A 114534-nucleotide genomic window follows, 5' to 3' on the forward strand; every position below is an offset into this window, starting at 1 on the left:
GCACCTTCCTCAAGATGCCCGAGGGGCAGAAGGTGATGAAGATCGCCAGCGGCGCCAATGCCGAGGATTACAACTGGACCGAGGTGATGATGCGCGATGCCGGCCGTCATTTCGACGGGATCGGCGTCCATTATTACACCATTCCCTACGACTGGAAGCACAAGGGTGCCGCGACCGGCTTCGACGAGGATCAGTGGGCGCGGACGCTCGCCAAGACCGTGAAGATGGAAGAGCTGATCACGAAGCATGCGGCGGTCATGGACAAGCATGATCCGCAGAAGCGCGTGGCGTTGCTCGTCGACGAATGGGGGACCTGGTACGATCAGGAGCCCGGCAGTCATCCGGGCTTCCTCTACCAGCAGAATTCGCTGCGCGATGCCCTGGTCACCAGCCTGAACTTCGACATCTTCGCCCGCCACACCGACCGGCTGCGCGGCGCCAACATCGCGCAGATGGTCAACGTGCTCCAGGCGATGATGCTGACCGACGGCAATCGCATGGTGAAGACGCCGACCTATTGGGTGTTCGACCTGTACAAGGACTATCAGGACGGCATCGTCCTGCCGGTCGAGGTGCAGTCGCGCTGGTATTCCAAGAACCAGTGGGTGCTGAAGGCGGTCAGCGCCAGCGCGGTGCGCGGCGCCGATGGCGCGGTTCACATGGGGCTGACCAACGTCGATCCCAACCAGCCCGCGACCGTGACGGTGAAGCTGGACGGCGTCGCCGGCGGGGCGGTGACCGGCCGCATCCTCACCGCCGCGGCGATGGACGCGCACAACACCTTCGATGCGCCGAATGCAGTGGTGCCGATCGCCTTCACCGGGGCGACGCTGGCGGGGGGCACGCTGCAGGTGACGCTGCCGCCGAAATCGGTGGTGATGCTGGATATTCGCTGATCGACGGGGCTGAGCGACGGGAGGGATGTCCTTCTCCGCTAAGCCTGCGCCGCCCTCAAGGGGGCGGTGAATTTTTCATAAGCGTTGTTTTTCACAAGCCTGAACCGATCGGCTCCACGTCGGTGGTTTGACTAACCAGCAACCGCTGATCTCAATAGTCACAGCCGATCAGGCAGCGCAGGGTAGGCTATCGTTCTTCCAAGCGAATTCATCGCGAATATGGCCGTGATCATGCGTGAAAGAGATAGAGCTAGCGAAGATGCTCTCGGATGGTGGTAGCAGGCATTAGCATGCTCCGCGCGTAGCGCGCATACGCAGCGGCGATTTGCGAAGCAGATCGGAAATGAGTGAACGGGCGAGATCGACGGCGGTGCTGCGCCATTATGCCGGCTTGTTTCCATCCGTCAGCGCGGGGCTTGCCGAAGGGTGGGCCGAAAACAAGCGAGGTGGCTCATCGCAGTGAAGAATTGCCGAGCTTAGCCGCGCCGCGCCTGTGGTTTCGCCAGTTTCTGCGAAAGTGCGATTGTCGCATCAACGATCGCTGCGGTGAGAGATCTCTCAAAGCCTGCGTCGCAGGCGCGCCTGATTCCCGCTGCTTTGGCGGCGAATAGAACTCGCTGGTACGGTACGTCGAGCCGGGTCCCTATCTCCACAGTCGTGACGTAGCGTTCCGCTAGCGCAAGGACGTCAGAAATGGGAACGGTTGGGTCAGGTCGAGTGGGATAACCGCTTAGAAGATTGGTCGCCTCCCTCACGGAGAGGTTGAGCACTTCGGCAGCATCCTGCTTCGTCATCTTTTCTTCGAATAGGATATCAGGATTCAGCCCGGAACCAGGCGTACAGGCTTGGTCGACGCGAGCAATCCGCAGCTCCAGATATCGCTCGATATCCTCCCGTCTGACCCTGATGCGTTGGAACAGCGACGTGGTGCCTTGTTCGATAGTGTAGCTTAGCCCTCCATCTAGCATCGCTTCGACAATGGCATCCCACGGCTTCAGTCGTCCTCCGACCATCCGTACGAGCCCGACTAGGCTGACTGCGTCCTCAAGGTAGGGCTGCTGAGCGGCAGTAATTGCCTGAACAAGGTTGCGGGCCGTTTTCCTGGTGATCTGGGGCTTGCTATATCGAGCACGGAAGAACGGGTGCGGCATGAGTGGCAGCCGGTTCAGGGCGCAAAGCTGCTCGACCGCGTAGTACGGAAGGCCGAGCTCGGCGCCGACCCGGTTGAGGTCGTAGCGCAGATGCATCTCACGCTCGATCAGCTCTACTTCTTCGCGGTCGAAAGCCGGAACCAGCATCGATCCGCGCGCGACGCCGACAGTCTTGAAGGCACCCGCACGTCGGAGTGCGGACACGTCCTGCGATCCCATACGTAGATAGCGTCCTACCTCTAGGCTGGTCATCGTCTGAGCCTTCAGGTCTGCGCCGAGTGGGCCTGCGGTGTCGATCGATCGATGGAGCCGGCCAACTAACGACGCAAGCTCCGGTGCAATGAAGTCGTAGTCCCTCAGCTTGAGGAAGCGTCTTGTGGCGCCTGCGGTGCCGTCCGAGCCGCGGGACGCTACTTCCAGGTCCCGAGTGATGCGCTCGAGAATCGCCTGCGGCCATCCCGCGATAAGCTCCCACGCTCCATGGATACCTCGTGCGATGTCATGAGCGTCGTTATTCCAGATACGGTTGGATCCTGTCCACGCGCAGGACGGCTCGGCGATAGGCACCAGTCGCAGCAGCAGCTCGTACGCGAGGGCGGCGCCCAGATCGGAGATCTCCCGCGGCAGCTTGGCCAGGGACGCCTTCCTGCGGGACGGATCAGTATGGGTGAGACCTATCGCCGCAGACAGGTTGGCCCTGAGGTCGTCATCGATACGCTCCGCTGGCTGATCGAGGCTCTCGCCGCAGCTGTCGCAGAACGCTACTCCCGCGGAGTGGCGCCAGCGCTGCGTCTTGCCGCAGAGCGGACAGTGTGAAAGCAGGATTTCGCCCGTGTCTGCGTCGAAAGGAAGGCGTAGCTGCCACATCGCTCGATGAAAGGGGCTGGCGGCGAGGGCTAGAGGCGAGAAGCGCCGCACCCGCGTCGTGATGTCGCCTCTCGCTACAGTCGTGCCGAAGAACGCCCTGCGGCCCCTATCGCCTGCCACGATAGGGTAGGACCGCAGCTGTAGTTCGGCGACATCGACGTCGAGAATGGCCGCAAGTGCCGGAAGGTCGTCCCAGCCGGTCGTCGTGAGTTGGGGACGATGGCCGTGCAGTCGGTCAGCTGCTCCGGCGATCTCGGCCACGCGTCCCAGCTTGTTCATGCCGGTGATGTCCGCGACGTACCCGTAAAGTGACTCGCCTTCGAACGGAGCGCGGGTCTCGATGTCGCCCGGACCGATCATTCCGGGCTCTCGCCGGTGAAAGGATTATAGTCGATGATCCCGTTCTCGATGCTGTGGTTCTCCACGGCCTGGGCGAGAACGTCGTGCGTGAGAACCAGGCTCTTGTTGTCATAATGGATCAGACTGACCGCCTCTTCGAGAAGCAGACAGAGCGGACGGAGACGTCCCTGGCAGACTTCCCAGAGCAGCTTGGCGGTATCCTTGGCGTCCTTGGCGGGTCGCTTGACCGGAGCTTTATCGCTGGGGACTTCCACGTAATCGTCGAGGCCGGCCTTGCTCGACACCAGGCCGCAGTCCAGCATCGCCTGTTCCATTTTCCTCACGAACTCGACGAAGATCGCCTTCTCGCCGTCGTCATACCACTCCAGCGCCTTGAGCACGACGGGCGACTTCATCCGATCCGTTAAGGCTGGGACGCGATTGAAGACCTTGTTTGCTTCCTTCGTCCCAAGGAAGGCGACAGCGGCCTCGCCAGCGACCAGCATATCCATCAGATCGCCGCCGATGACCTCGCCCATGGAAGGCCGGCGCGCAGCGCGGTTCATCTCGTCGAACACTACGAGCTGGACGTCGTGCTCGCGAAGCGCCTTGTAGGCGCGCTCCCATGCGATGGCGGGTTTGGACGCATGATTCCAGTTCGGCTTGCCCAGCGCCTTCAGAATGGCCTGTGGGATCGAGATCTGCATACCGGTAGTGTCGAGCGTGGCGATGATCACGGGTCGGCGCCTGTCCGCTGGGTTGGTCGGCATGTGCATGGCCTCGAGCAGTTCAGCGCCGATCGTCTTGCCGACGCCCAGTTCCGCGAACGTCCTGACGACAGGCATCGGGATCTTCACGCCCGTCTCGGCCCGTTTCGCCCTAATCGCCACTGCCTGCAGACGAAATCCTTCCAGACCGGCCACCAAGGCGTTCTGGGGACCGTGACCGACCCTGATAGCATTGAACCTAGCCGCGGCTTCCGCCGATCGCGCGGTACGGACCGAAGGATCTTCCTGGTCTGACATCTTCCTGCTCCTACTTGTACTCGGCCATGGTCTTCCGGGACGACTTGCTGCGGCGTGGCGGCTTGGTCTCGTCCTGCCGTGGCTGGCCCGCCTGCCGGCGGTCGCGAGCCAGGACGCGCTTCGGCTTGTCAGATCCCTCGCTGGCCACGTCCTTGCGCGGTGCCCGGATTTCGTGGTCGATGGACCGGATGGCCGCGACATCGTGAGCGATGAAGTCATCGAGCGTCACCGCCTCCGCCGGCTCGATGCTGAGGTCGACGATGTTGCCGACGATCTGGTGGATGCGTGGTATCTCGTTCAGCTTCGCCAGCTCGGCTCGCTGCTCCCGACTGGCAGTGGCGTCGATCGTGCGAATCGCGCGGATCCGACGGGCCCGCTCGGTAAGCCACTGCTCCTCGCTGTTGAACTCGTCCGCTTCGATCTTCGCCTGGTCACGTATCTGCTTGTGCAGTGCGAGCGGCATCCCCTCCGAGTAGTTGGAGTACTCGCAGACTAAGGCGACGTACCTGCGCGTTTTCCGATTCCACACGAGGATCCGACCGATGTTCATCGGGTCAAATTTCACTTTCGTAAATGCGCTCGCGTCGTCGCGGCGCTGTCGGCGTGGCTCGGTTGGAACGAGATCGTCCAGAAGATCCGAGACTGCGTCGTGTTCGCCCGGCGGACTCGTGTATCGCAGGCCCCAGCGGGTAACGCCCGCCTTGTCGACCTGCACTTTGAATCTCACGTCCATGATCTCGTTCATGTATCGATCGATCTCGTGACAGATCTCGATCACGCCCCCCGTGCCCTTTTGGAAGACGAGCGCAGGCTGGCGGCCGAGCAGACCTTCGTGCGGCTCGGTGTGATACTCGGCCATGCACTGGTTCATCAGCGCCTCGAGATCATCGAGGGTAACGCAAGCCTTGATCCTCGCATCATACTCGCGCTTGCGCGCTCGTGCGATCGGGATGGTTACGCCGGGCAGGCGCCTCGTCAGCTTGATCTTGATTGTTCTGAAGAGGCGCTCGACCACTGCCTTGTACGTAGGGCGCTTGATGGGAGCGAACCGCACTGAGAAGCCGGCGCCTGCAACCGCATCCTCCAGTCCGTGACCGCGGAACTCGCGGCCGTTGTCGACGATGATGATGTCGCACCTGCCGCAGAGCCGACGCAGAATCGGGTGCTTTTTCGCCATATGCGGCGGCGGACGCTTGGACCGGTTGGCTCGTCGGATCACCTCCGCGACGGTCCAAAGCGACGGGGGAAAGGCGGTGATCACCCAGCCGAGCACGGCTCTGGAGCACACGTCGATCATGACCGTGAGCCATACCTCGGTGAACAGGATGTCGTTGTCGAGGTCGATGACCACCGCCATTGGCAGCCGCGCGTGATCGATCATCGCGATCTGCAGCGGGTGCTTGGCCCGGAGCGACCGACCCGCGCCCTTCCACTCGGACCGAATGACCGCGGCGCCCTCGAGAGTCGCTGCCGTGTACGCGTTCTCGAGTTCTCGCCACGACCGGTATACCTTGGACTGGCTGGGCACCGGGTAGGGCACAGCCGGCTTCTCGTAGTCGGGATGGTCGCCGGCGTTGATCTCCCTGACGAGCGTCGCCGCCTCGGCGGTTATGTCCTCGAGGGTGCCTGGCTCTGTCTTCGCCCGAAGACAGACCTTGTAGATGATTCCATCCACCACCCCGTCGCGATAGCCTCCGCGCGGCACGCGTCCCCACATGCGTACGAAGTCGACGAGCTGGCGATCGCCTACGGTTCCACGTTCGCTCCGCCAGCGCCTGATGGTCGCGGGACTGTCGAACGCTCCGAACTTCTTCTCCAGCTCTCCGGGCCAGTGCTGCTCCAGCGTCTGCCGGATCGACACGTTGCCGTTCTTGGCTCCGTGCTCGTCGCAGCAGAGGACCTCCGCAAGCATCTTGGCCGCATCGGGCTCAAGAGGCAGCGCCTCGCCTGCGACCGGCGAAAGAGCGTTGCCATCTTTGTCGCGGGGCCCGACGATCGAGCGATAGTCCCAGTCGGTCATGCGTGCGATCAGACGCGCCGATATCCTCGGCGGCGGCTCTACCACGCGAAGGTCGCCGTCGATCGTCAGATCGTCCCAGCCCTGCCTGGTGAGCAGCCCGACCTCGCCCTTCTCGTCCTTGCGCAGGAACGGCAGACCGGTTTTCACATGCATGAGATAGATCCGGCCGCCGGGCAGCAAGCCGTTATATTTGAAGGGCTCGTTCCGGATCATGATGATCGCGGACCTCGAGATGACGAACTCGGGCTCGCTGTCGGGAGCGAGCCATTCGTCTCCGGGATTGGGGGGAACAGGCGTCATCGGATCCTCCTCCGAAAGGGGTCTGCCGCATTCGCTACAGAATGGTCACCGGGGTGTTCGGCTGGACTCGGCGGGTGAGATCGATCGCGACGCGACGCTGGATGGTGAGCGCCTGCAGCACTGCCTCTCCGGCCTCGATGCAGCGCGGTGCCAGGGCGTGAGCCAGATCCCAGTAGGTCGTCTCGAACCCTTTGCGCATGGCGAAGCCTTCCAGCCGATTGATGTGCCGGCGATGCACATGCGCGAATCGCCGCATCGCAAATCGCTGGCAGTTTTCCCGATGGTGACGGTTCACGAAGATCTCGGAGGCCAGGACTATGCGAAAGATCCATCCACAGCGCCGGCAGATCTCCGCGACGGCGGCGAGCTTCAGCAGGTACTCGGGATTGCGCAGGTCGCGTTCGCTCCGCTTTATCTCGACAACGTGCCGCCTTCCGTCGATCCACATGTCCGCATCGGCCGTGTACCCAAGCCACTTGCCGCCCAAGAAGAAGCGGAATCCGATACCTTCGGACTGCATTCGGCCGACCAGCGGGTTGCACTCGGCGGCGAGCAGGTGGTCGAAGGCCGCCATTCCTTCCCAATGCTGGACCCGGCGGGCCTTCGCGCTCGGCCACCATCCGCAGACATGCGGGAGGCCGCCCGAGAACGTACGCAGACTGCCACCGTGCTCGGCCACTATGACGGTGCCCATCGACTCGAGCTCGGCGGAGCCGATGTCGGGGTGCAGATCCGATGTGATGCCGAGCTGGCGCAGGCGGATGTTCGACGGCTCGTAGACGGGGTCCAGCATCAGAGCGCCGATCTGCTCCGCTCTGGCTACCGATTTTGCGACGAGGGAGGCGATCTTCGGGACGGTCGACGTAGCCAGGTCGTCGTCGACGTCCTCCTGCCTGATCGCCTTGCCACCGGTCACGCAATCTCCTGGCCCGTCGACGTTGAGGCGGCGGGAAATCCGTCGAACCTCATCCTGCCAAGCCGCGCGTCAATCGCTCGTCGGCAGACACGGTTCATGCTGCGCCTCGAGCCGGAGCTGCGGTGGAACTCGGGCAAGAGCGTGCCTCGGTCTGCCTGGCGCGGTTCGTTGCTTGACGGGCCGCGAGACGGGGTGAGAACGGAAGAGCCGTTCCCGCTTGCGGGCGATGCCTGCAGGGCAGGGGCCTCACAGCTTCTCGCAAAACACGGCACGGTGACTGGAAGCGGGCCATTACGCTGGCGAGACGCGGCGCCCGATCGACTTGCGACAAAGCCGTGTCGAACGGCATTGTGGTCCTGCCGAGCGGTCGCTGTCAGAAGCGCGGCACGGAGGGCACGACTGTCATTGCTCACGTTCAATCCTTCTATCGGCTGCGTCCGCTGAACTTATCGAGAGATCGAGGAGGACGAGCGGCGTGGTTCGCCGACCCGGGGGATCAGCGCGGAAGCAGGAAAAAGCGTTATCGGGCTTAGATCGGGGCTCTGATCCGGCGATGTGCGATCACCGGCCAGTCAGCGTTCCATCCGCGTCAGCTGTTTCGAGGAGGGAAGATGGCGCCCCTTGATCAGCGGCTGCTCAGCCGGCGGCTTGGATCTTGCGGAGCAGATCGAAGAGGCCGGGCATGATCTCCGGTGCCCCCACGCTGGCGCGCACCTCGCTGTCCGGCCCCAGGGGCTTTTCGAGGTCGATGGCGACGCACCGGCGGAGCAGGAGGCCGTACACGATAGCGCGGCCGTTGATCGCGTTCGGGTGCAGGACGCCGGACAGCTCGCCGAGTGCGAAGGAGCCGCCGTCGCCCAGGATCTTCGCCGCTTTCACCCGCTGCGGCATCGTCGGCAGGATGGTGCGATACGGCGAGAGCATGCGCAGGTTTTCCCTGAACACGGGAGAGCCGAGCGTCGTCTCGCCGACGTATCGCGCTCCGACGGCTGCCGCCGCCAAGCGCCAGAGAAGCACCTCGCGACGCACGGCGTCGCTCTCGACATCCTCCTCGCACTCGTGATGGTAGACGACAGACCATGCGCCGCTGACGGACAGACGGGCGCGCGCCGCCGTAGAGGTGATCAGACCATCGTCAGTTTCCATCTCGGCCATCATCGGGCGAGGCAGCGTGCGGATCACAGACGCCGTGGCTCGGTCGACCAGCTCGAGTTCCGACTCCAGCATCCTGCGGTCTGCGCTCCGACGAGGTCCGGGCGGACTGACGATCCGGACCGTTCCGGCGATGTCCGTGGTCTTAACGTCGACCGTGACGTCCAGCCGCGGCATCTGCTCTCGTCCGCGCGCATCGCTGCGGTACGGCGCGACGCCGCTAATGGCGGGCTGCTGGATGCGGACCTGAGCTGCCGGAAATCTCGACCAAGAATGCCTACCCATCTTGCGAACGCCCTTCACGTCGATACGAGCCCGCGACCGTCAAAATTCACTCAGCGCAGGATGCTTCAACCATCAGCAGGCGAACGGCACTTGTGCCCTAGCCGTGATGTATCGTATCGTGTTAACCAATGCTCTATGGCTTGGAATGACATGAAGATAGGCGTGGAAAATGTGATTCGCAAGCGCGGCTTGGAATGAGATGAAAAACCGCGTCAAGTCAGCAACTTATAACCCTGGATGCATTTGGAGACCGAATGCGGTCTCAACCCTCGCACCTGGTAAGGTAAGGACAACACGTGGAATTTGAGCGAGAGCACGTCCAATCCGACTCAGTCGTCCAACTGAGCGCGAAGGAGGCGGAAGTCCTGAGCCACCTCGATCACAGGCTGACCGATGAGGACAGATATCTGCTCTCGGTCGCGAAACCCGATCAGCGCGCGTCGATGTTCGCGAGACTCGACGCTCTCGCCGCACTGCGGTCGGGCGAGATCGATGTGGAGGAAGCCGCCCGGAAAGCAGGGGTGAGCCTCCCGACGTTCTACCGTCTCAGGAAGGCTTGGGACGTAGCGGAGGGGCGGGGTCTGCGTTCGGTCTCCGGTTCTACGGGCCGAAAACCTCGTGGTGCAGGCAGGAGAGCGGTTCGTGACGAGGCCCGTCGCCATGCTATCGATCTTCTCAAGAACGATGTGCTTGCCGATCTGCCGGTCAAGACCTTGGCCCGCCTTGTCAGGAAGGCAACGAAGGACGGCGTTTCGCTCGAAGTCGCCGAAGCAGTGGTCCGATCCGTTCGGCTGGAACAGTCGAGAAGCATAGTCGATACTGACGAATCGCCTTTCGGTGGCGAGCTCGTGGTCGACGCGTGTGCCGTGTCCATGACCATCTTCGACGATGAAGACGCGACGCCTCGTCAGGCGATCCTGGCGACAGTGCTGGAAGTGTCGACGGGACTGATCCTTGCCGTCAATCTCTGTACGGAACGCAATGCTGCCTTCGGCCAGGCTATGGCACTTAGACAGGCTCTTCACTACGTAAAGTGGAACGGACTAGATGTTTCGCGGAAGGACCGGACACGCATCACCGTTTCAGTCGCGCCTTCGGCAGATCCGGCTTTCGCCCACTTCGTCCAAGTTCTGAAAGGGAGCATCGGCGAGGAAAACGTGAAGTCGGAAGGGCCGCGGCGGTTCGGCCGATCAACCATTGCCGTCATAGGCCGGAGACTAGGCCGCCTCCTACTTCTTCCCGCGTCTACCGAGAAGGGCATTGGCGACTCAGCCGCCGGGCAGTCGGCGAAAACCTTGTTTAGCTCCAAGGAGGCGAGTGCGATCGTCGCGCAAAGTGTGAACGAGCACAATCAGCCGATCCTAGAACTGCTCCGTAGGAAGAATATCCTCACGCCGTCAGTTACGAATGTCTCTAAAGCAGGCCAAATGACTGATGCGCTGCAACAAGTGATGCCATTTTCACCATATAATCTTCGGGGAGCGCCGGCGTTAAGAAGGTTTGCGGAGTAGTATTAGTCGGATTTGCACCTAAAAATGCAATGCAGCCCGTCTTGAAGGCGAAAAATTTAGAATTGCTGACTGCGGTGCTCGTCGTAACGTGAATTAGATTGCCATCAAGTCACATCACGTCAGCAAACTAAATTTGAGATATTCGACCGCCTTCGCATGTTCGGAGGCGAAACCACACTATTACATCTTTGGCGCCCGCAACCCAGTCCGCTCTTACGCGATGGGCGGGGCGCACTGCATCACGTCTCCGACCTAAGCACCATAGCGGGGTGGCAGCTTACCCGTGCCCCCCCGCTAAATGGGTAAATTGGAGCGCCGTCCCAACGCGGGTTGACGGTCAATCGAGGCCCGGCTGCTCTGTCACTAAGTTCCGACAGCTGATGCCGAGTGCAGACGAGCCCTTCTGAGGGATCGCGGCACCGCATCAAAAAAAAGCCGCTTCTTTCTGAAGACGGATCAGGCGGAAGACCCGGAAAGGTACAAGTCCGCCGGGCCACTGCTCAACAATCACTATGAAAAACAAGGAGGCTTCAATGGCGTCATTGGACAGCTATGACTTTTCGGGTGTAGCCGCGCACCGCATAGACGAGGTGAAGCGTCGCATCGGCGTCCTCGAGGACTACACGGCGCGTCGGATCACCAGCGCCGAGGCAATCGAACGACTGCAGCTCTCCAGCCCTTCGTTTCATCGTCTGCTACGCGCGTGGGCCGACGGCACCCGACCAGAGAAGCTGGGCGCAGCAGGCCGTCATCGGAAGACCTCCCGTGATCTGGGTGAAGAGGTCACCGCCCTAATTCGGCAGATCGAGGAGAGCAGTCGCGATGCATCGGTCCGCATCGTCGCCGAGCGGGCGCGTAGGGCCGGGCGTGAGCGGAGCATTCGAATGCCGAGCCACGAGCGCGTCGCACGCTATGTAGCGCAGCTTCGCACCGAACGCGGCGAAAGACCTTCCGGCGTCCACGACCTGTTCATCGGCTTCTGTGCCGTCGATGCGCCGGTCGCCCATCCCGATCGCGGCGTCGTCGCGCCCATCATGTGCGTCCTGATCTCGGCGGCCGGCGATCCGGCGATCCTGGGACTGTCACTGTCTCTGGACGATCCTACGCCCGCTGACGTCATCAGGACCCTTGAGGACGCGCTCCTCCGGCAGCCAGGCGAGCAGCCCGATGCAGTGCGGAGGCTTCTGCTGCAGGTCGGCTGGGAAGGGCCGTGGCCTGAGCTCGTCGATGCAATCGTCCGGGGAGGACTGGCGGTCGAGGTCGAGAAGCTGCGGGCTCGATCGGCGCGCACGGTCACGGCCCTGATCGGCAACCGGCCGGCCGGCGTCGGGCTCAAGGGCGACCTGACGGCGCGCACCGTCACCAACAGGACGCTCAAGGTACCCGCCGGCGGTGCGCCGGCAGCCGTGGCTGAAGTCGAAGCATCCTTGCGCCTCCGGCTCACTGCCGCCTTCCCCGCGACCGAAGACGCATTTGCCGATCGCGAAGCGTTGCTGCGCTCGCTCCGGGCCCTTTAGGAGCCGAGGGCCGGCTAGCGCCGACCCGTCCGTCGGCACGTTTTTGCTTGGTGAAGATCGGTGCCCATTCAGGGCCTGCTCCGACCGGCAAGTAGAACAGACCGACCGCATTATCGTATCATTCCAACCTAATCAGCATTGATATTCTTGATAATTGCTCGCTTCCCGATTACGTGTGCTGCCGAATAGCCGATATGGAAGCGGAGCAATGGACGAGCACAACCTGGAACCGACTATCACGATAGTGTTCCACGAGGTCGCAGCGGTGAGGGCTCCCGTCATGCGCGAGATTCGGTCGGTGCTGCAGCGGCATTTCGAGGTCCAGTACACCGGAACCACCGAAAACCTTGGGCCTGGTGGATCATGGAAGATCGGGATCGGCTATCGTCTGTCTTCGCTCACGGAAGCCGGTCGGATCGACAGCGAAGCCGAAAGGAGGATCGCCGCCCATTGCGAACTGCTCGATCAGCTAAACGTATCCAACGGCGTCAAGGCGATCGCCATCGCGCTTCACCAGCACTGGTCGGATGACCTTCGCGAGCGCTTCGGCGAGGCGGCCAGGCCGGCGACGATCAAGCGGTGGAGGCTGCAGCGGCGACGCGCCGCGAGCCTGGAGGCCGCCCCGAGCACGAAGAGGCTCACCGATGAGGATCGCATCGTGCGCGGTCTTAGGCGGCATCATGCCATCAGGACGAACGGTTCCGGAAGCAGCATACGCGATGGCTATCGGCGTGCCCTTATCGATATACGCCGCGTCAACTCGGGGGCTCACCACTGCTACGGCAAGCCAGATTCCGAGATCGTGCCGTTCAGCTACGAGACCTTTCGCCGTGAATGTCGCAGTCTCAGGGAAAGGCGTCCCGTGCGACGCCGGCGCTGACGGAGCGTCCTTGACCGTTCCGCTCGGCTCTCGCGGGATGACTGGCCGCTGCGGTGATGACGCAGCTCCCGTCGGTATCCTCGCTGCCCGGGGGGCACCTCAACCCTCACGTCCGGAGAGGTCGATGAAGTACAGAGACCTTGGCATCGATGATCATTTGGAGATCGACATCGGGGAGGGCCAGACGAGAGGCGTATGCTTCGCCGACGCGGAGTCGAAGCGTGCGGCGCTGGAACCGGGCCGCTCGCTTCTCGACCGTGTTGCGATCGAGCGAGGATTTCTGCCGAGAGGTAGCCTTCTAGTCTTCCGTCCATCGCCCACTGTTGAGCCGGGAGGCGACGATCTACCGTCCACGCAGCCGGAGAAGTTCCTGTCTGGTTCGTCGGTCGGCTTTCCAGACGAAGGCCTGTACAACGTCGTCGATTACATCTCCCGCGAGAGCGACGATGCGACGCGCCGCAATCGTCCGAACGACGCGCTTCTCTACGAGAGGCTGATAGACGCGCTGCACGGAGCGCCTGACGATCTTGTCAGGTGGAAGCACGTGCTGCTGGTTGACGTCCTTGGCGGGGAGATCGGACTCGACGATCGGGCGGGCGCGATCCGGACAAACTGTCATCTACATCCAGACCGCGGGATGAGCCTCTACGCTTATTGCGGAGGAACCCGCTTCCACTGTTTTTCCTGCGGCGCGAGTGGAGATCAGGTCCAGTGGGCGAAGATCCGTCATCGCCTGTCCAGGGAGGACGCAATCCGCCTCGCCGCTACCACGGACTGAGCGAGGTGCAACGGGCTTACGACCTTCGTTCGTCGAGTAAGGCGAGCGTCGTCGCTGACCGATCGGATCCTGCGATAAACCAGAGGAGCGGGAGAATGCACACCGGCTGCTCCTCCAACAACCGTCGATGCGCCGCGCTTTCGCTGGCCAGGCGACGACCCCAACCCGAAATGTCCGCCGCGGCGCGAAGGAGGCCGCAAGGTATGGCTAAAGGAACTACGAAGGGTCGCAACGTCGTCCAGATCTCCGTGGAGAGAAACTACTATGTCGGGGAGATCCTCGCGGATGCTGCATTCCGCGTAGGCGAACGGCACCCGGACGGTGATGGTCCGTGGAAGATGGAGGCGGACAAGGTCGCCTGGAGGGATCCGGCGACTGGAATGGACTGCATCATCCGCCGGGCGCGCCATGGCGGATACCTGTGCGGCTATGTGGCTGTCCCCCCGGGCCATCCGCTGTTCGGCTTCGAAGGTGACGCGCTTGCAGCGCTCGGCATCCGACCTCACGGTGGCGTCGATTACGGGGCTCCGTGCGAGCAGCGCGAACCCGAGGCCGTGTCGGTCTGCCATGTAGGCGAACGGCGCGCCGCGTCCGCGAGAAAAAGAGCCGCAGCCGCAGCCGCAGCCGAGGTCGACAAGAAGCACGATGACGCCTGGTGGTTCGGCTTCAGCTGCGACAAGCCAGGAGATCTTCAGCCCACGCGGCCCGATGCCCCCGCCTCCATTCGCGGCGCGCACGTCGGACTGAAGAGCGTCTACCGTGACGAGAACTACGTGCTGGCTCACGTCGTCGATCTGGCGGCCCAGTTGCACGCCGTCGGCCACGGTCTCGACCTGCCGACGCCGAGTGCTCCTGCTGCACCCCCAAGCGGCCTCGATCCCGACAGCGTGGGAGGGGCGTGATGTCTGGATCGACCGACGATGCCGCTCTGCTGCCCTGGGGACACTGGCTGCGCACGAAGCCTGGGGCGGGCGAGATGATCCTGATCGATGAAAATGGGCGCGAATGGCGGTCCGTTCGGGAGGCCTTCTTCCACGGCAAACTCGGCTTCGAAGCGATGATCCCGCACTTTCGGGAGGTCGAGCTGGAGCGGATGCTCGTCTATCTTCTCGGTGCGAGCGGCCCCTTCGGCGCCAGCGGCCTGCAGTCGAGGGTCGGCGACCTCTTCCAGGACAGCGCCTTCGGCTCCTTCTACAGGCACTGGCTTGGGGCGCACGGCCTGATGAAGAAGGATCCTCGCATGCACGTGCAGGATGCCTGGATCACGCCGGAGGGTCGTTCGGTCGCTAAGATGCTGCTGGCGACCCGACCGCCAGGCCTGGCGGGGCTCCATCCCGGCGTCGAGACCGTGCTCTTTGCCCAGGGCGCAGCGGAGGAGATCGATCGCACCTCCTTTGAGAGAGGTGATGAGGACGTAGCGCACATGCAGTACGCGTTCGTGCGCGAAAGGATCGGCCGGCAGCCCTCGATATCCCTAGTGCATAGAGACGTCTCCCTAAGGATGCCGCTCGTCAGGACGATCTGGACGCAGACCTTCGCCGAGGAGGAGAGCCGAGACGCATACCACGGCTGGATGAGCGGCCGGCTCGAACGGTGGAACGCCTGGGGGGAAATCGCCTATCGCGGCGGCGCCGGCGCGCTTACGCGGCACCTGCTCTCCCTCCTCGTGAGCGAGATGGCCGATCGACTTGACCGTGGTCGCGAACGCCCGCCCAAGGACGCCGATCCGCAAGGGGGCGCAGCGGCTTCGCCGACGCTCGCGATCGAGTGGTCCGGGCCATAGGGCCGCGGCCTCCCTCAATAGAAGGGCAGGCCAACTCGGATCGAGAAGCTATCGGTGACCCTCTGGCGGATGGCCGCTCGTTCCGAACGGTTCGCCTCGCCGCTGCTGCGAGACGATGCTCGTTCGTAAACAGCCTGACGCTGCATCCCTCGTCACGATGGCGTGGCAGGTCCAGTCAGACCCCGCGGTACACTAGGGTGACGAACAGGGCGGGGCTGATGATCGCCTTTCCCCATCTGGCATCGAACTCCGCCGTGGGCTTGGCGGCAATGGTCTCTTCCAGCGACTTGCCCTGCTTCTTCAGAGACGACACGTTGGTCCGGATCGAGACCAGCATATCGCGATATTCGACGAGGTCCGAGCGGCCACCGACGGGGCCATGACCCGGCACGACGATGGTTTCCGGGCCGGTCATGGCGACGTTCGCCTCGGCGGCCTTGATCATCCCGTCGATGCTGCCGCCGGCGACATAGTCGATGAAAGGGTACAGCCCGTTCCACCACGTGTCCCCGGTCAGCAGCACGTCGGCCTTCGTAAAGTATGCCGACAGATCGCCGTCGGTGTGCGAAGGGACGTAGGGCCGTAGCCGTATCGTCTCCCCGCCGAACCGCATCGACTTCTCGCCGCGGATCAACTGGGCGATCCGAGCATCCTGGGGCACGGGCGTGAAGGTATGTCCCCACTCCTCGACGCGGATGGTCTGGTCCAGGTGCTTGGCGGTGTTCGCGTGAGCGATCAAGATTGCGCCGGCATGGTGCGCCCACGCGTTGCCGTCGGCATGGTCCCAGTGCCAGTGCGTGTTGACCGCATATCTGATCGGGACCGGGGAGATGCCGCGCAGCGCCGCCTCGATCTTTTCCTTGGAAACCGAGATGCCATCGTCGACGAGGAACATGCCTTCTGGAGCTGCGAACGCTGCCATGTTGCCGCCGGATCCCTGCAGCATCGACACGCCCCCGCGTAGCGGCTGGACGCTCACGTCCGATGCCTCCGCGGCCGCGTTGATGGTTGCGTAGGGGGTCTGCTGAGCGAACGCCGGAGCTCCTAGAAGCGTGCTTCCGACCGCTGCGCTGAAGAGGCAGGACTGCATCAGTCGTGTGATCATTTCGTGCGCCTTCCCTGTAGCCTTCCACGATTTGCGCAGTGACGATGCAAGGCGCAGCCCGGTTCTAGTCGGTATGGCTGCGTCCGAGTGCAGGATCGTGCAAAGCTGATCGCTGGCGACGGAGTTCTGTCGAACGCCGTCCTGAAATGTTCTGGCACGATCACGAGCTCGAATACATCCATACGACGGTATCGGACCTCACCGCACTTGGACGGCAGGCGCGTAAGCCTCCTTCAAGTCGTAAGTCTTCTATGGCGGAGAATCCAGGACCGATTTCGCCAGGGTCAATTACGAACGAGCCGGTGCCGACATGTACTCTGGTAGGGGTGGATGCCTGACACGGTAGAATGGCTGGTTGCAAGCCGGTTCGGCAACTTCCTGGGCATCGAACAACAGGGAGCGAACCTATGACCGCTTCGATACTACAGCAGGTACTGCCGGCCTTGAACGAGAAGCCGGTCTTCGGCGTGGGAGAGCGGGTGCGCGTCGCGATGCGCGCGCCGATCGGTCACTACCGTGTGCCGATCTACCTGCGCGGCAGCGTAGGCACAGTAGAGCGGGTAATCGAGCCGGCGCTCGTGGACAACGAGGAGGAGGGGTACGGCCGGAACGCCGGCAGCAAGCGGCACTACTACCGCGTGTCCATCCCGATGCCCTCGCTCTGGGAAAAGTACGACGGCTCCCCGCGCGACGAGCTGCACATCGAGATCTACGAGACCTGGCTGGAGCGCGCATGATGGCTGGCGAACCGCATACACACGATCATGATCATGATCACGGCCATGACGATCACGCGCCGATCACCGCCGACGCGAAGCCGGGCTACTACGAGGTGATGGAGACCGCCGTGCGGGAGCTCCTGATCAGCAAGGGGCTCATCACGGCGAACGACGTCCGGCACCAGATCGAGGTGCTCGACAGCCGCACGCCCGCGCTGGGCGCTGCCGTCGTGGCCCATGCGTGGACCGACACGGCCTTCAAGGAGCGCCTGCTGGCGGACGGCCGAAAGGGCTGCGAGGAGCTGGGCATCAGCTTCTACGACGACACTCAGCTGATCGTGCTCGAGAACACGGCCGAAGTGCACAACCTGATCGTGTGCACCCTGTGCTCCTGCTACCCGCGGCCAGTCCTGGGACTTCCGCCCGACTGGTACAAGCTGAAGCCCTACCGGGCCCGTGCGGTGATCGAACCCCGCAAGGTGCTCGCCGAGTTCGGCACCCTCATCCCGGACGACATCGAGATCCGCGTGAGCGACTCCACTGCGGTCGTCCGCTACCTGGTCCTTCCGCGTCGCCCCGAGGGCACCGAGGGCTGGTCAGAGGAACAGCTCGCAGCGCTGGTCACCCGCGACGCGATGATCGGCGTCATCCCCGTCACTCTGGACAAGGAGGCCGCGTGATGGCGACCCAGGACTTCGTCAGCCGACTTCCCAACGACATCGGTGGGTTCGAGGCCGGTTCGGTGATGCGCGTCGAGCATGTGCTCGAACCTTGGGAGAAGCGCTGCCACGCACTCGCCGACGTGCTCGACTTCAGGAAGCTCATCAACACCGAGGAGAAGCGCAAGGGCGTCGAGGCGCTCGGCGAGGTGCTGATCGGAAAGCTGCCCTACTACGAGCGCTGGATCGTCGCCTTCGCGAACATCGGCTTCACCAAGGGCTTCTTCACCCCGACCGAACTGGCCGAGAAGATGGCCGAGATCGACGCGCGCTTCGCGGAGCAGGACGCGGCGTGATGCGACCCGCCCAGCCCACCTGCTTCCACGAGGCCGATCCGGCGCTGTCGCTCTGGAGGCGGTCAGGCGTCGAAGCGCTCGGGACCCTGCTGCTTGTCCTGGCGGCGAGCAGCGGCGGCATCGCGGCGAGCCGGCTGTTCGCCGCCGCGCCGGGCTTCGTGCTGCCGGTCGTGGCGCTGGTCCTCGCTGGCGCGCTCGTGTCGCTGATCGTCGCGCTGGGCGCCGTATCGGGCGGTCACTTCAATCCGCTGATCACGGTACTTCAGTGGCTCGCCCGAGAACGCGGCGGCATCTGCACGGCAGCCTACGTCTCGGCGCAACTAGGCGGCGGCGTTCTCGGCGGCTGGCTGGCAGGCCAGATGTGGCACGCCGCGGCAGCCGAAGCCGGCGGCCTGGGCTGGAACGGCGCCGTGAGCGAGCTCGTCGCGAGCGCAGGACTGATGCTCGTCGTATTCGGCTGTGCGCGCAGCGGCCGCGCGAACACCGGACCGTTCGCCGTCGGCGCCTGGCTGATCGCCGGCGTGATCGCCACGCCCACGACCTCTTACGCCAACCCGGCCGTGGTGCTCGGGGCGCTGGTCACGGCTGGGCCTCTCGCGCTCGGGGGTGCGTCAGCGGCTCCGTACCTTCTTGGCGAAGCTGCCGGCGGGCTGCTCGCACTCGCTGCAGTGACGCTGTTCCTCCCCAGGACGGGAGCTGTGGCATGAGCGTTTCCGGCCTCGTCACGCGACCTGCCGAGGGCGAGTACGCTCAGGTCCTAGCGCGTCTCGAGGCAGCGTTCGGTACCCGCGACATGGTGCCGATGGCGCGTATCGATCATGCCGCGGCGGCGGAGGGGGCGGGGCTGTCGCTGCATCCGCTCATTCTGTTCGTGTTCGGCAATCCGCGCGCCGGAACCGGGCTCATGCAGGCCCGTCCGACGCTGGGCATCGATCTGCCTCTTAAGCTGATCGTCTGGGAGGACGCCGACGGCGTTCAGGTCGGCTACAACGATCCCGCATGGCTCGTCGAGCGGCATGGCGGGGATATCGGCTCGCCGGTCCTGGACACGATGCGCGACCTGCTCGAGTCGCTTGCGCGGGAAGCCGCGGCATGATCGCGCGCCTCGCCGCGCTGCTGCCGGCCGATAAGGCGTTTCGACGCAATCTCGCGATCGTCTACACCGCGCTCGCCGTGCTGAACATCGGTGGCTGGACATGGGCGCTGCTGCTCTTCCACGACAGGCCGGCGATGCTCGGCGTGGCCGTTCTGGTCTACGGCCTGGGCCTCCGACACGCCGTGGACGCCGACCACATCGCGGCCATCGACAACGTGACGCGCAAGCTGATGCAGGAGCGTCAGCAGCCGGTCGCCGTCGGCTTCTGGTTCGCGATCGGCCACTCGGCGGTCGTCATCCTGGTCACCGCGATCGTGATCGCCGCAGCCGGTAACCTGGAGGCGTTCGACGCCTTCAGGGAGGCGGGCGGAACGTTCAGCACCTGCTTATCGGGGCTCTTTCTCCTGGTCGTCGCGGCGATGAACCTGATGGTCCTGGCCACGATTCTGCGGACGATCGGGCGCGTGCAGGCGGGCGAGCGGATCGATGACGGAGCGCTCGATCTCATGTTTGCCGGTCGAGGGCCGCTCTCGCGCCTGTTTCGTCCACTGTTCCGGCTGATCGGTCGCTCCTGGCACATGGCGCCGCTTGGATTCCTGTTCGGCCTCGGCTTCGACACCGCAACAGAAGTGACGCTTTTCGGCCTGTCCGCGACGCAGGCGGGGCATGGCGTACCGATGGAGGCTGCACTGGTCTTTCCGGTGCTCTTCGCAGCCGGGATGTCTCTTCTCGACACGACCGACGGAGTATTGATGGTGGGCGCCTACCGCTGGGCGTTCATCCACCCGCTGCGCAAGCTCTACTACAACATGACGATCACGCTGATGTCGATCGCGGTCGCGGTCTTCATCGGCGGCGTCGAGATCGCCGCGCTTGCGGTGCGCAGGCTGGGTCTGGAGGGCCCGATCGCCCGCATAGCCCTGGCGCTGAACGAAAACTTCAATGCGCTCGGGTTCGCCATCATCGGCGTGTTCGCCGCGGCCTGGGCCATGTCGTTCCTGATCTTCCGCACCATCGAGCGCCGGCCGCTGGTCGTCCGATGACACCGGAGGCTACAGGCATGCAAGTCCCGTCTGTTCTGCGGGGTGCGTCCTGATGTGTCACGGGACACGCCTGGCAGCACTCGGGGCGGTCGCCTTCGTCAGCTGTGGCCACGCCGCTGCCGATCCTGTCCGAGATGTCGATCCGCCGAGGACCGTATCGATCGAGGGGAACGGGCCGGAGCCAGACGACATCGTCGTCTTCGGTCGTGGGGAGGCCAAGATCGGCGTCGCCACGGCCGCCAGCGAGGGCACTGTGAGCGGAGCGGATCTGCTCGTCCGCCCGCTCCTGCGTGTCGCCGAACTGGTCGAGGCGGTGCCCGGCATGATCGCCGCGCAGCATTCAGGCAGCGGCAAGGCGAACCAATACTTCCTTCGCGGCTTCAACCTGGATCACGGGTCCGACTTCACCGCCTATGTCGACGGCGTCCAGATGAACCTTCGAAGTCACGGACACGGCCAGGGCTATCTCGACCTTAACGGCCTCATTCCCGAGATCGTCGCCAGCGAGGACTTCCGCAAAGGGCCGTACAGGGCGGACGGCGGCGACTTCGCGCTCGCCGGCGCGGCCTACTTCAGGACCATAGACAGCTATGATCGTCCCTGGGCGTCGGCCGAGCTTGGCTCGTACGGCTGGCGCCGCGTCGCGGCGGGCGGGACCATCGAGAACGTGGGGTCAGGGACGCTGACGCTGGCCGGCGAGGGAAAGGCCTATAACGGACCGTGGCAGCAGCCCGAAAGGCTTCGGCATCTGGCCGGGTTCGGCAAGTACCGCAGGCAGGTCGGGACGGTCGACCTCGCGGTCACGCTCCACGCCTATCACGCGACCTGGCGCCCGACCGAGCAGATACCCGAGCGCGCCATCGGCTCCGAGGCCTGCCCGGACGTCTTCTGCTCCCCGGATCCCAGCGCGCGTGGCAGGACCACGCGCCTGATCGGCAACGTCTCGGCTACTGGCGACGGCTGGAAGGCGAACGTCTACGGCCAGTTCTACGACTGGAGGATGTTCTCCAATCCCACCTATGCCGACATGGACGGCACCAGTGCCCAGATCGAGCAGTTCGACCGCCGCTGGATTGTAGGTGGCAGGGGAGAGCGGGACTGGAGCGCCCTGCCAAACCTGAGAGTGACGCTTGGAGGCGAGGCCCGCCACGACCACGTCGGCGATGTAGGCGTGTACCGCACCGCGTCCCGACGACTTCTGGGTTCCCTCGGCCGCTACCGTCTGCAGGAGAGCTCGGCGGGGCTGTACGGGGAGGTGCGCTGGAATCCGGCTCCTGGTCTGCGCCTCGTCGGAGGCCTTCGCGGCGACTATTACGCGTTCACCGTGCGCGCGCGCGACGCGGCGGCCGAAGCGCTCGGCACCGGCACGGGTGATGCGGTGCAGGTCTCGCCTAAGATGTCGGCCGCCTATGCGCCTGCGACTTGGATCGAGTTCTACGGCAACTGGGGGCGAGGCTTCCATTCGAACGACGTTCGCGGAGCGGTGAACCGGGAGACTGCGGTGCCGCCGCTCGTGCGCGGCGACGGTCGAGAGGTGGGCGCGAGGGTGCAGAGAGGAAAGGTGAGCCTGACCGCGACCTACTGGTGGCTCGACGTGGACAGCGAACTCCGGTTCGTCGGGGACGCCAACTCGGTCGAGCCGACAGGAGCAAGCCGGCGGCGGGGCTACGAGCTCGTCGGCTTCTGGCGCCCCACGTCCTGGCTGGCCCTCGACGCCACCTACACCGCCAGCCACGCGCGATACGACAATGGAGACCGGATCCCGAACGCCTTCGAGAACGCGGCCTCGGTCGGTGCCGCCGTCACGACCGGATCATGGGAAGGAAGTCTGCGGCTGCGGCATCTGGGGCGGTATCCGCTCATCGAGGACGGCAGCGTCCGCGACCGCGGCAGTACCGTCGTGAACGCGCGGGTCGCTTGGAAGCGCGACAGGGTGGAACTGTACGGCGAGGTGCTGAACATGCTCGCCAGCCGCGACAAGGACATTGCTTATCTCTACGATTCTTACCTCCCTAAAGTCGACATCCGCGGGCCGGTTGAAGGTAGGGTCAGCCGAATAGTTGAGCCGAGAACAATTAGGATTGGAATAAAAACCTATTTCTAGAAGTAGGTCGAGTTAAGAAGAAAAATGCTGTAGGTTGCGCCCGGGTTATGCTTCGCAACGCAGGCGCTTGTGAGATAAGAGTTCGTTTTAATCAGGGTTGGTGGATTGCGGACTGGCCGCTTTCGAGAAGCCCCGAGCGAAAGCTGCCATTCGTTCATGTGGCCGGGCACGGGCCTTAAACGCCTGTCGGTGGTGGATACCGGAACGGCAGCTTTCGGGCGGCCAATTCCAGTAAGTTGCCGTCCGTTCAGCCGGGAGGGCAGGGGGCCTTCACGCCCGCCGGTGGTGGGAAGCCGCCTGTCCGCTTTCGAGCGGCCAATCGCGGTAAGCTTCCATTCGTTCAGGCAGCGAGCAGAGCGGGTGAGGGTTGGTTCGCTTACCGGCAGATTGCGATATGCGGTCCTTCAGAGTTGGATTCACCATTGCTTGCGGCCACGTGTAAGGTACAAACACGGAACGATGGAGCTGCGGGGGTGGTCGTCTTGGCTGAGTTCACGCATTTGGAAGACCAGGTTCGCGAGTGTTACGGCCGCGTCGTTTACACCCACAAGACGCATGAGAAGATGGCAGACCGCTGCAGCCGGACCATGCGGCGATTTAAGATTGCACAGATTGTACTTACTGCTGTTACAGCTTCCGGCGCGTTCTCGGTCGTCTTTCTCGACGACACCTTGCTGAAAATTGCGACTGCCTTAGCGTCAATCGCGAGCCTAATCATTTCCGGGTACATGAAGGGCTTCGATCCCGGTGCCATGGCGCAAAAGCACAGGGATGCGGCTGCCAGCATGTGGCCGATCCGAGAGTCGTATCTCTCCCTACTCACCGATCTGCGCATGAAGCGGATCTCCAACGACGAGGGCGTAAAGGTTCGCGATGCGCTCCAGGCCAAGCTGGCGGCCATCTACAGGGGTGCTCCTCAGACCACTGGTGAGGCCTATGCCGACGCTCAAGATGCCCTGAAGAACAAGGAGGATCTTACCTTCTCCGACGCCGAGATCGACTGGTTCCTCCCAACCTCACTTCGAAAGACTTCCGCTTAATGGCGCCTCCCAGCCGGACTGGGGAGGGCCTGATTCAGGATCTCGCCGAGGTCCTTGAAATCCCAATGTCGCGCTACGAATCGGCTGACCGCAGCTACAGGTCGGTCAGCCGGTGGCTAGACCGGCCGGATTCCAGGTTCGCCCATGTCGATCTGGACGTATACACGCAGGGCTCGTTCCGCCTAGGCACCGCGATACGGCCTCTGAATGGCGAGGAGCATTACGACCTCGATATCGTCTGCGAGTTCCGCATCAGCAAGTCGCACACGACCCAAAAGCAGTTGTATGACGATCTCGGGCATGAGCTCGAATTGTATGCGGCTAAGCATGGCATGCAGGAGCCGTCGCCTTGGCAACGATGCTGGACGTTGAACTACGCGGACGAGGCCCAATTCCACATGGATGTACTGCCATCCGTTCCTGACGCGCAACGGCAGCGGGTGTTGCGAGAGGCGCGATCTCTCCCGCTCGACTACGTGGACAAGTCTGTGTCGATCACCGACACCGAACACACGAACTTCCGATTTGTAAGCGACGAATGGCCGGCCAGCAATCCCAACGGATATGCCGAATGGTTCCAATCCCGCATGAAGCCCGCATTCGAGAGCCGCCGTAGAGCGATGATGCTGGCCGAAGCGAAGGCGGACGTCGCGGAAATCCCGGTCTATCGGGTGAAGACGCCGCTCCAGTCAGCCATCCAGATCCTGAAGCGCCATCGGGACATGCGCTTCGCCGACGAACCCGAGCGCCGCCCGACGTCAATCGTCATTACCACGCTCGCGGCGCATGCCTACCAGCAGGAGACGAGCATCTCGGGCGCCCTGCTGAGCATCCTCCAGCGCATGGACAGCTACATCGTTCAGCAGGACGCCGGATACTGGATCGCCAACCCGTCGGATCCCCGCGAGAATTTCGCCGACGCATGGAACGAGGATGCGGATCGTCGGGACGCGTTCTACGACTGGCTGGAGACCGCGCGTGCTGACTTCAGCATGGCTGCGAGCCAGCAGGACCCGTCCGCGTTCGTAGATGCCTTGGCTCCCCGCATCGGCCGGAGCCTGGTCGAGGCAGCTGTCGCTCGCAGGAGCCGTCCCGCTTCGGGCGGAATGTCATTAGTCAGCAGGGCAAGTCGGGCGCTGCAGCGGGTGATCGACGCGCCGCATCGTAAGCCCGCGGCTTGGCCCACGGTGCGGTCGGGCACCGTCGAAATCATCGCTGCAACGGCGATGCGCGATGGCTTTCGGCCGAGGATCTTCACGAGCGACGATGCGTCCGTGCCGCCCGGGGCCAAGCTGCGCTTCGACGCGCGAACAGACGTGCCTCGCCCGTTCCGCGTCTACTGGCAGGTGGTGAACACTGGCACGGCCGCCAGCGAGGCGCGGAACCTGCGGGGCGGGTTCGACGAGGTCACCGTCGTGCCGGGCGTCCTGTCGAGAACCGAGGACGCGGAGTATCCCGGCTCCCACAGCATCGAGTGCTTCGTCGTTAAGGACGGATTTCTGGCGGCTCGAAGCGGGCCGTTTCTCGTGAACATCGGATAGAAGACGGAAGTGGGTCGAGGATGGGTGTCGGCGAGGATTTTTCGCGCTTTAAAGATGGCTACAACATCGACGCGCCCACGATGGCTTCGATCAGCTACCGCTACCGGCGCATAACCAAGCAACTCAACAGGGATTTCTGGAACACCGAGTCCGAAAGCGCGCATAGCCTCTATGTCGGATCTTACGGCCGCGACACCGCGGCCCATGGCCTGAGCGATCTCGACGTCGGGTTCATGCTCCCCAACGCGCTCTATCACCAGTACAATGCCCACCTAGGAAATGGCCAGTCGGCGCTGCTCCAGGCGGTCAAGCGCTCGATCCAGAAGACCTACACAACATCCGAGAGCTTCGGGGACGGACAGGTGGTTGTGGTCAGCTTCACGGACGGGATCACCTTTGAGATCCTTCCCGCCTTCGACAACGCCGACGGCGACAGCTGGACTTATCCCAACGCGAACGGGGGTGGCTCATGGAAGACCTGCAATCCCCGCGCCGAGATGCGTGCAGTCGACACCAGAAGCCTCTTAACCAACAGGAACCTGAAATATCTATGTCGCATGATGCGGGTGTGGCGAGATGTACACTCTGTACCGATGAGCGGAATGCTCATCGATGCGCTCGCGTACCAGTTCATCGAAGATTGGACGAACCGCGACAAGTCCTTTTTCTACCACGACTACATGGCACGAGACTTCTTTCTTTACTTGTCGCAGCAAGACACTAAGCAGTCCTATTGGCGAGCTCCGGGCAGCGGCGCGCTGGTCTTTCGTAGTGGAGCCTTCGAGCACAAGGCCGCGAATGCCTACTTGAAAGCTTTGGAAGCCATTGCTTACGACACCAACGGCCACGATTGGTCACGCCGGCAGAAATGGCGGGAAATCTTCGGTACGCTTTTTCCAGCATAGTGCTCCATGCAACGCCGGCTCACGCGCGCTACACCGCGGGATGTGGACCGCACGCAGTTAGCGAATTACACGTGTTTGATTGTCCAGCCTTGCGCGCAGCCGAATGAGCGGCCGAGTTTGGGGGTGGATCACGAACGCTAACTGTCCGAGTATACTTTCAGAGCTGATGACCGCCGAACAAGCGCGCGATGAACCCCGGGGCGGACCCGCGCTGTTCGCCACTGTAGGAGACCGAACCCTCCTCACGCTGCCTGCGCGTGTCCCTCCACGCCCACTTCGGGATCTGCGGTGCGTCGCCGTTAATGTCGTTGAGCCGGGCCCGGTAGCCCTGCACCGCCTTCACAGCCGCCTCGCAGAACGAGGCGTCCGGGAAATCCGTCTCCCAGTTGCGGCAGTTGCGCCACAGCGCGTTGAGGTTCTCCGCCGCCGTACGGTGGCGAATCGCCAGGTCACTGAGATTGAGAAAGGCAGTCATCCCGCTCAGGAGCGAAACCACTAGGCTGATGAACACGGGAATGTTGCGGACCAGCTCGCTGCCCACGCCCGCTGCCGGCAAGACGGTGCGGGTTTGGCTTGAAACGAGCCAGGCGAGTACGATCGAGAGCACTGTGGCGGGGAGACCGAGCGCGAGCTTGTGAACTTGCTCGTAGCGTCGCGCGGCCGCCCAGTGGCCGAGCTTGGAAGTCTCGGTGTCCTCCAGGTGGCGCTTGATCTCGTCGATCGCGGCGCGGAAGTGGTTCTCGTCGTATCTCACCCTGGCTCGCGCTCCGACCCGGACTGAAACGCAGCGAGCACGCGCGCGCGCGCGTCCGCCACCGTCCTCGCCTGCGCCTCGGTGACGCCGAAGGTCGCGTCCCACTCTGCCATCGTCGCCACATGGTAGACGAAAGCCAGGTCGGCCGCGAGCTTGCCGCCGAGCGCTGTCATGCCCACTACCATTGCATCGCGCGTCCCATCGTATGCCACTCCGGCCGTCCCAAGCCAGTCGAAAAGGGCGCCGCGCAGGGCCACCCAATCCAGTGCGACTGCTTCGGTCAACATGCCCGCCCGGCGTAAAACCAAAGCGGCGGCAGCCCAATCGGCCACTTCCCCAGTTGCGCTCAGCACCCTAAACCTCGCTGCCGTCGGCAAGAACGTTCCGGACGTACTGCGACGCCGCGGACGAGTAGGCTGCTTCCTCGATGGGAAAGCACGTGTGAAGGACACCGGTCGCGACAGAGCAGTCTGCCAGTAAGCCAGCCATCGTCCTCACCGCCTCGAACCGGTCCGTGCCGTCTTGCACGATGATCGCGAGGTCGACGTCGCCCGGGTCGACGCCGTGGACGGCCGAGCCATGGAGCAGGACCCGCGCCCCGCCCGGCACCGCACGACGAAGGTTAAGCGCGAGCTCGGCGAGGTCATCCCGCCATGACTTGCCCGACGCTACCTTCGCCGCGTCATCTTTCTCGCGATGATCCATCTGCTGGACCTAGCACGTCCTATTAACCTCATGGCAAGCCCTTCCTCTCGCATGTTCGCTTTTCGTTTCGAAAGCGGATACGATAGCGATCCGCTAAAGCCGAGAGGTCGCCGATGCGTCTGGAAACCGTGTATGCCCGGTTCTACAAGTCGTTCAACTTCGACAGCGTCCGCAAATCGCATCCCGATGCGAAGCCGGAGGCCTGGGATCTGATCGCCGGGGACTTCTACCCCTACGTCACGATCGCCATCGATCCGCGCATTACCGCCGTCGTCGGCGCGAATGAATCCGGCAAGAGCCACCTCCTCGGTGCTATCAAGAGCGCAATCACGGGTAAGGACATCGAGCAACGTGATCTTTGCCGATATTCCCCGTTCTTTAGCGTTGAACGTGGAATGACGTCCTGGCCGCATCTCGGTCTGAAGTGGTCGTCCATGAACGCGGAGGAGGTCGCAGCATTGAGATCTGCGGCACCCGAGGCGCCCGCAGACTTTTCCACCTTCCACATGTTTCGTGAAGGTCCTGACGTGCTTCGCCTATTCTTTCCGCGGAAGAATGGCGAGGCGACGGAGATCGGACTAACTGGTGCGGCCGCCAGAAGCTTCGGTCACGACTTCCTACCACTCCCGTTCGAGATCAAGGCCGGCGTGGGGCTGCCGAACGCAGTTCCGCTGGCATGGCTACGCGACGAGATCGAACCCTCTTCTGCGCTTGCTACGAGGCGAGGTCGTGCGGCCCTTTTGGAGGCGGGTGCCTTCGTTCTCGACAACCTTCCTGCCGACGCGCAGCAGTTCGCCGGCATCGCTTCGACCTTGTTTCCCCGGATCAGCGGCTACCGCACTTCTCGCGGAGCAGCGGTCGGGGACGAGGACCCGAAGGCGCTCGGTCTCGCTCGCGACCTGCTCGTCAGGCTGGCACTGATCGACCCGGACAGGCTCGCAGACCTGGCCAAAGCCATCGACGACGGGGACGACGGACATGCCAACGCTCTGGTCGCGAGGATCAACCACCAGTTGGCGCGTCACCTGAATTTTCCTAGATTCTGGGTGCAGGACCGCGATTTCGCGATCAAGGTGTCGCCGCGCGACGTCGACCTGGTGTTCACCATCCAGGACCGCACCGGCACGGAGTACACTTTTGCGGAGCGGAGCCACGGCCTCAAATACTTCCTCTCGTATCTCATCCAGGCCCAAACGCGGGAGCCATCGGCTGACCGTGCCGAGATTCTGCTGATGGACGAACCTGACGCTTTCCTCTCAGCCGAGGCGCAGCAGGATCTGCTCAAGATATTCGATAACTTTGCCCATCCCGAGGGCGACACGCGGCCTGTCCAGGTCGTCTACGTCACCCACTCGCCCTTCCTTCTCGACAAAAACCGCGCCGAGCGGATCCGCGTCCTTCAGAAGGGGCGGGCGAGCGAAGGCACCCGCGTCATCCGCAACGCATCACGTAACCACTACGAACCGCTTCGCTCGGCCTTCGGCGCGTTCGTGGGGGAGACCGCGTTTATCGGCTCCTGCAACCTCCTAGTGGAGGGAGCGGCCGATCAGGTTCTGCTTGCCGGCGCATCGCGGCTGATCCGCGCCGCAGCTGGCCCAGGCCGCGGTGACAGCCTCGACCTCAACCGCATCGTCATCGTTCCCTGCGGCTCCGCCGGGCAAATGCCCTACACCGTCTACCTCATACGTGGACGGGACACCGAGAAGCCGCCGGTCATCGCGCTGCTAGATGCCGACCCCGCAGGCCGAGACGCTGCGAAGGCACTGCGGGGAGGCGAGAAGCGGATCGGGCGCCTTATCAAGCCTGAATACGTCTTAGACGTTGCGACTGCGGTCGAGCCCGACGATAACGGACGTGTCCCGGTCGAAATCGAGGATCTCGTTCCGACCCCGCTGGCCGTTCGGGCGGCCAACGAGTATTTCCTCGAAATCGAGGAGTTTCGTGGCGAACGCCCTCCAGCCTTCACGATTCAGGAGCTTCCCGCGACGCTGTCCGCCGACGAGTCGGTGTTCGACGCGTTGAACACGCTGGCAAAGGCACGTGGCAGGCACATCGACAAGATCGGTTTCGCGCGTGCGGTGATCGGGATCTGCGAGAAGGAGGGGGCTGAGAATATCGACGTGGCCGATTTCCTCACCCGTATGCGGTCATTGTTCCGGAAGTTGACCGAAATACAGCGTGCAGCGGAACGCGACGCTTCAAAGGCACGCATCTCCTCCCTCGTCGATCGCCTGCAGAGCAATTTCCGCCGGGACCATCCGGACGTCGCCACGACCGAGCAGGCCCTCCACCTTCTTGAGGACGTAGCAGACGTCTTGGACGATTCACGTGAGGCCGACGCCGTCAGAACCCGATTGCTGCAACTCCGTCGTGATTTCGCGCTGGATAACCACGAGACGCTGACGATCGACCGATATGACGTCTTCCTCGTCGAACTAGCTGGACTGAAGCACAGCTTCGAGCATGTTGAGCGGCAGCAGTCGGACGTGGTCGCAAAGAACGATATAGCGGCGCCCGAACCCAAAAACATCGCTAAGAAGGCTCGAGCAGCAAGGAAGACGCAGGCAAATGAGGGGCAGATCCGAACACCGCGTGCGTCCACGCCCCGGCGCAAGGCTACGGATCGGAACGAGCCCGGCACCGAAAGCTGAGATCGGCCCTCCATTTGCCAGCATTAAGGAGGATCAGCAGCCCAAAATCGCGCCAACGCGCTTGCGGGCAAGGAAGTCATTGGTCGGGGTCCGAACGCAGTGGATAGCAGCTGCTTTGCGCCCCATTCCCCGAATTCGAGGATTGCTGGCGATCTGTCTGACCACAGTTTCAGTGTCGGCTGCAGATACTGCGCATGGCGGAGCCGAACTCCACACCTTCCACTGCCTCTACGGCTGCCCAATCGGGGCTCCGGGCATTGATGATATCGTCGTGCGCGAAATATACACGCTGGCGTCCAACGACCTGACCAAGATGGCGGACTGGGTCGCGTATCGCGTGACGCCCTCCTCCATCGGACCCTCCGGCGAGCGGAAGTGGTCCGCAGACCCGTGGCTGTCACCTGACGAGACGTTAGAGCCCGCCGACTATGACGGCGCATCGCAGGCGCTGGGCGTCGATCGCGGTCATCAGGCGCCGCTCGCCGGACAATCAGGTACGCCGTTCGCGGGCGATACCAACATCCTCTCCAACATCACGCCGCAGGGGGCCGCCCTGAACCAAGCGCCATGGCAGCGGCTCGAGGCTCAGGAAAACGAGCTCGCCCGGTCGGCGAATATCGCCGTTTACGTGCTGACTGGTCCCCTGTTCGAGCGCACGATGCCCCCGCTGCCCAAGGCGGATGAGCGCCATAGAGTGCCCTCGGGCTACTGGAAGGTAATCGCGACGCAGGACGGCCGCATGGCGGCCTTCATCATGGACACCGCGGCGCCAAGGACGCTCGATCACTGCAGCGCTCGAGTGTCGCTGGACGATGTCGAGTTGAGGTCGCGGCTCGGCCTCTTTCCCCGCTTAACAACGCGATCGTTCCGTGACCTATCGCCCGATTTGGGATGTAACCCATGATCAGATTTCAAGTGCGGCCGGGGCATGCCCTGACCCCATGCCTCTTGCTGTCGCTAACCGCCGGCGGATGCGCAACCGCACCCTCAGCCGATCTGACCGGCTTTGGTCGCGCGGCTTCGACGCTCCAGACGGAGGCCGCTACGATGTTCGCCGACGCTAACCGGCTGACTCGCTCGGTCGAGGTTGACCGCTTCGTCCGCTCCGGAGCGATCGCCCTGTCCGAACGCCGCTTCCCGGCGGCCGTTCCCCCCGAAGTCGGCGTTAAGTGGCGCGGTGCGCTTGGCGATCTTGCACGCTACGGCAACCTGCTGGCGACGCTCAGCGGTCGCGGACGCGGCGGCGTACAGACTGAGGCCTTCCGCGAGCTGGGCGTCCAACTCAATGCGGGGCCGACCGCGGCGGATCTCGACCCCGGCGTATCCGCCGGCTTTGCGGCCTTGGCAGGCGCTCTGGTCGATCTGCGGGCTCAGGCCAGCACGCGTCACATTCTGCGCCGGACGGACCCGGACGTCCGCGCGCTCCTGACGGCAATGGCGAACGCTATCGGGCGGAACGACCTGGAAGGTCTGCGGGGTACTGTGGCGTCGAGCTGGACCACGGCGCTCTCCGTCTATCAACGTACATACGCTGTAGCCGCCACGGAGAAGGCCGATGCACGTCAGAGGCAGATTGTAGCCGACTATCTTACCGGTATCGATAGGCGCGACGCGCAGCTGGCGGCACTTGCCGGTCTGCGCGCATCGCTGCTCGGTCTCGCGGACGCGCACACTGCAGCCGCCAACGGATCGAGGCGGCCGTTTGATGAGATGCTTAAGGACGTGAACGAGCGGCTGAACCGGACCGAGGCCACCTACCGGGCGATCGACAAGGCAGGAGACGTGAAATGAGCGACGTTGACACCTTACCGGTCCGTCCCGGCGGCAATCCTGAGCTGCAGGCAATGCACCGAGATCTTGTGGCGCTAGTCCGTCGGCTGGAGGAGTCGATTGACACTGCCCCGGACGCGGCGACAATCGCCGCGATCACTGAGCAGATGGCCGAGGTGAACGCACGCGTGACATCGACCGGCCGGGTGCTTCTGGCCGCACAAACCGAGGAGATAGCGCGCCACGCCAAGGCAGTTTCCAACGCGATCCCGGCGATCACAAAAGAGATCGAGAGTCTTCAAGACTGCGAGCGCATGATTAGGAGCTTTTCCGCTTTGCTTGGTACCGTCGACGAGGCGGTGCGCGTCGCAACACTTGCCTGCGGATGACGGCCTCCCAACGGACCTGATCTCACGCTGCAGGGAGCGAATTTCCCATACTCCGCCTAGTTCGCGCCATCAATGTGAAATGGTGCCGCAGCCCGGTGTACGCGCAGGCTCGCCAGCCGTTATCGGTACAGCATCTATTCGATTGACGCTTGGTCGGACCACTTATCTTAAATACCTTCCTGCCCCAAGATCGCTTTCAGCTTCGTGTGAAGCTTCAGTTGCTCGGGTCGATAAGCCTTTACCTCGTCGACAATGGGAACCGGACCAGCATCGATGCGGCGATATACGCTCTCATGCAATTCGCCGTTCTCGAAAACGTATCGAGGCTTCTTTTTCCACTGCCAGCCAAGCGCCTTCACCATATATCGCTCTTCATGCTGCAGGCCGCGATGATCTCCGAAGGTCTGGAGCTCCCGGTCGTTAATTAAAATCTCGGGGACGCAATTCCGCAGTTCCTCGACCATCCATGCGAGCGCAATGTCGCTCAGCCGGGACTCGCTTTCCGTATAGCTTCCACCAATGTCGCTGTGGCAGCCGGCGAACCATACCTGCTTCAACCATCTCGGCTTCTGGTCCGCCCTACGGGCGGGTGTGACCTTCGGACCCCACTCGACGCGCGGGAAACTCGCGCGCTCCTCGTCAATCGCCATCGCATGGCGCGCGTAGGCCACCTCTCCAGAAAGGAACCTGTCGTAATTCTTGTTATGCCAAAACGCAAAATTCGTAGAACGCTTGCTCAGGTTCTTGTTGGGTACCTTACGAAGATCAATTTCAAGTTCCTTGCAGACCGGTGAATAGCTCTTCCGCAGGATGGTCGCCAAGTACAGGAGCCATCCAAGGGTAAGCGACACTGATGCGATGCTCAGCAACTTGAATATCCAATGAAACTGGAACGCGAACGAAGCGGCAGTGAACAGGCCGGCCGACAGAAGGATGGCACCGAAGATCGACTTGAGACTGCTACTGCCCAGCGCCGCAACCGTGTCGAATACACCGATAAAATGCGGTTCCACGTTACCCCGGGGGGCAGCCGGCTCTCCATTCTGCGAAGATCCATAGCGAAGGCGGAACCGGCGTCCGAGTTCCTCTCTCTGATCGAAGTAGGGCTGCGCGTTGCGACGCTTTCCCGCCCCGTGGTTGTAAACCTTCTGAACCGCTTCATACGCAACGGCTCGGACGGTCGCACCGTACTTGGGCATGGGCCGTCCGTCGGGCAGCCGAGTGGGAACCCCACAAAGGTTCAGTACGGATGCGAGTGCCCGAACGGTGTAGGCGCCCCTCGAGAAACCGAAAAGGCAGATTCGGTCTCCAACTTCGTAGGCGGCAATGATCGCCTCGTAGCAGTCGATAATATTCGTATCGATACCGGTGCCGACTGTCGCCTCTAGCAACTGCTTTGTTCTTTTAAAGGTCCAGCCGCTAACCTCGCCCTTCCCAAGTCCGGGATCGTAGAATGCGACTTGCTGCCGCGGATCGATGAATGAAGCTGGGCCTGGTCGCAATGCCCGGTAAAGCTTATACACGTTTGACAGCTTCTGATCAGGCCTGATGCCCCCAATCTGACCGGTTCCATCGGAAAAAATTAGGATATTCTTTGCCAACGCCTTCGCCTCCGGGACTGCGATCCGACCTTTTGGGTCTTCTAGCAGGGGACAGTCCTCGAAAGTAGGGGCGGCTCGCACCTTCGAAGGAGGTTAGTTCGCTGAGTTTAACGGACGACCGGTTTCGAGAAGCGCGACATCGCCGCTGAAGGGCCGGATTTGCGTCTGCCCGCGGCCGGTCGGCCGCGGCAGCTCACGACCAGGTATCGCCGTTCCTCCCTGATGGCGCGAACGTCTGGATCCGACAGGAGCTGCCGATTGAGCGTCGTGAAGCCGCCCTAAACACTTCGTTCAGTTGATCGTCATGGCTTCCCACAATCGGCCGCGCGTAGGATGCGCGATCGTCCCGTTTCCTCCATCTCCGATGCGGCATTTCGGGAAAACGCAATCGGGAACAGATTTTGGGAAAAGTCAGCCCGTCATCCGGATTTCGACACGTGCCGCACCGGCTGTCCCCCAACACGTTCCCAATCGAGAATGCGCCGCGCAGTCACCTCGATGCACTCACCGATCGGTGAGGCCTCGGCCTCGGACATTGGTAAATCTCATAGCTGCTGCGATCGTGGCGTAATCTCGTCAGGGGTAAACACGTCCGCGAGCTGGTATCGTCAAGCTATATTGGCGGTGGGTCGGCGGTTTCTGATGGAGCCATGATCGTCGTGCTGAAGACTTTTCTGGGTCTGGTTTGCTTGACGGGCGCTTCAGCCGCCATCGGGTTCTCCGCACCGGACCGAACAGACGAGCGTGCGCGAATGATCAGCTCGATCAAGGCAGCGGCCGCCGACGTTCCAGCACTGCGAGATGACCCCTTTTTCCAGGCAGCAGTCGCAGTGGAGAAAAATCTTCTGCGCGAGGATTTCGTGCCCCGCGCCGCAAAGCGGCAAGCCTACATCGGCGCACCGTTGGAAATCGGGTGGCAGCAGACGATTTCCGATCCTTACGTCATGGCGATTATGACGGCCGCGGTGCAAGTGCATCGCGGATCCCGCGTCCTGGAGATCGGGACGGGCTCCGGCTATCAGGCCGCGATCCTCGCCGTGCTCGGTGCAGAAGTATCTACGATCGAAATCGTCCCGCAGTTGGCACGCCAGGCAGCCACGGCCTTGCGCCGGCGCGGCTATCGGAATGTCCATGCCCGGGTTGGAGACGGCTTTGTGGGCTGGCCCGAACGAGCGCCCTTCGACGCGGTGATCGTCACCGCCGGTTCTGCGAGTGTTCCAACGCCGCTACTCGATCAATTGCGGATAGGCGGACGTCTGGTGATGCCGATCGGCCCCTCCACGGCCACCGAGCGGCTTGAGGTCTTCACAAAGCAGGCTGACGGTAATGTCGTCGCGTGTTCACTGGGTTGGGCGATGTTCGTGCCCCTTACGGGGCGTGGGTATGCGCCTGATCGCCCGGGTGTCGGCGATCACGGCAAGCCATGGTGCTTCGGGGCATCGGTCACCTGATCTATTGCAGACGACCGATGGAAAGTGAGACGGACGCATAGGCCCATTGCACTGTCAGGGATGGTGCAGTCCGCCTGATGCAGGGCGGCAATCGCAGCCACGAGTGCCAGGCCAAGCCCCGCACCTTCTGTGTTGCGACTGGCATCCCGCCGGTAGAAGCGTCGAAACACCTTCTCACGTTCATCGAAGGGAATGCCGGGACCTTTGTCGCATATTTCCGCCACTGCTTCGGCACCAACGATATGCAGGCGAGAGACGATATGCGTTCCGGGCGGAGTGTGGACGATCGCGTTCTCGATCAGATTGGTGAACAGCTGCGCGAGAAGGTCGGGGTCGCCGATGACGGTGACTCCTGCGGCATGGTGGGCAATGAACGTCTGCCCGGAGTCCTCGACCACGGGCAAGTAGGCCGCATGGATACGATCGAGCAGTTCGGACAGGTCGACGGGACCGAAGCGACGTCGCCCGACACCTCCCTCGATCGACCCAATCCGCAGCAGGGCCTCGAACGTCGCGAGCAGTCCGTTGGTCTGCTCGACGGCCGCGTCGATACTGTCGGGATCGCCGGCACCTGACGCCTGCAATCGTTCGAGCCGTTGGTGGAGCCGGGTAAGTGGCGTGCGCAGATCGTGCGCGATATCCGTCGACACCTGCCGCAGAGCCTCCATCGCCGCGTCCTTCCGCTCGAGCATGCGATTGAGGTTGCGGGTGAGGTCGTCGAACTCCGGACCGAACCCGATCATCGGCAGCCGTTCCGCGCTATCCCCTTCAATGATCCGGTCGATGGCGCGATTGACCGTCGCGAGCCGACGCAGGAAGACGCGCCCCACCAGATACCCGCCGATCAATGCGAAGGCAGCGATCGCGATGCCGCTCCAGATCGTGAAGTATCCGAGCCGCTGGCGTAGCTGCTGAACATCGAAGCTGTCGGTCGCCACGACGAGCAGCAATCCGTCGGGCAGCTGCGTTACTTGCGTTGCGAGATGTTCGACGTGTCGCGAACCGTCAAAATCCTCGGGCACCGCAACGCTTGCCTGACCGATCCTGGCGGCTTGCAGCGGCAGGTCGCCGGATAGCCGGTGTCCCGTTTTGTCGATCAGGAGATATCGATAGGGCGGATCCGCGTCGCTACCCCTGTGCCGCGCGATGGCATCCGTCAGTCCCGAGAGACCCAGATCGGCATATTCCGCGGCCAGAACCGACGATTCCGCCCGAAGCATCCCATCACTGGCTTCTCGGGCGTAATAACCGATCTGCCTCTCCACGGTGAGCAACAGGGCGCCTGCGCCGAGCGCCACGACGACCGCCAGCATTAAGGCGAAGCGAAAGGCCGCGCTCCCGAACGCGGCCGGGATGCGTGACCTAACCCGCATCGATCCGGTATCCAGCGCCCCGAACGGTCTGGATCAGTTCACGTCCGAAGCCGCGATCGACCTTGGCGCGCAACCGGCTCATGTGGCTCTCGATGATGTTGGTCTTGGGATCGAAGTGAAACGACCAGACATTTTCGAGGAGCATCGTGCGGGTCACCACCTCGCCTGCGTGCAGCATCAGATATTCAAGCAGTTTCAGTTCCTGGGCTTGCAAATCCACTCGCTGACCGGCGCGCGTCACGTTGCGGCGGATGCGGTCGAGAACCAGGTCGCCGACCGCAATCGTGGCGGCGACGTCCGAGATCGGGGGGCGCCGCGCGAGCGCATTGATCCGGGCGAGCAGTTCGGTCGCCGCGAACGGTTTCGCCAGATAGTCGTCGGCCCCCGCCTCGAGCCCTTCGACCCGGTCCTCGACGCCGTTCATGGCTGTGAGGAACAGCGCAGGTGTCCGTATCCCCGCCGCCCGGATGGCCTTGAGCGCCGGCAGGCCAGCGATGCCCGGCACCATCCGGTCAAGGATCAGAACGGCGTATTCGCTGGAAGATGCCAGGAAGATCGCGTCCTGCCCGGTCGAACAGGCGTCGACGACATGGCCTGCGCTGCTCAGGACGCGCTCCAGGTCCTCACGCGTCCCGGAATCGTCTTCAAGCAACAGGAGCTTCATTAGCTGATGATCCGGTTTCGCGCCGGAGACGGCAAGTTGGGCATAATCAATCTTGTCCTCACCTGGGGCGAAGGTTGCCGCTTCTAGAAGGGCACGGTGTAACCTGCCCCAAGGAATGTGTGTAATGAAAGACGTGCGATTGATGCTGGGTCTGCTGTCCGTCGCGGCGATGAGCGGGTCAGCCGCCGCGGCACCAATGAAACTGAAGGGACACCAGTACGCCGCTCAGGCGAAGGTCTCTCTCGCCACGGCACGGCAGACCGCACTCAAGGCGCGTCCCGGCACGATCACCGATCAGGAGCTGGAACGGGAGAAGGGTGGCAGCGGCCTGCGCTATTCCTTCGATATCACCAGCCACGGCAAGCCTTACGAGGTCGGAATTGACGCGCGAAGCGGCGTGATCCTCGAGAATGTTGCCGAAGGCAAAAACCCGGACTGACCAACATCGAGATCCCGACGCATTGGCCAGCGTTACCGGCCAGGAGGCGCGACAGAAGCATGTTGATCAGGGGGATCAGGAAGGGCGTCCTGCCCATTCTGCTTGCAGCGTTGCTGGCGGGATGCGCGCATTACACCGCGCTTCCGCTCACGCGAGACATACCGCTCGCGCCGTCTGTCGGCGCGCTGCAGGGTGCCGCGGAAGATCATGGAGCCTTATCAGTCAGTGACGTCGTGACGTTGGCGCTGGCAAACAACCCGGATCTTCGCGCGGCGCGCCTGAAGCGGGGCATTGCCGAGGGGCAGGCGACGCAAGCCTCGATCCTTGCCAATCCATCCCTGTCGGGCGCTTTCTTGCCTCTGCTTTCGGGGGCAGGCACCGTCCCGGCGTGGAATCTGGGACTGGCACAGGACATCAAGAGCCTCGTCACCTATCGCGCGCGACGCCGCGCTGCCACTGCCAGCACGCGGCAAGTTGCGGCCGATCTCGTCTGGCAGGAATGGCAGGTCGCCGGCCAGGCGCGCCAGCTTGCCACCGACATCATCATCGGCACGCGCAGCCGCCCGACCTATGTCGCGGCCTACGATCTCCTGTCCGATCGTAACGGCAAGCTCGAGCGCGCCCTCGCTGCCAGAACCGTGACGCTCGTTACCGTCGCCCCGGACCGTGTCGCTTTTCAGGCGGCCCGCACGTCGCTCAACACGCTCGACCAGACGTTGTTCTCGCAGCGGCACCAGCTGAACGCCCTGCTGGGCTTGACGCCCGATGCGGTCGTGCAGCTTGCGACCGCGCCCGACCTCCCGCCGTTCGACCCCGCCGCGATCCGTACAGGGCTTGCGATGCTGCCTGATCGCCGGCCCGACCTGCTCGCACTGCGCCTCGGCTATGCCGCCGCTGACGAGCAATTGCGCGTCGCGATCCTGTCGCAGTTTCCTGACCTGATCCTTGGCGGTTCCGCGTCGAGCGACAGTTCGAAGGTCATCAACGGCGGGCCGAACGTGCAGGTCGGCTTGCCCATCTTCGATCGCAACCAGGGCAATGTCGCGATCGCGCGGGCGACGCGGGCGCAGCTTCAAGCCGATTATTCTGCGCGGCTAGCGGCCGCTACCGGTACGGTCGGCGCGCTGCTGCGCGAATATGAGCAGCTCGCGGTTCAACTGGCGATCGCGCGTCGCGATCTGCCTGCCGCCCGCATCGCCGCGTCCCGGGCACAGGCGGCGTTCGGTGCCTCCAATATCGACGAGCGGGGCTATGTCGACCTCGTCTCCAACCGCTTCGCCAAGGAAGAGGAGATCATGACCCTGGAACTCGCGCTGTTCGATCGTCAGATCGCCATACAGACGCTGGTCGGCGCGGGCCTGCCGACGATCGACTTGTCCGCCGAACAAGCGGGGAGCGGTCGGTGATGCCGCCTCATCCGAGAATATCTGCTGCTCTGCTTCTGCTTTTGGTCACGGCTTGCAGCAGCGGATCTCCCGCGCCGGATGCCAGCGATACCCCGACGCCCAGCGTTCTCGTCAACACCGTCGCACCCCGTCAGGGTGCGCTACCGGCGATCGTCACGGCTTATGGCTCCGTGGCGCCGTCCGAGATCGGCACCCGGACATTCAACGAAGCGCAGCCGGGTCAGGTGACGCGACTGTTCGTCGCCCCGGGCAGCGCCGTGAAGGCCGGACAATCACTCGCGACCTTCGTCACCGCGCCGACCTCGCGTAGCGCCTACGAACAAGCGGTGAGCGCTCTCGCTGCAGCGCAGAAGGCGCGCACCAGTACGGCGCAATTGCTCGCGCAGCAGCTCGCAACAACAGATCAGCTGGTGCAGGCGGATAAGGCGGTGTCTGACGCACGAACCTCGCTCGCTGCGCTTCGCGCCGAGGGGGCTGGTGCCCCTGTCCACACCATCGTGGCACCGTTTGCGGGCGTCGTCACTGCGGTTGCGGTTGCCCAGGGTGATCGCACCGCAGCGGGCGCAACCATCCTGACGGTCGCGCGATCAGGCGGGATCGTCGTTACGGTCGGGATCGATCCGTCGCAGCGCGGCGCGGTCGCTGTCGGGCAATCAGCGTCGCTGAAGCGCCTGTCGGGTGGCGGTACGATCGAGGGCCGCGTCGTGCGGGTCGACGGCGCGTTGAATGCCGTGACCAAGATGGTCGACGTCGACCTGTCATTCCCCGCGGGCGCACTCCTACCGGGCGAGCCGATGCAGGTCGACATCCGCACTGGCGCGGTCACAGGATGGGTCATGCCGCACGCGGCCGTCGTGACCGCCGGTGGCAGCCCGAGGATATTTCAGGTGCAGAGCGGCAAAGCCAAGGCGGTGCCGGTCACCATCAGACTGTCGTCGGACGCGGGCGACGTCGTCGATGGCACACTGTCTCTACAATTACCGCTGATCGTCGCCGGTGCTTATCAGGTCACCGACGGCGATGCCGTCCGGAGCCGTTGATGCTGGAGCGGCTCCTGCGCACCCAGTCGCGCGCCTTCGTCCTTGTCGGCTTGGCGCTGGCGCTCGCGGGGATCGTCGCAGCGTTGTCGTTGCCGATCGGGCTCTTCCCTCAGGTGTCGTTCCCGCGGGTCGTCGTCGATCTCGATTCCGGTAGCCGCCCCGCAGATCAGACCGCGCTGACCGTCACCCGTCCGGTCGAGGAGGCGATCCGCGCCATCCCTGGCGTCAACAACGTCCGTTCCGAGACGGCGCGCGGGACGGCGCAGATCTCGATCGACTTCGGTTGGGGGCGCGACATGATCGCGAGCACGCTGCTCGTCGATACCTCGGTCGGCCGGATCCTGCCGTCGCTGCCTGCCGGCACGCAATACAATGTCCGCCGGATGGACCCGACCGTCTTCCCGATCATCTCCTATGCCCTGGTATCCGACACGGCGGATCCAGCCCAGCTCCAGGACTTCGCACGGCTTCAAATCACCCCGCTGCTGTCCTCGATCACCGGTCTCGCCAAGGTCGGCGTGCAAGGTGGCGACACCGCGGAGGTCGAGGTACTCGCGGACCCGCAACGGCTCGCGAGCTACGGCTTGGCGATGGCGGACCTTGCGACCGCCATCCGCAACGGCAACGTGTTGAGTGCGGTGGGCCAAGTCCAGGATCGTGGTCGACTCTCGCTCGTGATTGCCGATCGCAGTGTCGCCAGCGCTGCGCAGATCGGTGACATCGTCGTCAAGGCGGCCTCGGCAGGGGTCGTTCGGGCGCGGGATGTCGCGACCGTGCAGACCGGTGCCGTGCCCGTCTGGCAGCGGATCGTCGAGGACGGGAAACCCGCGGTGCTGTTCAACATCTACGAACAGCCAGACGGCAACGCGGTCCAAATTGCACAAGAGGTGCAGGCGAAGTTGGCGGGCGTGAAGCTGCCGGCCGGGGTAAAGCTCGTCAACTGGTACGACCAGAGCGAGCTGGTGACCCAATCGGTCGCGAGCGTTCGCGACGCGGTGCTGATCGGCCTCCTGCTCGCCGCGCTGGTGCTTCTCCTGTTCCTGCGCAGCTGGCGCGTCACGCTCGTCGCTGTGATCGTCGTGCCGGCCACGCTGGCGGCGACGGTGTTGGTGCTGAGCATCCTCGGCATGAGCTTCAACATCATGACCCTCGGCGGCATCGCCGCAGCAGTCGGGCTGCTGATCGACGACGTCATCGTGATGGTCGAGCATATCGCCCGCCGCGCCGGCGAGGTGAGACCGGATGGGGAGATCGCCGGCAATGCCGCGGTCATCCCGGCCGCGCGTGAGTTTATGGCACCGCTGACCGGATCGAGTCTCGCGACGCTGATCGTGTTCGTGCCGCTATCATTCCTGACCGGGGTCACCGGCGCTTTCTCTAAGGCGCTATCGGTGACGATGGCGGCCGCGCTCGCCATTTCTTGGGCGATGACCGCTTTCGTCGTGCCGGTCCTCGTGCGGTGGCTGGTGGACTTTCGTACATGGAAGGATCCTGGTGTCGCCGGTGAGGGGCGGCTTGCCGTGGTTCACGACAAGGGCCTTGATCGCTTGTCGGCCCGGCCCTGGCTGCTCCTTGTCATTCTCGTGCCGCTCTTGGCGGTCGGCTATATCGGCTACTCCAAGGTGCCGACAGGCTTCATGCCGAAGGTCGACGAAGGTGGCTTCGTCATGGACTATTACACCGCGCCCGGCACGTCGCTGGACGAGAGCGGGCGTCAGGTCGGTCAGATCGACCGTCTGCTTGCCGCCAATCCGGAGGTGCTGACCTTCTCGCGGCGGCTCGGCACCGGTCTCGGTGGTGATCTCGGCCAGAGCTATCACGGCGACTATTTCGTTCGACTGAAACCGGACCACAGCCGCCCGACCGAGGAAGTGGCCGTCGACGTCGCCGACGAGATCGGGGTCAAGGTGCCAGGCGTCCAGGTCGAGGTCGCGCAACTCATCGAGGATCTGATCGGCGATCTCACGGCCGTTCCGCAGCCGATCGAGGTCAAGCTCTATTCGTCCGACCCGACCGTGCTCGATGCCCAGGCGAAGAAGGTCGCTGCCCTGATTGAGAAGATCGACGGCGTCGTCGAGGTGAAGGACGGCGTCCAACTGGCCGGCGACGCACTCGATGTCCGAGTCGATCCCGTCCGTGCCGGCGTGGAAGGCGTGGCGCCGGTCGACGTCGAGGCCCAACTGTCGACTGCGCTGAGCGGCACCGTCGCTACAACCCTTGCCCGACCGGACAAGGCCATCGACGTCCGCGTCCGGCTTCCGCAGGCGATGACGATCAGCCAGGCCGGGCTTGCGCAACTGCCCATCCGGGCCACTGATGGCCATGTATTCCCGCTGTCGCGTGTCGCGTCAATCGAGGCGGTCGTCGGACAACCGCAGATCGCCCGTGAGAACCTGGAACCGATGGTCGCCGTGACCGGTCGCATTCAGGGACGCGGCATCGGTGCTGCCGTCGGCGACGTGACGAAGGCCCTCGACCAGCCAGGCGTACTGGCACCTGGTATCCGTTATGAGCTGGGCGGTCTCTATCAGCAGCAGCAGATCGCCTTCGCCGGCCTCATCAAGGTGTTCGGCGCAGCGCTCGTCGCCGAGCTGGTGTTGCTGCTTGTGCTTTACCGGCGGTTCTGGCTGCCCGTCATCATCATCGGCTGCTCGCTCCTGTCGACCACGGCCGTGTTCACCGCCCTGTGGCTCGCCGGCGTCGACCTCAACATCACGGCGCTGATGGGCATGACGATGATCATCGGCATCGGCACCGAGATGGCGATCTTCTACGTCTCCGAGTTCGAGGAACTCTGCCACACCATGCCGCCCGTCGTCGCGACGCGCGAGGCAAGCCGCAACCGCCTGCGTCCGATCACGATGACGACGCTGGCGGCAATCCTGACGCTCCTGCCGCTTGCCCTGGCGATCGGCCAAGGCTCAGGCATCCAGCAGCCGCTCGCGATCGCGATCATCGCCGGGCTGTTGCTGCAATATCCGCTCGTCCTCCTGGCAATGCCGATCCTCGTTCGGCTGACCCTACCGCATTCCGACCATGATCCCGCCATTTCAGCATAAGGAACTGCACAATGAAGAGGGTACTGACGACTGCTACCTTGGCGCTGACCTCCTTCGCTGCGGCGGGGGCTGCCCCGCCGACGCCAGCTTATCGCGTCGCGGCTACCATTTCCGGTCCGGACGGCGAGGGATGGGACTATGCCCGCGTTGATCCAGTCGATCACCGCCTCTTCATCGCCCGGTCGACATCGGTCACCGTCATCGACACCAGAGGTGAGCGGGCAGTCGGATCGATCGGCACGATCGCGCACGGTCATGCGGTCGTACCGCTTCCCGGCGGGCGGCTCATGGCGACGAGCGGCGACGATGCCTCGGTCCGCTTTCTTTCAACCTCCGATGGACGCGAACTCGGTCGTGTAACGGTCGGCGAAAAACCTGACGCTGCGATCGTCTCGCGTGACGGCAAAACTGGCTTCGTGATGAATGCCAAGGCCGGTTCGGTATCGATCATCGACACGGCAGCGATGCGGACGTTGCGCACGGTGCAGCTCAAGCCGGGCCTTGAATATGCCGCGCTGACGCCGGACGGCACCCTGTTCGTGAACAACGAGGACGCAAACGAGATGGAGGTCGTCGACGTGCGGCGTGGCACAGCCGCTGCGCCGATCGCCTTGCCAGGGTGCGCCGAGCCATCTGGCCTTGCCTATGACGCGAAAACGGATCGCCTGGTTGCCGCGTGTGCCAACGGCAAGGCGGCCATCGTCACGGGCTCGAACCACAAACTTTCGCAGCTGGTCGACATCGGCGCAGGCCCGGATGCCGTGATTCTGGATCCGCAGCGTCGCTTGGCATTCATTCCCTGCGGCAAGGACGGAGTGCTGGACGTGCTGTCTCTCGAGGGCACCGTCGTGAAGCGCGTGGGCCGTATCAAGACTGCGGTGGGTGCACGGACGGGTGCGCTCGATCCAGATAGCGGTGCGATCTACTTGCCGACAGCATCGTTTGGCCTGCCAGCCAAACCTGGTGCCCGCCCGGTCGCAACGCCTGGCACGTTTAAGGTCCTGGTCGTGAAGCCGGCGTGACGGGACCACATGGAATAAGTCGGGTGACTGTCCCCATGCGGATACTCTACGGGGGCTCACTGCTCGCGCTGGGCGCAGGGCTTCTACTCGTCGCCGCGTCGCTCTTCGCGACAGGCCGGGTGACGGGTATCGATGCGGCCATTCTCGTGTGGGTGCGCGCGCGCACCGGCGATCATGGTCCGCTGATCGTGGCTTCCCGCGGTGCGACCATGATGGGTAACAACCTCACTTTGTGGATCGTGACCGCGATCGGGCTCGCATATCTAGCGAGCAGGCAACGCTGGCGGTTGTGCGCCTATCTTGCGAGCACGGCCGCAGGTGGGGCGATTATCGTCAGCGTTTTAAAGGCACTCGTGGATCGGCCCCGGCCGATGATTGTCGCGCATCTTGTCGATGTTCGAACGGCCAGCTTCCCGAGCGGGCACGCCATGGACTCCGCTTTCGTCTATGGCTCGCTAGCGATCGTCATGGCTGCGCAGGCCCGTCGAGGTCGTCGAGCGACTGTCGCAACTTCCGTTGCCATGTTGCTGATTTTCGCAATCGGGGCTTCACGGATCATTCTAGGCGTCCACTGGCCGACGGACGTGGCCGCTGGTTGGGCTATCGGCTTGGGCTGGACCGCTATCGTGACGCAGATTTTTTTTGGACCGATAACCTGAATTCCGCGCCGAGCAGTTGGCCGTCTCTCCGTTAGCGCATGATCGAAGAAAGGACGCTTGCGGTCATTTCGCGGCTGCCAACGAGCGTCGACGCATATTTGCGCAAGAAAACTGAAGCGCCAAGGACATCAAAATGAATGGGCTAAGCAATCTCATCGCGACGCTGGCGGGCTGGATCGTCGCCGTGATCGCTGCGACCGGATATATTGGCATCATCGGTTTGATGGCTCTCGAAAGCGCCTGCATCCCGCTGCCGTCTGAAATCATCATGCCGTTTAGCGGTTATCTGGTCTCGACCGGTCGCCTGGACCTGTGGCTGGTAGCGATTGCGGGAGCGGTTGGCTGTAATCTCGGATCAGCTCTTGCTTATGAGGCGGGGCGCCGCGGTGGTCGTCCCATGGTCGAGCGTTACGGACGCTGGCTTTTGCTCACACCCGAGGATCTTGACCGATCGGAACGGTTTTTCGAGCGCTTCGGCGGTGCGGCTGTTCTGATAGGTCGGATGTTGCCGGGCATCCGCTCGTTTATCGCGCTGCCTGCGGGGATCGCCCGGATGCCGTTGCTGCGCCTTCACCTCTACACCTTCATAGGGTCACTGCCTTGGTGCCTGGGGCTGGCCTATGCCGGCCAGGTGCTTGGGAGCCGCTGGAACACAGACCCAAGATTGTCGGCCTGGTTTCACAAGATCGACCTGTTCCTGCTGGGCGCGATCGTGCTGGCGGCAATATGGTTCGTCCGACGTCGCCTGACGGGGGTGCGAACTTCACGCGCCACAGAAACCGAATAAAAGTCGGGGGTGACCTCGGGACCCCTCGTCTGCAACCAGAGCGGGGGGCCGCTTCATTGGGACTTTGTATAGTCGCCTCCAGCAGCGCCCATGCTTTCGTGATTAAGCCGTCACGATGCGCCAGACCTTTTTTCTGATCCCGATCCTGCTTGCCGGTTGCGGCGAGAAGACCGCGAAGCCCCTCGCACCGCCTGCCCATGCCGAGACGATCGCGCACGAAAGCGAGCTGCTGAAGCTGACACTGACGCCCGAGGCGCAGCGTCGCCTGGGCATCAGCCTGGAGCGCGTCGGCGGAGGATCGGCCACCGCAACGCGTGAGGTGGCCGGCGAAATCGTGGTCCCACCGATGAGCGCCAATGGTGTGCCGGTCAACTCGACGACCAATCTCCAACAGATCGGCAGCCAGCAGGCTTCGGCCGATGCCGAACTGGCGCGCGCATCGGCGCAGGCTCGCCTCGCCCGGATCGCGCGCGACCGGGCCGAGAGCCTGGTGCGCGAGGAAGCCGGCAGTGTCCGGGCGCGCGACGAAGCAGCAGCAGCCCTCGCAGCAGCGCAGGCGGCATTAGGCGCGGCGCGTCAGCAGCGCCGGCTGCTTGGACCGGCGGTCGCCTCGCTCGGCGCGCAGCCCGTGCTATGGGTCCGGGCGTCGGTGTTCGGCAGCGACATGGGCGATGTGCGCCGCGAAGCCTCCGCCACGGTCCGCCCCCTAGGCGATGGCGGTACCCCCCGTTCAGCGCGCCCGGTGCAGGCACCGCCTTCGGCCAACACCGTCGCCGGCACCGTCGACCTCTATTACACGGTCGACAATCGCGACCGGGCTTTCCAGGTCGGCCAGCGCGTGTCGGTCGACCTGCCGCTCGCCGGGCGAACCGAGGGGCTATCGGTGCCGTCTGCCGCGATCCTGCGCGACATTCATGGCGGCGAGTGGGTCTATCAGCGGACCGCGCCCGACACCTTCGTCCGACAGCGCGTCGAGGTGGCATCGGAGAGCGGCGGACGGGTGCTGCTCGCGCGCGGACTGTCCGCCGGCGCGCAGGTCGTGACCGATGGCGCGGCGGAACTGTTCGGCACCGAGTTCGGGGCGGCGCACTGATGCTAGGCCGGCTCGTCCATTTCGCACTGGCGCAGCGCGTCCTCGTTCTCGCGCTCGCCGCGCTGCTGGTGGTGCTCGGGGTCCGCGCCGGGCGCGACGTGCCGCTCGACGTGTTCCCCGAGTTCGCACCGCCGATGGTGGAAATCCAGACCGAGGCGCCGAGCCTGTCGACCGAGGAAGTCGAGAGCCTGGTTACGGTGCCTATCGAGACTGCGGTCAACGGCGTCCCCGGCCTGATGACGCTGCGATCCAAGTCGGTGCTGGGCCTGTCGTCGGTCCAGATCCTGTTCGAGCGCGGGTCCGACGTGATCCGCGCCAGGCAGATGGTCGGGGAACGGATCGCGCAGGTGCAGCCGCGCCTGCCGCTCGCGGCGCGCCAACCGGTGCTGATGCCGCCGCTGTCCTCGACCAGCCGTGCGATGAAGGTCGGACTGTCGTCGACGAAACTCGATCAGATGCAGTTGTCCGAGCTGGTCCGCTGGACGATCCGGCCACGGCTGATGGCGGTGCCCGGCGTCGCCAACGTGGCGGTCTGGGGCCAGCGCGACCGGCAGTTACAGGTGCTGGTCGATCCCGATCGCCTGCGCGCTTCCGGCGTGACGCTGGCGGAGGTACGCGCCGCGGCGGGCGACGCGGTTCTAGTCGGGGGCGGCGGGTTCGTCGACACGCCCAACCAGCGGTTTGCGGTTCAGCAGGCGGGCACCGTCCAGACCGCGGCCGACCTCGCCCGGGCGATCGTCAAGCAGGCAGGCGAAGCGCCCGTGCGGGTCGGCGACGTCGCGCGCGTGGTCGATGGCTTCAACGCGCCGATCGGCAACGCCATCATCGACGACGGCCCCGGCATCATGCTGATCGTCGAGAAACAGCCGACCGCCAACACGCTGGAGCTGACCCGCGCGGTCGAGGCCGCGTTCGCAGAACTGAAGCCGGGCCTGAAGGATGTGAAGGTCGACACGACCATCTTCCGTCCCGCGACATTCATCGAACGCTCGATCGACAACCTCACCCGCGCGCTGATGATCGGCTGCGCGTTGGTCGCGGCGGTGCTGTTCGTGTTCACCCGGGACTGGCGGCAGGCGACGATCAGCCTCGTCGCGATCCCGCTGTCGCTGCTCGGCGCGGGACTGATGCTGTTGTGGTCAGGCGCGACGATCAACGTGATGATTATCGCCGGCCTCGTCATCGCGCTGGGCGAAGTGGTCGACGATGCGATCATCGACGTGGAAAATATCGCGCGCCGTCTGCGGCTGAACCGCGAGTCCGCCGATCCGAAGCCCGCGTTCGCGGTGGTGCTGGCCGCGTCGCTGGAGGTGCGCTCGGCGGTGGTGTTCGCCTCGCTGATCGTGATGCTGGTGTTCGTGCCCATCTTCTTCCTGGGCGGCGTGGCAGGCACCTTCTTCCAGCCCCTCGCCATCGCCTATGTGCTGGCGATCGGCATGTCGCTGCTGGTCGCGCTGACCGTCACGCCGGCGATGTGCCTGCTGCTCCTGCCGAACGCGCCGCTGGCCGAAGAGCGCGACACCCGCATCGTCGCCGCACTGAAGCGGCGCTATGTCGGCTTCCTGCCGCGCGTCGTCGGGCGGCCGGCGCTGGCGGTAGGGATCGTTGCGGGCGGGCTGCTGCTGGCGGGGGTTGGCTATGCGACCTTCAAGGACCAGTTCCTGCCCGACTTCCGCGAAACCGACTTCCTGATGCACTTCGTCGAGAAGCCGGGCACGTCGATCGAGGCGATGGACCGTATTACGATCCGCGCGTCGAAGGAACTGCGCAGCATCCCCGGCGTGCGCAACTTCGGCGCGCATATCGGTCGCGCCGAGCAGGCCGACGAGGTGGTCGGCCCCAACTTCACCGAACTCTGGATCAGCCTTGAGGAGAATGCCGATTACGATGCGTCGGTGAAGCGGATCAAGGAGGTGGTCGAGGGCTATCCCGGCCTCTACCGCGATGTGCTGACCTATCTGCGCGAGCGGATCAAGGAGGTGCTGACTGGTGCCGGGGCGACCATCGTCGTCCGCATCTACGGCCCCGACCAGGCGGAGCTGCGCGCGGCCGGCGCGCGTGTTCGGGACGCGATCGGCGGTATTCAGGGCGTGTCCGACCTGAAGCTGGAGAGCCAGGTGCTGGTCCCGCAAATCCGCATCCGCCCGCGCGCCGGCGAACTGGCCCGGCTCGGGCTGACCGCGGGCGAGGTCCGCCGGCAGGCGCAGATGCTGGTCGCGCAGGCCAAGGTCGGCGAAATCTACCGCGACCAGCGCGCGTTTGACGTCGCGGTTTGGGGTGAGCCGGCGGTGCGGAACAGCGTCCATGCGCTCCGCGACCTGATGATCCAGGCACCCGTCACCGGCGCGCCGGTGCGGCTCGGCGATATCGCCGACATCGAGATCGCGCCCGCGCCCAACGAGGTGAAGCGCGAGAACGGCCAGCGGCGGCTCGACGTCACGATGAACGTGGCGGGCGCGGACCTCGGCACAGTGGCGGAGGCGGTTGGCGCTGCGGTCGCGAAGGTGCCGTTCGCGACCGGGTATCACCCGCAGGTGCTGGGCGAATATGCCGCGCTAAAGGAATCGCGCAGCCGGCTGTGGAGTATCGGCGCGCTCTGCCTCGTCGGCATCCTGCTGCTGGTGTGGATGGAGTTCCGCTCGCGCCGTATCACCGCGCTGGTCGCCGTCAGCCTGCCGTTCGCGCTGGTCGGGGGCGTGGTCGCGGTCGCGCTGACCGGCGGGGTGCTATCGCTGGGGTCGCTGGTCGGGTTCGTCACCGTCATCGGCATCGCCGCGCGCAACGGCATCATGCTGCTATCGCACTATCAGCATCTCGAACGCCACGAGGGGATGACCTTCGGCCGCGAACTGGTGCTGCGCGGAGCGGAAGAGCGGTTGGTGCCGATCCTGATGACCGCCGCTTGCGCCAGCCTCGCGCTGGTGCCGCTTATCGTCGCGGGCAACGCGCCGGGGCACGAGATCGAGCATCCGATGGCGATCGTGATCCTCGGCGGTCTCATCTCGTCGACCGCGCTCAACCTGCTGCTGCTGCCCGTGCTCTACGCTCGCTATGGCGAGGAACGCGCCGTGCCGCCTGCTGCCGCACACAAGGAGGCGCTGGCATGATCCGCCGCCTGGCCCCCGCCGCAGCCCTACTCGCATCCGCCTGCATGAGCGTGCCCAAGCCGCCGCCCACTGTGGCGCCGGACAGCGCCACCGGGGCATTCGCGTCGCTTCCGGTGGCCTCGATCGCGCCGGTGCCCGACGACTGGTGGCGGCTCTATGACGATCCTGTGCTCGACGGATTGGTGCGCTCGGCCTTGACCGCCAACGCGGACCTTCGGGTCGCCTATGCCAATCTCGATGGCGCACGCGCGGCCTTACGACAGGCACGGGCGGCGCGGTTGCCGCAGACGACGATCGAGAGCGCGCTTGGCGTCGACAACCCCGCCGGACAGCCGAGTGCGTCGGGCAATGTGCCGACGACGGATTACGATATCGCCGCAACCGCGAGCTGGGACCTCGACCTGTTCGGCCGGCTTCGCTCGGCCGCGACCGCGGCGGGCGCTGATACCGAGGCGCAAGTGGCCGTCGTCGACGGACTGCGCGTTGCGGTCGTTGCCGATACCGTGCTGGCCTATGTCGACCTGTGCGGATCGACCCGCGCCATCGCCACCGCGCGCGAGATCGCTGCGGCGCAGGACCGTTCGGTCGCTCTCGTGCGCGAGCAGTTGCGTGCCGGCGAGGTGTCGCCGCTGGAAGTCTCGCAGGTCGCGACGATCGCCGCTGCCACTCGTGCCGCCATCGCCCCGTTCGAGGCGCAGCGCGCCAATGCGCTGTACCGGCTCGCGACGCTGCAGGGGCGCCCGCCCGCCGAAGCGCGCGCCTACCGCTTCGCCTGCACCGCCGCGCCCCGTCTGCGTGGGGCGGCACCGGTCGGCGACGGCACCGCGCTGCTGCTACGCCGTCCCGACGTACGCGAAGCAGAGCGCCGCCTTGCCGCCGCGGCCGCACGGATCGGCGTGGCACGCGCGGACCTCTATCCACGGGTCAATCTGGGCGGGGCTGTCGGGTTGCTGTCCGGCGGGATCAGTGCGGCGGTGACGCCGCTCGTCAGCTGGGCCTTTCCCAACCAGGCACCGGCACGCGCACGTCTCGAACAGGCCCGCGCGACCGAGCGCGCGGTGCTGGCCGGGTGGGACGTGGCGGTGCTGCGGTCACTGCGCGAGGTCGAGACGGCCTTGGCGACCTACGATGCCGAAACCCGTCGCAACCGCGATCTGGCGACCGCCTCGCGCGAGGCGCAGGCCTATGCGCGGCGGGCCGCTGTCCGGGTCCGCCTCGGCGATGCGCCCGGCCTGCTTCAGGTCGACGCGCAGCGCGCGGCTGCATCGGCGACCCTCCAACAGGTCCAGTCCGATCTAGCGGTGTCGCAGAACGAGGTCGCTCTGTTCCGCGCCTTAGGCGGCGGTTGGCGAACCGACGCCGCTACGCGATAATCGGGCAATGCGGATATTGATCGTCGAGGATGATGCCGACACCCGCGCCTTCGTAGCGCAGGGGCTGGGGCAAGCAGGACACCAGGTCGCGGTCAGCGAGGATGGCCGCGACGGGCTGTTCCAAGCGACCGGCGGCGGGTTCGACGCGATCGTGGTCGACCGGATGCTGCCCGGCCTCGACGGGCTGGCACTGGTGAAGGCGTTGCGCGCGGCGGGCGATGCGACGCCGGTTCTGATGCTGACCGCGGTCGGTGGTATCGCCGATCGCGTCGAGGGACTGGAGGGCGGGGCCGACGACTATCTGGTCAAGCCCTTCGCCTTCTCCGAACTGGCCGCCCGCCTCAATGCGCTGGCGCGCCGGCCTTCCTCACGCGGCGATGACACGCATCTGCTGCGGGTCGGCGATATCGTCCTCGACCTGCATCGCCGCACGGTCGAGCGCGATGGTCGGCGCGTCACCCTGCAACCCCGTGAGTTTGCGTTGCTCGCGGAGCTGATGCGCAATCCGCGCCGGGTGATGACGCGCACCATGCTGCTGGAGCGGGTGTGGGATTTCGACTTCGACCCGAAGACCAACATCGTCGAGACGCATCTGAGCCGGCTGCGCTCCAAGCTCAACGCCGGTTTCGACGCCGATGCGATCGAGACGGTGCGTGGTGCCGGCTACATGATCCGGGGCGAATAGATGCTCACCCGCCTGTGGCGCTCGACCTTCGGCATCGTTGTGCTTGTCGCGCTGGCGTTCAGCGCCGCGACGCTGGCGATCGGTGCCGTCGCCTATGAAGTGACGCATGAGGCACTGGAGGAGCAACTGGACCATCGGGTCGCGGTGGAGACCCGCGCGCTCGTCGCAGAAGCGCGCGAAGGTGGTCTGGCGGCGGTGTCCGAGGCAATCCACCTACGCGAGGATGCGCGCAACGAAGCGAGCCTTGATTATCTGCTCGTTGACCGCGCCGGGCGGCCGATCGCCGCGACGATCACGCCGCTGACGCCGGTCGAGCCAGGCTATCAGGAGCATTTCGGCTTCCGACGCGGCAACGTGACCGGCGTCGGTCAGGCGCTCGCGACACCGCTGCCCGGCGGGATGCTCGTCGTCGTCGCTGATCGACGTGACCTTGCCGCGATCGACCGGACACTGGCGTCGCTGTTCGCCACCGCGCTTGCGGCGATGCTGGCGCTGGGGATCGGCGCAGCCGTGCTGGTCGGATGGCTAACCCGGCGTCGCCTCTCGCGCATCGATGCCACGGCGCAGGCGATCATCGCCGGAGACCTAGCGCAGCGGGTGCCGCGCGACGGGTCGGACAGCGAGTTCGATCGCCTCGCCGCCACGCTCAACCGGATGCTTGATCGCATCGCCGCGCTGATGGATAATCTGCGGCAGGTGTCGACCGACGTGGCGCACGACCTGCGCACCCCCCTTACCCGCCTGTGTAACCAGCTTGATCGCGCTGCGACCGGGGACACAGACGCGATCGAGGCCGCCCGCCGTCAGGCCGACGATCTGCTGGAGATATTCGCCGCGCTGCTGCGCATCGCCGAAGTCGAAGGGTTGGCTGAACGTCGAGCGTTGGGAGCGGTCGATCTGTCGGCGCTGCTGGAGGACATGGCCGAAACTTATCGTCCCGACTTCGAGGCTGCCGGCCATACGCTGACGATCGACGTCATGCCCGGACTGCATATTGAGGGCGACCGGCGCCTGCTAGCGCAGGCATTGTCGAACCTTCTGGAGAATACGTTGCGGCACACACCGGCCGGCACCGCCGCGAAGCTCTCCGCTAAGGTGTCGCATGATGCGATTGAAGTGACGCTGGAGGATAACGGCCCGGGTGTTTCCCCCGCCGATGCCGAACGGCTGTTCCAGCGGTTCGCCCGTGCGGAGGCGTCCCGAACTACCGATGGACACGGCCTTGGCCTCGCGCTGGTTCGCGCCGTCGCTATCGGCCACGGTGGCGATGCTGCCCTTACGCAATCCGGGAACGGTTTCGGCGTTACATTGCGATTGCCCGGCATAGTTTGAATACGGATCCTGCTGAGAATCCCATAACCCGGTTGCGGCGGCTTTTTTGGAAACCCGGCGGTGTCCCATTTCCCAATCGTTTGCGGGACACTTCGAAAGGCAGCTTTCGGCTGCAACTGCCGTTCGGCGGCCCCGTCGCGAACGACAGTTAAGTCCCATGCCGAGCCGGCAGCAGTCGACCAAGGCGTCGTTCGCCGGACCGGCTTGAACGGCAGCTTTTGCGAAAACCTGCAATTCGCAAGATGTGCGGCAGCTCGGCGGCGAGGTCGAGGAATTTCCACACGCGTGTTCGCACCCCGTCATTCCTATGAAGAAGGCGCTTATTGCCGTAGGGATGTCTCAAAGCTGGCAGTAACGTTACGCGGACGCGATAGACGAACAAGGGAGTGGATATGAGTTCAGGAGAAGCCGCAGATAGCGAGAGCCTGCCGCCTTCCCGGCCGCTGCATCTGCTGACCACGGACATCCTGCTCGCGGACCTGATCTCGGGGCGCGCCATCGTGACAAGCGAGGGGCATTCGCTTTCGCTGGGGACGGATCACGCTCGCTCGGCGCTGAACTGGTATCGCCGAAATCGGCCAAAATGGACAGGTAACGTCATGGCGGCCGATTGCGAGGCGATCATCGACGCGATTGGATCGGCGCCGCCCGAGTTGCCCGCACCAGTCGCGGCGGCCGCTTCGGATATTAAGCACCTAAGGTTGGTGCGGATGGTGGCTCACCGTTTCGCCGGTCTGCATGCCTATGGCACCGCAAGCGACGCGCCGAACGACTTCGTTTTCGAGCCCGACAAGCCGATCACCCTGTTCGAGGGCTGGAACGGCTCGGGCAAGACGTCGCTCGCCAACGCTATCATTTGGTGCCTGACCGGTCAGTTGCTGCGGCCGCAGCGGCTACCTGAGCCGGGCGACAAGGAGTTCGACTGTCTGGTGGAGCATCGCGAGGAGGAGTCGAGCGCGCACGCGATCAGCCCTGTGACGCCGCTGCCGCATGCCCAGGACTGGACGCCCGACGCCGCTGCGAAGGTCATCCCCACTGACACATGGGTTGAGCTCACCTTCGCCGATGCAAGCGGCACAGTCCTGCCGCCCATCCGGCGAACGCAGTCCCGCAAGCCAAACGGCAAGCTGACCGAAACCGCATCTGATCCAGCTTCGCTCGGCGTCGATCCTGTCGCATTTCGGCTTGGAACTACCATGCCGGGCATCCTGCCGTTCCTGCAGATTGGCAGCAGTTCCGAGTTGGGCCTGGCGATTGCCAAGCTGACGGGGCTCGCCGATCTCGTCGCACTCGCCCGGCATGCCGAACGAGCCTCGACCAAGATTGGCGGTGCAATCCTCGGCGAGCGCCAGCAGGAGCTTGAGCGCATCGAAGCCGACTTCGTCGTCCACCACACCGACCTTGCCGATCGGATCGAAGCTTTTTCGGCAATGCGGCCGCCCGAACCGTTGCCGGTATCGCGCGACGCGGATGCCGCCGACGCGCTGACGCGTATCTCCGCCCATTTCGAGCGTCTCAAGGCAGAAGGCCTCGCCGATGCGCGCAGCGTGCTGGGGCAGTCATTCGATCCAGAGGATGCCAGTCAGCGCAAGGATCTCGAGGAGTGCGTCGGCCCTGCTGTCGAGCAGCTGCGGCTCGTGCGTACGCTTCCTGCCATCGAACGGATCGGCAAGCTCAAGCTGGATGACGATTCCACCAACGCGGTGAGGGCACTCCTCGCAGAATTGCGGGCCGAGGCCAGCGAGCTCGCCGAGCTTGCCGCGAATCCGGTGTTAGCAAAGCGTACCCAGCTCTACGCGCGTGTCGCGGCATGGATGACTGAGCACGGAACCCCGCATGAGGAGAATTGCGCCGTGTGCCGGCACAGCCTTTCCGGCGTGATCGACCCCGATACCGGCACGCCTGTCGCCGAGCATCTGGCCCAGCTACGCGAAGGCGGCGGCGCCGTTGCCAAGGCGATCAGCCAATGGGCGACCGACTGGTCCGGCGCGCTCGCGCGGGACCTTTCCGAGCAGCTTCGTGGCACGCTGTCCCATGATCTGCCGGCCAGCCCGGCCGCCCTCCTCCGCCAGGGGCTTGGAGAAGAGCTCTTCGACACCGAACCGTTCAGCGGCACGCTAGCCACGCTCAAGCCGCTCGCCCTGTCGCTGGTTGATCGGGCATCCGCGGAGTTGCCGCCGTTCCTGGAGCCCGAGATTGAAGCGCTTCCGCAGCGGATCGCCGAGGCCGCGCGCTCACTCACGACGACCGTCGCCAAGATCGAGCGGGCGCTCGCCTTCAGCGACTGGATGACAGCAAATCCCGGTGCGCTCCGAGGAGCACTCGACGCGGTTCGCGGCGCCGCCGGCGACGGACCGGATGCGCCTGCCGCCGGAGTATCGCTAGGCGCCAGTCTCCAGCGGCTGGATTTCATCGTGAAAGGCGTCGCGCCGATCGGCGCGGCGACCCAGCTCGTCCAGCGCATGCGGACCAGCCTGGATGCGAGGACGAAGAAGGTCAGGCGCATCGCGGCCTGTCACGACACAGCACGCGCGCTCGACGCGATCGTGCCGGTTGGCGCGCTCGCTCAGGACCAGGTCGAGGGTCTCCGAAGGCAGCTCCATGACCGTGCCGAATATTGGCGCGATCAAATCTACCAGAACGCCAGCTCCTTCTCACCACGCCCCCTGGCATCAGGAATGAGCGCTCAGGGGGTGATCGAAATCCATGTTGGACGCGGCATGGTCCAGGCACCCGCCCAGCATGTCTCGAACGCCTCGGCGCTGCGCGCAGCGCTTACGGGCTTCTACCTCGCCTTTCGCGAGCACGTCCTCGCGACCAGCGGCGGACTGACGACCCTGGTTCTCGACGATCCCCAGGATCTGCTCGACTATGACAACCGCCAGCGCCTCGCGCGGGCGATCGCGCAGCTGGCAAATGATGGTGCCCAGATCGTCGCCACGACGCATGACCGCAGCTTCGCCCGCACCGTCGTGCAAGAGACGCGCGCCGCCGACCTCATCGCCCATCGCGCCGTGCACCCCGTGAACATCTCGCGGGCAACGCTCGAGACCTCGCTCGCCGTGGACGAGCTGGACCGCAAGCGGCAGGCCTTCGTCGCGAATGTCGATAGTGCGCCGCAGGCGCAGGACTATGCCAATGAGGCCCGCATCTTCATCGAGGCGCGCTTGGGAGACCTCTTCGATGATCCCGCCTATCCCGCGCATTCCGCGCCCACGCGCGCTCCGACACTGGTCCCCTTGTTCGACCGGCTGCGCACGCTGGTGAGCGGACGCTCGAACGAACTGTTCAAGAGCCCGATCCTCGCCGCGTTCTGCGCCGATCCGGGGATGGCCTCCGGCGCCGAGGCACGGCGCATCCTGAACCAGTCGCATCACGACAAGGCCTCGATCAGCTATGTCGATGTCGATCGCGTCGACGCCGATCTGAAGCGCCTGCGGGTCGGGATCGAGCGGGTGCATGGTGAGTTCAGGCGCTATCGCTGGCGCGAGCCGCTTACGCCCGAAGTGCTCGACAACGTCGTGACGCTGGTGCCCGTGCAGACACCGGCCTTCTCCCTGCCTGTCAGCCAGGATATCGCGGCCTTTACGGGACATATCCCTTCGGGCGGCAGCCAGGCGGAAGATGATGAATTTCTGTCGAGCGCGTGGTTCGGCAACAAGGCGCTGTTCTATATTCGCCACGACACGATGGGGTTCGCGATTCCGGCTGGATCGGTGGCTATCGTCGAGGCGGCGCCCAGCGCCGTGCGCGACCATAGCCTTGTCGTTGCGCGCCGCGGTTCTCAGGCCTTCGCGCGGCGCCTGCTGCGTCCGCGCAATGGCGAGGGGTTCGCCCTCGCTGCCGAGGCGACCGATCCCCGCCGGAGCCGCCCGACGCTCGCCTTCGAGGATCACGGCATCGATACCCACCGCGTGGTCGGCGTGCTCTTCAGCCACCTCCCGCCGCCCGAAGGCCGCGAGGAGGCGATCGAGATCTCGAGCGACCCGATCCTGGCAAGGGTCGAGGTTGCCTACCGCGTGCGAGAAGAAAGCGCGGTGCCGCTGGCGCTGCCGGGACAAGTCATCCTCGGCGGGCCGAGGCTCACCGCCGCCGATTTGGGAAGAATGGAACGACAGATCGTCGCACTGACGTTGAACGATGGCACCAGCCTCCTCAAGCGCGTGGGATCGCCGGTCTCGTCGGCGCTTCCTTACCTTCGCCAGTTTGAGACGATCGGGGGGCTGGGGGACTCGGCGGTCATCGCCACCGAAGAGATTGAGGATGCACCTGACCTGCCAGTGATGGCCTATGCGCGCCCGATCGTCGGTGTGATCTACGACCATTCGTGATCGCGTGGGAATTACCAGCCGTCAGACTGGCCGCGGTCTTACTTCAGATGCCCATGGCCGCGCGCAGCTCGGGAACCGTCACGCGCTCGGCCTGATAGGCGTCCTCGAATCCTGCGATCGGTGAGATCGGCATCAGCTCGGGCTTCGCAAAGGGCTGGCCTTCTAGGTGCAGGATCAATGCCTGGGCGAGATTGACGATGTTGATCCAGCGATGGGCGATCCCGTAGAGCATGCCCACCTTGTCGGCGGGAAGGTCGATCTTGCCGGTCTTGCGTCCGAGCGAGCGCGGTGAGGTTTCGTTCAAGAAGGCCAAATTCTCGATTGTGGTGAGATCCCGAAACCGGCGCATCTCGTCCCAGAGCCGCGACAGCGCGTCATAGGCGGGGCTCTGCACATAGGAGCCCTTCTCGCGGTCATAGTCGAGGAAGATCGTGGAGGTGAGCGCGTCGTTGATGACGACCGGCTCGAAGGTCACCCCCATCACCTGGTAGAAGATGGTGGCGAACGTGTTCCAGGCCTTCAGATCGACCGTGATCCAGCCTGCGTCCCTGATTTCCACCGTGATCGGATGTTCTTCCAGGCCGCGCTTCAGGCCGGCTCTCAGATCGAGCACCTTGCCTTTGTACTTGGTGAGCAGGGCACTCATTACGATCAGCAGCTCATGCTGCAGCGCCTTGCGATAGGCGGCCTCCTCGGAGGTGAGGCCGGTGAAGGCGAGGGGTCCGAGAACATCGTGGATGTCGCGAAAGTCGCGGAACTGATGAATCCAGTTGCCGGTCGGCTTCGGGGTTCCTTTGCTTACCGCACGGCCCGTTTCGAGGTTGCGGCCGACCTCGGCGATGAACCCGCTCACAAAGGTAGCGTCGTTGGCGAATTTGCTCGGCGCCTGCGCCACCGCCTGCTTTTCGCTGTCGGTCAACGCCATGTCCGCCAGCAATCGCGCGAGCTCCTTGCGGTCTTCCTTGAGCTGCCAGACCTCGGAACGCACGAAGGTGACCATGCGCAGCTTGCGTTGCTGATGGAGCGCATAGGCGGTGCGATATTCCTGCTGGGTGATGCTCACCCGTGCATTAGGATCGTACCAGCCGCCGACCCGTGCTCCGATCAGCAGCACGAAATAGTCGGCCTGTTCGATATTGGTTAGGCATGCTTCGTAGCTGTGTTCGTCGAGATTGCCGCCAAAGTCGTTGAACTCGGACGCGAGCACGCGGCAACCGCGCTCTTCAAGGCTGAATTTTATCGCGCTGCGCAGATCGCGAAAGTCATAGATGGTGGATGACAGGAAGAAGGTCGGTCGATGGGCCATGTCGCTTTCGTTACTCCGGTGTGGACTGTCGGCAAGCGCATCCTGGTCTGCAAACGGCACGTTTGCGGTCGAAGCGCAAGGTCAGCCAGGCGAACGCTGAGTGTCGGCTATTGGCGAAACCTGCCGCTTGAGACGTAACGGAGGAACGACCGGTAAGTCCCAGATTGCGCCATTCCACGGTTGCCGGTCGAGACGTCGACCGGACATGAACGAATGTCTGAACTTGAGAGGTGGGAATGGGATCCCGAACGTCTGCAACTGGGTCTTAGTGCGATCCAAGAAAACCGTTCGTAAATAAAGGGGGCGGGGGGGGTAGATCAAAAATTCAAAGTCTACGATGATATAGGCAATTACATTGTCGTTCACTAAACGATGTAAGTGAATTACAGCTCGACTTTGCAAGCATATATAGCTTTGATCTATTAAACTGAACTATTGGACTACTTCAACGTCGGTCGTACTACCGTCGTGTAATGCTACTACAAGCGTCAAACAATCTCGAATATTGTTGCGTTCGCTATTCCGCCCCCCTCGCACATTGTCTGGAGGCCGTAGCGCGCGCCGCGCGCGCGTAACGCGTGAATGAGAGTTGCCGTCAACTTTGTCCCGCTTGCGCCCAATGGGTGGCCGAGGGCGATTGCGCCTCCGTTGACGTTCAGGCGGGAGGGATCAGCCCCGGTCGCCTTCAGCCATGCCAGCGGGATGGCCGCGAACGCCTCGTTCACCTCGTAGAGATCGATATCGGCAAAGGACAGTCCGGCCCGGGCCAGCGCCTTGGCCGTGGCGGGAATGGGTTCCTCCAGCATGATCACGGGATCGCCCGCGGTGACGGTGAGCGTGTGGACACGCGCGATCGGCGTGAGGTTGAAGCGCTTCAGCGCAGCCTCGCTAACAATCAGGACGCCGCTGGCGCCGTCGGTCATCTGGCTCGCATTCGCAGCGGTGATCGTGCCGCCCTCAACCAGTGGCTTGACCGCACCGATCGCCTCGATCGACGTGTCGAACCGGACGCCTTCGTCTTGCGTCACCGGGCCTGCCGAGGTGTCAACGGGAACGATCTCATGGGCGAACGCGCCGCGTTCGATCGCTGCTGCGGCGCGGCGATGGCTGTCAAGCGCGAAGGCATCCATGTCCCCGCGCGTCAGTCCGTATTTGTCGGCGACCATCTGCGCGCCGGTAAACTGGCTGAAGTCCGCGACATCATATCGATTGCGGATCGCCTCACTCCACGGACCGGTGCCGAGCCCGGCATCGGCGTGGAGGCGGAAATTCGATCCCATCGGGACCCGCGTCATGCTTTCGACGCCGGCCGCGATCACCACGTCCTGCGTGCCCGACATCACCGCCTGCGCGGCAAAATGCAGCGCCTGTTGCGACGATCCGCATTGCCGGTCGATGGTCACGGCGGGAACGCTGTCGGGTAGCCGCGAGGCCAGCACGAGATTGCGTCCGAGTGCGAACGCCTGCTCGCCAGCCTGGCTGACACAGCCCACAATGACGTCTTCGATCGCCGCGGGATCGATCCCCGTTCTATCCACGAGGGCGTTGAGAACGATGGCACCGAGGTCGGCGGGGTGAACTCCGGCGAGACGGCCTTTGCGACGTCCGCCCGGGGTGCGCAACGCATCGACGACGAAAGCATCTACCATTGATTTTCATCCCAATACAGGCGCCGCAAGGACTCTCGCGGTCGGAACGATCCTCTGCATCGCACGATCGCCACATCTGTGCAATTTGTCAACGCATGCATTGACACCTGTCAAAGCTTGCGTAAGTTTTGTCGTAGCGACCGCCTCAGCGAGGGCGGCGCGGCGAGGATGCAAACAGGAGGCTGACGATGCGCGGCACGATCAAGCGGGCCCCGATGACCAGGGGAATGCTAGCGAGTGGGATCTCGGCACTGGCGCTGCTCGCGCTGCCCGCGACGGCACAGACGGCGCCGGGTTCTACGTCGGGGCCGGAAGCGGCTGCGCAAGCCGATGCCCAGACCGAACCAGCTTCGACCGAACCAGCCTCGACCGGCGATATCGTTGTTACGGCCCGGCGGCGAAGCGAGAGACTGAACACCGTGCCAGTGATCGTCTCGGTCGTCGGCCAGGCGCAGATCGCCAACAACAACGCGACCGACCTCAGCAAAATCGGCGAACTGACGCCGACCGTCATCATCGGCGCGTACAAGTCGAACGGCGGGGGATCGATCGCGATCCGCGGGATCAGCTCGCCCGCCAACCAGGCCGGGTTCGAGCAGGCGGTGTCCGTCGCGATCGACGGCGTACAGACCAGCGACGGTCGTATCGCCCAGCTCGGCATCTTCGACGTGCAGCAGGTCGAGGTGCTGAAGGGCCCACAGGCATTGCTGTTCGGTAAGAACAATACGGCTGGCGTGATCTCGATCGCGACCGCCGATCCGACCAACCGGTTGGAAATCAGCGGGCGCACATCGTATGAATTCGTCGGCGACGAGAGCACGACGGACGTCGCGATCTCCGGGCCGCTTTCCGAGACGTTCGGGGCGCGTCTCGCGGTGCGTTATCGCAATCTCGACGGCTGGCTGCGCAATACCGCACGGCCGATCGCGAACCCCTTCTACCGCGCGGCGACTGGAGCCCCTGCGGGGGCGGCGCAATTGCCCGGCACCACAGATACGCGGCCGGGCGACAAGGAGATCCTGGCGCGATTGACGCTGAAGGGCGAGCCTTCGGACAATTTCACGTTCCGCGCCAAATCCTTCTTCGCCCGCAACAAGGACGCCGGGCCCGGCACCGCCACGCAGAATATCGGCCCCTGCACGGGCGCGACGCCGCGCATGTATGGCATCGCCGATCCGGCGGCCGACTGCGTGGTCGACAATCGAACGACGATCGGGAACCTGCCCGCCGCGATCTCGACGACGATGCGTGGCGGCACCGCGGACGGTTCGCCCTACGGCAAGCTGACGGTCCTGACGCAGGCGATCGATCTGGGCTGGAAGCTGGGTGCCGTGTCGATCGATACCACGACCGGTTACAATTACACGAAATATCGGTTCTTTTCGGGTCTGGACCAGACCAGCTACTCGCAGCTCGCATTCTTCAACGAGCAGCGCGCTGAGCAGTTCTCGCAGGAACTTCGCGTCACCAGCGACCTGCAGGGCCCGATCAATTTTATGGCCGGCGGGTTCTACCAAACGTCGCGATTGCACGACAACAACGACACCAAGCTGAACGACGGCAATTACAACGCCGCGGCCAACCGGTATTCGACATATGAGGATTTCAGCCTTCAGACCGGCAATACGCTATCGGGGTTCGCGCAGATCCTAGTAAAGCCGGTCGAAACGATCGAGATCGCGGGCGGTGCGCGGTACACGCGCGAGCGCAAGCGGTTCAGCAAGCAGAATCTTTATGGCATCGGCACGTTCAACACGCTGAACACCGTCTACCCCGGATCAAGCCGGGTCGGCTATCTGGAGGGGACGTTCGAGGACAGCAACGTCTCGCCCGAAGCGACGGTCACGTGGCGGCCCGACAGCAACAAGACGCTGTTCATCGCCTACAAGACCGGCTTCAAGTCGGGCGGTTTCGGGCTGACGAGCCCGCTCCAGACGGGGACGCGGATCGGCGATACCGATTTCGACTCCGAAAAGGCGCGCGGGTTCGAGGCTGGCGCAAAGGGGCTGTTCCTCGATGGCCGGCTACGCGTCAACGTTGCGGCGTTCGCGTACAACTTCACCGACCTGCAGGTGAACACCTATGATCCCGCGCGCGTCGCCTACACGATCAACAATGCCGGCGAAGTCCGTCAGCGCGGCGGTGAGGCGGAGGTGAACTACGCGCCCTTCCAGGCGCTGACGCTGCACGGTGCGATCGCCTATACGCATAATCGGTTCCGCAATTTCGTCGGGCAATGCTATGGCTATGCCTTCCCCACGGGTACGATCCGCGCGACCGCCACCGCCCCGGCGAACTGTTCGTTCGTCAACGCGACCGCGCTCACGCTGCAGCAGGATTTCAACGGGCGCGCGCCCGCCCGGTCCCCCGATTGGGCCGGCAATGGCGGAGCGGAAGTCACGATTCCGCTCGGCGCCTACAAGCTCGCCGTGACGGGCGACGCTTTCTACAGCGGCAGCTACTATGCGGCGGAAACGATGGCGCCATCGACGCTGCAGCGCTCGCTCTGGCGGTTCAACGCAAGCGCCCGCGTCGCCGAGATTGACGATCGCTGGTCGGTGTCGGTGATCGGTCGCAACCTGACCAACAAATATTATCTGCTCTACGCAGCCGACCGCACCGGGGGCGCGAGCGTTCCAGGCGCGATCAGCGAACAACGCGGCGTCATCGCGCGCGGACGTGAAGTCGCGTTGCAGCTTTCGGGGAAATTCTGATGGATGTGAACGATCTGCTTGTCACGCGCGACACCCCGGTCGGGTATGAACTGCAACCGCTCAAGAAGAAGGCGGCGATCCAGCTGATGGGATCGCGGTTGTGGGGGCGCTTCAATCCCAACCACTGGGATCCGGTCTATGCCGGCGCGACGGGGCTGAAGGCACCGATCCAGACCGGCGAGATGTCGTCCGCCTATATCGCGGAGATGTGCGTCAACCATTTCGGCGCGGCGATGTTCACCGGAGCGCGTGTGGTGTGCAAATACATCGCCTCGACGCTCGCGAACGAGGTCATCACGACGCACGGCGTGGTCCGCGAAAAGATCGTCAAGGGCGATGGTTTCCGGTTCGTCGTCGATGTCTGGGCGGACAACGAGGAGGGTGAGAAGAAGACCGTTGGCTTCGTCGAGGTCGATGTCGACGTGAAGGGAGATCGCGCATGAGCACCGACCAGTTGCGGCCCATGTCGCCGGTCCAAATCACACAGACGCGCAACTTCATTGACGGGCTCGAGGCTGGAGCCGCGACCTATTGGGACATGGTCGAGATCGGCGACGAATTGTCGCGTGAGCTGACGATCAGTCCCGAACTCGTGATTCTCTACGCGGACGGCGTCGAGGATTTCAATCCGTGGTACGAAGGCTGGCGGATGAACAGCTGGACGATCCCGGGCGAGTCCCCGTTTGGCGGCGCGATCGTGCCGCCCTTGCTGGTCTCGCATTTCGTGCTGTCGGTGCAGTTCGACCACACCAGGCCGTTTGCGATCGGATCGATCCACACCAACCATGATTCCGAGATCCTCGCGCCGATCCCGGTCGGCGCGACGGTGCGGATCACGACGCGCGCCACCGACAAATATGTGAAGCGCGAGCGGCGGTACGTCCGGCATGCCGTGACCGTCGAGGATGTCGCGAACGGCACGCTCTATTTCCGCGAGACGCGCGATATCCTGTCGCTATGAACGCGATGGTCGCAGACGGGCTGTTCGCGCTTCACGGCGACGAACCGCGGTTGATCGGTACGCGGTGCACCGCGTGCGAAGCGGTGTATTTCCCGCAGGCGCCGAGCTGTCGGAACCCCGACTGTCGGGAAAAGACGATCGAACGCGCGGTGCTGCCAACCCGCGGCATCCTCGTCAGCTATACCGTGCAGCGGTATCAGCCGCCGTCGCTGTTCCGGATCGACGATTGGCAGCCCTACGCGATCGGGCTGGTCGACCTCGGCGACGGGCTCGAGGTGATGGGCATGCTTTCGGGTTTTGCGCTCGACGGGATCGCGATCGGCGCGCCGGTTCGGCTGGCCGCCGAGCCGCTCTATGCGGATGCGGAGCGGGGCGCCGTGCTGACCTACAAGTTCGCGCCGGAGATCGAACCATGACTCAGCCCGTCTATGTGCTTGGGGCCGGTGCGCATCCGTGGGGCAAGTGGCCGGACACGCCGCAATTGCAGCTCGCGCTGGAGGCGATCGACCTCGCGCTCGCCGATGCGGGGCTCGGCTGGCGCGACGTTCAGGGTCTCGTCGCGGCGAGCTCGCGGTTCGAGGGCGGCATGGGCTGGGGGCTGCATGCCAACGAGATCGTCCAGGCGGTGGCCGAACAGGGCATCCCGTGCGTCAACGTCGGCGGCGCCTGCGCGGCCGGGGCGATCGCGTTCCACACCGCGCACGCGATGATCGCCAGCGGCGAGCACGAGGTGGTGTGCGTGATCGGCGCCGAACGGATGCCCAAGGGGTTCATCCCGCGCCCGCCCGGCAGCCAGGACGATATCAGCGACAGCGATTACCTGCGCTGGGTCGCGATGGGCGCGACCAACCCCGCCTATTGGGCGATCGAGGCACAGCGGCGGATGCACGAGCTCGGCACCAGCGAGGAGACGCTTGCGCGTGCCGCGGTGCTGATGCGCCGCAACGCCGCGGGGAATCGCCTGGCCCGGTTCCGCAAGGAAACGACGGTCGACGAAGTGCTCGCATCGCCGATGGTCGCCGATCCGCTGCGCCTGCTCCAGATCTGCCCGGTCAGCGACGGTGCGGCGGCCATCATCCTGGGCAGCGAGGCGTGGGTGAAGCGGACCGGACGCCTGGCCGTGGCGGTTGCGGGCTGCGCGATCGCAACGGGCAGTTTCGGCGATCCCGGCCGCCGGATCCCGACGATCGCCTCGAGCGTGCGCGCGGGCGTCACGCATACCAGCGAGGTCGGCAACGCGGTCGCGCGGGCCTGCGCGATGGCGGGGATCGGGCCCGAAGACGTCGACGTGCTCGAAATGGCGGACAATACCGCATGGCATATCCTCGCCTGGCCCGAGCAGTTCGGATTTTACGAGGCGGGCAAGGGTGACTGGATGCTCGAACGCGGCGAGCTCGATATCGGCGGGAAACTGCCGATCAACCCGAGCGGCGGATTCCTGTCGTTCGGCGAGGCAACCACCGCGCAGGCCGTGCTGCAGATCTGCGAACTGACATGGCAGCTGCGCGGACAGGCCGAAGGGCATCAGGTCCCCGGTGCGCGCATCGGCATGTCCGCGGTGCTGGGGCTCGGCGCGAACGGCGGCTCGGTCATCCTGAAGGCGTGAGGACAAGATTATGCGAATGACGGATATTGCCGCGATCGTGACCGGTGGCGCCTCGGGACTGGGCGAGGCCACGGCGGCGATGCTGGCCGAAGCAGGCGCGCGCGTGACGATCTTCGATCTGAACGCCGATATCGGCGCGGCGACCGCGGCGAGGATCGGCGGACGGTTCGCGCGCGTCGACGTCACCGACGATCAGCGCGTGGCGGATGCGCTGGCCGAGGCGGAACAGGCGCACGGCGTCGCGCGCGTGCTGGTCAATTGCGCAGGCATCGCGCCGGCGGTGAAGACGGTCGGCAGGGACGGGACGCCGCATCCGCTCGACCTGTTCCGCAAGACGGTCGAGATCAATCTCGTCGGCAGCTTCAACATGATCTCGAAATTCGCCGCGCGCCTGGCGGCGGCCGAACCGATCGGCGAGGAGCGCGGCGTGATCGTCAACACCGCGTCGGTCGCGGCATATGACGGGCAGGTCGGGCAGGTGGCCTATGCCGCATCGAAGGGCGGCATCGTCGGGCTGACGCTGCCGGTGGCGCGGGACCTGGCACAGCATCGGATCCGCGTGATGACGATCGCACCGGGCATCTTCCTGACGCCGATGCTGATGGGACTGCCGCAGGCCGCGCAGGATTCGCTCGGGACCCAGGTGCCGCATCCGTCGCGGCTCGGGCGTCCGGAGGAATATGCGCAGCTGGTCGCGTCGATCATCGCCAACCTGATGCTCAACGGTGAGGTTATCCGCCTCGACGGGGCAATCCGGATGGCCCCCCGCTGAGCTGGGGGGCGCTGAGTTGGCGCGCGCTGGCCTGGGATGCGGCGATCCGGGACGCGACGAACGCGATCGCCGCGTTGGCGACAGGTGTCAGCTGCGGCAGGCCGGCAAAGCCGTGGATCATCCCCTGATACCGACGCAGCGCGACGTCGACCTCGGCGTCACCCAATCGCCGGGCGAGCGCCTCGCCCTCGTCACGCAGCGGGTCGAACTGGGCGGTGACGATCGTCGTCGCCGGCAGGCCGTACAGACCGGCGCGCGTCGGATCGACCGACGGATCCGCCAAGCCCCCGCCGCGATACGCGTCCCACGCCCATGCGAGGAATGAGGCGGTCAGCATATAGCCTTGCGCGAATTGCCTCGCCGAAGCGCTGTCGCCCGCGGGATCGAGCAGCGGGTAGATCAGGCCGATATGATCGAGCGGGACACGCTCGTCACGGCAGCGCAGCGCGAGGCCGAGCGCGATGTGACCGCCGGCGCTGTCCCCGGCAACGGCGATACGATCGGCGTCGAGGTCGAGCGACCGGTCCTCCCGTCGGAGCCATTCGAGTGCCGCCTGCGCGTCGTCGAGTGCAGCGGGGAAGGGGTGTTCGGGTGCCAGCCGATAGTCGACCGCGACGACCGTCCGGCCGCTCGCATTGGCGAGTGCCCGGCACATCGCATCATGCGTGTCGAGGTTGCCGAAGATGAAGCCGCCGCCGTGGCAGAACAGGATTGCGGCGGTTCGCTCGAGCGTCGGACGGTAAAGTCGTACCGGGATCGATCCGCCCGGCCCGGCCACGACGTGATCGGCCACCGCTGTCACGTCGGATTTCGGCGCGCCCGCCTGGAACGCGTTCGCGGCGCGGCGTAGATCGGTGAGGGAGAGATGCGGCGGTGGCCGGCGCAACGCCAACCGCGGGTCGCCGAGCAGCGCGTCGAACGCCGGATCGGGCGCATCGTCAGGCATCGGCATGCTGGCCGACCGTGCGCAGCGTCAGCCCCTCATAGCCCTTGGCCGCGGTCTTTTCCAGGATGCGGCGATAGCCGCGGACACCCCCGGAATATGGCATGAAGACGCGCGGCTTGCCCGGCATTTCGGCGCCCAGATAATAGGACGGCGTCTTCGGATACAGGGTTTCCTGCGCCCGCTTGTTCACATGCGCGACCCAGTCGCGTTCGGCCTGCCCGGTCGCCTCGATCTCGTTGATCCCGGCACGGCGGCAATGATCGAACAGCGCGACCAGCCAGTCGACCTGCTCTTCGGTCGACAGCAACACGTTGCTCAGCAGCGAGGGGCTGCCTGGTCCGACGATCACGAACATGTTGGGGAAGCCGTGTACGCCGATGCCGAGAAAGCTCACCGGCCCCGCCGACCATTTCTCGCGCAATGTGCACCCACCGCGACCGACGATCTCCGGCTTCAGCAGCGATCCGGTGAACGCGTCGAACCCGGTCGCGTAGATGACGATATCGAACGGATATTCGGCATCGCTGGTCCGGATGCCGTGCGCGGTAAAGCGTTCGATCGGGGTCTCGCTGATGTCGACCAGCGAGACGTTCGGACGGTTGAACGCCGTGAAATATCCGCTGTCGACCGACGGGCGGCGTGTTCCGAACGGGAAGTCGCCGGGGGTGAGCTTGGCGCGCAGCGCTGGATCGTCGACCTGTTCCGCGATCTTGCCGCGGATGAACGCGGACGCGGTATCGTTCGATTGCTGGTCGAGCAGGATATCCTTGAAGGTCAGCGCGAATCCGAAGCCCAGCCGGTTCCACGCGGTCTCGAACGCCGCGTTGCGCTCAGCCTCGGGCACGTCGATCGCCGCGCGGTTGTCGGGCACGAAACCGAGACCGCTCGGCGAATTGCGCGCCGCCTCGCGGCGTGCCGGATAGTCCGCCTTCACCGCACGGTCCTCCGCGTCGGTGACCGGCGCGTTGGCAGCGGGAATCGAGTAATTTGCCGTGCGCTGGAAGACGTTGAGGTGCGCGGCCTCCCTGGCGATAACCGGCGTCATCTGCACGCCCGACGATCCGGTGCCGATGATCGCGACACGCTTGCCGGCGAAATCGACCATGTCCTTCGGCCAGCGCGCGCTGGAGATGACGCGTCCGGCAAAGTCGTCCTGACCCGGATAGCGCGTATCCTTGGGCGTCGACAATTGTCCCACCGCGAGGATCAGCTTTTCGGCATTCCAGCAACGCCCGTCGCTCGCCTCGACGATCCAGCGGGCGGTCGCCTCGTCGAACGTCGCGCGTTCCATGCGGGTGCGCAGTTGGATGTCGCGGCGCAGGTCGAAGCGATCGGCGACGTGGTTGATGTATCGCAGGATTTCGGGCTGCGTCGCGTAGCGTTCGCTCCAGCGCCATTCCTGTTCGAGTTCAGGCGAAAAGCGATAGGAATAGTCGTAGCTTTCGACGTCGCAGCGCGCGCCGGGATATTGATTGAACTGCCAGACCCCGCCGATATCGTCGCCCGCTTCGAGAACGGCGACCGAAAATCCCTGCGAGCGCAGCGTATGCAACGTCCGCAAACCGCCGAACCCGGCACCGACCACCAATGCGTCAACGAACGTCGTCATGGACCTCTCCTGTCCATCGGTAATCCCTCATTTCCTTATGCCAGTCAACGGTTGCGTGGAAGATCGTTGCAACGTGGTTGCCGTGTATCCCGCCTGCACAGCCACGCGATTTTCCACGACTACATTGACGATCGCGTTTTCGCCGGATTAGATTGCCGTCGTCGGCTCCGGTCGACCAAGGATTGACCTCCGGCCGGATGGCGTCGCGTCGCGCCGTACCGGACCGGCAATGGCGAGGTGTGCAGGAGATGATGGGATCGGTCGCCGATCGGCAGCAGGCGTTGCGGGCTGCGATGCCCGTCTGGGAGCCCCGGACGTTGCACGCGGTGCTCGACGATACGGTTCGCGCGACGCCGGATCGACCGTTCGTGATCACCGACGACCGCAGCTGGAGCTATGCCGAGATCGCCGCCTGGTCGAAGCGACTGGCGGCCGGGCTGGTCGCGCTCGGCGTCGCACCCGGCGAGAAGGTCGCATTGGTGCTCGCGAACTATCCCGAATTCGTTGCGATCAGATATGCGGTATCGCGGATCGGCGCGGTCTGCGTGCCGATCAACATCCTCAATCGCTGCGACGAACTCCGCTATCTGCTCGATCAGTCGGACTCGGTGCTGCTGGTCACGATGGATCGGTTTCGCGGGGTCGATTATCTCGACATGCTCGACCAGATCGCGCCGGGGTGGGAAGATTCGGGAGGCGGGGAAGGCTTGCCGAACCTGCGCCATGTCGCGGTGCTGCCGACCGGCGAGGCGCCGGACCGTAGCGCTGCACGAACGCTTATCTCGCTTGAGGCCGGCGATGGCTGGGCGGAGATCACGGTCGATCCACACGCCGTTTGCGACATCATCTACACGTCGGGCACGACCGGGCCGCCGAAGGGCGTGCTGCTGACGCACGACATGCTGTTGCGTACCGCCTATGGCAGCGCCTATGCGCGGGCGTTCGAGGATGGCCGCCGCATCCTGTTCTCGCTGCCGATGTATCATGTGTTCGGCTATGTCGAAGGGCTGCTGGCGGTGCCGTTCGTCGGTGGCGCGATCGTGCCGCAGTTGCGGTTCGATGCGATCGCGACGCTGGCGGCGATTGCACGGCATCATGCGACCGATGCCCTGTTGATTCCGGCGATGTCGCTCGCGGTCCTCGATGCCGCGGGGGAAGGGACGTACGACCTGTCGCACTGGCATGCGGTGCTGGCATCGGGCGGACGCGCGCCCGAGCGCCTGTGGCAGGGCCTCCGCGAGGGGCTGGGGGTGGGCGAGATCACCACCGGCTACGGCATGACCGAGACGACCGCATCGACCACGGTCACGCGTCCCGACGATCCGGTCGAGCGGTTGCTGACGACGAATGGTCGCCAGCGCGACGTCGGCGTCGCCGGCGATCCGCAGCAAGGCGGGCGGCTCGTCACCTACCGCGTCGTCGATCCCGGCACGGGCGCGGTCCTGGACGATGGCGAGACCGGCGAACTCGTCGCCAGGGGCTACGGCGTGACGCAGGGCTATTACAACAAGCCCGAGGCGACCGCGGCGGCGTTCGATGCCGAGGGCTGGTTGCGCACCGGCGATCTGGGCCGGATCGACGACGACGGCTATATCACGCTGCTCGGCCGGACCAAGGAATCGTACCGCTGCGGCGGCGAACAGGTGCTGCCGACCGAGATCGAGGATCTCCTGACCACGCATGCCGATGTGGTGCAGGCGCATGTCGTGCCGATCCCCGACGAGCGGATGGGCGAAGTGGGCGTCGCGTTCGTCGTCGCGCGGCCGGGCGCGACGCTCGACCGATCCGCGCTCCAGACGCTGATTGCCGCGCGTCTCGCACGGTACAAGGTACCGCGGCATATCCTGCTCGTCGACGCGGCGGCCATCCCGACCACCGCGTCCGGCCGGGCGCGCAAATTCCTGCTGACCGAACAGGCCCTGCAAATCCTGGAGCTGCCATGACGACGATCTTCACCGCCCCCGACCGCAAGATCGCAATCGTCACCGGCGGCGCGCGCGGCATTGGCGCGGCGATCGCCACGCGGCTTGCGGTGGACGGCCACGACGTCGCCGTGTTCGACCTGGATGCCGACGCCTGCGCCGAGACGGTCGGCCGGATCGAGGCGACCGGACGCCGCGCGCTGGCGGTCGCCGTCGACGTATCGAACGAGGACGCGGTCGTCGCCGGGGTCGCGCGCGTCGCCGAGGAGCTCGGGGCGCCCACTGTCCTGGTCAACAATGCCGGCATCCTCCGCGATCGGACGCTGGCGAAGATGACGCTGGACGATTGGGAGGTCGTGATGGCGGTAAACCTCCGCTCGGTCTTCCTGATGTGCCGCGCGGTGCAGCCGCATATGCGCGCCGCGCGATGGGGCCGGATCGTCAACCTGTCGAGCATTGCCGCGCTCGGCGTGATCGGTGAGGCGAATTATGCTGCCGCCAAGGCGGGTGTTCAGGGCATCACGCGGACGCTGGCGATCGAACTGGGCCGTCACGGCATCACGGCCAACGCGGTTGCGCCGGGTTTCGTCGTCACCGACATGACGCGTGCGGTCGCGGCGCGCATGAACATGCCGTTCGAGGACATGGTGACCGAGATGATGGGCGGGATCCATGTCGGGCGCCCCGGCCTACCCGACGATATCGCGCAGGCAGTCGCGTTCTTTGCCGACGAGCGGTCCGGCTTCGTGACCGGGCAGGTGCTTTACGTTGCAGGCGCACCGAGGGGGTGAGGGTGTGCGCCCTCGCCAAGCGCGACCCGAGCCCTTAGTGCGGCATCTCGCATCGAAGGGCATCAGAGTGGCAAAGCAACCATCGTTGATCGGCAAGCGACGATCTGCCGCAGGCAAGGAGCCCCGCGAATCCTATCAGAACCGCCGCCAGGAAATCTCTGAGGCGGCGGTCCGCGTCTTCCACAGACTCGGCTACAGCGCGGCGAGCGTCAGCGCGGTCGCAGCCGAACTCGGCGTCGATCGCGCCACGCTCTATTATTACTTCTCGTCAAAAGAGCAGATGTTCGACGAGATCGTCCGCACGGTCCTGGAAAGCAACGCGGAACTGGCGCGCCGCATCGCCGACAGTCCGATCAGTCCGGCCCGCAAGTTGCGCGAACTGATCACCGCGCTGATGAACTCCTACGGCTCCAATTATCCGCTGTTGTATATCTACATTCGTGAGGATCTGACGCACGTCAGCGACATGCGATCAACCTGGTCCGAGCATATGCGGCAACTCAATCGCAATATCGAACAATCGGTGATCGACATTGTCGAGCAGGGCTATGCCGACAAGAGCTTTCGCCGGGTCGGCGTGCCGCGGATTGTTGCCTACGGGATCCTTGGTATGCTCAACTGGTCGCACCGCTGGTATAAGCCGGATCGTGGCGCATCCGCCGACGAGATCGGTAAGGTTTTCGCAGAAATGATCTTGAGCGGCCTCGAGTCGCCCTATTAGCAGCGCCAAGCCGGGCGACGTAATGAAAATCGCGCATCTATGCCGCGATACATATACTTCGCGTGCGTTTTGAAAATGAACGAATGACCGAACCTTGGAAATGAAAAACGGCTCACGAATGTCGTCTTTTGGGTCCTCTCGGTGATGGGGAAGAGTGGCCGCTATTGCCCACTTGCGGGTAATCAACATCCACCGCATGCTGCTGCCATGAGGAAACCGCAGTATCAAAAACGGCTTTGCAGGGTCGTGGCCGGAACCTTTCTCGCGGCTGCTTCGACCGTCTCGGCGCAGTCGCGCGATTCACAACAGTCGGTGCAGCAGCGGCATCAAGTTGCCGTCCCCCGCAGTGTCACTGTACCAGGCTACGGCGATGTTTATGTTGTTCCGGAGCAGTCAAGGGACAACCGGACCGCAAAGCAGCGTTGCGTAGATGACGAAGTCAAGAGGATCGCCGGGTCACTCAGTGACCTAGACAAGGCCACGATAGATTTGAAGTGCAGCCAACGATAGCGCTGCCGACCAGTTAGAGTGCCAAGTTTAACGACTATCGCGTCCAATCCCAGCTGTACAATTAGCCAGCGACCATGACCATGCATGCCTCTGAAATTTCGGAATGAACGAATGGCAGGAGTTGGGAAGCGGGAAGGACGGCGGGAGCGACCGCATCTGGGTCGTGGAAGCCATGGCTCATGCCCGAGATGTGATACTCGAAAGCACGAACTCAGCTCAGCTTACCGTCTGCTCACGCCCAGTTCGCGACATTCGCGATCGTGGCGGCGTTCCCGACTCCTTGGACGAACATGAGTTTTGGGAAGCCACCAGCGTTCCCGCCTGACCATCTCTCGCGAGGAAGTTAAATCGGAGCATAATGCCCCCTTGCGAACATCGTCATGATGCATGACGCTGGTCGGGGCCGACATGTGGAGGCGTAGATGATTGACGTTCAGCAAGCTGAGGTGTCACCGCTAGCGGCCCCGTCTGCGGAAAGCTCTTAGCTGCCTGGCAACGCGCCGATCGATATCCTGATGCGAAACGACCGCAGCTGCGCCCAAAAGTCTGACGCTGAAGAGGTTGTGGTTCGTGGCCGAAGGAATGACGAGGAATATCGTCTACGCCCGCTGACACCGCCACCTGTGTCCCCTGGCCCTCTGTCCCGTCCCCTGAGGATACAGATCGCTCCGGGAATATCCCTTGGGTTTCAGCGTGGCGGTGGTTTCGGACTCCGGGCGGAGTTGGGGCCGGGCAGAAAGACCGACGAGCCAAAACGTGAACCATGAGAATGGGGCGAGCTAGGTCCGCTAGCCTCCTAGATTTCGACATTCGTCAGTAGATGACCAGGGTAGCAAGCTGGTCGTCCGCGACGATGAACAAGCGTCCGAAGTTGGGGAGCAGGAAGGGTGGGCTGAATGTCCACTTCTGGGTCGATCAGGACGAGGGTTGGCTACAAAGCAGCCTTTGGGGAGCTGGCATAACGACGCATTCGAAGAGCAGCTTGGCCACGCCTTTCAAGACGACCACGTCGCTCGTCGTCACAACCGGCTTCCAAGCACGTTCTTCACAGATGCCGGCTTCAGTGGCCTTCAACTTTCGGTAGAGGAATTGCGCTAAGGCATGGATTACCAAGGCAATACAAATGCCCTCAAGCGCGAAGACCTCATGACCGATAACCCGATTGCCACCGTGAGCCTGGCGAATCCTTCTCCGACGCACGATCGCTCGATCCAACGCCTCTTCGACGACACTCGCAAGCGTCTGGTGGAAACGGGGACCCGCAATCGCCTCGTGCACGTCAACCGATCTAACACCAAGGGCAACGTCCTCAACGTCGTCAACGAGCGATCCGACGACGTGTACTCTCTTCTGTGCAGCGGGAAGACAATGCGGTTCCGCTCCCTGGGACAGGACCGGCACGAGGCGGACGGTCTGGTTCTGGCAGAGGAAGCCGAAGTGGTGATCGGTCCTGAACGGTACGTCGACAACCAGCTGGAGACACGGCTCGGGCCGGACGCGCTCGCCAAGAAACTGCTGAAGATCGCCCGCGAGGCGAAGACCGCGGAAGAGGAGCAGGGCATCAACGTCCTCTATCTCGCACTCGGCTTCGCAACCTGGTTCGAGGACAAGGATTCCGCCGTACCTCGCGAGGCGCCTCTTGTGCTCCTTCCGGTCGAGCTGGTCCGCGATCAGCGCCGGTCCACCTACGACCTCAGGATCCGGCCCGAGGACATGATGACGAACCTGCCGCTGCAGCAGCGGTGGCAGGATGATTTCGGCATCCGACTACCTGATCTCGACGATAACGGCGACGACTGGCGTCCCGGCGCCTACCACGCTCAGGTCGAGGCTATCGTCGCGGAACGTCGTGGATGGAAGGTCGATCGCGACGCGATCCAGCTCGGGTTCTTCTCCTTCTCCAAGCTCCTCATGTACCGCGACCTCGCCATCGAGACATGGCCGGAACATGCGCTTGAGGCGCACGAACTGACGCGCGGCCTTCTGTTCGAGGGCTTCCCGCATGAGCCGCCGCTATTCGGGCCGGAGGACCGGCTCGACGTGGTCCTGCCGCCCGAGCGGCTCTTCCACGTCGTCGATGCGGATGCGAGCCAGGCCAAGGTCATCGAGGAGGCGAGGGCCGGTCGCAATCTCGTCGTCCAGGGACCGCCCGGCACGGGCAAGAGCCAGACCATCACGAACATCATCGCCGCCGCAGCAAAGGAGGGCAAGACGGTTCTGTTCGTCGCCGAGAAGATGGCGGCGCTATCCGTCGTGCACGACAGGCTGGTGAAGGTCGGCCTGAGGGATCTCACTCTGGAGCTCCACTCGAAGACGGCGAACAAGAAGGCGGTCCTGGGCGAACTTGGCCGCACGCTCTCGGTCGGTCAGGCGATCCCTTCCGTACCCCCGGCTCCCGAAGCGCTTCGCGACGCGCGGGATCGGCTGAACGCGCTGTCGGAGGCATTGCACGCCCCGATCGGCGCAAGCGGAGAGACGCCGTTCAGCGTACTCGGCCGTCAGGCGCGCTACCTCGGCATGGGTGCACCTATGCCGACGCTGGACGGGGGAGCGGTCGGCGCGATGACGCGGGAGGAGGAGACCGCCGCCTGCGAGCTCGTGGCTCGCTACGGTGCACTGATCGAGGCAGCCGGGTCTGAGGAAGGTCACCCGTTCTTCGGGGTTGGTACGATCGACCTGCAGCCGGTCGCGGTGAACCGGCTCGGGAGCGAACTCGCTGCGGCGGCGGCGGACGCCCAGCGGCTCAGATCCGCTCTGGACCGCCCCATGGCACGAGCAGGGCTCGACATCCCGCGCTCCCTGTCAGCCGTCGTCCCGGTCCGCGATCTGCTTACCCGCCTCGCCGGGTTCGACCCGAGGGACACCGAGCTCGCGCGACGGCTCTTCGCAGTGGCGGATCCTGGACGGCTGCGGGAGGGGCTTGAAGGCGGCGCCACATGGCGGGCCGCGCGCGACGCTGCGGAAGGCACCTTCCTCGAAACGGCCTTCGAAACCGACGTCTCGGGGCTGCGGGCACCGCTAGTCGCCGGATCGGCGTCTTTCTTCGCCCGCTGGGGTGGCGCCTACCGCGCTGCCGGCCGATCGATCGGCGGCCTCCTTCGCGATCCGCTGCCCAGGACTGCCGACGAGAGGCTGGCGGTTCTGGACCGCCTGCTCGAGGTTCAGAGGCTTCGGCGTTCTTGGAGCGAGGACGAAAGCTGGCTCGCCAGCGCTCTTGGCGAGGCATGGCGGGGGGAGCGCACCGATTTCGATCGGATTTCCCGCGTGGCGCGCTGGTGCGACGAGGCGGCACGCAACGTCCTTTCCGTCGGCCACGACCGACTTATAGGCCTGGCCGCTGAGGCGGACGCGCGTGCGGCCGACGCCGCCAGTCTGGACTCCGAGGCACCAGAGGCGGAGAGGCGTATCCGGGACGTCGTCGGTACGCTGCGCCTAGATGGTCGGCGTCTTGGCGGCGGGTACGCCGACGCTGATCTTGCACGCATTGCGGCCACCTTCTCCGACATGGGGTCCGCTATTCACCGTTACGGGGAATGGTCGGCTCTTCATCAGGCGCGTGCCTCGCTGGAGCGCACGAGTCTCGCGGATCTTGCGGCCAGATTGGCAACCGGCGAGCTCGACGCCAGCGCTGCCGCCATCGAGCTTAGATTCGCTCGCGCGGAGGCTCTGTGGAACGCCGCGCTCGCCACCAATCCGGCGCTCAAGGACGTAGCGAACCTCGACCGTCACGCCCTCGTCGACGACTTCGTGCGCCTTGAGCGGGCAAGGCTGAAGGAGAACGTGGTCGACATCCTGGCGGGTCATCTCGGCCAGCTTCCTCAGGGTGCGCAGGGAGAGATGAAGGTGCTGCGCGGGGAGATCGGCAAGAAGCAGCAGCATATCTCGCTGCGTAAGCTCTTCCTGAGCGCACCGACGGCCATCCAGCGCATCAAGCCTGTGCTGCTGATGAGTCCCATATCGGTCGCGCAGTTCCTGACACCCGGCGTCGTCAGCTTCGACCTCCTGGTGATCGACGAGGCGAGCCAGGTGCGGCCTGAGGATGCTCTCGGCGCCATCGCCCGAGCCCGCCAGATCGTCGTGGTCGGAGACAAGAAGCAGCTCCCGCCCTCGTCTTTCTTCGACAGGCTGCTCGCGGACGGGGGAGGCGAAAGCGATTCCCTCGACGAGGAGGACGAGCCGATCGAGGATCTGCTCGGTAACGCCGCCGCACTCGGCGCGTCAGAAAGCGTGCTGACGCTTTGCGAGGCGCGAGGCCTGCCGAACCGCATGCTGCAATGGCACTACCGTTCGCGTGACCCGTCCCTGATGAGGGTGTCCAACGCAGAATTCTACGAGGGGGGCCTCGTGCTCCCGCCTTCCCCCCTGGAGAAGGATCCGGCCTACGGCCTGATCTTCACGCAGGTCGACGGGGCCTACGACCGGGGCGGCCGGCGCGACAATCGCCTGGAAGGGCAGGCGCTCGTCTCGCGCGTCGTTCAGCATGCCCGGTCCACGCCCGATCTCTCCCTCGGTATCGTCACCTTCAGCCATGCCCAGAAGAACACGATCAACGAACTTCTCGAACTCGCCCGGCGGGAGGATACCTCGCTGGACGCGTTCCTCCGAGAAGGCCGTTCCGAAGACCTGTTCGTCAAGAACATCGAGAACGTGCAGGGAGACGAGCGCGACGTCATCCTCATCAGCGTCGGCTACGGCCCGACGCAGCCCGGAGGCGTCATGTCGGGCGCCAGCTTCGGCCCCGTTAACGGCGAGGGGGGCGAACGCCGGCTCAACGTGCTCTTCACCAGGGCGCGGCTGCGCTGCGAGGTGTTCGCCTCGTTCGATCCCGGCCAGCTCGACGTCAGTCGTGCGAGCCAGCCCGGACCGCGTATCCTGAAGCGCTTCCTGGACTACGCTAAGTCCGGCGGGCTGGAACAGCCGACAGCCACCGGCGAGGCGCCCGACACGCCGTTCGAAGAGGACGTCGCGGAGATCATTCGCAGCCTCGGATACCTTGCCGACCCCCAGGTGGGTTCGGCCGGCTTCCGCATCGACATCGGCGTGCGTCACCCCGACCGGCCCGGCAGCTACCTTCTCGCCGTCGAGTGCGATGGCGCAACGTATCACTCGGCGCTGTGGGCGCGAGAGCGGGATCGCCTGCGTCAGGACGTCCTGGAACACCTCGGATGGCGCTTTCACCGGATCTGGAGCACGGACTGGTTCTACGATCGCCACAGACAGATCGAACGTCTGCGTGCCGCTCTCGAAACTGCACGGGGGCAGGAAGGCGGCGCGATGAGGATCGCAGGTGCCAACGTCGGCCGTCCGGCAGAAGATGCTCCGGTCGAGCAGGGGCCTATCCTGTTCGATGCCGTTACGCGCGTCATGCCATCCTACGTCCGAGCGCAGGTGCAGGCCGGCTCGGATATGGAGCCGCACGAAGCGCCCGTCCGTATCCTCGTCCCACTGGTGCGTGAGATCGTAGCTGTCGAGGGACCGTTGCATGTCGACGAGGTTGCCCGGAGGCTCGCCTCGGCTTTCGGCAAGAAGAGCGCCGGACGACGGGTGCTTGCAGCGGCACGTCAGGCGCTTGTCGCGGCGAAGAGGGAAGATAGCGATCTGCAGTCGGACAGAGAGGACTTCTGGTTCACCGGCCTGCAGTCGGCAGCTCCGCCTGTGCGCGACCGCTCGGCGGAGAGTGGCGCTACGGCGAAGGCTGACGCCATCTCGATGCTTGAGATCCGAGCCGCCGTCAGAATGGTACGCGAGGACAATCCGGGCGGGGACGACGGCGATGTCGTTCGAGCGGCAGCGCGTCTACTCGGTTTCCGCCGGCTAGGCTCCGATCTGCAAGCGCGCATCGCACAGGGTCTCGATTGATGCGGATACAGGTTCTCGAACGTCTCCCCCGGAACAGGTCGTGACGTTTGTCGTGGAATGAAAAGAATGAAGGCCGGTTCGGTTTTTGTAAATAAGTCGGCGGCCGAGTTGCAAAGTGGTAGAAAGGCCGGCCGCCGGTTCTATCTTTCTGATTACAGTTCCCGTGGCACCTCGTGCTCTGGCCTGATTATTTCGGGTAAAACATTTGGTGCATGTAACTAGATAGTTTAGTTTTAGCGGTACTTCAAATTACCTACAGGGTTATCCTCCGAGTGTCTGACGCTTTACCTCGACCGACGTGACGACGGCACCGTCGTTCAGCAGGGTCACAGTGACGAAGGTTTCCGGAGCGGAGTAGAGGAACTCGACGCGGCCCGCCTTGCTGGTGCGGACGTACCAGGCGCCCGCCTGCTCGAGCGACGCCCGGGCCTGTCCGATCGTCACGCCCGGGCCGGCGATGCGCTCGACGAGCTTCTGCTCTGCGTCCCGGATGCCATCCTCTCCGACGACATGCTCGATCTCGAAGAACGAGGCCGGTTCCCGGGCCGCCGAGACCGGTGCGCCTAGCGCCAGGCTCCATCCCGCTGCCGCCAGGACCATGAACGTCGAACCCATGCCCATCGTACTTCTCCTCGGATGGACGGCGGCTGCCGGCCATCATCAGGATGTGCGTCGAAGCGTGGTCGGGACCCATGGCCGCACGGCGCATGCTCGTGTCCCGGGGGATCACTTCGGTGAGCGGGCGATCCGCGTCTTTAGGGCGCCTCGCCGGCGATGCGGAGCGCTCCCGGCCTGACGCCGTACCTTCGCAGGACCGCCCTGCTCAGGGCTCCTTCGGATGCGTAGCCGACGTCGGCGGCGATCCGCGCGATCGGGTCGTTCGTGCCGGCGAGGCGCTGACGCGCGACAGCGAGCCTGAGGTCGGCCAGAAACGTCGTCGGGGCAACGCGGCCCAGCCGCCTGAAGCTGCGCACCAGGGTGGCGCGCGACATCGCGGCGATGTCGGCCATCTCGTCGAGGGTCCACGCGCGCGCGAGGTCCCCGAGGATGGCGAGGACCACGCGAGCCGTGCCGCGCTCGCGCAGCAGCGACAGCGTCCCGTCGCCACCGTGCCGTGCGCCCAGGTGATCGCGAAGCATCATCACGAACAGCGCGCGGGCGAAGTCGGCGGCGATCACCTCCGATCCCGGCATGTTGGAGTCGAGCTCGTCCCGGATGTCGGTCAGCAGCCTGCGGAACCGGTCCATGAGCGGCTCGCCGGCGGTACGCATGATGATCTCGTCGGGAAGGACGGCCAGCAGAGGATTGCCGTCGCTGCCGTCGAACTGGAGACGGCCGCAGAGCAGCTCCGTCTCGACCTCGGTTCCGGCGGTGCTCTTGTCGCGCACGCCGTTGCGATAGTCGACCATGATCGGGCGCAGGACGCCCCGGACCGCGCTCCGGACGACGTGGCTGTCCCCATGAGGCAGCAGCAGGATGTCGCCCGCCGCTAATGCGAGCTCGCCAAGGCCTGGCCGCTCTAGGACGCAGGCCCCGCGGGTGACGATGTGGAACTGGGCCCAGCCGCTTCCGGACGGCTCGTGCTCGGCTGCCCAGCTGCCGCCGAACCGGCAGAAGTCCTCGATCACCGGCCGTACGCGCAGCAGCGGGACCATGACCCTGAGCAGCTCCGACACGTCTTCAGGCATCACGCAGTCCTTTGATCCGCGCAGCCATGCGGCTGCGCCGCCCGGCCATCCTAATGCTGCGTATCGAGGACCAGATTGCGTCCATCAACTGAACGAAGGGATGTAACGATGTCGATGCTGGACTGGAACGCCTACCGCGCTCAGGTCGTTGCCGGAGTGGGCGAGATCGCGAAGCTCAGCCCTGATACGGTGAAGGGATACGCCACTCTCGGCGGCGCCGGAGCCAAGACGGGCCACCTGGATGCGAAGACCCGCGAGCTGATCGCCCTGGCGGTCGCGATCTCGCTGCGCTGCGACGGCTGTATCACCGTCCACGCCGCCGAGGCGAAGAAGCTCGGCGTCACCCAGGAGGAGCTCGCCGAGGCGCTCGGCGTCGCGACCTCCATCAACGCAGGCGCGGCGCTGGTCTTCTCGACCCGCACGCTCGACGCCTTCAAGGCAGCCTGAAGGAGGCAGCAGCCATGAACCAGGTCATCCACACCGGCCTCTCGATCGTCGCGGCGCCCCGGTCCAATCGGATCGGGATCGGAGCCATGAAGATCGCCGTCGCCATCATCTTCCTCTGGATCGGCGCGCTCAAGTTCGTGCCGTACGAGGCCGACAGCATCACGCCGTTCGTGGCGAACAGTCCGGTCATGTCGTTCTTCTACGAGCACCCGACCGAGTACAAGGCGCACATCACCCATGAGGGCGAGCTCAGGCCCGCCGAGCGGGTCTGGCAGACGGCCAACAACACCTACGGCTTCTCGACCGGACTGGGCACGCTCGAGCTGGTGATCGGCGGCCTCACGCTCGCCGGCCTCGGGTCCCGAAAAGTCGGGATCGTCGGGGCAGCACTGGCCTTCGCAACCCCGTTCGTAACCCTGTCCTTCCTAGTGACGACCCCCGAGGCCTGGGTCGGCGCCATGGGAGATGCTCAGCACGGGTTTCCCTATCTGTCCGGCGCGGGGAGACTCGTGCTCAAGGACGTCGCGCTGCTGGCCGGGGCATGGCTGATCATCGTAGACAGCGCCCGCGCCCTCCTGGCCGAACAGGGCGCAATGCGCCCCAAGCGGTCGGACGATAGGCTCCGTGCGCTGGTCGAGGCCATCGGCGCCTGACGATCGAAGTCCGCCTGTCGAAAGCCGTCCGCTTGAGCAGTGGGCGGCTTCCAGCTGTCCAGGACCGGGGCGAGTGCATAAATGGAGCGCGTCGGGACGGGATAGCGAGGTGTCATCACCTCCCTGTCGCGGCCGGACGGGACTCGCTAAGCTAGCATCCTCAAGGGCGCAGGCGATCTCGTCGCGTCGAGCAGGGGCTGCGATGTATCCTAGGGCGAAAAAGGTGCGTGACGTCTTCACGTCCGGATCGGCGGCGCTCGCGGCTTTCGACTATCTGGTGGCGCACGCGGAAGCGGCCGGCTTCAGGCTGACCCCCTATGACAGCAGGGTTCCTTCGGTCGAGCTGGGCTGGCCGGACAGGCAGCGGAATCCCTTCTCCATCCAGGCACGACCCGGTCATGTGAACTTCTATCTGCGAGGACCGATCCTTTCCGCTCACCAAGGGCTCTTCCAGGCGGCGACGGAACGCTTCGGCGAGGTCAGGGAGAACAAGCGGAGCGAGTACCGCAAGCGGCTCTTCGGTCATGATGATGCCGCCGAGATGCTTGGTTTCCTGCGGGAGCAGGGCGCGTGGCCATCCCAGCGCCACGACCAGCGCTTCGTGGCGAAGGCGTTCATGTCCGTGACCAGCGAGCATCTGCTTCGGGCGGCAAGGCGGCTGGCCGACGGCTACACCGAGCATCCGTTCCGGGAGTCGACGACCTACGACGTCCTCTTCGACGGCAGACGCCTGCCACCCAAGGCGGTGTTCGGGCTTGCGGCGACCGAGGCCCTTGGATTTCCGGTGCGCCCGGACAACTTCCGAGGCGGCGAGGGGACGCCCACGTTTCGCATTCTTCAGGACCATGGCTACCCGGTGGTCGCGAAGGGGCGGGACCCGGCGACGGCAGCCATCCCCGACAGCGACGAGGACCGGATCTGGATCGAGGGACGGCAGCAGCTCGTCCAGCATCTGCGGCGCGAGCGAGGCACCGGCCTTGCCGCCGCGAAGCGCGACCGGTTCCGCGCCGAGCACGGCAGGCTCTTCTGCGAGCGGTGCCTGATGGATCCGGTGGAACGATACGGGTCCGCGTCGGGCGAGGCGTGCATCGAGGTCCATCATCGCCGGACGGAGGTCGCAGCGATGCAGGAGGGGCATGCCACCCGGCTCGAGGATCTGATGTGCCTGTGCGCCAGCTGTCACCGCGTCGTCCATCGGGAGATGAAGGAGGCGCCGGTTGCCGACTGAACGTGACGCTCCGGGACGTGTGCTCGTCTGGACCGAACGGCGCCCCGACGAGTCCTGGCCGGATGCCGAGCCCGACGCCGTGGTCTGGATCGATCCGGCGCTGTTCGACGCCGCATGGAAGCGGAGCGATCAGTGGGTCGGTCCCGGCGGCCGCAACGGCGCGCACGACCTCCGTTACCCCAGGGTCGGTCAATGGATCGAAGCCGGCAACAGCATCGAGATGTGCGTGGCGAGCCGCGACGGCGAGGCCGTGTGCTTCACCGACGGGCGACATCGCTTCGCCTGGCTGCGTGACCGCGGTCTTCAGGCGTTGCCGATGCAGGTGACACCCGACGACGCCCTCTGGTTCGCCCGGCAGCTGGGCACACCGCTTCGGACTTCGGTTCTACCAAGCGACAGGACCTAGACCCGGGACGGCGTAGGCCTGTCGCGTTCCGGATCGTCGGCGAGTGCGACGACCGGATGCCTCCCGTCTGGCCGGCTACACGCGGCGGCGGACAGCCGTGGCTCAGCGTGCCGCCAGTTCGCCACGCGGCCGTGAAGCCGCCCGGGCGACTAGGTCGTCGCGAACCTGACGCGCGGCGGCGATCGCACCTCGCTCGCAGCGGGGCTTGGCGACCGTTCCCTCCAGATCGAACTGCGAGACCGTGCCGCACGCCTCGCTCGCCGCATGCGCGATGCGAAGATCGAGCCGGGCCACGTCCCTCTGGCGACCGAGGTCGAGATCGGCGTGCGAGACCACGACCGTGCCCTGCCTGCCCTGAGCGGATGCGGACACGGCGAGGCCGCTCGCGGCGAACGCCGCGATCAGGATGATACGCTTCATGAGATGTGTCTCCGAACGCAGGCTAGGCCCTGCGTGGGACGGAATACGCCGGGTCCACGGACGCGCCTAACAACGATGTTGCAAGGACCTTCTGCAAAGTTGCAGAACCGGCGCATGTTCGACTGGAACGACGTCCGCTACTTCATCGCCGTCGCGCAGACCGGCAGCACGCTTGCGGCGGCGCGACAGCTCGGCGTCAGCCAGACCACGGCGGCTCGCCGGATAGCGGCGCTCGAGAAGGCGCTCGGCGTACCGCTCTTCGACCGCGTTCCGACCGGATACAGGCTGACGGAGCAGGGGCGTACGCTGCTGCCCCGTGCACTCGAGGTGGAGAGAGAAGCGACGTCGCTCGGCGAGGCCGCCGCCGCCGGAACCCGCCTGATCACAGGGTCGGTCAGGCTGACCATCGGCGAGATCTACGCGTCCACCGTTCTCGCGCCGATGCTCGGCGACTTCCATGAAGCCTATCCCGGCATACGGCTTCAGCTGGAAACCACCGACGCCCTGCGCGATCTCGCCGGCGGCGCCGCCGACGTGGCGCTGCGCTCGTGCGTGCGGCCCGAAGGGGCGGGGCTGGTCGGGCGACGCGTCGCCTCCGACGACTGGGGGATCTACTGCAGCATCGGCTATGCGGAGCGGCGCGGCATGCCGACGCGGAGGCGAGATCTTGCGGATCATGTAATGATCGGCGGAGGGGAACCCGGAGTCAGGAGATACTATCGGGAATGGCTGGAACGGCACGGGCTGGCGGACCACGTGGCGGTCGAGCACGACTCGTCCGTGGGAATGCTCTCGGCGGCCCGCGCCGGCCTGGGCATCGCGGCGCTGCCGTGCCTTGTCGCGGACATGTACCCCGACCTGGCGCGCTGCCTGCCGCCGATGCCCGAGGGCGAACGGGGCCTCTGGCTGCTGGCGCCCGAGAGACTGCGCCATGATCCCCGCGTCAGAGCGACGCTGGACTTCCTCGCCGAGCGCTTCGGCTCCCTTGCTCGACGGTCAGCTTCGTCGGAGGCGCCGTCCGGCTCTGCGGATCCAACATAGCCGGTCGAGATCACGGCGAGTGCATCATCCACTACGAAGCCGGCACGTCGCGACACTCTTCTGGCAGAGCGGTCTGGACTAGCGTGGCTGTCGATCCTCGAGAATTACCTCCTGTGGCGTGACAATCATGCGAAACGTCCCGGATGGATCAGGGCGGGAGCTTTTTTCCTTCGATCGATCTGATAGGCGCATCTGCGCGATCGTCACGCCGTCGGTCTGCGTGGTCGTCCGAACGGTGAGATGCAGTCGCGATCCCAGTTCGGGATCGTCGATCATCGAGCGAAGGGCAGGCGCTTCTTCCGTCTCTATGCGCCCGTGCTCGAAGGCCTGCCGCACCAGCATCGCCAGGAAGCGGGTGCGTGAAGGCGAATGCAGGCCCATCACCATGCGCCTCAGCTGATGCCCTACTACGGAGAGTGGTGTCGCTCTTCGAGGGTCCAGGCCGATCAGGTCGCGCGCATCAACGGCAAGCTCGTTGCTGACTTCGATCTGCGTCAAGACGCTGGCCGCCGTGGCGCCGCAGGTCACCACCAAGCCCTTGAGGCTTTGCAGATCGACGTTCTTATGACCCAGCTTCTCCAGCGTCGTCCGTCCGGGTCGTCGTACAGGCTCGTCGAAGCGCACGTCTATCTCGCCGTGCGCCCCGGCGATCCTTATCGCCATGTCTTCGTCACCGTGGTCGCGATCGATCACGCTCCAATGCTGATGCTCCAGGAGGCGCACGATCGCGCGCCTGTGCCGGATGAAGTCCTCAGGCTCGCGGGGCACCAGGTCCACAAGCATCGCCCCGGTGGCGCGCGAGTTCGCCATGACCTTCGCGACCGACTGGCCGCGGATCGTTCGGCCGGCTTCGAGAAGGGCATGTGCGACCCAGTCATCGCTATCCGACGTGGGTCGCCCCTCTCCGCCTGCTACGATGCAGAGACTGCGCCACGGAGCGAGTCCCATCGACCAGGCGCGATCGTAAAGAGCGGCCCACCCGTCCGACCGTGCATCCTGGCCCATCCCCTGCGCGCGCAGGAGAAGCGCAGCCTCGACCGGCCACGACAGGTCCGCCCTGACCCTGTCCAGCTCCGCTGCGATCGCCAGCTCCAGGGCGGCGAGAACACCCCTGTCACGACCGGAACCGCCAGAGCGGATCCCGGGAGCAGCCACGTGGGTCGTACGTCCGCGATAGCGCCCGAGCGACTCCCGCCATGTCTTGGAGGATGAACCGATTGCCAGGCCGTGCGTGTCCCTGACGGTCCAGTCGCCACGTGCCCGAACCAGCTGCTCGGAATCGTTCGCATCGAAGGCGACGAAGAGGGGGGTCTTCGTCTCCTCGACCGCTCTCGCGTAATCGGGACCGTCCTTCCAGAACAGCTGAAGGTCCAGCACGGGTCGCCAGTCGCGGCTGACGGCTTCCTTGGAGGCGATCAGAACCGCGGCGTCCGATCGCTGGCCTCGGCTTCGCACGGCCGATGCCAGCACGATCTGCCAGCCGCCGGTCGCGCGTGGATAGAGGCTCGCGAAGTCGCGCATCTGGTCCGCAATCAGGGTCCTGAGCTGCTCGACTCCGGACGGTTCGGCCGTCGCCGGCACGCCTGCAACCTCGACGACACCGTCGCGAGTCGTCGCGACGATCTCCCCGGCCATGCGCCTGAGGTGACGATGCGGCGAGCGGGCCATCCGCTTCCGGATGGCGGTCGTCAGGACGCTGAGGTCACGCCATGCATCCGCCGCAACGGGCGACGTTCGTCGCAGGTGGCGATGCACCTCGACCGCGCGCTCGAGCAGGACGTCTCCACGGCCGAGGAATGCGGCGAGCTCTACCGCAAGCATGGGGCGGTCGAGAAGGACGGGATCGTCGAGCCGGTCGGCCAGCACGTCCCGGTCCCCATGTTCCGTGACGACGACGATGTCGTCTGGCGCAAAGGCAAAGGCGTAGACGGCAGGGTCCCCCTCCCTAACGACTGCATGAGGGGCGGGCAGCTTCGGCGCTTCCGGCACCTCGTATGGTTCGAACGCCCGGATGAGGCCGTGCGCGGATACGATCTGCACGAGAGGCGCGTTGGACCGGCCGTCGACGAAGAGCGGCACCAGGAAGCCCAGCATCGACCCGCTGGGGTCGACGAAGTCGGACAGCGTGCGCGGGGTGGTGCTCACGACATCACCTTCTGAGAGACGAGATAGCGGGCGACATGGTCGTAGAGGAGGCCGGTGTAGGCGGAAGGCTGGTGGCGCCCATAAGTTTCGTACGAGATCGGCACTACGTTCGGCATCGCCGCAAGAGCGTCAGCGATGGCTCTGTCCGAGAGCAGCGTGGCCGGTCCAACCACGGCGCGCAGTGCCGCCGCCAAGGGGACCGATCCTGCGATCTGAACCTCGATGGTCGAGCGCCGATCGTCGTCGTCGGCCAGCGACTGATCTCGGCCCAGGCGCGCGAAGGCGCGTGCGGCTTCATGCACGATGGAAATCCTGTCGGCATCCGCGGTGAAGTTCGCCCTGAAATAATTGGCATTACTGTCGAAGAAGGCCCGAACGAGCCGCATGGGGATGTCGCCTCGGGGGCCGAGCTCGAAATCCGGCCTGCCCAGCAGGTTGCCGACATTGGAAGCGTAGCGATCGTAGCCGCCGCTGTCGAACGGCAGGATGCGCAGCGCGTCCCCGAGCAGGGCCGGATCCAGGACGAGGCACATGGGAAGGTGCTCATGTATCCCGCTCGGTGCGGCACCTGGGAGTGGTTTGAAAGCCGGACGTCCATAGAAGAGGTACAGGAGGTCTGTGCCGTATACATTACAGCGGCGCGTGCGCAGTTCGCCCTCGACGATGATGCGCGCGCCAACCGCGGTCGCGGTCGAATGCATCAGCGGCATAGCCGCTTCGTCGGCGTCGAAAGTTTCGAGGTAGTCCAGCAGGCTCATCGCGACGCCTTGGTGGCTGAACGTTGCGACGGAAGCAATCGCGGCCCAGTATGCAGGCCTTCGCATGGATGACAGGTCGGACGCTGATCGTTTCCAAACAGCGCTCAGCTTGCCTGGCTAGCCTGGCGGCTGGCTCCTGTGGCTGTTGGCATTCACCGACTACCGCCGTCAAAGCGATCAGCGACTCAGCGCCCTGCGGTTTAGAAGCCGGTGACGACGCCTTGGACGATACAGAGCGCCGACGCAGGACCGGTTAGACCATCCCGCTAGATCCCGAGCGTGACCCGACCCGCCTGCGCCCTCGTCGGGAATTCGGGGCCGCGAACGGTCATCCTCGCCTCGTCGTAGGGCCGCTGGAGAGCGACCACGTCCTCGTAGCTGCCGGTCAGCCAGCGCTGCTGGTCTGACGGTTCCAGCACGGTGATCATGGCCTTGGGATGTATCGGCGCCACCAGGCCGTTCGGATCGCAGGTGACCATGGAGAAGCCGTTCCCCTTCTCGGTGGGCTGCCAGAAGCCGGCGACAGCGAACAGCGGCTGGTCGGTCACCTGGAACCACATCTCCCCCTTGATCGGGCGACCCCCGCCCACGTCGTGCACGTCGGGCGTCCACTCGCAGAATTCGCTCAGCGGCACCAGGCAGCGGTTCTCCGGACGCTCGGCCAGCCGGCGCCACTGCGGGAGCGAGAGGTTGCGGACGTTCGTCATCGGCCACTTGGCCTGGCCGCCGAGAACGTCCCAGGACATGATGTCGATGCCTAGACCCCGGTCGTTCCGCCGGACGACATATGCACGGCTGCGGGGCGTCAGCTCCCGCGGGTTGAAACGGTTGTCCATCGGGCGATCGGCAAGCCAGTCGGCGCCGAAGTGCGTGCGCAGGGTCTCGGGCTCGTGGGAGAGCCGGGCTCTGTTGCACATCCTCGTTCCCCTTTCATCGCCCATGCGGCGGGCTCAGCGGAACCTCGTCGCGGAGGTGATCTCCTCGCACTGCGGCCCCATCGCCTTCGGCCCCTTGTCGACGGAGTAGACGTTGGCGGCAAGCCAGAACTCCTCAGCGCTCCGCTTCTCGTCGGGCACTTCCGTCCACCACACCCGGCGGTCCGCGTCCCAGCTGTAGCCACGCTCGCGGAGCACGTCCTTGACCCCGAACGCAGCACCGTGGGCGCGGATGATCCAAGACGACCGGGCGGCACGCTCGAGCAGGAGGGACAGCGCCGTCCGCCCGTCGCCGAACCTGTGGCGGAGCAGCTGGATCACGGCGTCGACGTCCGATGCGCCGCGATGGGCATCGTGGAACCAGCCGGCCTGGCAGAGCAGGTAGCCCAGGCCCAGTCCGTCGAAGCCGCGGGGACGCCAGTCCACCTGGGACATCGAACAGGCCCAGTCGATGTCGCCTACCCCGTCCAGCCGACGCTCGATCCAGGGCCGGTCGAAGGCCGCGTTGTGAGCCACGACGACCGAGGCGGAGCGCAGGAGCCGGAGCGCCGCCTCCTGATCGATCGACTCTCCCGCGACGTCGGCGTCGGTGATCCCGGTAAGACCGACGATCTCGTCGGGGATGGGAAAGCCGGGATCCTCCCGCCAGCAGTAGCTGCGATCGACGTGGGTGATCACGCCGTCCGCGTCGAAGCGGAACCGACGCAGCGCAAGCTCGATGATCGCACCGGTCTCCAGGACCTTGCCGGTGGTCTCGACGTCCACCGCTACGCCCACCCGCGTGTTCGCGACGTCCCCGGATCCGGTCGGACCCTCCGTCAGATCGACCCGGTGCAGGACGCGCACGTCGGACGCGTCCATGCCGCCGGCAGCTGCCGACTTCTCCATCTTCTCGTCTCCTGGATTTGATCGGCAGAAGCCCCGGCGTGTCCTCGAGCCGGATCTTCAGATCTCGATGCGCTGCTCGATGTCGACCGTGAACGAGATGCCGGCTGGCGCCTCGCAGTTGCGCTCGGTCAGTCGGATCATGTCCGCCACGGAGGGCGGCACCAGCGATATCACGATTGGCGAGGCCGGATGGAAGCCGGCGCGCAGCTCGGCGATCGCCAGCACCTCGTCGCCGAACCGGGAGCGGAGCTTCTGGACGACCTCCGCCGGATGGATCGCGACGGAGGCGTGGAACGCCTGGATCATGACGCCGCCGTCCGAATAGGCGATCGTCGCCGTGAACAGGCGAGGGCGGGGCACCATCCTTTCGAGCGTGCTGCGCCCTCGCTTCGGCCTGACGAGCCTGCGCACGTCCGGTCGCGGCGTGTCCGCCGGCGTCGACTGGTCGTCGGGACCCGTGGCGACCTCGGGCCGCGCGCGAACGGGTCGCGACGCCCCGCGCGTGCGCGTCGGACGCCCGGGCGGATGCGTCAGGCGGGGAAATCTGCGCGTCTTCATGTCGGTTCTCCTCGTCCGTCCGCGCATCACGCCATCATCGGGGAGGGATGACCGCCGGCGGGCTCGTCCGCGAGCAGGTCGTCGATGAGGGCCGGGTCGGCATCCAGGCCAATGCCGAGCCCATGCAGGAGGATTGCCCGCAGACATCCCGACAGACCGAGCGCACCCTCGATACCGTCACGCCCGTCGAACATCTCACGCGGCGCAAGCATCCAGGCCACCGGATCGTAGTCGAGGCCCTCCCGCTGGAACCGGGCTCCCGTCTCCGCCGCCACCAGGGCGAGCCGGACCAGACGGCGGCGCGTGACGACGATGGGCAGATCGCGACAGCTGTCAGGGTCCAGCGGGTCCGGCATGTCGAACGCTTGCGACTCGTATCTGCTGTGGGGGATCTGCAGGGCTTCCAAACCAGCGTACATCGGTCAGTCCTTTCCAACGTATAGAGAGGTCCTTCTTGGGAGAGCCGGCAGTCGTGGCCCTCTGCGCTGTCAGATGGGGAGCAGCACACTAACATTTCAATACTTCTGGAAACGTCATGTGCGATTTTGTTGGTTAACGCCTTTTTTGCTGCCTGATGAACCGCGTCGGTTGATCCGCGTCGGTTCCTGACTATTCTAGTAATATGGAACTGTCGCAGACCATCGCCGTGCTCAGTGCGCTCGCGCAGCCGACCCGCTACCGTTGCGTCGAAATGCTCGTCGAGAAGGGGGCGAGCAGCGCAGGCGATCTGGCTGTCGGGCTGGGCGTTCCGGCCAACACCATGTCCAGCCACCTGACCATCCTGACGCATGCTGGACTGGTCTCTTCGACCAAGGACGGGCGCCACGTCGTGTATCGGGCGAACGTCGAGAGCGTCGCGAACCTGATCGGAACGCTCAAGCAGCTGGCCGTCTAGCCGGCCGGATAGACGTGGACGCGACAGTCTCGACGATCCCGAGCGCGGGGACAGCCGGTCCCTCGGCCCATTCCAAGTCATGTATTCCGCCTGGGAACGGTGCGGCCTAACGCCGACGAGAAACGTCGGGAGGGATGAAAGAATGCCGATGGATACGAACTACGGCCTGATGATCGCGACATTCGTGTACGCTGGCGCCACCGGCCTGCTCGCTGCCGTGACCGCATGGGGAGTTCGCACCTCCGATCGGGCTTCCAGGGCGAACAACCAGACGAACATCGAAGCGGCCGCAGCTGCGCTGACGCGGCAGATCGAGTCCACGCAGGCGATCACCGGCCGGCAGATCAAAGCCGCCGCCGAGGCAGGGCGCCAGCAGGCCCTGCTGTCCGCCGTGTCTCTCAACAGGCAGGGCTGGATCAATCAGCTTCGGGACGAGGTCGCCGGCTTCGTGGCCGAGAACGCGCTGCGGCGCGGGATCGGCGATCGCATCACGGAAGTGACACCGCAGCTCCAGGAACAGGTCCGCATCCATTCCGCCAAGGAACGCCACTTTCGGAAGGTCGAGCTGCTCATCAACGTGCGGGAGGATTCGAGCAGGGAGCTGCTCGAGCTGATGCGCCACGGGCTGGGCACGACGCTCTCGCTGGAGGCCGAGAAGCGGATCGTCGCCAAGGCTCAGGAGATCCTCAAGACGGAGTGGGACAGGGTACGCTCCGGCACGTAGCAGGAGACATCCCGGCCCCTCCGATCAGCGCGCGAGCACGAGCGGGACGTCCTGGATCCGTGTCGTCCAGGCCGGCGACCGGTTCTCGGCCCGCATCTTCCACTCGCGCCTGAAGCCCTGCGTGGCCGGTACCGCGGTGAACTTCCCGAACCTTCCGTTGACCTCGTCGAGCGCCGTCATCAGCCGCTCCCGACGCCCGACGTCTCCTTCGAAGAGCGTCCTGGGTCGATCGTCGGCGGCGACGAGGTCGTCGAGCAGAATCCCGGCCTTCGTGTAGGCGAAGCCGTCGCGCCACGCCGCCTCCACCCCGCGCCGCGCCGCCGCCAGAAGCTCGAGCGAGTCCGCCGTCATCGGGTGCAGGGTCATGCGTCTTGTCCCCTGATACTGAACGGCACCCGCCTTGAAGCGGTTCGTATGGAAGAACACCGTCAGCTGCCCGGCGACCAGCCCGTGCTGACGCAGCTTCTCGCCAGCCCGCATCGCATACTGCGTCACGGCACCCATCAGGGTCTCCAGGTCGACCACCGGGGTGCCGAAGCTGCGCGTCACCGCCATGCCCTTGCGCCGAGGCTCCACGACCTCGACCGCGCTCGCGGGTACGCCCTGCAGCTCGGCGACCAGCCGCTCGAGCACCACGGTGCCGAGCCCGCGCGCCTGCTTCATCTGCATGTCGCGTATCTGCCCCGCCGTCGTGATTCCGAGCTCGGCCAGCTTCGCGGCGGTCGCGCGCCCGACGCCCCAGACGTCCGCCGCGGGAAACCGATCCATGACCCAGGTCCGCAGCACCGGATCGCGCAGATCGGCGACGCCGTCGAAGAGCGGGTTCTTCTTGGCGGCGGCGTTCGCCAGCTTCGCGAGCGTCTTCGTGGGCGCGATGCCGACGCACGTCGGGATCGTCGTCCATCGGCGAACCTGGTCGCGCATCGCGCTCACATGCGCCACGAGGTCGCGGTCGGCGAAGGGCTTCAGATCGAGGAAGCTCTCGTCGATCGAGTAGATCTCGACCTCGCTCGCGAACTCCTCCACCGCCGCGACGACTCTCCGCTGCATGTCGCCGTAGAGCGTGTAGTTCGACGAGCGCACGACCACGCCGTGCCGGTCGAGCCTGCTGCGGATCAGGTGGATCGGATCGCCCATCTTCACGCCCAGCGCCTTGGCCTCGTTCGATCTGGCGATGGCGCAGCCGTCGTTGTTCGAGGCGACCACCACCGGGACGCCGGCGAGACGTGGATCGAACGCGCGCTCGCAGCTCACGTAGAAGTTGTTGCAGTCGATGAGCGCGACCGTGCTCACCTGCGGTAGCGCCGCGCCAGACCCACGACGACGCCCCAGATCTCCACCGTCTCGTCGACGATGATGCGCTGGTAGCCGTCGGCCTCGGGGACCAGCCACAGCCGGTCACCGGATCGACGGAGACGCTTCATGGTGCGGTCGCCATCCACCAGTGCCACCACGATGTCGCCGGGCCTCGCCTCGATCGCCCGGCTGACCACCACGAGGTCGCCGTCGGCGATGCCCGCCTCGGTCATGGAGCGGCCAGCGACCCGCATGACGTAGCTCGCGGCTGGATGGTCGATCAGCCAGCTGGCGAGATCGATCGGCTCCTCCATGTCGTCCTGGGCGGGGGACGGAAATCCGGCCGGTGTCACCTCGACGAATAGGCGCACCTCGCGCGGCACCAGTTCGAAGGGGACTTCATGGAGCGTGACTAGGGGCATTTGATCGATCCGCAGCTGATCCTCCGATCGTTGTAGGACGAAGAGAACATTATGAGAACAGCTCGGAGTCGCTTTTTCCATCCTGCGCCGCCGCCGCTCTGCGACGGCCTACCCGGCCGCCACACCCGACAGGACACCGGCGCTGCAGTCAGGCGCGCCTCGTTCGCCTCGCGTCGGCCCAGTATGGCCGTTCCAGCGAAGCACGGAACTTCCGCATGAGGCGCTGCGCCTCCGCGTCGTCGAGATGCACCCGGATACAGTGCGACGACGAGACGTCGATGTCCGCAGGCGGTTTGTCGAGACCACTCCTGACCAGCGCTGACGCGGTTCGATACGTGCTCGTCCTGTCGAAGAGATCGAACCGCTCCAGGTGCTCCAGGTAGTCGGCAACCGCCTCGTCGAGCCACTCGCCATGGATCCTCGGCTGCTCGAACAGCCGATCGAGCGTGCGTTCGTCGTCCAGGTCCGACCCGAGCTGCTGAATGTCCTTAAGCACGTCCTCGGGATCAGCGGCGACGAACATGGCCCTCCGCAGTATCCCGTTCAGTCGAGCGATCGCCTGCGTGGTCGCTACGTTGGAGCGATCCTCGCGCCGGCGGATCTCGTGATAGTACAGGCCGGCGCCCACGAAGCCGTCGCTCATCCCCACGACCTCGCGTGCCAGCTCCATCAGCCTGGGCACTACGACGCTCCAGATGCCGCTCACTGCCGGTCCCTGATCCTCGGTGAACAGCGACGGAACGCGAAGCAGCCCGCGTACTGCGCCTTCATCGCTGCACCGTTCTCGTCCAGGAGCAGCAGATAGTGGATCTGATCCATCCCTTCCGCATCGAAGGCGTCCACGATCTCGCAGACGGCCTGCCCGGAGACGACCGTGTCGACGAACAGGAGGCGCTCGCTTTCCATTCGCCACTCCAGGGCGTCGTGATGGCCGACGCGGCAGACCTCGTCTCGGACGAAGCGGAAGAGCCGATAGCTCGGATCGTCCACCTGCCGGCGCACGATGCAGGAGACCACCCGCGCCCAGTACCTTCGAACATGGGCCGGCGTGAGACCGTCGACGCCGAGACGACCCGCGTCCGCCGTGAACGGCACGTCGAGCGCAAGGGTCAGCGGACCGAAGATCGCCTGCGATCCCTTGGACCGCCTGTCGGAACTCGGCATGCCGGGAAGCACGACTGCGCGATAGTACGCATCCGCGATGTTCTTGAACGGCACCGCGCCGCGGCTCGGCACGATCATGCTCCCATAGCCGTCGGCGCGAAGCCGCTGCACCGCACGAGCCAGCCCGATGCCGGCCCGGGCATAGGCCAGCATGTTTTCCGTGGTTATCCGATCCTTCAGCGCCATGCCCGGTAGATAGGGGCGGTCTCCTGCATGGCCATGTCATGGCTGCCGACCGACTATCGGCCGCAGCCGTTCGGTCACGGCACCGTCCGGCCGGACGCGGCACGGCTTGCGTGCGAACCGGCGGTCGGTCACCACCGAGTCATACAGGGGGATCCGATGAAGCTGATTACCGAGAGCAAGGAACTGCAGCGGCAGCTGCTCCAGTGTGTAAAGACCCACGAGAAGATCTCGTTCGCCGTCGCCTGGGCGACGATCGGCACCAAGGTCTACGAAGCTCTGCTCGACAGACGCGAGGCGATTCACCACGGCGTGGTCGGAACCCACTTCTATCAGACGTCCCCCGAGGTCCTCGAGAATTTCGTCGGCGACGATCGGGTCCGCTTCGTGCTTCAGCCTTCCGGCGTCTTCCATCCCAAGGTATTTCTGTTCCGTTCGGGCCGGCGATGGGACGCCTTCGTCGGCTCGGCCAACCTGACGCGCGGCGCGCTCGGGCCGAATGCCGAGGCCGTGATGCACGTCACCCACGAGGACGGAGCCGACCACATACGGTCCGACATCCAGGAAACGATCAAGCGGTTCAGGTCCGACGGGAAGAAGGCGAAGCCCGAGGACGCCGAAGCCTACCGCGATGCGCACGAGCGGATGAAGAAGCTGCGGGACCGGCTGTCGGGCAACTACGGATCGACGAAGTCGACCTCGCCGTTCCAGTCGGAGGTGATGAGCAAGTCGTGGAAGCAGTTCTATGCCGCCGTCCGCGAGCCGGGTGACGGATATCTCCAGGACCGCATCCAGCTTCTCGCCGACGCCAGGGACGCATTCCGAACGCATGCGAGCTTCGGCGAGATGGATGTCGACACCCGCGCGATGATCGCAGGCCTGCCGAACGGCCGCACCGCCAATCAGGGCTACTTCGGCTCGATGAAGGGGGACGGCGTCTTCCATGGCGCGATCAAGGGCGACACGCCGGGCATATCGGCCGCGCTCGACCGCATCCCGCTCGATGGCCCCGTCGGACGCGAGCACTACGACGCGTTCGTCGGCGAGTTCGAACAGGCGCTTCCCGACGGACGCAGGCGACCAGGGGTCGCAAGCCGCCTGCTGGCCATGAAGCGTCCGGACACCTTCGTCTGTCTCAGCAAGCGCAACCGTGCCGGGCTGGCGGACGACTTCGGCATCCCGGCCAGCGGGATCGACTTCGACGTATACTGGGACAGCGTCGTCGGCCGGATCAGGGATTCGCGCTGGTGGTCGGCGTCGGCGCCAGGCGACGGCGACGAGCTCGCGACGTGGCAGGGGAGGGCGGCCATGCTCGACGCGATCTTCTACGATCACGACGACGGCTGAGCCGAGCCGCCGCCACGCGTCGAGGGGGGCTGATAAGGGCCGGGGCGGACCCGGTATGCACACATGTGCATCGGGATTATGCACATGTGTGCAAGTTGCGTTTGCACACATGTGCAAGTTGCGTTTGCACACATGTGCAAGTTGGGCGCTGATTATGCACACATGTGCATCCGCGAATTATGCACACATGTGCATCCACGCCGCGATTATGCACACATGTGCATCCGTCGCCCTCGCGACTCGACATGCACACATGTGCATAATCAGCGTTTTTTTTGCACATGTGTGCAAAGCGCGCCGATCGGGCTCTGAGACCGAATCACGTGCAGACGCTATAAATGGCAGAAATCTGCGGTTTCTGAAAGATTGACAATTTTTCTGATCCGAGCCTATGCGCGCAGGCGCGCGAGCGATCGCGCTCGCTCGCGCGCGCGGATCTCTCTATCTCTTAGACTCTGTAGATGAGAGAAAAGAGACTCTCCGCGCGCGCGAGACCCGGACGCTCGCGATCCGCAGTTCGTTCATGATCATGAGCGTTGCAGTCGATGACCCGCAAGCGTTGCGCCCAGAGAGTTCCGGGACACCATCCAACCTCCAGGATATCGACGGTCACCTGGGTTTTGGCCATCCGCAGGATATCCGGCGCACGGTGACGGCGGCCAGGGTGGCGTTTCCGACCTGATGCCGCGTGGTTGCCGCCGGGTTTGCGGCGATGCCCGTCCGATCCTACAATGTCAGGCGGACGCCGCGCGGCCCCCCCGGCGGCGCGGAAACGGAAGGTGCATGGTGATCGGACCTCAGGATGAAGTTCGTGCTTTCGGGTAGGAAGTCGATGCGCTGGCCGGCGTGTTCGAGAAAAACGCTCGCGGGGGGTGCGGTTCGCAACGCAACCCGCCGCCGGAGCATTGTGCGCCCAAGCAGCATTGGGTTCGCGCATGACGCCGATCCTGCTCGTGGAGCATCGAGGCTATGAATACGATCCGTACCCGCAGGCTGGGCGCTCACGGGCTCGAGGTGTCGGCCCTGGGCCTGGGCTGCATGGGCATGTCCGAGTTCTACGGCGATCGCGACGAGGCGGAGTCCGTCGCCACGATCAACCGTGCGATCGATCTCGGCGTCAGCTTCCTCGACACGGCCGACATGTACGGCGTCGGTGCCAACGAGGAACTCGTCGGCCGGGTCGTCCGCGAGCGCCGCGAGTGGGTGGTCGTCGCGACGAAGTTCGGCAACGTGCGCGGAGAGGACGGCAGCTTCCGCGGCGTGAACGGCCGCCCCGAGTACGTGCGCCAGGCATGCGACGCGAGCCTGAAGCGGCTCGGGCTGGACTTCATCGATCTCTACTACCAGCACCGCGTGGATCCCCAGGTGCCGATCGAGGAGACCGTCGGCGCGATGGCCGAGCTCGTGACCGCCGGCAAGGTCAAGTACCTGGGCCTGTCGGAAGCCGCGCCCGCGACGATCCGCCGCGCGCATGCGGTCCATCCGATCAGCGCGCTGCAGACCGAGTACTCGCTCTGGAGCCGCGATCCCGAAGAGGCGGTCTTGCCCACGGTACGCGAGCTCGGCATCGGCTTCGTGCCCTACAGTCCGCTCGGCCGGGGCTTCCTGACGGGCCAGTTCAAGTCGCAGGACGACCTGCCCGCCGACGACTACCGCCGCAACTCGCCCCGCTTCCAGGGCGAGGCGTTCGGCAGGAACCTGGAACTGGTCGCCGAGGTGGAGCGCATGGCCGCGGACAAGGGCTGCACGTCGGCGCAGCTGGCGCTTGCCTGGGTACTGGCGCAGGGCGAGGACATCGTGCCGATCCCCGGCACCAAGCGCCGGACGTACCTGGAGGACAATCTCGGCGCGCTCGACGTCTCCCTCAGCCCGGACGACCTCGCCCGCATCGACCAGATACTGCCACCCGGTGCCGCCGCCGGCACGCGCTATCCCGAGGCCGGGATGGCGAGCGTCGACAGGTAGCGCGGCGGGGCGCCGCAACGGGGCGGAATAGCCGCCGGTAGGCAGCGCCCCAGGCTCATCACCAGGGCCTTGGCGTCGCCGCCTGGCCGGTGCAGAACCAGACGATGCCCATCTCCTCTCATGCGCATCGCGAGTTCTTCGTCACGGGTTCCCCGGTCTCGGTGAACCGCTACGGCACCGCCGCCTACAGAAGCTGGAGAGGCGACGTTCACACCGAAAGCGTGAAGGGCGGGAGCTGGTCGGGCTGTCTCGTCACGACACCCTGCTCGGTTCACATCCGCTACTTCCAGCACCTCGACGCCCGCAAGGACGTCGACAACTTCCTGAAGGCGATCCTCGACGGTCTGGACGGCAAGGCGGGGAAGGGGCCCAAGATGCCCATGCGGGTCATCCATGACGATCGGGACGTGGAGCGCGTGATCAGCCAGCGGACGAAGATCGGCTTCGCGACGAAGCTGAGCAGCAGAAGCCTGACGACGCAGGAATATGCCGCGGCGCTCGCGGCGTTGTCGGCTCAGGCCGCAGTGTTCGTCTCTGTCGGCGCCCCTCCTAGCCACTCCCGATCGGTGCTGCGTTGAACGAGGAGACGCAGCTGAAGGCCATGGCCGCGGAGCTGATCGCGGCCGGGTACAAGGTGAGCACGGACATCCTTGGCGACCAGCTCGAGACCGGGGCGGCGCGGCTTGCCCGGCTCGAGGGGATAAGGCTCGACATAGTCGCTCATCTCGTCCGGTTGGACGTTCAGGTAGACGAGCGCCCCGAGCTCCTGGTGATCGAGATCGCGAACCGACGCCGGCCCGCCGAAGATCGCATTCTTGCGGGCCGCCGCGCGCTGCCTCGCTACGTCGAGGACGAGGAGGCGCTGAAGCGGTTCGAGACGATTTCGGAGGCTCTTGCGGACGTACCGCGCGCGGAATTCCAGATCCGGTTCCTGGACGTCTCCGCGGACCAGGCCACAGCGCGGCAGCTGAAAGGGCCGCTCAAGAGCAAGGACGCGATGCTGAAGCGTCTGACGGAGGACCGCAGCACGCTGGTTCGCTCCGCCGGCCGCGACGACCTCTCCCGCGCTCTCGTCGTCGCGCGCCTATGGTCCAGCTGGCTGCGGATCGTCGGCAAGCTGCATCCAGGCAGTGAGCGGCGCGAGCTGAAGGATGCTGACCTCCGCACCATCCAGAAGGACCTCTTCGATCAGCAGATCATCGACCTGCGACCTGGCCGCTATGCCGTGATCCACCGGTCCCTGATGGCGGTTGTCGAGGGCGGTGACGTCGACCTGCGTGATCTTACCGAGCTTCAGCCACAGGTTTGGAAGCTGCTTGATTGGGCGACTGATCGCTACGGCGTGCCCAGGCTGGAGATTGAGGCCGGCCCCGACAGCCTCATCGGCAGGCTTCGGCAGCAGATCGCGGAGATAACCGATGGCGAGCGGCGAGAGGCGCTCGACGTAGCCCTGGCTACGCTGTGGCTGACAGAGGGCAGCAGCGCCTTTCCGAGAATGGTGACCGAGTTTCTGCTGGCGCTCAGGCACACGCCGCTAGTCGACGACGACCTGATCACCGAGCTGCTCGAGCGGGCGGCGAGTTCGCCCGCCTAAGATAACGTGCGGCGATAGACGGCGCCTGATCGAGAGTGATTGGGCAGTGAGGATGACGTATGCGCGCTGCGTGCGCCTCGTTGTCACACCCGTGCGCCTCCTCATCGCTGGATGCCGAGGGCAATCAATAGCACATCGCTGCCATGCGAGACGCAGTCGACATCAATGGCCCCTTCCACAGTGACTGGGGTCAAGGGGACAAGGAGACGGCATTCACGGCCGACTTCGACCTGCGGCTGGACGCGGCGAGCTCATCGGTCACCTTCGTCGGTCTTACCCGCTCCAGCGGGAAGATCCTTAACGAGCGCCTGATCTGGCGGCGTCACTTCGCCCGGCGGCGCGACGCAGATGGCATCTTCGAATGGATGATCGAGCGTCAGGACGAATGGCCGTTCTGGGGCCATCTCACCAGCCTGATCGGCCCTGACAGGCTGTTCGCTGCCGCCGCCGAGGATGTCGCAAGAGCTCGATCGGCGCGAGCAGCTGACCTCCTCCGCAACAGGAACGAGGCGAAGGCCGCACGCCGGAAGGAGCAGAGGATCTCGTCCTATCTCGTGGAGAAGCACGGCCAGTTCGGCGTCAATCTGAAGCGCGGCGGGCAGAAGAAGGGCTTCTTCGTCATGTGGTTCCGGGAAAGCTGGGAGCGCGAGCGCTTCCGCGACTGGTGGCGTCCGCAGCATCACCGGTTCGCCGAGTTCGCGGCGCTTCACGACGCCCAGGGGGCCCCGGCGCTGGAGCGGATGCTCCTGCGCGAGATGCAGGACACGGAGAAGAGGATCAGGGCGGCCGGCCTGGGGGCGGGCGGACGTCGCCCTCTCCGATTCTATCGAGGTGAGGAATGAGCATGAGCGTAGCGGTCGCCTCCTCGGTTTCCCCGATCGAGGTGGGAGCACTGGATCCCTGCAACCCGGACGGCAGCACGATGACGCTGGTCCAGGCGGGGCAGAGCCGGTCGAGCGTCCTGGGCCTCGATCGGCCCAGGCGACTCCTGGGTGGACACTGTCTCGCTCCGGACGGCATCGCTACGCAGGCCGCCATGGACTGGATCCCTGGCCTGTCAGGCCTGCTGGCCGATGCGTGTCGACGTCAGGCCGGGTCCAACCGACCCTGGTTCTGGCTGCCGCCGGTCGCACTGGCGGGCGGGAACTCGGACGAGGCGCGTCTCGTGTCGCGTCGGATCGCGCGTCTGGCCGGCGTCCCGTACCTCGTGATGGACGTGAGCAGACTGCAGGACGGCGCTTTGTCCCGGTCGACCGCACGGGGAACCGACGTCATCGTGCCGCCGGATCCGGTGGTGGCGATCGCCACCAGTGGATGTGCCAATCCCCTGGTGCTCGTGCTGGGCGCGGATCAGGCCTCCGATCAGATGGCGTCGGAACTGGGTGATCTGCTCGACCGGCACAGCTCCGCGCGGTGGCTCTGCCCCGCCCTGGGTGCCGTGCTCGATCTCAGCGCGATCACCTGGATGGTGGCGACGCCGAACGAGCACGCGCTGCCCACCAGCATCTATACCAGGCTCCGCCAGCTCCCGATCGCTCTACCGGAGGACCGCGCAGGCCGGATGGTGCGCGTCCTTTCGGTAGTGCTGGAGGTGATGGCCGATCACGACCTCCACCTCGCCGAGGTGGTACAGGCGCTGGAGACCATGTTCGATGATCCCGACGGCAGCTGGGACACCATGTCCCGCTGTTCCGCCGGCGCTCTCGTGGAAGGCGTCACGCGGCAGCTCCTGCGTGCCGCCAGCACCTATGCCCCCCGACCGTGATCGATCGCTCGGCGTACCCGCAGTTCAACCGAAGGAGTAAGAGAATGGAAGACGACGAACGCGCGCTCGTTTCCTCGAGCGGCGAAGCGGTCAGGCTCATCGAGCGTTCCGGCTCGCCCGGGCGCGAGATCACGGTAAACGGCAGGCGCCACGTCGTCGAGAGCGACAGCCTCGACCATGGCGAGCTCGTGCGGCTCGCCTTCCCCGACATGCGCATCGAGGAGGCGCGGTCTGTGACGGTCACCTACCGCGGAGGGCCTCTTCGTGCCGCCGAGGGCGTGCTCACGACCCACCAGCGCAAGCCGGTCGCACAGGGGGAGACGTTCGTTGTCGCCCGCACCGTCGCGTCGTAGCGCCGATCTGGAGCGGCTCCGGGACGAGGGCTACGACCTAGCCCTCGTCGATGGCCTTCTGGTCGTACGGGGCATCCCCTATGCGACCCAGTTCAGGACCGTGCAGTACGGAACGCTGATGGTGCCTCTCCGGATGGCCGGCGACGTCACGCTTCCCCCCGACGGGCACACGATCCGGTGGCGAGGTGAGACACCGCGGAGCGCGACCGGCGACTGGCTCCCAATGCTGAACGCCGGCTATCCCACCGGCGACGGCGAGAGCCGCCACAGGCTTCTCTGCCAGAAGCCGGCCGGTCGCGAGTTCCACGACTATCACGAGCTCGTCACGTCGTACGTCAATCTCTTCGCCCAGTATGCGGTTCTGCTCGACCCGGACTGCACGGCCCGCACCGGCGGCGGCATCGTCAGGGAGCACAACGCCGCGTCGCCGTTCAACTACGTCGATACGGCCTCCAGCCGGGCCGGGGTGGAAGCATTCTCACGGCGGCTGGAGGGCATGACCATCGCCATCGTCGGCCTGGGCGGGACCGGCTCATATGTTCTCGACCTCGTCGCCAAGACGCCGGTCGCGACCATTCACCTGTTCGACGACGACACCTTCGACCAGCATAACGCCTTCCGCGCACCGGGGGCCGTCGCGGTCGAGGACCTCGCCGTTCGTCGTGCCAAGGTCGATCACTTCGCCGCGATCTACTCGCGCCTGCATCGCGGGATCGTGCCGCACGCGGAGCGGATGCAGCGGGGGTCGCTCGCTGCTCTCGACGGAATGGACTTCGTGTTCCTGTGCATCGACGAGGTCGACCCGAAGCGCGCCATCTGCGATCGACTCGCAGGCGCTGGCGTCCCCTTCGTCGATACCGGTATAGGCCTGGATGTGGCGCCTGACGGCGTGTTCGGCCTCGTCCGCACGACGACCAGCACGAACGAGACGCGCCAGGCTGCCCTCGACTGCATACCCGGTGGACACGGCGGCGCTGACGATCCCTATCGCACGAACATCCAGGTCGCGGACCTCAACGCGCTGAACGCCGCTATGGCCGTCGTCAGATGGAAGCGGCTCTTCGGCTTCTATCGGAACGGCGGGCATGAGCACCAGTGCGTCATGGACGTGGAGTCCGGGCGATCGCACGTCGTGGCCGGCGAGGTGGAGCGTAGTGGCAGCTAGCGGCTGCCACTACTCATTCCGCTGCCGAGCACCTGCTGATCCGACGTCGACGCTGGCGTGTTGACGACGGATAGACGAGCCTTCCGTCGTGGCTGCAGCCATCTTCGGAAATCGCGACCGGTCATCACGATGGCGCGGGCCGGATCATCGGCATCGGGAACCACGTAGCGCACGGGCGGACCGGCAGTCCGCAGCGCCTCGACCGCGAGCTCAGGTACGCGCAGGATCTCGACGAACCCACTAAGCGCCTGGGTCTCGGCCGTCGCGCAGGCGACTTCGAACCGCCGCACGGGGCCACCTGATCGAACCCGATTCAGCGTCGGGCCTCCCGGCGCGTTCCGCAGGTCCGCCAGCCACCGCTCCTCGTCGCGGATCATCAGGACCGACCAGCCCCAGATGCTGTCTCCGGCGGATATCCTGCCCTCGGGCGTCGCAAGCCGGACCGGCACGGCGCGGGTGCACGAGACCGCCAGGTCGGCGTCCGCCTGATCGGGCGAGGCGAAGGCTATCTCCTTGCGGGCGAGGTGCGACACGATCGAGTCGAGCGTGGCGATCACGTCAGAGGGCGCGGAGCGAAGCCGGAGCTTCATCAGGCGCTCTTCGTCCGAAAGGTGCGAGACCACCCGAAGCGCTGGTTGTAGTTGTTCATGAACTCGTGGATGGGCACGTACGACCTGCCGTCGGGATCGTCGTCCGCCGGGTCCTGGATCAGCAGCTCGATGTCGTCGCGGGAGGCGACGCGGTAGCCCGCGATCCCCACGTAGTGCACGATGCCGGACACGACCTCCGCGCATACCGGCCGCTGCGCATCGATCTCGCGCTTGATCGTCGCCTCAAAGCGCTCGGGTGTCGCGTCGCCGGCATCGACCTCGAGCATCGGCGACGCGAAGTGATCGCCCAGCACCACGTGCAGCAGCTGCGGTTCGTCCGCGGGGTAGCGCCTGCCCAGCACCTGTCGGGCGACCTGGTCGCGCGACGTCGCGCCGGCGCCCCGGTAGGAGTTGATGACGCCCGCCGCGACGCCGGCCCAGCACCAGTTCACGTACGGCTGCTGGGACTCGACGGTGAAGTTTCGCACGCGTCCCTTCTCGCCGGCCTTCAGGGCGAACAGGTTCGCGTCCGGAACATGCGGGACATGCTCCGTAGTCGGGCCGAGGAACAGGGCCGGCAGAGGGGGGCTCATCGGCACTCGACCTTCGAAGAGGGACGAAGTCGCTGCTGAACGCGCCCGAGCCGGACCGGGCCCGTGCTGCAGGACATCGATCCTGAACGGACGAGCCGCTGGTCGGCGGGACGGACGACCGCGAAGCTGACCGTCGCCGTGCCGGATACGAACACCGGCGGAGATCCGACCTCGAAGACGTTCCAAATCGCCTTGCGCGAGACCACGTTCCCGCCCGAGCTGTCGACGGAGACGTTCACTACCATGCCGCTTGTGCCAAGGACGCTCGCGGCTGAGGCCTCGTTGACGACGGTTCCGAACGGAAGCGGCGACGCCGCCTCGCCCCCGTACATGTCCTTGAGGAGCTGCACGTGCGCGGCCACAACGGCCTGTAGCTCCGCCGAGGCGGCCTTCGTGGCCGCGAGCAGCGGCTCCAGCTTGTCCTTCGCCGCGGCCTCGGGGGTGCCTGTCTTCTTCAGCGCCGACTCGTCCTGGTCGATCCGGCTCTTCGCCTCGGCGGCGGCCCCGGAAGCCGTATCGTCCAGCGTCGCGAGGGTGCCAAGCGCGGTGAAGACCGACGTCGCGCCGGAGCCTGAGCCGGTGACGCCCTGCCAGTAGACCGGGCGATCCGGATCGCCGGTGCGCAGAGCATTACTCACCTCGAGCAGCAGGACGCGGTTGGACACGTCGGCCTTGGCCGGGGTGATCTCCTAGTCCGGCACAGCGAGCTGGGCCAGCTTGACGGCACTGCTCACCGCAGCACCGACGGCCGCGACGCTTCCTCCCGGTCTGAGCACGGCACTGGTCTGCGCTCGGGTCGCCTGCGTCAGCTTCCCGGTGACGTCGGCGTAATCCTTCGCCAGCCTGCACGCGCGGAAGCGGAACTGCTGCCAGTGCGCGAAGGTGGCAACCTCCTGACCGGAGGTCAGAAGCACCGGAGCGAGCGTACCTCCTGCGCCCGGAGCCGGGTCGGCGAGAGATGGGATGGGCTTGCACCAGTCGGTCGGCAGAGAGCCAGCCGCAGCAGGACCGGCGCTGCTCAGCGCGACTTTCACGCGCCCCGCGATCTCGGCGGCCAGCGGACGAACGGCCGTAGCCGCCAGCGCGTACGCCTCCGCCTGACCGGCTCCGTCCTTCATCGTCGTGGCACCGGTGGACGGACCGGCGGGTAGCGCGTCGACGAGCTCCTTCGATTTGCCGATTTGCCCTGCGCGCTCCGCTGCGTCGTTGGCGATCCGCAGCTGTCGTAGCTGCTGCTCCTTGATCTGGTCGTCGACGCTCGGCTTCTGCTCGACTTCCTGCTGAGCGACGGCGACGGCTGGCCATGCCGCCAACATGACAAGAACGATCGAACGCATCGTTGCCCCCTGGGCCCGTGGTCCAACGCTTCCCCTGGCCGTCGATACGCACCGAGCCTCGTGCGTGATCGTCGAACTCGCCTGCGCCGATGCAGCGCTCACGGATGCTGTCTTGGGGCGACCGTGATGTCAATCCGGACTCGCGACGCAGCCGAGGACACGATCTTTACGATCGACTGGCTACTGTTCCGTGTGCGGCAGCTCGCTATTAACTTCAATCATTGAAGCTGCTATGTCGGCAGCATGAAGGCCAAGTCGTTCATCGGGATGCGCTGTCCGATCGCCGGAGCTCTCGAGCTCATCGGTGACCGCTGGGTTCTGCTCATCGTGCGTGATCTGTCGATGGGCATGACGCGCTACGACGACATCCGGGTCAGCCTAGGGATCCCGACCGCGACCCTTTCCGCGCGTCTGAAGCGCCTGGAGGAAACGGCGATCGTGGCCCGGCACCGCTACCAGGAGCGACCTGCTCGTGACGAATACCGCCTCACGCCGAAGGGACGTGATCTCTGGAAGGTGAGCGTGGCCCTGCGGGAGTGGGGCGACCGCTGGGATGCTTCCGGGTTCGGTGCCCCCACTATCGATATCGTGGATCGCGAGACGGGGCGGCCGCTCGAGCTGGGGATGGTCGACCGGGAGACCGGCCAGACGGTCCCGCCGACCCGCATCGAGCTGCGCCCAGGACCCGGTGCCGACGACAGCACACATCGGCTGCTCGGCTTTCGGAGGGAGACCGCACGATGACTGGAGCAGTAGAGCGCGGCTTCAACGCCCACATCCTGTGCGGCTCTTCGGCCTTCGTGCAGCTGCGCCGGCTCGCCGGCGAGCCGGCGCAGAAGCCGAGCCGATTACCGGCGGCTGAAGGACGACGGCATGACGATCGCCATGTCCTGCAGGCCAGCAGCCGGAACGATCTGCCGGTCGTGTGATCCTCTCTGGCGGAGGTCAGCCCCTTCCACGAGGCCTAGCGATCCTGCCGGACATCTTCCTCAAGCGACGGACAGAGACATGAAGGCGTTCGCCATCGACCGCTACAAGGGCGAGCTGAAGCCCAGGGACATGCCCGAACCCGTGGCGCACGCCGGCCAGGTGGTCGTCGAGATCGCGGCGGCGAGCCTCAACCCGCTGGACGGCAAGATCCGCGACGGCGAGTTCAAGGCCTTCCTCAGGTACGACATGCCGCTCGTGCTGGGCAACGACCTGGCGGGAAGGATCGTCGCCGTCGGTCCTGGCGTCACGCGTTTCCAGGTGGGCGACGAGGTCTTCGCCAAGGTCAATGTGGCCAGGATCGGCACGTTCGCCGAGCGTATAGCGGTCAGCGAGGGCGATCTCGCGCGCAAGCCGGCCAATCTCTCCATGGCCCAAGCGGCGTCGCTTCCGCTCGTCGCACTCACTGCGTGGCAGGTGCTGGTCGAGCGCGCGGGCCTGCGATCCGGGCAGAAGGTGCTGATCCACGCCGGGGCGGGCGGTGTCGGCACCATCGCCATCCAGCTCGCCAAGCACCTGGGCGCCACGGTCGCCACCACTGCGAGCGCCTCCAGCCTCGAACTGGTGCGCTCGCTCGGTGCGGACGTCGCCATCGACTACCGCGGCGAGGACTTCGCGCAGCGGCTGCACGACTACGACGTCGTCCTCACCTCCCTTGGACGCGACGTCCTGGAGCGGTCGCTGAAGGTCCTGCGGCCCGGAGGCAAGCTCATCTCGCTGTCCGGACCTCCCGATCCGGCCTTCGCCCGGTCGGTCGGCGCGAACGTCGTGGTGCGGCAGGTCATGCGCCTGATGAGTTCCAGGATCCGGAGGCTCGCGAGCCGACAGGGGGTCGAATACTCCTTCCTCTTCATGCGTGCCGACGGCGCACAGCTTGCGGAGATCGCGCATCTCGTCGAGGGCGGGGTGATCAGGCCGGTACTCGACCAGGTCGTGCCGTTCGAAAGCACTTCGGAGATCCTCCCGCTACTCGAGGGGAGGCGAGGCCCGGGGAAGGTCGTGATGTCGCGCGAGGTGGCGACTTCGGGCCAGGCGACCGCATCCGACAGCCTTCCCTTGGCGGATCTTCTGAAGAAGCTGCGGACCATCGATCCCGTCGTCAGGGTCTGGTCCGACAAGGAGCCTGGCTGACGCCGTCGCGGCAGCTCTGGAACGAAGACGCGGCTGCGGCCAGAATGGAACTCTCTGGATCATGACGAACCTCGAGGAGATGCGAGCGCTTCCGGACGGCTCGCGATCGACGAGCATCTCGGTGCGCGCCGTGGACGCCTATGCCGACTGCCTGCCGCAGCTTCATCTTCGAGCTCGACCCGATGGGGTCATCACGTTCCTGAACCTGCGGTACGAGGAGCTGACCGGAGCCGACCGGGATCCTGCTGTCCGAGAGGCGCTGTGGCGGGATCGGATACATCCCGAGGATCTCGACGGCCTGGAGGGCGCACTCGCAGGCGGCGAGGAGGGCGATCGCGATCTGCAGGTCGACTTCCGGCTGCTGCACGCGGACGGGGCGTTCAGGTGGATGCGACTGACCGCCCGGATCGTCCAGGACGAGACCGGGAACATCGTCTGGCATGGCCTGGCATCCGACGTTCATGACGAGCGGGCGACACGCGGCGATCCCGATGCGATCAGCCGCGGCCTGCGGGAACGGGTGGACGGTCAGGCGGCGGAGCTGGCGTCGCTGGAAGCCCGCTACGCGAGCCTCTTCGCTATCAGCAGGATCGCGTTCGCCGAGCAGGACATGTCCGGGACCGCCCTGATCCTGCGCGACCTGAAGGCGCAGGGAATCGAGGACCTGGCGGCCTACATGGCCGCGCATCCAGAGACGCTCGCTCGCTGCGTCGCTGCCGTGAAGACGGTATCCGTCAACGACGCGTGCGTGCGCATGCTGGGCTTCGACGACGTCGACGGTGCGGTGGACCGGACGGTGGACGGCACTGCGGAGGACATCGAGGCGGTGCTGCTGAGGCAGTTCGAGATGATCTTCTACGGCTGGGAAAGCGTGGAGGGACGGGTCGTCCTGATCGGAGCCCGGGGACGCCGCGTGCCAGTCTTCTACTCCGTCACGCGTCTCGACGACGAGCGTCAGCTGTCCAGCCTGGTGGACATCAGCAGCCAGGAGGAGGTCGAGGAGATGCGCCGCGCCGCGCAGGCGGAGCTCGCGCGTGCCAGCCGCATCGCGACCGTCGGCGCGTTCTCGGCCTCCATCGCCCACGAGCTCAACCAGCCGGTCGCCTCCATCAGCATGGACGCGAACACTGGCCTGCGGCTGCTGCGGCGTCCCCAACCCGACGTGGGGGCCGCGGTACGGGTGCTGGAGCGCGTCTCCGTCACGATCGAGCGGATATCCACCATCGTCAGGCACACGCACGATCGTATCCAGGGCGGGCGGCAGGACGTCCGCAGGATCGATCTCGGCCGGCTTGCGAGGGAGACCTGCGCACTTCTCGCACGAGACATGCGGAGCAGCGGCGTGAGCGTCAGATACGTCGGAAGCGACGCGCCGGCCGTCGAAGGCGACTTCGTCGATCTGCAGCAGGTGCTCATCAACCTGATCAACAACGCTCGCGACGCCATGCTCGACGTCGAGCGGGACGAGAAGATCGTCACGGTCGACGTGCGCGGTGTCGGGGACCATGTCGAGCTTGCGGTCGCCGACGTCGGCGCCGGTATCTCGGAGGAGGACCGCTCACGCCTCTTCCAGCCCTTTTTCACGACCAAGAAGGAGGGGGTCGGTCTGGGGCTCCAGATCTGCCTTTCCACGATTCAGCGGATGGGAGGCGAGATGAGCGTTGCGAACGGGCCCGCTCAGGGGGCCGTATTCACCTGCCGCCTGCCGGCGCTGCGCGGCTGAGCCTTCACGGAGCGGTCCGATCTCGCGTCACGCGCATCGGGCAGCCATTGGCCCTGTCAGTCGGCTTCCGGCGCGTCGATGACGATGCTGAAGCGGGTTCCCGACGGCTCGGACGCGACCTCGACCAGATGCCCCAGCGCGCGGCAGTGCTCGCGCACGATCGAGAGCCCCAGGCCGAGACCCTCGCTCGTCCTGTCCGCCTGGTAGAACGCCTCGAATAGGCGGGTCCGGATGTCGGCCGGAATGACCGTCCCGTCGTTGACGACGTCGATGCGGACCTTTCCGGCGGTGCGGCAGGTGCTCACCCTGACGTGGCTCCGCCCGTACTTCAGGGCATTGCCGATCAGGTTGTCCAGGATCGAGCGCATGCGCGTCCCGTCGGTGCGGACGGGGACGGGCAGGCGTTCGATCTCGAGCCTGACGCCTCCAGCCGCCGCCGACTTCGCCCAGACCGCCTCGGTCTCCTCCATCATGACGCCCAGGCATTGCAGCTTGAGCGGGCCGAACGGCTCCTCCGACACCGCCGCGCCGACGAGATCGCCCAGCCCGCGCGTCATCCGGCGGACCTGCGTGCGAGCGGCCTCTATCCAGATGCGGTCGCCTGCCAGCTGGTCGGCCAGGATCAGACGCTCCAGCGCGTGCGAGATGATCTGGAGCGGCTGCATGAGATCGTGGCCGGCGGCGGCCATCGCGGAGCGCAGGGCGCGAGCGACCGCGGCGCCGCCGTACGGATCGGCCGCTGGCGGCTCAGTGGCCACGCCGTCGGAGTCCGTCCTCGTCACCGTGGTGGCGCTGTCCGTCGGTCCGGACGGTTGCACGAAGGCGGTCAGGTTCTGCACCGTACTTCTCCGTTGCTGCCAGCATGCCAGCCCGTGGCGCCGCGTCTGCTGTCGTGTGAGCCGCTCATCGCGACGCCGGTGCGGCCAATCCTGCGTGATCGACCTTCCACTTCATGGCCGTCTCTATGCGCCGCGCGTTGCTGGGATGATCGTAGAAGAGAAGCTCCTCCAGCCACGTCGGTCGACTTGCCCGATAGTCCGCAGTGGCCAGCACCGCCCTGACCATGCCGTCGGGCTCGTGCGCAAGTTCGAGTCCGTACCGGTCCGCGTCGGCCTCCACCAGCCGCTCGGCCGTGTTCACGAGCGGCGTGGTCACGAACGTGTAGACTGCGAAGATGCCAAGCAGGATCGGCAGGCCGGCGGGATCGGCGAGGCGAAGCCCTGGCCTGCCCAGGAGACGTGCCGCCGCCCCGAAGGAGCGCTGCGCCACTAGAAGGCCGACACCCACGACGATCGTCAGGAAGAACGCCAGCATGAGCGGATGGGCATGGCGTTCGTGGCCCAGCTCATGGGCGACCACCGCCCTGACCGCGCCGACGTCAGCTCCGTGCGCGAACATCGAGTCGCTCAGCAGGACGGTGGCCGACGAACCAAGCCCGGTCACCGACGCAGTGTACCGGCTGCTCTGGCTTGATCCGTCGTACACCAGGACTCGATCGCCGTTCACGCCGCCGTCCTCAACCAGTTCCTGGACGGCTTCCCGCATCTCGCCGGCGGGGGCGGGCGCGTACCGGTGCAGGAAGGGAGCGAGTGCGACAGGCTGGACCACGAGGGCGAGAACTAGCCCGACCGCCGCGAGCGCGGTCCCCCAGAGCCACCAGCGTGAACCCGTTCGCCGGACTGCCGCGTAGAAGCCGGCAAGCAGCGCAGCACCCACCACGGCCGTGACGAGGGACTGGATCGCGTACTCGGTCGCCCAGGCCGCAAGCGGCTGGTGCGAGAAGCCATACGAGCGCTCGCGATGCCAGTCCGAGAAGGCGAACCAGGGTAGTTCCAGCGCGAAGAAGCCGAGAAGGGTCGCGAAGACGATCGCAAGCGAGGCCCTCACAGGTCTCACCGGCGCGACGAGGCCGACGGGCAGCCTCGCCGGCACGTCGATGCGCACCAGCAGCGCGGCGATTGCGACCGCCAGCAGCTTGGAGCAGAGAAGGAGCCAGTGTCCTTCCCTCGTGTAGGCAATGGCGGCAAGCTCCCGCGCACGCGGGACCAGATGAAGGTAGGCTTCGGTCGCCGCCCTGACGTCGATGGTCATATCTATCCGCCGCTCCGCCTGACATGTCGTCGTGACACCAGTCGGACTATCGCTTGGATCCTGATTTCTCCCCATCGCTCGGTCGTATGGGGAGGGACCGACCTTGGCACCGGGAGGCACTACCGAAGTATAGCCCTATGGTAGGAGCATGTGACGGCAATGGCAGAGGGAGCGACGGCGACGGCTTCTTCGTCTTTCTAGGGCGCGGTAGCAGCACCGATCCGCCGTGCTATCCTGATTCACGGGAAGACACCCCCTACCAGCGTCCAGCTTCTCACATGCGACCGGCCGCTACAGACAGGTCGCAGCGGGGACCACATCGGCGTGCCCGCGTCATGAGCATGGGGCGGGATGTCGTTTCTAGCCTTTTCGGTCGCGCTGATCCTAGCCGCCCTGGGCAGTGCCGTCCTGGCGTATCGTCTAGGGGCGACGAGCCGGGCCCTCGCCCGCGAGACGAGCGAGGACAATCTCAGGCACGTCGCGGACTCCGTGCCGCAGGTGCTCTGGCAGGGACTACCCGATGGGCGCGTCACGTTCATGAACCTCCGGTGGACCGAGATCACCGGAGCTTCGGTGGAGGACGGACTCGACGAGGACGGCTGGGCCTGGAAGAACTGGTTTCATCCCGACGATCGGCAGGGACTGCTTGACGACTGGGCACGCGCGCGCGCGTCGGGCGTCCAGTTCGACTCCTACCGACGGCTGCTGCATGCGGACGGAACCTACCGGTGGCTCCAGATCACGGCTCGTCCGGTGCGGAGCGAGGACGGTGCGATCCTGCGTTGGTACGGCGTGTCGACCGACATCCATGCCGAGATGCAGGCACAGCTCGGGGTCCGCGAGCTGAACCAGACGCTGGAGCAGCGTGTCGAGGAGCGGACACGCGATCTGTCAGTCAGCGAGCAGCGGTACCGGTCGATCTTCGAGCGATCGCAGGTCGCGCTCTTCGAGCAGAACCTCGACGATCTGGTCTCGGCCCTCGCGCCGCTGCGGATGCGCCACGGCGAGAGGCTCGCCTCCTACCTCGTGGACCACCCGGATGAACTGTCCGGACTCCTCCGGCTGCTGAGGACCGAGGACGTGAATTCGGCCGCTGCGCAGTTTCTCGGCAAGTCTCGCGACACGATCCTCTCGCATACGCGCCCGGAGATCGTGGACCCGGCGCCGTTCGCCGAGCTTCTCCATACAATCGCCTTCGGCAAAGAGGATCACTGGGAGGGTGTCGTCACCCTGATGGTCGCCGACGGGAGCATCAGGCAGGCCCTCTGCGGGGTCACGCTGATGCGCACCCCCGGACGCACACGGGCCTTCACCCATCTCAGCGACATCACCGAGCGCGAGCGCACGCGCGAGATGCTGATGGAGGCGCGCGAGGAACTATCCCGGGCGAACAGGGCGCTGACGGTGGGCGCTCTCTCCATGTCCCTCGCACACGATCTGGGCCAGCCGATCAGCTCCATAGCCATGGACGCGCACGTGGGGCATCGCTCCCTTGCCAGCTCCCCCGTCGATACCGCCACTGCGAGCAAGGCGCTGGATCGCGTGATCTCCTCCGCGCGCCGGGCAGCCGAGCTGCTCAACCGTACGAGGGAGACGGCGTCCCGGAGAGAGAGGTCGGTGGAGGCTGTCGATCTGGCCGAGGTCATCCGCACAAGCGTCGGTCTCATGGAGCATGAGGTACGGCTACAGGGCTGCCGGGTGCACCTCGAGCTGCCGGAAAGGTCGGCCCTCGTCGCGGCGGACCGGGTCGAGCTCCAGCAGGTCCTCATCAACCTGATCCTGAACGCGCTGGCGGCCAGCCAGTGCTCCTCCTCGAACGACCGGACCATCGAGGTGACGCTGACGGATCGAGACGATGACGTCGTCGTTGAGGTCAAGGACAGCGGCGTCGGGCTGCCCGCGGGCGCGGAGGCCCGGATCTTCGATCCGCTGTTCTCGACCCGCCCGGGAGGCATGGGCATGGGACTCGCGATCTGCCGGACGATAGTCCAGAGCTTCGGCGGCGACCTCGTCGCCCGTAACAATCCAAATGGCGGCGCGACATTCGTGTTCACGCTGCCGCGCTTGCGCTAGCGCTCCGGCCGGCCTGGCCGGGAGCGTGTCCGTCGAGCGATCGCGGCGGGCGGCGGACGACAGAGCGACAGGATGGTCACGAAGAGCAGAGCGCCGAGAAGGAGCGATATGGCCGCATCCTCGATCGCCTGCATCGCTCCATACGCTGCGGCGGCGCAGGCGCCGGCGAGCGCAACGACCAGGGTCAGTGTGAGATCTCGATCCGCTCGAGCCATGAGACGCTCCTGAATCCAGCGTCGGCGACCTGCCTTACGCCGCAAGGTGACCGGAACGGCGGGCCGACCATCGCGGGAGGAACGGGCTGGCCGGCTGGGGGGGGGGGCAGGGGCGCCGTCCCGGTCATCTGCAAAATAACGCCTGTCCCAGTCGGCGCACAGTCGTCAGGAGGTGTGGCCGCCACGTTCCTTGGTAGGTGGCGGCGCGCGATCGGACGCAGCACATGGGGCCTCAAGGTATCAGCTCGCGCTGCATTCCGGACCCGCCCGATGGGCACGTCCTCCTGCGACGTTCACGCGGCGGCAGCGACCTCGTTCGGCTCAAGGCGCCGAGCCTCGTCGATCGCCGCTTCGACGGCAGCCTGACGCGCCGCTTCGCCGCGCCCGATGCCTTCCGCCACGATCACCTCCACGTCGGCACCGACGAAGCCGAACACGGCACGTAGCAGGGTCTCGGCATGCTCATAGGCGGCATAGGGCGAGCCCTCGCCGTAGACATTGCCCCGAGCCAGCGCGACGATGACGCGCTTGCCCCTAGCCAGTCCGACCGGCCCGTTCTCGCCGTAGCCGAAGGTCCTGCCGCGCACGGCGATACGGTCGATCCACGCCTTGAGCTGACTGGGAATCGAGAAGTTGTAGAACCCCACGCCGATGACCACGACGTCGGCGTCCAGGAACTGCTGCACGTCCTCGCCGCCGGCGAGTGCCA

102 protein-coding genes (2 of these 102 running past the window's edge) are annotated in these 114534 nt (G+C 65.2%); 66 read left to right on the top strand and 36 right to left on the bottom strand.

What is annotated here, in order from left to right:
- Positions 1 to 896: the 3' portion of an alpha-N-arabinofuranosidase gene (locus AC1RTO_RS02140; protein WP_493159285.1), read on the top strand. Its footprint begins 652 nt before the window's first position; 896 of the gene's 1548 nt are visible here — the last part of the coding sequence; its start codon lies beyond the left edge, outside the window; its stop codon occupies positions 894 to 896.
- 476 nt (positions 897 to 1372) lie between these two features.
- Here AC1RTO_RS02140 and AC1RTO_RS02145 read toward each other — a convergent pair whose 3' ends face one another.
- The 5 genes from AC1RTO_RS02145 to AC1RTO_RS02165 all read right to left on the bottom strand — a co-directional run bounded on the left by AC1RTO_RS02145 (position 1373) and on the right by AC1RTO_RS02165 (position 8843).
- A complete protein-coding gene (locus AC1RTO_RS02145; RefSeq protein WP_493159286.1) occupies positions 1373 to 3274 on the bottom strand; it encodes a hypothetical protein in 1902 nt (633 codons plus the stop codon).
- On the bottom strand, positions 3271 to 4278 hold the full coding sequence (locus AC1RTO_RS02150) for a TniB family NTP-binding protein (RefSeq protein ID WP_493159287.1): 1008 nt from the start codon (positions 4276 to 4278) through the stop codon (positions 3271 to 3273). The genes AC1RTO_RS02145 and AC1RTO_RS02150 overlap by 4 nt, the downstream gene beginning before the upstream one ends.
- Positions 4279 to 4288: 10 nt before the next feature.
- On the bottom strand, positions 4289 to 6598 hold the full coding sequence (locus tag AC1RTO_RS02155) for a TnsB C-terminal domain-containing protein (protein ID WP_493159288.1): 2310 nt from the start codon (positions 6596 to 6598) through the stop codon (positions 4289 to 4291).
- A 34-nt stretch (positions 6599 to 6632) separates the two neighbouring features.
- The gene (locus AC1RTO_RS02160) at positions 6633 to 7514 is read right to left on the bottom strand and encodes a hypothetical protein (protein ID WP_493159289.1); all 882 of its coding nucleotides are present in this window, start codon (positions 7512 to 7514) and stop codon (positions 6633 to 6635) included.
- Between the two features lie 636 nt (positions 7515 to 8150).
- Complete coding sequence (locus AC1RTO_RS02165) at positions 8151 to 8843, bottom strand: hypothetical protein (protein WP_493159290.1); 693 nt, start codon at positions 8841 to 8843, stop codon at positions 8151 to 8153.
- A 404-nt stretch (positions 8844 to 9247) separates the two neighbouring features.
- Here AC1RTO_RS02165 and AC1RTO_RS02170 point away from each other — a divergent pair, with 404 nt between their 5' ends.
- From AC1RTO_RS02170 to AC1RTO_RS02195, 6 genes are all read left to right on the top strand, one after another.
- Positions 9248 to 10462 carry a COG3415 family protein gene (locus AC1RTO_RS02170; RefSeq protein WP_493159291.1) on the top strand — a complete coding sequence of 405 codons (1215 nt, stop codon included), beginning with the start codon at positions 9248 to 9250 and terminating at the stop codon, positions 10460 to 10462.
- 533 nt (positions 10463 to 10995) lie between these two features.
- On the top strand, positions 10996 to 11979 hold the full coding sequence (locus tag AC1RTO_RS02175) for a hypothetical protein (RefSeq protein ID WP_493159292.1): 984 nt from the start codon (positions 10996 to 10998) through the stop codon (positions 11977 to 11979).
- A gap of 208 nt (positions 11980 to 12187) precedes the next feature.
- Complete coding sequence (locus tag AC1RTO_RS02180; RefSeq protein WP_493159293.1) at positions 12188 to 12859, top strand: hypothetical protein; 672 nt, start codon at positions 12188 to 12190, stop codon at positions 12857 to 12859.
- Between the two features lie 124 nt (positions 12860 to 12983).
- Positions 12984 to 13637, top strand: a complete 654-nt coding sequence (locus AC1RTO_RS02185) for a CHC2 zinc finger domain-containing protein (RefSeq protein ID WP_493159294.1) — start codon at positions 12984 to 12986, stop codon at positions 13635 to 13637.
- A gap of 203 nt (positions 13638 to 13840) precedes the next feature.
- Complete coding sequence (locus AC1RTO_RS02190) at positions 13841 to 14539, top strand: hypothetical protein (protein WP_493159295.1); 699 nt, start codon at positions 13841 to 13843, stop codon at positions 14537 to 14539.
- A complete protein-coding gene (locus AC1RTO_RS02195; protein ID WP_493159296.1) occupies positions 14539 to 15420 on the top strand; it encodes a hypothetical protein in 882 nt (293 codons plus the stop codon). The genes AC1RTO_RS02190 and AC1RTO_RS02195 overlap by 1 nt, the downstream gene beginning before the upstream one ends.
- Before the next feature lie 175 nt (positions 15421 to 15595).
- On the opposite strand, the gene AC1RTO_RS02200 is transcribed toward AC1RTO_RS02195, so the two are convergent.
- On the bottom strand, positions 15596 to 16525 hold the full coding sequence (locus tag AC1RTO_RS02200; RefSeq protein WP_493159297.1) for an MBL fold metallo-hydrolase: 930 nt from the start codon (positions 16523 to 16525) through the stop codon (positions 15596 to 15598).
- Between the two features lie 407 nt (positions 16526 to 16932).
- Between AC1RTO_RS02200 and AC1RTO_RS02205 the strand changes: the two genes are divergently transcribed.
- From AC1RTO_RS02205 to AC1RTO_RS02250, 10 genes are all read left to right on the top strand, one after another.
- Positions 16933 to 17262 carry an SH3-like domain-containing protein gene (locus tag AC1RTO_RS02205; RefSeq protein WP_493159298.1) on the top strand — a complete coding sequence of 110 codons (330 nt, stop codon included), beginning with the start codon at positions 16933 to 16935 and terminating at the stop codon, positions 17260 to 17262.
- Positions 17259 to 17924 carry a nitrile hydratase subunit alpha gene (gene nthA / locus AC1RTO_RS02210; RefSeq protein WP_493159299.1) on the top strand — a complete coding sequence of 222 codons (666 nt, stop codon included), beginning with the start codon at positions 17259 to 17261 and terminating at the stop codon, positions 17922 to 17924. The genes AC1RTO_RS02205 and nthA overlap by 4 nt, the downstream gene beginning before the upstream one ends.
- On the top strand, positions 17924 to 18259 hold the full coding sequence (locus AC1RTO_RS02215) for a hypothetical protein (RefSeq protein ID WP_493159300.1): 336 nt from the start codon (positions 17924 to 17926) through the stop codon (positions 18257 to 18259). The genes nthA and AC1RTO_RS02215 overlap by 1 nt, the downstream gene beginning before the upstream one ends.
- On the top strand, positions 18259 to 18966 hold the full coding sequence (locus AC1RTO_RS02220; RefSeq protein WP_493159301.1) for an aquaporin: 708 nt from the start codon (positions 18259 to 18261) through the stop codon (positions 18964 to 18966). The genes AC1RTO_RS02215 and AC1RTO_RS02220 overlap by 1 nt, the downstream gene beginning before the upstream one ends.
- Positions 18963 to 19355 (top strand): DUF302 domain-containing protein, encoded by a 393-nt coding sequence (locus tag AC1RTO_RS02225; protein ID WP_493159302.1) that lies wholly within the window; start codon positions 18963 to 18965, stop codon positions 19353 to 19355. The genes AC1RTO_RS02220 and AC1RTO_RS02225 overlap by 4 nt, the downstream gene beginning before the upstream one ends.
- Positions 19352 to 20398 (top strand): HoxN/HupN/NixA family nickel/cobalt transporter, encoded by a 1047-nt coding sequence (locus AC1RTO_RS02230; protein ID WP_493159303.1) that lies wholly within the window; start codon positions 19352 to 19354, stop codon positions 20396 to 20398. The genes AC1RTO_RS02225 and AC1RTO_RS02230 overlap by 4 nt, the downstream gene beginning before the upstream one ends.
- Before the next feature lie 52 nt (positions 20399 to 20450).
- On the top strand, positions 20451 to 22502 hold the full coding sequence (locus AC1RTO_RS02235) for a TonB-dependent receptor (RefSeq protein WP_493159304.1): 2052 nt from the start codon (positions 20451 to 20453) through the stop codon (positions 22500 to 22502).
- Between the two features lie 473 nt (positions 22503 to 22975).
- Positions 22976 to 23542: an SLATT domain-containing protein gene (locus AC1RTO_RS02240; RefSeq protein WP_493159305.1), complete on the top strand. Its 567-nt coding sequence runs from the start codon at positions 22976 to 22978 to the stop codon at positions 23540 to 23542.
- On the top strand, positions 23542 to 25083 hold the full coding sequence (locus AC1RTO_RS02245; protein ID WP_493159306.1) for a nucleotidyltransferase: 1542 nt from the start codon (positions 23542 to 23544) through the stop codon (positions 25081 to 25083). The genes AC1RTO_RS02240 and AC1RTO_RS02245 overlap by 1 nt, the downstream gene beginning before the upstream one ends.
- 20 nt (positions 25084 to 25103) lie before the next feature.
- The gene (locus tag AC1RTO_RS02250) at positions 25104 to 25988 is read left to right on the top strand and encodes an SMODS domain-containing nucleotidyltransferase (RefSeq protein ID WP_493159307.1); all 885 of its coding nucleotides are present in this window, start codon (positions 25104 to 25106) and stop codon (positions 25986 to 25988) included.
- A gap of 157 nt (positions 25989 to 26145) precedes the next feature.
- Here the strand turns inward: AC1RTO_RS02250 and AC1RTO_RS02255 are convergent, their stop codons facing one another.
- The 3 genes from AC1RTO_RS02255 to AC1RTO_RS02265 all read right to left on the bottom strand — a co-directional run bounded on the left by AC1RTO_RS02255 (position 26146) and on the right by AC1RTO_RS02265 (position 27447).
- Positions 26146 to 26742: an SLATT domain-containing protein gene (locus tag AC1RTO_RS02255; RefSeq protein ID WP_493159308.1), complete on the bottom strand. Its 597-nt coding sequence runs from the start codon at positions 26740 to 26742 to the stop codon at positions 26146 to 26148.
- Positions 26739 to 27029: a hypothetical protein gene (locus tag AC1RTO_RS02260; RefSeq protein ID WP_493159309.1), complete on the bottom strand. Its 291-nt coding sequence runs from the start codon at positions 27027 to 27029 to the stop codon at positions 26739 to 26741. The genes AC1RTO_RS02255 and AC1RTO_RS02260 overlap by 4 nt, the downstream gene beginning before the upstream one ends.
- Positions 27030 to 27096: 67 nt before the next feature.
- Entirely contained in the window at positions 27097 to 27447 is a 351-nt protein-coding gene (locus tag AC1RTO_RS02265) for a hypothetical protein (protein ID WP_493159310.1), read from the bottom strand.
- A 113-nt stretch (positions 27448 to 27560) separates the two neighbouring features.
- On the opposite strand from AC1RTO_RS02265, the gene AC1RTO_RS02270 reads away from it, so the two are divergent.
- The 4 genes from AC1RTO_RS02270 to AC1RTO_RS02285 all read left to right on the top strand — a co-directional run bounded on the left by AC1RTO_RS02270 (position 27561) and on the right by AC1RTO_RS02285 (position 32257).
- Entirely contained in the window at positions 27561 to 30098 is a 2538-nt protein-coding gene (locus AC1RTO_RS02270; protein ID WP_493159311.1) for an AAA family ATPase, read from the top strand.
- A 115-nt stretch (positions 30099 to 30213) separates the two neighbouring features.
- The gene (locus AC1RTO_RS02275) at positions 30214 to 31002 is read left to right on the top strand and encodes a DNA/RNA non-specific endonuclease (RefSeq protein ID WP_493159312.1); all 789 of its coding nucleotides are present in this window, start codon (positions 30214 to 30216) and stop codon (positions 31000 to 31002) included.
- A 143-nt stretch (positions 31003 to 31145) separates the two neighbouring features.
- On the top strand, positions 31146 to 31889 hold the full coding sequence (locus AC1RTO_RS02280) for a hypothetical protein (RefSeq protein WP_493159313.1): 744 nt from the start codon (positions 31146 to 31148) through the stop codon (positions 31887 to 31889).
- Positions 31886 to 32257, top strand: a complete 372-nt coding sequence (locus AC1RTO_RS02285; protein WP_493159314.1) for a hypothetical protein — start codon at positions 31886 to 31888, stop codon at positions 32255 to 32257. Before AC1RTO_RS02280 ends, AC1RTO_RS02285 begins: the two co-directional genes overlap by 4 nt.
- A 167-nt stretch (positions 32258 to 32424) precedes the next feature.
- Here the strand turns inward: AC1RTO_RS02285 and AC1RTO_RS02290 are convergent, their stop codons facing one another.
- Positions 32425 to 33858, bottom strand: coding sequence for a T6SS phospholipase effector Tle1-like catalytic domain-containing protein (locus AC1RTO_RS02290; protein WP_493159315.1), 1434 nt, complete (start codon positions 33856 to 33858; stop codon positions 32425 to 32427).
- 650 nt (positions 33859 to 34508) lie between these two features.
- Here AC1RTO_RS02290 and AC1RTO_RS02295 point away from each other — a divergent pair.
- On the top strand, positions 34509 to 35309 hold the full coding sequence (locus tag AC1RTO_RS02295; RefSeq protein WP_493159316.1) for a protein-L-isoaspartate(D-aspartate) O-methyltransferase: 801 nt from the start codon (positions 34509 to 34511) through the stop codon (positions 35307 to 35309).
- Here the strand turns inward: AC1RTO_RS02295 and AC1RTO_RS02300 are convergent.
- Both AC1RTO_RS02300 and AC1RTO_RS02305 read right to left on the bottom strand, forming a co-directional pair.
- Entirely contained in the window at positions 35270 to 36622 is a 1353-nt protein-coding gene (locus AC1RTO_RS02300) for a sensor histidine kinase (protein ID WP_493159317.1), read from the bottom strand. The genes AC1RTO_RS02295 and AC1RTO_RS02300 overlap by 40 nt on opposite strands.
- Positions 36623 to 36671: 49 nt before the next feature.
- Entirely contained in the window at positions 36672 to 37346 is a 675-nt protein-coding gene (locus tag AC1RTO_RS02305) for a winged helix-turn-helix domain-containing protein (RefSeq protein ID WP_493159318.1), read from the bottom strand.
- Positions 37347 to 37470: 124 nt separating this feature from the next.
- Here AC1RTO_RS02305 and AC1RTO_RS02310 point away from each other — a divergent pair, with 124 nt between their 5' ends.
- From AC1RTO_RS02310 to AC1RTO_RS02370, 13 genes are all read left to right on the top strand, one after another.
- Positions 37471 to 37785, top strand: coding sequence for a PepSY domain-containing protein (locus AC1RTO_RS02310; protein ID WP_493159319.1), 315 nt, complete (start codon positions 37471 to 37473; stop codon positions 37783 to 37785).
- A gap of 353 nt (positions 37786 to 38138) precedes the next feature.
- The gene (locus AC1RTO_RS02315) at positions 38139 to 39191 is read left to right on the top strand and encodes a TolC family protein (protein WP_493159320.1); all 1053 of its coding nucleotides are present in this window, start codon (positions 38139 to 38141) and stop codon (positions 39189 to 39191) included.
- Positions 39191 to 40231, top strand: coding sequence for an efflux RND transporter periplasmic adaptor subunit (locus tag AC1RTO_RS02320; RefSeq protein ID WP_493159321.1), 1041 nt, complete (start codon positions 39191 to 39193; stop codon positions 40229 to 40231). The genes AC1RTO_RS02315 and AC1RTO_RS02320 overlap by 1 nt, the downstream gene beginning before the upstream one ends.
- A complete protein-coding gene (locus tag AC1RTO_RS02325; RefSeq protein ID WP_493159322.1) occupies positions 40231 to 43290 on the top strand; it encodes an efflux RND transporter permease subunit in 3060 nt (1019 codons plus the stop codon). Before AC1RTO_RS02320 ends, AC1RTO_RS02325 begins: the two co-directional genes overlap by 1 nt.
- Positions 43291 to 43301: 11 nt before the next feature.
- The gene (locus AC1RTO_RS02330; protein ID WP_493159323.1) at positions 43302 to 44312 is read left to right on the top strand and encodes a YncE family protein; all 1011 of its coding nucleotides are present in this window, start codon (positions 43302 to 43304) and stop codon (positions 44310 to 44312) included.
- A 35-nt stretch (positions 44313 to 44347) separates the two neighbouring features.
- Entirely contained in the window at positions 44348 to 44971 is a 624-nt protein-coding gene (locus AC1RTO_RS02335; protein WP_493159324.1) for a phosphatase PAP2 family protein, read from the top strand.
- 133 nt (positions 44972 to 45104) lie between these two features.
- Positions 45105 to 45758, top strand: a complete 654-nt coding sequence (locus AC1RTO_RS02340) for a DedA family protein (RefSeq protein ID WP_493159325.1) — start codon at positions 45105 to 45107, stop codon at positions 45756 to 45758.
- A 115-nt stretch (positions 45759 to 45873) separates the two neighbouring features.
- On the top strand, positions 45874 to 46851 hold the full coding sequence (locus AC1RTO_RS02345) for an efflux RND transporter periplasmic adaptor subunit (protein ID WP_493159326.1): 978 nt from the start codon (positions 45874 to 45876) through the stop codon (positions 46849 to 46851).
- Positions 46851 to 49958, top strand: a complete 3108-nt coding sequence (locus AC1RTO_RS02350) for an efflux RND transporter permease subunit (RefSeq protein ID WP_493159327.1) — start codon at positions 46851 to 46853, stop codon at positions 49956 to 49958. The genes AC1RTO_RS02345 and AC1RTO_RS02350 overlap by 1 nt, the downstream gene beginning before the upstream one ends.
- Positions 49955 to 51331: an efflux transporter outer membrane subunit gene (locus AC1RTO_RS02355; protein ID WP_493159328.1), complete on the top strand. Its 1377-nt coding sequence runs from the start codon at positions 49955 to 49957 to the stop codon at positions 51329 to 51331. Before AC1RTO_RS02350 ends, AC1RTO_RS02355 begins: the two co-directional genes overlap by 4 nt.
- Positions 51332 to 51338: 7 nt before the next feature.
- Positions 51339 to 52016 (top strand): response regulator transcription factor, encoded by a 678-nt coding sequence (locus AC1RTO_RS02360; protein WP_335306898.1) that lies wholly within the window; start codon positions 51339 to 51341, stop codon positions 52014 to 52016.
- The gene (locus AC1RTO_RS02365) at positions 52017 to 53348 is read left to right on the top strand and encodes a sensor histidine kinase (protein ID WP_493159329.1); all 1332 of its coding nucleotides are present in this window, start codon (positions 52017 to 52019) and stop codon (positions 53346 to 53348) included.
- 392 nt (positions 53349 to 53740) lie between these two features.
- The gene (locus AC1RTO_RS02370; protein ID WP_493159330.1) at positions 53741 to 57679 is read left to right on the top strand and encodes an AAA family ATPase; all 3939 of its coding nucleotides are present in this window, start codon (positions 53741 to 53743) and stop codon (positions 57677 to 57679) included.
- A 43-nt stretch (positions 57680 to 57722) separates the two neighbouring features.
- Here the strand turns inward: AC1RTO_RS02370 and AC1RTO_RS02375 are convergent, their stop codons facing one another.
- Entirely contained in the window at positions 57723 to 58985 is a 1263-nt protein-coding gene (locus tag AC1RTO_RS02375; protein WP_493159331.1) for a DUF4062 domain-containing protein, read from the bottom strand.
- A 488-nt stretch (positions 58986 to 59473) separates the two neighbouring features.
- Entirely contained in the window at positions 59474 to 60634 is a 1161-nt protein-coding gene (locus tag AC1RTO_RS02380; protein WP_493159332.1) for an acetyl-CoA C-acetyltransferase, read from the bottom strand.
- A gap of 419 nt (positions 60635 to 61053) precedes the next feature.
- Between AC1RTO_RS02380 and AC1RTO_RS02385 the strand changes: the two genes are divergently transcribed.
- Genes AC1RTO_RS02385 through AC1RTO_RS02410 form a run of 6 tightly spaced genes read left to right on the top strand, consistent with a single transcriptional unit; the run spans position 61054 to position 66687 of the window.
- Entirely contained in the window at positions 61054 to 63348 is a 2295-nt protein-coding gene (locus AC1RTO_RS02385) for a TonB-dependent receptor (RefSeq protein WP_493159333.1), read from the top strand.
- Positions 63348 to 63791: a MaoC family dehydratase gene (locus AC1RTO_RS02390; protein WP_493159334.1), complete on the top strand. Its 444-nt coding sequence runs from the start codon at positions 63348 to 63350 to the stop codon at positions 63789 to 63791. Before AC1RTO_RS02385 ends, AC1RTO_RS02390 begins: the two co-directional genes overlap by 1 nt.
- A complete protein-coding gene (locus AC1RTO_RS02395; RefSeq protein ID WP_493159335.1) occupies positions 63788 to 64309 on the top strand; it encodes a MaoC family dehydratase in 522 nt (173 codons plus the stop codon). Before AC1RTO_RS02390 ends, AC1RTO_RS02395 begins: the two co-directional genes overlap by 4 nt.
- Positions 64306 to 64725: a Zn-ribbon domain-containing OB-fold protein gene (locus tag AC1RTO_RS02400; protein WP_493159336.1), complete on the top strand. Its 420-nt coding sequence runs from the start codon at positions 64306 to 64308 to the stop codon at positions 64723 to 64725. The genes AC1RTO_RS02395 and AC1RTO_RS02400 overlap by 4 nt, the downstream gene beginning before the upstream one ends.
- Complete coding sequence (locus AC1RTO_RS02405) at positions 64722 to 65915, top strand: lipid-transfer protein (protein ID WP_493159337.1); 1194 nt, start codon at positions 64722 to 64724, stop codon at positions 65913 to 65915. Before AC1RTO_RS02400 ends, AC1RTO_RS02405 begins: the two co-directional genes overlap by 4 nt.
- Positions 65916 to 65925: 10 nt before the next feature.
- Complete coding sequence (locus AC1RTO_RS02410) at positions 65926 to 66687, top strand: SDR family NAD(P)-dependent oxidoreductase (RefSeq protein ID WP_493159338.1); 762 nt, start codon at positions 65926 to 65928, stop codon at positions 66685 to 66687.
- On the opposite strand, the gene AC1RTO_RS02415 is transcribed toward AC1RTO_RS02410, so the two are convergent.
- Both AC1RTO_RS02415 and AC1RTO_RS02420 read right to left on the bottom strand, forming a co-directional pair.
- Positions 66647 to 67633, bottom strand: coding sequence for an alpha/beta hydrolase (locus AC1RTO_RS02415; RefSeq protein WP_493159339.1), 987 nt, complete (start codon positions 67631 to 67633; stop codon positions 66647 to 66649). The two genes, AC1RTO_RS02410 and AC1RTO_RS02415, sit on opposite strands and share 41 nt — an antisense overlap.
- Positions 67626 to 69242, bottom strand: a complete 1617-nt coding sequence (locus tag AC1RTO_RS02420) for a flavin-containing monooxygenase (RefSeq protein ID WP_493159340.1) — start codon at positions 69240 to 69242, stop codon at positions 67626 to 67628. Before AC1RTO_RS02420 ends, AC1RTO_RS02415 begins: the two co-directional genes overlap by 8 nt.
- A gap of 197 nt (positions 69243 to 69439) precedes the next feature.
- Here AC1RTO_RS02420 and AC1RTO_RS02425 point away from each other — a divergent pair, with 197 nt between their 5' ends.
- From AC1RTO_RS02425 to AC1RTO_RS02440, 4 genes are all read left to right on the top strand, one after another.
- A complete protein-coding gene (locus AC1RTO_RS02425; RefSeq protein WP_493159341.1) occupies positions 69440 to 71185 on the top strand; it encodes an AMP-binding protein in 1746 nt (581 codons plus the stop codon).
- Positions 71182 to 71955 carry an SDR family oxidoreductase gene (locus AC1RTO_RS02430; protein WP_493159342.1) on the top strand — a complete coding sequence of 258 codons (774 nt, stop codon included), beginning with the start codon at positions 71182 to 71184 and terminating at the stop codon, positions 71953 to 71955. Before AC1RTO_RS02425 ends, AC1RTO_RS02430 begins: the two co-directional genes overlap by 4 nt.
- Positions 71956 to 71992: 37 nt before the next feature.
- Positions 71993 to 72676 (top strand): TetR/AcrR family transcriptional regulator, encoded by a 684-nt coding sequence (locus tag AC1RTO_RS02435; RefSeq protein ID WP_493159343.1) that lies wholly within the window; start codon positions 71993 to 71995, stop codon positions 72674 to 72676.
- 1611 nt (positions 72677 to 74287) lie between these two features.
- Complete coding sequence (locus AC1RTO_RS02440) at positions 74288 to 79045, top strand: DUF3320 domain-containing protein (protein ID WP_493159344.1); 4758 nt, start codon at positions 74288 to 74290, stop codon at positions 79043 to 79045.
- A gap of 261 nt (positions 79046 to 79306) precedes the next feature.
- Here AC1RTO_RS02440 and AC1RTO_RS02445 read toward each other — a convergent pair whose 3' ends face one another.
- Together AC1RTO_RS02445 and AC1RTO_RS02450 are read right to left on the bottom strand one after the other, a co-directional pair.
- Entirely contained in the window at positions 79307 to 79666 is a 360-nt protein-coding gene (locus AC1RTO_RS02445) for a hypothetical protein (protein WP_493159345.1), read from the bottom strand.
- A 134-nt stretch (positions 79667 to 79800) separates the two neighbouring features.
- Entirely contained in the window at positions 79801 to 80733 is a 933-nt protein-coding gene (locus tag AC1RTO_RS02450) for an AraC family transcriptional regulator (RefSeq protein ID WP_493159346.1), read from the bottom strand.
- Between the two features lie 108 nt (positions 80734 to 80841).
- Between AC1RTO_RS02450 and AC1RTO_RS02455 the strand changes: the two genes are divergently transcribed.
- The 4 genes from AC1RTO_RS02455 to AC1RTO_RS02470 all read left to right on the top strand — a co-directional run bounded on the left by AC1RTO_RS02455 (position 80842) and on the right by AC1RTO_RS02470 (position 83467).
- A complete protein-coding gene (locus tag AC1RTO_RS02455) occupies positions 80842 to 81180 on the top strand; it encodes a carboxymuconolactone decarboxylase family protein (RefSeq protein ID WP_493159347.1) in 339 nt (112 codons plus the stop codon).
- A gap of 14 nt (positions 81181 to 81194) precedes the next feature.
- Positions 81195 to 81833, top strand: coding sequence for a reactive chlorine resistance membrane protein RclC (gene rclC / locus AC1RTO_RS02460; protein ID WP_493159348.1), 639 nt, complete (start codon positions 81195 to 81197; stop codon positions 81831 to 81833).
- Between the two features lie 223 nt (positions 81834 to 82056).
- Positions 82057 to 83061: an HNH endonuclease gene (locus AC1RTO_RS02465; protein ID WP_493159349.1), complete on the top strand. Its 1005-nt coding sequence runs from the start codon at positions 82057 to 82059 to the stop codon at positions 83059 to 83061.
- A complete protein-coding gene (locus tag AC1RTO_RS02470) occupies positions 83051 to 83467 on the top strand; it encodes a plasmid fertility inhibition factor family protein (protein ID WP_493159350.1) in 417 nt (138 codons plus the stop codon). The genes AC1RTO_RS02465 and AC1RTO_RS02470 overlap by 11 nt, the downstream gene beginning before the upstream one ends.
- 102 nt (positions 83468 to 83569) lie before the next feature.
- Here AC1RTO_RS02470 and AC1RTO_RS02475 read toward each other — a convergent pair whose 3' ends face one another.
- Positions 83570 to 83887, bottom strand: a complete 318-nt coding sequence (locus tag AC1RTO_RS02475) for a UrcA family protein (RefSeq protein ID WP_493159351.1) — start codon at positions 83885 to 83887, stop codon at positions 83570 to 83572.
- A 114-nt stretch (positions 83888 to 84001) separates the two neighbouring features.
- Here AC1RTO_RS02475 and AC1RTO_RS02480 point away from each other — a divergent pair, with 114 nt between their 5' ends.
- A complete protein-coding gene (locus AC1RTO_RS02480) occupies positions 84002 to 84928 on the top strand; it encodes a LysR family transcriptional regulator (RefSeq protein ID WP_493159352.1) in 927 nt (308 codons plus the stop codon).
- A gap of 78 nt (positions 84929 to 85006) precedes the next feature.
- Here AC1RTO_RS02480 and AC1RTO_RS02485 read toward each other — a convergent pair whose 3' ends face one another.
- The 6 genes from AC1RTO_RS02485 to AC1RTO_RS02510 all read right to left on the bottom strand — a co-directional run bounded on the left by AC1RTO_RS02485 (position 85007) and on the right by AC1RTO_RS02510 (position 90631).
- A complete protein-coding gene (locus tag AC1RTO_RS02485) occupies positions 85007 to 87073 on the bottom strand; it encodes a hypothetical protein (protein WP_493159353.1) in 2067 nt (688 codons plus the stop codon).
- Positions 87070 to 87831, bottom strand: coding sequence for a hypothetical protein (locus AC1RTO_RS02490; RefSeq protein WP_493159354.1), 762 nt, complete (start codon positions 87829 to 87831; stop codon positions 87070 to 87072). The genes AC1RTO_RS02485 and AC1RTO_RS02490 overlap by 4 nt, the downstream gene beginning before the upstream one ends.
- Before the next feature lie 266 nt (positions 87832 to 88097).
- The gene (locus AC1RTO_RS02495) at positions 88098 to 88748 is read right to left on the bottom strand and encodes an SOS response-associated peptidase family protein (protein WP_493159355.1); all 651 of its coding nucleotides are present in this window, start codon (positions 88746 to 88748) and stop codon (positions 88098 to 88100) included.
- Positions 88749 to 88781: 33 nt separating this feature from the next.
- Positions 88782 to 89654: a 3'-5' exonuclease gene (locus AC1RTO_RS02500; RefSeq protein ID WP_493159356.1), complete on the bottom strand. Its 873-nt coding sequence runs from the start codon at positions 89652 to 89654 to the stop codon at positions 88782 to 88784.
- A gap of 57 nt (positions 89655 to 89711) precedes the next feature.
- Positions 89712 to 90212 carry a hypothetical protein gene (locus AC1RTO_RS02505; protein ID WP_493159357.1) on the bottom strand — a complete coding sequence of 167 codons (501 nt, stop codon included), beginning with the start codon at positions 90210 to 90212 and terminating at the stop codon, positions 89712 to 89714.
- Positions 90213 to 90238: 26 nt separating this feature from the next.
- A complete protein-coding gene (locus AC1RTO_RS02510; protein WP_493159358.1) occupies positions 90239 to 90631 on the bottom strand; it encodes a hypothetical protein in 393 nt (130 codons plus the stop codon).
- A 203-nt stretch (positions 90632 to 90834) separates the two neighbouring features.
- On the opposite strand from AC1RTO_RS02510, the gene AC1RTO_RS02515 reads away from it, so the two are divergent.
- Positions 90835 to 91107: an ArsR/SmtB family transcription factor gene (locus AC1RTO_RS02515; protein ID WP_493159359.1), complete on the top strand. Its 273-nt coding sequence runs from the start codon at positions 90835 to 90837 to the stop codon at positions 91105 to 91107.
- Positions 91108 to 91255: 148 nt separating this feature from the next.
- Complete coding sequence (locus AC1RTO_RS02520; protein ID WP_493159360.1) at positions 91256 to 91831, top strand: hypothetical protein; 576 nt, start codon at positions 91256 to 91258, stop codon at positions 91829 to 91831.
- Positions 91832 to 91855: 24 nt separating this feature from the next.
- Here the strand turns inward: AC1RTO_RS02520 and AC1RTO_RS02525 are convergent, their stop codons facing one another.
- The 4 genes from AC1RTO_RS02525 to AC1RTO_RS02540 form a co-directional block, all read right to left on the bottom strand.
- Positions 91856 to 93124: a Y-family DNA polymerase gene (locus AC1RTO_RS02525; protein ID WP_493159361.1), complete on the bottom strand. Its 1269-nt coding sequence runs from the start codon at positions 93122 to 93124 to the stop codon at positions 91856 to 91858.
- On the bottom strand, positions 93121 to 93549 hold the full coding sequence (locus tag AC1RTO_RS02530) for a LexA family protein (protein ID WP_493159362.1): 429 nt from the start codon (positions 93547 to 93549) through the stop codon (positions 93121 to 93123). Before AC1RTO_RS02530 ends, AC1RTO_RS02525 begins: the two co-directional genes overlap by 4 nt.
- Before the next feature lie 148 nt (positions 93550 to 93697).
- Entirely contained in the window at positions 93698 to 94255 is a 558-nt protein-coding gene (locus AC1RTO_RS02535; protein ID WP_493159363.1) for a hypothetical protein, read from the bottom strand.
- Positions 94252 to 94899 carry a hypothetical protein gene (locus AC1RTO_RS02540; RefSeq protein WP_493159364.1) on the bottom strand — a complete coding sequence of 216 codons (648 nt, stop codon included), beginning with the start codon at positions 94897 to 94899 and terminating at the stop codon, positions 94252 to 94254. The genes AC1RTO_RS02535 and AC1RTO_RS02540 overlap by 4 nt, the downstream gene beginning before the upstream one ends.
- Positions 94900 to 95055: 156 nt before the next feature.
- Between AC1RTO_RS02540 and AC1RTO_RS02545 the strand changes: the two genes are divergently transcribed.
- The 9 genes from AC1RTO_RS02545 (at position 95056) to AC1RTO_RS02585 (ending at position 103085) form a co-directional block, all read left to right on the top strand.
- The gene (locus AC1RTO_RS02545) at positions 95056 to 96243 is read left to right on the top strand and encodes a phospholipase D family protein (protein ID WP_493159365.1); all 1188 of its coding nucleotides are present in this window, start codon (positions 95056 to 95058) and stop codon (positions 96241 to 96243) included.
- 523 nt (positions 96244 to 96766) lie between these two features.
- The gene (locus tag AC1RTO_RS02550; RefSeq protein ID WP_493159366.1) at positions 96767 to 96925 is read left to right on the top strand and encodes a hypothetical protein; all 159 of its coding nucleotides are present in this window, start codon (positions 96767 to 96769) and stop codon (positions 96923 to 96925) included.
- A 296-nt stretch (positions 96926 to 97221) separates the two neighbouring features.
- The gene (locus tag AC1RTO_RS02555) at positions 97222 to 98208 is read left to right on the top strand and encodes an aldo/keto reductase (RefSeq protein ID WP_493160310.1); all 987 of its coding nucleotides are present in this window, start codon (positions 97222 to 97224) and stop codon (positions 98206 to 98208) included.
- 89 nt (positions 98209 to 98297) lie between these two features.
- Complete coding sequence (locus AC1RTO_RS02560) at positions 98298 to 98786, top strand: RusA family crossover junction endodeoxyribonuclease (protein WP_493159367.1); 489 nt, start codon at positions 98298 to 98300, stop codon at positions 98784 to 98786.
- Positions 98783 to 99802 (top strand): hypothetical protein, encoded by a 1020-nt coding sequence (locus tag AC1RTO_RS02565; RefSeq protein WP_493159368.1) that lies wholly within the window; start codon positions 98783 to 98785, stop codon positions 99800 to 99802. The genes AC1RTO_RS02560 and AC1RTO_RS02565 overlap by 4 nt, the downstream gene beginning before the upstream one ends.
- A gap of 143 nt (positions 99803 to 99945) precedes the next feature.
- Positions 99946 to 100644, top strand: coding sequence for a hypothetical protein (locus tag AC1RTO_RS02570; protein WP_493159369.1), 699 nt, complete (start codon positions 99946 to 99948; stop codon positions 100642 to 100644).
- A 2-nt stretch (positions 100645 to 100646) separates the two neighbouring features.
- Positions 100647 to 101567, top strand: a complete 921-nt coding sequence (locus AC1RTO_RS02575) for a hypothetical protein (protein ID WP_493159370.1) — start codon at positions 100647 to 100649, stop codon at positions 101565 to 101567.
- Positions 101568 to 101611: 44 nt separating this feature from the next.
- Positions 101612 to 101920: a hypothetical protein gene (locus tag AC1RTO_RS02580; protein ID WP_493159371.1), complete on the top strand. Its 309-nt coding sequence runs from the start codon at positions 101612 to 101614 to the stop codon at positions 101918 to 101920.
- On the top strand, positions 101895 to 103085 hold the full coding sequence (locus tag AC1RTO_RS02585; RefSeq protein ID WP_493159372.1) for a ThiF family adenylyltransferase: 1191 nt from the start codon (positions 101895 to 101897) through the stop codon (positions 103083 to 103085). The genes AC1RTO_RS02580 and AC1RTO_RS02585 overlap by 26 nt, the downstream gene beginning before the upstream one ends.
- Here AC1RTO_RS02585 and AC1RTO_RS02590 read toward each other — a convergent pair.
- Genes AC1RTO_RS02590 through AC1RTO_RS02605 form a run of 4 tightly spaced genes read right to left on the bottom strand, consistent with a single transcriptional unit; the run spans position 103082 to position 105605 of the window.
- Positions 103082 to 103675, bottom strand: a complete 594-nt coding sequence (locus tag AC1RTO_RS02590; protein ID WP_493159373.1) for a hypothetical protein — start codon at positions 103673 to 103675, stop codon at positions 103082 to 103084. The two genes, AC1RTO_RS02585 and AC1RTO_RS02590, sit on opposite strands and share 4 nt — an antisense overlap.
- A complete protein-coding gene (locus tag AC1RTO_RS02595) occupies positions 103675 to 104268 on the bottom strand; it encodes a C39 family peptidase (RefSeq protein WP_493159374.1) in 594 nt (197 codons plus the stop codon). The genes AC1RTO_RS02590 and AC1RTO_RS02595 overlap by 1 nt, the downstream gene beginning before the upstream one ends.
- Positions 104265 to 104933 carry a hypothetical protein gene (locus tag AC1RTO_RS02600; RefSeq protein ID WP_493159375.1) on the bottom strand — a complete coding sequence of 223 codons (669 nt, stop codon included), beginning with the start codon at positions 104931 to 104933 and terminating at the stop codon, positions 104265 to 104267. The genes AC1RTO_RS02595 and AC1RTO_RS02600 overlap by 4 nt, the downstream gene beginning before the upstream one ends.
- Before the next feature lie 24 nt (positions 104934 to 104957).
- Positions 104958 to 105605: a hypothetical protein gene (locus tag AC1RTO_RS02605; protein WP_493159376.1), complete on the bottom strand. Its 648-nt coding sequence runs from the start codon at positions 105603 to 105605 to the stop codon at positions 104958 to 104960.
- A 243-nt stretch (positions 105606 to 105848) separates the two neighbouring features.
- Here AC1RTO_RS02605 and AC1RTO_RS02610 point away from each other — a divergent pair, with 243 nt between their 5' ends.
- The 4 genes from AC1RTO_RS02610 (at position 105849) to AC1RTO_RS02625 (ending at position 109446) form a co-directional block, all read left to right on the top strand.
- Positions 105849 to 106349 carry a winged helix-turn-helix transcriptional regulator gene (locus AC1RTO_RS02610; RefSeq protein WP_493159377.1) on the top strand — a complete coding sequence of 167 codons (501 nt, stop codon included), beginning with the start codon at positions 105849 to 105851 and terminating at the stop codon, positions 106347 to 106349.
- A complete protein-coding gene (locus AC1RTO_RS02615) occupies positions 106346 to 106534 on the top strand; it encodes a hypothetical protein (RefSeq protein WP_493159378.1) in 189 nt (62 codons plus the stop codon). Before AC1RTO_RS02610 ends, AC1RTO_RS02615 begins: the two co-directional genes overlap by 4 nt.
- A gap of 79 nt (positions 106535 to 106613) precedes the next feature.
- Positions 106614 to 107723, top strand: coding sequence for an NADP-dependent oxidoreductase (locus AC1RTO_RS02620; RefSeq protein WP_493159379.1), 1110 nt, complete (start codon positions 106614 to 106616; stop codon positions 107721 to 107723).
- A 61-nt stretch (positions 107724 to 107784) separates the two neighbouring features.
- Complete coding sequence (locus AC1RTO_RS02625) at positions 107785 to 109446, top strand: PAS domain-containing sensor histidine kinase (protein ID WP_493159380.1); 1662 nt, start codon at positions 107785 to 107787, stop codon at positions 109444 to 109446.
- Positions 109447 to 109502: 56 nt separating this feature from the next.
- Here the strand turns inward: AC1RTO_RS02625 and AC1RTO_RS02630 are convergent, their stop codons facing one another.
- Together AC1RTO_RS02630 and AC1RTO_RS02635 are read right to left on the bottom strand one after the other, a co-directional pair.
- The gene (locus AC1RTO_RS02630; protein ID WP_493159381.1) at positions 109503 to 110285 is read right to left on the bottom strand and encodes a sensor histidine kinase; all 783 of its coding nucleotides are present in this window, start codon (positions 110283 to 110285) and stop codon (positions 109503 to 109505) included.
- A gap of 64 nt (positions 110286 to 110349) precedes the next feature.
- Positions 110350 to 111537: a M48 family metalloprotease gene (locus AC1RTO_RS02635; RefSeq protein WP_493159382.1), complete on the bottom strand. Its 1188-nt coding sequence runs from the start codon at positions 111535 to 111537 to the stop codon at positions 110350 to 110352.
- 351 nt (positions 111538 to 111888) lie between these two features.
- On the opposite strand from AC1RTO_RS02635, the gene AC1RTO_RS02640 reads away from it, so the two are divergent.
- On the top strand, positions 111889 to 113610 hold the full coding sequence (locus tag AC1RTO_RS02640) for a PAS domain-containing sensor histidine kinase (protein WP_493159383.1): 1722 nt from the start codon (positions 111889 to 111891) through the stop codon (positions 113608 to 113610).
- Positions 113611 to 114118: 508 nt separating this feature from the next.
- Here AC1RTO_RS02640 and AC1RTO_RS02645 read toward each other — a convergent pair.
- A protein-coding gene (locus tag AC1RTO_RS02645; RefSeq protein WP_493159384.1) for an FMN-dependent NADH-azoreductase crosses the window boundary here: on the bottom strand, positions 114119 to 114534 show its 3' portion. The gene runs 166 nt beyond the window's last position; 416 of the gene's 582 nt are visible here — the last part of the coding sequence; the start codon falls outside the window, past its right edge; it ends in the stop codon at positions 114119 to 114121.

The organism is Sphingomonas sp. GW821-FHT10F09, from assembly GCF_058809195.1.

What these genes read in the sequence shown, in the direction of transcription:
- AC1RTO_RS02145 (WP_493159286.1), bottom strand. Translation starts at nt 3,274, where the DNA reads ATGATCGGTCCGGGCGACATCGAGACCCGCGCTCCGTTCGAAGGCGAG.
- AC1RTO_RS02150 (WP_493159287.1), bottom strand. Translation starts at nt 4,278, where the DNA reads ATGTCAGACCAGGAAGATCCTTCGGTCCGTACCGCGCGATCGGCGGAA.
- AC1RTO_RS02155 (WP_493159288.1), bottom strand. Translation starts at nt 6,598, where the DNA reads ATGACGCCTGTTCCCCCCAATCCCGGAGACGAATGGCTCGCTCCCGAC.
- AC1RTO_RS02165 (WP_493159290.1), bottom strand. Translation starts at nt 8,843, where the DNA reads ATGCCGCGGCTGGACGTCACGGTCGACGTTAAGACCACGGACATCGCC.
- AC1RTO_RS02175 (WP_493159292.1), top strand. Translation starts at nt 10,996, where the DNA reads ATGGCGTCATTGGACAGCTATGACTTTTCGGGTGTAGCCGCGCACCGC.
- AC1RTO_RS02180 (WP_493159293.1), top strand. Translation starts at nt 12,188, where the DNA reads ATGGACGAGCACAACCTGGAACCGACTATCACGATAGTGTTCCACGAG.
- AC1RTO_RS02185 (WP_493159294.1), top strand. Translation starts at nt 12,984, where the DNA reads ATGAAGTACAGAGACCTTGGCATCGATGATCATTTGGAGATCGACATC.
- AC1RTO_RS02190 (WP_493159295.1), top strand. Translation starts at nt 13,841, where the DNA reads ATGGCTAAAGGAACTACGAAGGGTCGCAACGTCGTCCAGATCTCCGTG.
- AC1RTO_RS02195 (WP_493159296.1), top strand. Translation starts at nt 14,539, where the DNA reads ATGTCTGGATCGACCGACGATGCCGCTCTGCTGCCCTGGGGACACTGG.
- AC1RTO_RS02200 (WP_493159297.1), bottom strand. Translation starts at nt 16,525, where the DNA reads ATGATCACACGACTGATGCAGTCCTGCCTCTTCAGCGCAGCGGTCGGA.
- AC1RTO_RS02205 (WP_493159298.1), top strand. Translation starts at nt 16,933, where the DNA reads ATGACCGCTTCGATACTACAGCAGGTACTGCCGGCCTTGAACGAGAAG.
- nthA (WP_493159299.1), top strand. Translation starts at nt 17,259, where the DNA reads ATGATGGCTGGCGAACCGCATACACACGATCATGATCATGATCACGGC.
- AC1RTO_RS02215 (WP_493159300.1), top strand. Translation starts at nt 17,924, where the DNA reads ATGGCGACCCAGGACTTCGTCAGCCGACTTCCCAACGACATCGGTGGG.
- AC1RTO_RS02220 (WP_493159301.1), top strand. Translation starts at nt 18,259, where the DNA reads ATGCGACCCGCCCAGCCCACCTGCTTCCACGAGGCCGATCCGGCGCTG.
- AC1RTO_RS02225 (WP_493159302.1), top strand. Translation starts at nt 18,963, where the DNA reads ATGAGCGTTTCCGGCCTCGTCACGCGACCTGCCGAGGGCGAGTACGCT.
- AC1RTO_RS02230 (WP_493159303.1), top strand. Translation starts at nt 19,352, where the DNA reads ATGATCGCGCGCCTCGCCGCGCTGCTGCCGGCCGATAAGGCGTTTCGA.
- AC1RTO_RS02235 (WP_493159304.1), top strand. Translation starts at nt 20,451, where the DNA reads ATGTGTCACGGGACACGCCTGGCAGCACTCGGGGCGGTCGCCTTCGTC.
- AC1RTO_RS02245 (WP_493159306.1), top strand. Translation starts at nt 23,542, where the DNA reads ATGGCGCCTCCCAGCCGGACTGGGGAGGGCCTGATTCAGGATCTCGCC.
- AC1RTO_RS02250 (WP_493159307.1), top strand. Translation starts at nt 25,104, where the DNA reads ATGGGTGTCGGCGAGGATTTTTCGCGCTTTAAAGATGGCTACAACATC.
- AC1RTO_RS02260 (WP_493159309.1), bottom strand. Translation starts at nt 27,029, where the DNA reads ATGTTGACCGAAGCAGTCGCACTGGATTGGGTGGCCCTGCGCGGCGCC.
- AC1RTO_RS02265 (WP_493159310.1), bottom strand. Translation starts at nt 27,447, where the DNA reads ATGGATCATCGCGAGAAAGATGACGCGGCGAAGGTAGCGTCGGGCAAG.
- AC1RTO_RS02270 (WP_493159311.1), top strand. Translation starts at nt 27,561, where the DNA reads ATGCGTCTGGAAACCGTGTATGCCCGGTTCTACAAGTCGTTCAACTTC.
- AC1RTO_RS02280 (WP_493159313.1), top strand. Translation starts at nt 31,146, where the DNA reads ATGTTCGCCGACGCTAACCGGCTGACTCGCTCGGTCGAGGTTGACCGC.
- AC1RTO_RS02285 (WP_493159314.1), top strand. Translation starts at nt 31,886, where the DNA reads ATGAGCGACGTTGACACCTTACCGGTCCGTCCCGGCGGCAATCCTGAG.
- AC1RTO_RS02295 (WP_493159316.1), top strand. Translation starts at nt 34,509, where the DNA reads ATGATCGTCGTGCTGAAGACTTTTCTGGGTCTGGTTTGCTTGACGGGC.
- AC1RTO_RS02300 (WP_493159317.1), bottom strand. Translation starts at nt 36,622, where the DNA reads ATGCTGGCGGTCGTCGTGGCGCTCGGCGCAGGCGCCCTGTTGCTCACC.
- AC1RTO_RS02305 (WP_493159318.1), bottom strand. Translation starts at nt 37,346, where the DNA reads ATGAAGCTCCTGTTGCTTGAAGACGATTCCGGGACGCGTGAGGACCTG.
- AC1RTO_RS02310 (WP_493159319.1), top strand. Translation starts at nt 37,471, where the DNA reads ATGAAAGACGTGCGATTGATGCTGGGTCTGCTGTCCGTCGCGGCGATG.
- AC1RTO_RS02320 (WP_493159321.1), top strand. Translation starts at nt 39,191, where the DNA reads ATGCCGCCTCATCCGAGAATATCTGCTGCTCTGCTTCTGCTTTTGGTC.
- AC1RTO_RS02325 (WP_493159322.1), top strand. Translation starts at nt 40,231, where the DNA reads ATGCTGGAGCGGCTCCTGCGCACCCAGTCGCGCGCCTTCGTCCTTGTC.
- AC1RTO_RS02330 (WP_493159323.1), top strand. Translation starts at nt 43,302, where the DNA reads ATGAAGAGGGTACTGACGACTGCTACCTTGGCGCTGACCTCCTTCGCT.
- AC1RTO_RS02335 (WP_493159324.1), top strand. Translation starts at nt 44,348, where the DNA reads ATGCGGATACTCTACGGGGGCTCACTGCTCGCGCTGGGCGCAGGGCTT.
- AC1RTO_RS02340 (WP_493159325.1), top strand. Translation starts at nt 45,105, where the DNA reads ATGAATGGGCTAAGCAATCTCATCGCGACGCTGGCGGGCTGGATCGTC.
- AC1RTO_RS02345 (WP_493159326.1), top strand. Translation starts at nt 45,874, where the DNA reads ATGCGCCAGACCTTTTTTCTGATCCCGATCCTGCTTGCCGGTTGCGGC.
- AC1RTO_RS02350 (WP_493159327.1), top strand. Translation starts at nt 46,851, where the DNA reads ATGCTAGGCCGGCTCGTCCATTTCGCACTGGCGCAGCGCGTCCTCGTT.
- AC1RTO_RS02355 (WP_493159328.1), top strand. Translation starts at nt 49,955, where the DNA reads ATGATCCGCCGCCTGGCCCCCGCCGCAGCCCTACTCGCATCCGCCTGC.
- AC1RTO_RS02360 (WP_335306898.1), top strand. Translation starts at nt 51,339, where the DNA reads ATGCGGATATTGATCGTCGAGGATGATGCCGACACCCGCGCCTTCGTA.
- AC1RTO_RS02365 (WP_493159329.1), top strand. Translation starts at nt 52,017, where the DNA reads ATGCTCACCCGCCTGTGGCGCTCGACCTTCGGCATCGTTGTGCTTGTC.
- AC1RTO_RS02370 (WP_493159330.1), top strand. Translation starts at nt 53,741, where the DNA reads ATGAGTTCAGGAGAAGCCGCAGATAGCGAGAGCCTGCCGCCTTCCCGG.
- AC1RTO_RS02375 (WP_493159331.1), bottom strand. Translation starts at nt 58,985, where the DNA reads ATGGCCCATCGACCGACCTTCTTCCTGTCATCCACCATCTATGACTTT.
- AC1RTO_RS02380 (WP_493159332.1), bottom strand. Translation starts at nt 60,634, where the DNA reads ATGGTAGATGCTTTCGTCGTCGATGCGTTGCGCACCCCGGGCGGACGT.
- AC1RTO_RS02390 (WP_493159334.1), top strand. Translation starts at nt 63,348, where the DNA reads ATGGATGTGAACGATCTGCTTGTCACGCGCGACACCCCGGTCGGGTAT.
- AC1RTO_RS02395 (WP_493159335.1), top strand. Translation starts at nt 63,788, where the DNA reads ATGAGCACCGACCAGTTGCGGCCCATGTCGCCGGTCCAAATCACACAG.
- AC1RTO_RS02400 (WP_493159336.1), top strand. Translation starts at nt 64,306, where the DNA reads ATGAACGCGATGGTCGCAGACGGGCTGTTCGCGCTTCACGGCGACGAA.
- AC1RTO_RS02405 (WP_493159337.1), top strand. Translation starts at nt 64,722, where the DNA reads ATGACTCAGCCCGTCTATGTGCTTGGGGCCGGTGCGCATCCGTGGGGC.
- AC1RTO_RS02410 (WP_493159338.1), top strand. Translation starts at nt 65,926, where the DNA reads ATGCGAATGACGGATATTGCCGCGATCGTGACCGGTGGCGCCTCGGGA.
- AC1RTO_RS02415 (WP_493159339.1), bottom strand. Translation starts at nt 67,633, where the DNA reads ATGCCTGACGATGCGCCCGATCCGGCGTTCGACGCGCTGCTCGGCGAC.
- AC1RTO_RS02420 (WP_493159340.1), bottom strand. Translation starts at nt 69,242, where the DNA reads ATGACGACGTTCGTTGACGCATTGGTGGTCGGTGCCGGGTTCGGCGGT.
- AC1RTO_RS02425 (WP_493159341.1), top strand. Translation starts at nt 69,440, where the DNA reads ATGGCGTCGCGTCGCGCCGTACCGGACCGGCAATGGCGAGGTGTGCAG.
- AC1RTO_RS02430 (WP_493159342.1), top strand. Translation starts at nt 71,182, where the DNA reads ATGACGACGATCTTCACCGCCCCCGACCGCAAGATCGCAATCGTCACC.
- AC1RTO_RS02440 (WP_493159344.1), top strand. Translation starts at nt 74,288, where the DNA reads ATGGATTACCAAGGCAATACAAATGCCCTCAAGCGCGAAGACCTCATG.
- AC1RTO_RS02445 (WP_493159345.1), bottom strand. Translation starts at nt 79,666, where the DNA reads ATGGGCATGGGTTCGACGTTCATGGTCCTGGCGGCAGCGGGATGGAGC.
- AC1RTO_RS02450 (WP_493159346.1), bottom strand. Translation starts at nt 80,733, where the DNA reads ATGCCTGAAGACGTGTCGGAGCTGCTCAGGGTCATGGTCCCGCTGCTG.
- AC1RTO_RS02455 (WP_493159347.1), top strand. Translation starts at nt 80,842, where the DNA reads ATGTCGATGCTGGACTGGAACGCCTACCGCGCTCAGGTCGTTGCCGGA.
- rclC (WP_493159348.1), top strand. Translation starts at nt 81,195, where the DNA reads ATGAACCAGGTCATCCACACCGGCCTCTCGATCGTCGCGGCGCCCCGG.
- AC1RTO_RS02475 (WP_493159351.1), bottom strand. Translation starts at nt 83,887, where the DNA reads ATGAAGCGTATCATCCTGATCGCGGCGTTCGCCGCGAGCGGCCTCGCC.
- AC1RTO_RS02480 (WP_493159352.1), top strand. Translation starts at nt 84,002, where the DNA reads ATGTTCGACTGGAACGACGTCCGCTACTTCATCGCCGTCGCGCAGACC.
- AC1RTO_RS02490 (WP_493159354.1), bottom strand. Translation starts at nt 87,831, where the DNA reads ATGAGCCTGCTGGACTACCTCGAAACTTTCGACGCCGACGAAGCGGCT.
- AC1RTO_RS02495 (WP_493159355.1), bottom strand. Translation starts at nt 88,748, where the DNA reads ATGTGCAACAGAGCCCGGCTCTCCCACGAGCCCGAGACCCTGCGCACG.
- AC1RTO_RS02500 (WP_493159356.1), bottom strand. Translation starts at nt 89,654, where the DNA reads ATGGAGAAGTCGGCAGCTGCCGGCGGCATGGACGCGTCCGACGTGCGC.
- AC1RTO_RS02505 (WP_493159357.1), bottom strand. Translation starts at nt 90,212, where the DNA reads ATGAAGACGCGCAGATTTCCCCGCCTGACGCATCCGCCCGGGCGTCCG.
- AC1RTO_RS02510 (WP_493159358.1), bottom strand. Translation starts at nt 90,631, where the DNA reads ATGTACGCTGGTTTGGAAGCCCTGCAGATCCCCCACAGCAGATACGAG.
- AC1RTO_RS02515 (WP_493159359.1), top strand. Translation starts at nt 90,835, where the DNA reads ATGGAACTGTCGCAGACCATCGCCGTGCTCAGTGCGCTCGCGCAGCCG.
- AC1RTO_RS02520 (WP_493159360.1), top strand. Translation starts at nt 91,256, where the DNA reads ATGGATACGAACTACGGCCTGATGATCGCGACATTCGTGTACGCTGGC.
- AC1RTO_RS02530 (WP_493159362.1), bottom strand. Translation starts at nt 93,549, where the DNA reads ATGCCCCTAGTCACGCTCCATGAAGTCCCCTTCGAACTGGTGCCGCGC.
- AC1RTO_RS02540 (WP_493159364.1), bottom strand. Translation starts at nt 94,899, where the DNA reads ATGGCGCTGAAGGATCGGATAACCACGGAAAACATGCTGGCCTATGCC.
- AC1RTO_RS02545 (WP_493159365.1), top strand. Translation starts at nt 95,056, where the DNA reads ATGAAGCTGATTACCGAGAGCAAGGAACTGCAGCGGCAGCTGCTCCAG.
- AC1RTO_RS02550 (WP_493159366.1), top strand. Translation starts at nt 96,767, where the DNA reads ATGATCATGAGCGTTGCAGTCGATGACCCGCAAGCGTTGCGCCCAGAG.
- AC1RTO_RS02570 (WP_493159369.1), top strand. Translation starts at nt 99,946, where the DNA reads ATGCGAGACGCAGTCGACATCAATGGCCCCTTCCACAGTGACTGGGGT.
- AC1RTO_RS02575 (WP_493159370.1), top strand. Translation starts at nt 100,647, where the DNA reads ATGAGCGTAGCGGTCGCCTCCTCGGTTTCCCCGATCGAGGTGGGAGCA.
- AC1RTO_RS02580 (WP_493159371.1), top strand. Translation starts at nt 101,612, where the DNA reads ATGGAAGACGACGAACGCGCGCTCGTTTCCTCGAGCGGCGAAGCGGTC.
- AC1RTO_RS02590 (WP_493159373.1), bottom strand. Translation starts at nt 103,675, where the DNA reads ATGAAGCTCCGGCTTCGCTCCGCGCCCTCTGACGTGATCGCCACGCTC.
- AC1RTO_RS02595 (WP_493159374.1), bottom strand. Translation starts at nt 104,268, where the DNA reads ATGAGCCCCCCTCTGCCGGCCCTGTTCCTCGGCCCGACTACGGAGCAT.
- AC1RTO_RS02605 (WP_493159376.1), bottom strand. Translation starts at nt 105,605, where the DNA reads ATGCGTTCGATCGTTCTTGTCATGTTGGCGGCATGGCCAGCCGTCGCC.
- AC1RTO_RS02610 (WP_493159377.1), top strand. Translation starts at nt 105,849, where the DNA reads ATGAAGGCCAAGTCGTTCATCGGGATGCGCTGTCCGATCGCCGGAGCT.
- AC1RTO_RS02615 (WP_493159378.1), top strand. Translation starts at nt 106,346, where the DNA reads ATGACTGGAGCAGTAGAGCGCGGCTTCAACGCCCACATCCTGTGCGGC.
- AC1RTO_RS02620 (WP_493159379.1), top strand. Translation starts at nt 106,614, where the DNA reads ATGAAGGCGTTCGCCATCGACCGCTACAAGGGCGAGCTGAAGCCCAGG.
- AC1RTO_RS02625 (WP_493159380.1), top strand. Translation starts at nt 107,785, where the DNA reads ATGACGAACCTCGAGGAGATGCGAGCGCTTCCGGACGGCTCGCGATCG.
- AC1RTO_RS02635 (WP_493159382.1), bottom strand. Translation starts at nt 111,537, where the DNA reads ATGACCATCGACGTCAGGGCGGCGACCGAAGCCTACCTTCATCTGGTC.
- AC1RTO_RS02640 (WP_493159383.1), top strand. Translation starts at nt 111,889, where the DNA reads ATGTCGTTTCTAGCCTTTTCGGTCGCGCTGATCCTAGCCGCCCTGGGC.